Genomic DNA, 115,343 nt, shown 5'->3' with positions numbered 1-115,343 from the left:
TATGTTATGGATGCTATTTCTTTGACAAAGGAAAAGTTAGATAACAGAGTTCCACTTATTGGCTTTGCGGGGTCACCTTGGACAATATTGTGCTATGCTGTGCAAGGACAAGGTTCTAAGAATTTTGATAAAGCAAAAGGTTTTTGTTTTACACAACCACAAGCCGCGCATCAGTTGTTACAAAAGATTACAGACACTACCATAGCCTACTTAAAGAAAAAAGTAGCTACTGGAGTGAATGCTGTTCAAGTGTTTGATAGTTGGGGAGGAATGCTTTCTCCTGTGGATTATCAGGAATTTTCTTGGAAATATATTCAACAGATTGTGGATGCTCTAAAGGATGAAACAGAAGTTATTGTTTTTGGTAAAGGCTGTTGGTTTGCATTAAATGAGATGGCTAATTCAGGAGCAGCTGCTCTTGGCGTTGATTGGACTTGCTCGGCACGAAATGCGAGATACCTTACCGGTGGAAATATTACATTACAAGGAAATTTTGATCCGTCTCGATTATTATCTCCTCCATCAGATATTAAAAAGATGGTTAAGCAGATGATAGACGAATTTGGTAAAGATCGATATATAGCAAATTTAGGGCATGGGATTTTACCTAATATTCCTGTAGAAAATGCTAAGGCTTTTGTAGACGCTGTAAAAGAGTATCAGGTGTAGAATGAAAATTTGGAACTTGATTAAGAAGTTTAATTTCTGGCAATTATTTAAGGTTGCTGGCTTAGTATTAAAAAAACCACAATACATATTTCCAACATTAAGAGCTACTAAAAAAACACTGGTTATCTGCGATTCGTTATATGGACAAAATCATCATAAGAATGGAAAAGCAAATGCCTTTAGACACGCGATATGGAATGTATTAATCTGTCAGAACGTGTTTAAGATTTCTAAAGATGAAATTAAAGCCATTACTTGGTCAGATAAGGTAACTACATTGCACGAGAAATTAGCACCTAATGGAGATGTTCCAAAAGCAATGGATTTACATAACAATCAATTGGGGAGAAGATATTTTAAAACACTTAAAATTGCTACGGAATGTGAGGTAATTGCCTTTATAGAAGAAAAACTACAACAAGCGAAACTAGTTATAGGAATTGAAGATATAACAAGTTTTTCTGAAGATTTAGTATATCTTTCAGAGTAAACCCATTAGAATATCTATAAAGTTTTGAAACAAAACTATTAAAAGTACTACTTATAAGGAGTTAACCAAATTTTCTGATTATGATAAAAAATATAATTAATGGTATCAAAGCATATTTTGGAGGTTTTGCATTAATATCAAAATTGGGTCTATGGAAATACTTCGGTATCCCTATTCTTATTAGTTTTTTAACAGGAATCCTATTTGTTACGTTAGCTTGGTTTTTATCTGATCCTTTGGGTAGTGTGATAGCTAAAGCTTGGGTATGGGATTGGGGTTCTGAGACATTTACGGTGATCAGTAAATATTTTAGTATTCTATTGATATTGGCTTTGGGATTGGTGCTATATAAACATATTGTAATGGCATTATCCGCTCCTTTTATGAGTCCAGTTTCAGAAAAGGTAGAGGCACATCTTTTAGGGGATAAACACGCTAATCATGAACATAGAAATACTTCGTTTAGACAGCAATTGATGAGAGGTATTCGTATCAATGTTAGAAACTTATTTAGAGAATTACTTTTTATTATTCCATTACTTATCCTAAGTGTTATTCCTGTAATAGGAATATTAGCTACTATATTAATCTTTGCAGTACAGGCTTATTATGTTGGTTTTGGTAATATAGATTATACAATGGAACGCCATTTTAAATACAAAGATAGTATTGAATTTGTTAGAAAAAATAGAGGAACAGCTATTGGCAATGGTATTGTATTTATGCTAATGTTATTTATTCCTATAATCGGATTTATAATAACGTTACCAATCTCTGTAGTCGCTGCATCTTCAGAAACAGTTAAAATATTAGATAGAGAAGGTCTTATTAAAGTAGATACTCAACAAAAAGTTTCTAAAATTGAAGCATAATAGAGATGAAAGAAAAATTTTATCAGTACATACAAGATTTACAAGATACTATTACAGCTTGTATAGAGAGCTTGGATGGTGCCGCCAAGTTTAAAGAAGATATTTGGAAACGACCGGAAGGAGGCGGAGGTAGAACGCGTGTAATAGAAAATGGTAGAGTTTTCGAAAAGGGAGGAGTCAATATTTCTGGAGTTCACGGCAAGTTGCCTAAAGCCATGCAAAGTTATTTTAAGGTAGGCGATGTAGATTTTTTTGCGTGTGGATTATCTTTAGTTCTGCATCCTAAAAGTCCTATGATACCAACGGTACATGCTAATTGGCGATATTTCGAAATGTATGATGCCGATGGTATTATTGTAGATAGTTGGTTTGGAGGTGGACAGGATCTTACACCGTACTATTTATTTGATGAAGATGCCAAACATTTTCATACGGTGTCTAAAATGGCTTGTGATAAACATGATTCAGAGTTTTATCCTTTGTATAAGAAAAAATGCGATGAATATTTCTATAATGCCCATCGAAATGAGGGACGTGGAGTGGGAGGTTTGTTTTTTGATTATTGTAAGAAAACTGAAAAAATGAGTATGCAAGATTGGTATGATTTTGTAACCGAAGTTGGCAATAGTTTTTTAGAAGCGTATGTACCTATTGTAGAAAAAAGAAAAGAAATAACCTATTCGGATGCACAAAAGGATTGGCAGGAGATAAGACGTGGTAGATATGTGGAATTTAATCTTGTGCACGACAAAGGAACACTTTTTGGACTAAAAACAAATGGTAGAATTGAAAGTATTTTGATGAGTTTACCACCGCAAGTACAGTGGAGGTATGATTTTCATCCAGAAGCAGGTACAGAAGAAGCACGATTATTAGAAGTATTAAAGAATCCAATTGAGTGGGTGTAATCCTACGAAAAACAATTAAAAAACCGGTAATAGTTAAATATTAATTCGTTAAAATGCATAAAAATTAGGATAAAGTGTTGATAATAAGGTTTTTTTTATTATATTGCACGCACTTATGGGGCTTAGTAATAAATTTTTAACCAATTAACACCCAGAACCCTATGAAAAAAATTCTACTATTATTAACTGTGATCCTTCTGACCGGATGTCAATATTTCGAGGGAGGTAAGCAGAAAACCAAATTTTCAAATTTCTCAAAAAACACAATCGAATTTCGTAAGAATACAATAATGCTTACGAAGGGGTACGAAAAAACAAGTCCAGATCAATTTAAAGTTAGATTAGATTCTCTTACGGATAGCCCTAAATTTAAAAAGATTGCCTTAGAGGAATTGAAAAAAATTGAAGACAAAAATGTTGACTTTCAACTTTTTGTTGATGAGAAAAATGTGGAAAATTATGTGTTTATTTATGCTTGTGATTATTTTCAATTAGATGAGCATAGAGCTGCTACAGTGGTAGAAGCCTTAAGTAGACAATTAAAAGACGAAGCACTTAGCCAAGAAGTTCGTTACAAAAGAATCCACGGAAGATTTTTCTTTACTCCAACATCAAAGATTGTAAAGTTAAAATATCTGAAAGGATATAAATTAGAAAAGAAATATCAAGCTGAGTATATTGTAGCGTCTAGATCCGGTGGTATTGGGCTGCTAATAAGTAATCTTGAGAACGTAGATTTCGAAAATTCTATTAAAAGATTAGCTTCGAAATAACGCAATAATTCCAATAATGTTAATTGGTTTTATTTAAAAACTATAAAGGTATTGATGTTCTGATCAATACCTTTTTTTTTGTCTTAACCGCAAAGTCTTTTGTATTTTAGAAATCAATATGAATTTATGAGAAAAGTTTTACTGATAACAATTTGTTTGGTTAGTGCTAGCTGCGCTCGAAAAGTGGAGCCTACTGTGGAGAATATTAATAAGATATTTGCTTCTCAGGATTTTACTTTCGAGTTTCATAAATTAGGAGAGACAAAGAAATCAATTAGTTTTAGAGATGATTATTTAGTATATAAAAGTGATCAACCAACATTGAGACGAGAGATTACGTATGATGAGGTATTGTTAATCAATGATTTTATTCAAAACATAGTAAACTCACATCAAAATGATTTAGATATAGAATCTTCATCGCATTATGTTCTTAAGAATACTGCTTATAAGACTACCATAATTTCGGAACAAGAAGATTTTTATTTTGAAGCACTGTTAAAGACATTGAAATTAATAGAGTAATATTTTACTCATCTTCTATTGCTTCTTCTATGGCCTTAAATTGCTTGATTGCAGTATTAGGTTCTATGATGTTATATCCTTTCCAGAAATTTGGATCGTATTGAGATAAATAAGTGGACTGTACATTTTTATTTTCCTTACTGGTATTATATTCAGATTCAGAAATACTTTTAGCATCAAACACAATTATCTCATATTTATTTTTGGCATAACTAATTACATCAAGATTAAGAGATAACTGATTTTGCTTATTCCTTCCTTTTACATATTTGTTTTTTTCTATGATACTTAATGGCCTATCTACCCCGAATTTATTTTCAGTAATTTTTTCGATAAACTTTACACCATATTTACCATCAAAACCTTTCTCAAAAATCGTGGTACCACTATAACCATTTTCTTCAAAACTTACACCTAATAAGTTAAAGCTCCGTAAGCGTTTTACATTTTTGTAATCAATTCTTATAACTGCGAAATCTTCTGTATTGACATATAAAGTTCCTTTAAAATCTCCTCTTCTTTTAGGTGTAAATTTGATTACGTAAACTCCAATATCACCTAAAATAGTATAATCTACACGTTCAAAAATATATCTGCCAGAATTTTTAATTACATTTAATTTGGTGTCTGATTGATAAAATGTTTCGTTAAAAAGATTCTTAAGATTCATTTTTCTGGATTTGAAGAAGAAATTCTCTTTGGGGTTTTCAATTCCATCTGCTATATCTTTAGCATCCTGATTAGCTTTTAGAATAGAATCTACCTGTACTTTTTGGCTAAAGAGTCCTGATCTTATCTTTATGTAAGAATTAGGCTTTACATTATCTTTAAAGATCTTCTCCATTTTCTTAAAGACTCCTTCTATGGAACCGTTATTGTTTTTGTCATATAACCGAGCTCCTTTAATGACATTAAGCTTTTGCTTATCCGTATTTCCATAAAAGTCACATAATGCTTCTGCGTAAAAAACAGAATTTTTAGGGATTACTTTAGATATACTATCCACAAGCTTTTCATCGATCTCTTCTATGGTAGATTTTTTAAACTCAATATCCATTTTTTTAATATAGTTGGTATTGGTTTCTCTAAAAAATAATCTGTTTTTGGAAAGATCTGATCTATAATTATCTTCCATATTATCATCCACATTATCTATGATATCATCAATATCTAGATCTTTATTGGATATAAATACACTTTTTAATTCTATTGCTTTTGGTTCTATGTAGATAATACTATCCGTAATATTTTGTACTGCAACTCCCACTGTAGAATACCCCATTGAAGATATGTAGATAGAGTCAATTTTAGATTGAATATCGTCTAAAGTAATATTAAAGCTTCCTTCTTCATTTGTAACTACGCCTTGATTTTCTCCAATCTGGATAGTAGCATAGGGAATAGGTTGATTGGTTTTTTTATCAAATACTTTAGAACTTATGGTTTGGGCTTTCATTGAGATAGCGATCATCCATATCCCAATGGTTAATAATACAATCTTATTCATTTTCATAGGATCAGTAGATTGGTAAAATTATACTATAAAAGTATAGTTTTCGTCGTATGTATTACATAGTTACGACGAAAAACTATACCATTATGGTAATATATTCTTAAAATAAGACGAGATACTTACTGATTTATAACAACAAATGAGATGAATTATTTAGAAGCACTAATAATAGTATTGTTTATGATAGTTCTTTAGATAAACCTGGTAAAACAATATGATCTAATATTTTATGATTCTCCTTCTATCGCTGTAAATTGTTTAATAGCAGTATTTGGTTCTATAATGTTATATCCTTTCCAAAATTCTGGATCGTATTTAGATAAGTATTGTGGCTTGATACTTTTATTTTCTTTACTACTCTCATATTCGCTTTCTGTAATAGGTTGAGAGTCGAAAACTACTACTTCGTATTTACTAATTTCGCCAGCACCGATATCTAGTCCTAGAGATAGTTCATTTTGTTTACGTTTACCTTTTACGAATTTATTTTTTTCGATGATTTTAAGTGGTCTGTCGATACCAAAAACATTTCCTCTTGTTTTTTCTATATATCGAACACTATATTTTCCATCTGCACCTTTAGTAAAAATCGTTTTACCTTTATACATCGTATCATGAAAACTAATACCAAGTAATCCAAAATTCTTTAGATTCTTTACGTTTTCATAGTCAACTCTCATTACTGCAAAATCTTGAGTGTTCACGTAGATGGTTCCTTTAAAATCCGCACCTCTTTTAGGTTCAAAATTAATAATGTATACGCTACTATCATCGATGGTGGTGTAATCTATTAATTCAAATTTATAACGTCCAGATTTATCGATAAAGTTTAATTTAGAGCCTTCTTGGAAGAACATGCTTGATAAAAGGTTCTTTAAAGATGATTTTCTATAGTTTAGAAAATAATTTTCTTGATTCTTATTAGGTTTTTCTACTTCATTTTTTACTTCGGCAGCTTCTTCATTAGCATCAAAGATAGAATCCATTTGTACTTTAGTGCCTAATATCCAGCCTGATTTGATTTTTAGGTAAGAGTTAGGTTTCACATTCTTTTTTAGAATATCTTCTAACTTTTCGGATAAGGCTTCCATAGATCCATCATTACTTTTATCATACAGTTCTGCGCCTTTTATTATGTTAAGCTTTTGCTTATCAAAATTACCATAGAGATCACATAATGCTTCTGTGTAATAAGCCGATTTTCTAGGAATTATGGAAATCACACTATCTATAAACTTCTTGTTGAATTCTTTTATAGTTGATTTCTTGAATTTAATATTCATCTTATTAAGATCACTAAAATCAGATTGTCGGTAAAAAAGCTTTTTGTGAGATAAATCCTTGCTGTAGTTTTGACCTACATTTTCTTTTATATTGTCTATAATCTCATCAATACTTAGATTCTTATTAGAAATAAAAACACCACTTAATTCTATCGCTTTGGGTTCAATATAGATGATGCTATCCGTAATAGTATTTAATGCGATACCTACTTTTTGATATCCCATAGAAGAAATATAAATAGAATCTATTTTTTTTAGTTGCTCGTCTAGAGTTATACTAAATTTTCCTTCTTCATTAGTAATGATTCCTTTATGTTCTGATAGTTGTATCGTAGCATAAGGAATTGGTTCGTTTGTTTTTTTATCAATTATAGTCGAGCTGATAGTTTGTGCTGATAAAGCCAAACTTGATAAAAGAGTTATTGATACTACTGTAAGTTTTTTGATATTCATGATTTGATGATTTCGTTTTTTGATGTACGTATTTATATAGACGCAAATAAATCTATAATGGTTGCTTGATCAATAAATATACCAAGAAGACGGATGGTAAAATAAATTGTTACAAATTATTAAAAAAAGAAAATCACGATCGAAACTATTGTTTCATATCGTGATTTTCGGCATTTAACTAACTAAATTCTTACAAGAGATGTCTTATTATTTTGATTTTTAGATATTAGAATCTTTTATTCTTCTATTCCTCCTAAGTTGTCATTAGAATTCCTGTCTATTAATTTGTTGTAAGGGTCAATTCCTGCTTTTTCAGGTTTTTTATCCGTTATAATGGTGAAGGTATTTTCTCCTGGTTGTAACCATTTTCGCTCTAGATAATATGGGTTTTTAAGAGGTACTTCTTGGTCGTCTACAATGTCTTTACCGAATAAGCCAATTTCTATATAATTTGTTTTATCATCTGTGCGTTCTTCTTTCCCTTCATCATCATAATAGATCTTTTTAGAATCTACAGTAAACGTAGTTTCGTATGTTCCGTTATCTAGTTTCTTAGTTTTGGCTTTTCGGATTCTGTTTTCATATAAAACAATCTCCTTAAAACCATCTTCTACAGCATACTTAAGTGAGTCCGGAGTTACGCGATAAATTGCGTCATATAAATTTTCTGAAGTAGGGTAGACTCCCTTTTCGAAATTTTTATACTCATCTAAGAATTCCTTTAATGCTTTGTTAATTTTTTCTTCGCCAATAATATCTTGTAATTCATACATAATCATAGACCCTTTTCGATACCATATGTGTTGCGCCGTTTCTACATTTATCAAAGAACGTTCCGGTTTAAAACTAAAAGCTCTATTACTTAAATAATTATCTAGAGAATATTTTAGAAAGTTTTTGATGCCATTTTCTCCATATTGCTTTTTCATAGTCATTAATGAAGAGTATTCGGCTAGAGTTTCAGAAATAATATTAGCTCCAGAAGTTTTGCTTGGTGTTACAATATGTCCCCACCACTGATGTGCTACTTCATGTGTTGTTACACGAAAAGCATAGTTAAAATCTTCTGCCTTGTCAAAATCGGCAGAAAATCCAAAATTTTCGGAATATGGAATTGTAGTTGCAAATGATTGTGCAAAAGTTGCATGCGCGGGAAACTCTACAATTCTCAGAACTGAATTGGGGTATTCATGAAAATTCTGAGAAAAATATTCTAAGCCAGCTTTCGCTCCATCAATAAAGTATTTAAGGTTTCTTTTATGTTTGGGAGAATGATAGATTTCTATATCCACTTTTTTCCCACTTGGAGCTATCCAGTTGGATCGTTCTACATCATATCTTGCAGAAACAACGTTAAAGAATAAATCAGTCTGAGACTCTAAGTCATAATGAAAATATGATCTGTCATTTTCCTTCCATTCTTTTGCTAATTTACCAGGTGCAATGGCAATCTGATCAGATGAGGTACTTACAATAGCTTCAAAATTTATATAGTTTGCATCTTCATTGAATAAATTTTTCTTTAATGCGGTAGAATCTGTTCTCGGAGGAAACAAATAATCTAATTTTTTTAATCCGTATTTTTTTCGGATTCCGTTATCACTTAGACTTATATCATAATGAAAACTAGGAAAAATAGAACTGTTTAAAAATGTACCATTGTTTAATACCTGAGTTTCCATTCTATTGGAAAAACCTTTAGTTTCTGCAGACATAGAAATTGATAATTCTGCGGTATCCTTAGGTTGCAGTGTATTTGGTAATTTATAAAAATACATTCTATTTACAGTATCAGAAATTACAGGATTGATAGGATTTCCATTATATAAGATTTCTTCTAGTTGGGTGTGTTCTGCAGGATATTGAACATTTAATAATAATGTGTCAATTGGAGTATTGTAATTATTAATTAATGTAAACTCTCCTTTGGCTTTTAATTCTCTTGTTTCTGGAAATACATCAATATAAGCTTTGAGATCAGTTACCTGTGGATGTGCTTGATTGATCAATCTAGTATATTTCTTTTCGGCATTTGCTGCTATTTCATTAAAGAAATCACCATCCTCAATAGTATTTAGAACTTTTAGGTTGTAATAACTATAGCCAGCTACGGATATGAAGAATATAAAATTGACAGACACAACAACAACTGTTTTTCCCGTAAACCTTCTTTTTGCAAATGTTAATCTTTCTTTACTAGTAGAAAAGAATCCTCGTGTCCAAAACAACATTCCGATTAATAAAAGAACGGCGGTTAGTAAAATCCAATATAATTTTAACCAAAAAATACCTTTAAGATAGTGACCAAATTCGTTGAGATCACTTATAAAAAAAGGTGTAGTTCCTCTGAAACGAATCAATGGGTTGTCGCTTTTAAAGGCTAAAGTTATTAATAGAGGGGATCCAATATAAATCAATATAACGATAAAATATCCTAGAAACTTATTATTGACCAATACATGGATAAAAAACGCTAGTAGGGTAGTCATTAAAAAATTGGTAAAGGTGATCATGAAGTTATAGGTAATATAAGTACCTAGATCATAATCAAAATAACCATTAAATGTCTGATATAAAATACCAATTAAAATATGAATTAGTGTCAATACCAATGAGATTCCTATTAGTGATAATACTTTAGAAAAGTATAAACTTTGGTTGCTTATTGGTAGGGCATCATAAAAAACAAAAGTTTTGTTTTTACGAGTTCTATGAACAGCTTCTCCCGCATAAATAATTAAAATCACTATGGATAGTAATGTAATTCCAACGGTAATGTTATCAATTATATATCTAGTAATTGGAAGATTAGGGGTTCCATAAGTTTCATTATTAAAGTAGATAAGAATAATAGATGTTACTACTCCGATTATAACCAAAACTAAAAAAACAGGGTCTTTAATTATCGATAAGAACTCAATTTTACTTAAAGACAACAAATTCTTTCTAGCTGTTTTTTTGTTAAATACCTGAGTAATTGAACTAATCATAGATGGAACGTATTCATCAGTATTTACTTTTTTAGCTTTGCTACTAGAAACAAGAAATTTTTTATAATCGAATCTAAAAAATGCAATCAGAAAAAATGCAATACCAATTCCTAGCCAAATCATTCGATTTAATAAAAACTTACCATAAATCGGTAATTGATTGGTATTTAGTTCATTTATTGACCAATATTTTTTCACATAGCTCCATGCCTCTCCTCCAAAGGGATCTAAATACACACTTAGCCATTCATTATCGATATCACCTAAAAAGTTACCAGCTAATGTATACAACAGCAAAAGGCATATCCCTCCTAAATATATGATTGACATTTTTCTAAAAAAAGCCATAAGAGAAAAGAATAATGCACCAATTAAAAATGCATTAACTTGTAATAAAAATATAAAAGGCAGTAGGTAGGATGATATATTAAAAACATCATAATCTCCATAATCTGGTCTTTCGGCTAACATACCCATTGTAAATCCAATAATAGCTCCAAGGACAATAAAGAGATTTAGTAACGAAACAATAGTAAAACTCCCAAAGAATCTACCTAATACATAGGACTTTTGTGTAATTGGAAAGGTAAAATAGGTTTGTGCTGTTTTATGATCTTGATCTCTAAATATGGGGACACCCATTATAGCAGCATAAAAGAAAATAGAAATAACAGAAATAGGACCAATAATCTCGGCAATATTATTGGGACTGTTTACAAACTGAGCAGTAGATGATTGCATTAAATATGCTAATAACCCCGCCATTAACATACCTAATCCAGCATAAATCCAGGTAGCAGGCCTACGGAACCGATACTGTAATTCGAATAAGAATATTTCTTTCATAATTATGCCTCCTGTGCTTGATTTTGGTTGATACTGTAGAAATAGAATTCTTCTAAACCATTATTCATTTTTTCGAAACCTTCTTCAGGAGTATTTTCGCTGTATATATTGACAAAAAACTGACCTCCTCTAAGATAATTGGAGAGTACAGTGTATCTATTTTGATACTGTTGTAATTGCGATTTTTCTATTTGCTTTTTAAATATTTTCCCATCCAAAGTAGCAGAAAGTTCTTGCGGATTTCCTTGTGCCAATATAGTCCCTTCATTAAATACCGCCATATGTTCACATAGATTTGTTACATCATCAACGATATGTGTAGAAAGTATAACCACAGCGTTTTCTCCTAATTCACTTAGTAGGTTGTGGAAACGATTACGCTCTAATGGATCTAAACCAGCAGTAGGTTCATCAACAATAATTAATTTTGGATTTCCTAATAATGCTTGTGCGATTCCAAAACGTTGTCGCATTCCTCCAGAATAGTCTCCAAGATTACGATCTCTAAATTTATATAAGTTTACTTTGTTTAATAAATCAGCAACATATCCTTTTCGTTCTGTGCTATTGGTAATTCCTTTTACTTTAGCAATGTGATTAAGCATCATCTCTGCAGAAACCTTGGGGTAAACCCCAAAGTCTTGTGGTAAATATCCTAATACTTTTCGTAATTCCTCGGGTTGTTTAAAAACGTCAATACCATCAAAATCAATAGACCCAGTATCAGCCAACTGTAGTGTAGCAATCGTTCTCATTAATGTTGATTTTCCAGCACCGTTAGGACCTAACAAACCAAACATTCCTTTTTCTAATGTTAGATTAACATTATTTAGAGCCTTGGTTCCATTGGGATATGTTTTGTTTAAATTTTTTATTGTGAGCATACGAAATATCTTTTAGCAATTTTTATCTATTAAATAGTTAGTAGGTGTTGTTAAGAGTTTGTTACACAATTGGTTTAATTTTGTGAAAATGATCACCTAGAAATTACGTTATAAGTTGGTATATTTACAATTCTTACAAATTACTAGCAAAATTAATGTATCAATTACGTAGAAATAGAAGATTACGAACCTCAGAATCAATTAGATCTTTGGTTAGAGAACATATAATAACCCCAAATGATTTTTTAGTCCCGCTTTTTATAGTAGAAGGCACTAGTGTAAAGCAAGAAATAGCTTCCATGCCCGGATATTATAGATATAGTCTTGATTTATTAAAAGACGAAGTCAAAGATTTATGGAATATGGGATTGAAAGCGGTATTACTTTTTGTAAAAGTTCCTGATAACCTGAAGGATAATAAAGGTACCGAAGCGTTGAATCCAGATGGATTAATGCAACGTGCAATTAAAATAGTAAAAGATGTAGCTCCTGAGATGTTAGTAATGACGGATGTAGCACTTGATCCATATTCTTCATACGGACATGATGGTATTGTAGAAGAAGGATACATAGTAAATGACCCAACCTGCGAAGTGTTAGCGAAAATGTCTTTGTCCCATGCACAAGCAGGAGCAGATTTTGTGGCACCAAGTGATATGATGGATGGTAGGATTTTGGCAATAAGAGAATTGCTAGAAACTGAAAACTATAAGAACACTGGTATTATGAGCTATAGTGCAAAATATGCGTCGGCATTTTATGGCCCTTTTAGAGATGCATTAGATTCTGCGCCTGGTTTTGGAGATAAAAAAACATATCAAATGGATTTCTCTAATAGAGATGAAGCTATTAAAGAGACCCTAGCGGATATTGATGAAGGTGCTGATATTGTGATGGTAAAACCTGGATTGGCGTATTTGGATATTTTAAGAGATGTTAGTGATGCTGTAGACGTTCCAGTTGCGGTATATCAGGTAAGTGGAGAATACGCTATGTTAAAAGCGGCAGCAGAAAAGGGTTGGCTAGATCACAATTCAATTATGATGGAACAATTAATTGCGTTTAAAAGAGCAGGAGCAAATATCATTGCAAGTTATTTTGCAAAAGATGTAGTTAAACTTTTGGGTTAAATTTAAATAGAAAATAGCTATGGTAAGTAGAGATCGATTGTATCAGACATTTGGAGAATTATTGTATGTAATTGCAATGAGTGATGGTGTGATTGAAAAAGAAGAAGTACATACGCTAGAAGAAATATTAAAAGCACATCCAAAAGGACAAGAAATTAAATGGTCTTTTGATTATGAAAATGCGAATGATAGTGATATCGAAACACTTTATAAAAGAGTAATTGAGGTGTTTTCGGATAACGGTCCGGATGAAGAATACGATTTTATGATATATGCGTTGACCAAAATCGCGGAAGCAAAGGATGGTATTGGCTCTAAAGAAGAAAAGGTAATTAATAGTTTCTCTAAAGACTTATTAGAAAGATTTAAGAAGGATATTGATAATTTATTTAATTCATAAGATCACACAAATGAAGAACATTTTTATTGCGCTCTTAAGCATTGCATTTGTAGCAACTAGCTGTCAATCAGAAAAAAAACCTGAAAAAGAAAAAATAGTAATTGGAGGAAAGAAAAAAGAAAAATCTCCAGAGTTTGCATTGGGCGAAAAGCTATTTAAAGGAAAAGGTAATTGTTATTCTTGTCATAGATTGGATAAAAAATCTGTTGGTCCGAGTGTTAACGATATCATGAAAATATACAAAGAACAGAATGGTGATATTATAGGTTTTCTTAGACAGAAAAAAGATCCAATTGTAGATCCAGATAACTATGCAGTTATGAAAACAAACTTTGTGCGTTTAGAAAAATTCAGTGACGATGAGTTAAAGGCGATAGAGTTGTATATGAACGAAGTAACCAAGTAATGAAAAAGATATATTTACTTCTTTTTCTCACATCATATACCGCAATGTCTCAGCAAATAACACCGAAATCCGCATTTTTAGAAAAATGGAATAATTCTAAAACATATTTATTAGAGATGGCTGATGCAATGCCAGAAGAAAAATATGCATTTGCGCCGACAGAAAGAGAAATGGATTTTAAAAATCAATTGCTACATATTTGTGGTAATATGTTATGGTTAAGTACTACATACTTCTCGGAAGAAGATTTTGACAGGAAGAAACTTGCAGATAATGCTCCAAATACTAAAAATGAAATCATTGAGTTTCTAAAAAATTCATTTGATGAAGTATCTAAAAGAGTAACAGAGGTATCAGAAGAATCATTAACTGCTAAAGTCGATTTTTTTGCAGGACCAAAGTCTAAACTTCAGATTTTAAATCTACTCCAAGATCATGTAACACATCATAGAGGTCAATTAATTGTATATCTAAATCTCAATGAGATAAAACCGCCAAAGTATGTGGGCTGGTAATAAGTATTCTATATTTTTATTTTCGCAAATGAATACCAAATCCGTACTTTAGCAAAACCAACTAATTATAATTATGGCATTATTACTTGTATACGGAGTCGTATCTATTTTCTTTTCTTTTTTATGTTCAATACTAGAAGCGGTATTACTAAGTATCACTCCTACCTTTATTAATGTTAAGAAAAAAGAAGGAAAAGCATACGCAACAGCATTAGAAAAACTAAAGAAAGATGTTGATCGACCGCTAATTGCTATTTTAACACTTAATACAATTGCTCATACAGTAGGAGCTATTTTAGTAGGTGTGCAAGCAAAAGTCGCATATGCAGAAATGTATGGAACCGAAACTCGTAAGATTTTTGGAATAGAAATGACAGAAGATCTAATGGTAGGAGTAGTTTCTTCTATAATGACCATATTGATATTAGTTGCTTCAGAGATTATACCAAAAACTATTGGTGCTACGTATTGGAAACAACTCTCTAATTTTACTTCTAAAGCATTAAACGTATTGATCTGGCCACTTAAATGGACAGGGATTTTATGGCTATTACAATTAACAACAAAACTGATAGGGGGAAAAGGACATCATGGATCAGTATTGAGTAGAGAAGATTTTACAGCCATGGCTGATATAGCGGAAGAAGAAGGTGTTTTCGAGGAATCGGAGTCTAAGGTGATTAAAAACCTTTTAAATTTTAAAACGATTTTTACTAAGGATGTAATGACTCCTAGAACTGTTATTAAAACTGCCTCAGAAGATACTACGGTACAAGAGTTTTTTAATGAAAATCAAAACCTTCGTTTTTCTAGAATACCCGTTTATAAAGATAAAGCAGATAACATAACCGGACAGGTATTAAAAGATGAAATTTTTAAAGAAATGGCCAATCAGAATGGTCATAAACTTCTTGGGGAAATAAAAAGACCAATCATATTTACTAATAGAAACTTACCTATTCCAGACTTATTTAATGATTTAATTCAGACCAAAAATCACATAGCATTGGTTGTGGATGAATATGGTTCTGTTAGTGGATTAGTAACCATGGAAGATGTAATAGAAACATTACTAGGCTTAGAGATTGTTGATGAAAGTGATACAGAAACAGATATGCAAATTCTTGCCCGAAAAAATTGGGAAACAAGAGCAAGACGTTTAGGTATTCTGAATGATAAAAAAGAAGAGTGATTTCTACCGTTTTCATAGAAACTCCTTTAGGTATTGCTTCTATTACAGGTGATGAAAATGGTGTTTCTAAGATTTCTATAACAGCAGATAAAGAACATATACCTTCCGATAAAATTCCGGACGAACTTAAAGATGTAGTTACTCAACTACAAGATTATTTCGAAGGGAATCGAACCGATTTCAATATTGATTTAAATCCATCAGGGACAGATTTTCAGAAAAGAGTTTGGAGAGAGCTTTCTAATATTCCTTTTGGAAAAACAGTAAGTTATTTAGATATAGCTAAACGACTTGGCGATCCGAAATGCATAAGAGCAGCCGCCACTGCGAATGGAAAAAACCCGCTTTGGGTGGTTGTTCCATGTCATCGTGTTATTGGTAGTGATGGTTCTCTTACCGGATATGCTGGAGGATTGTGGCGCAAAAAATGGTTATTAGATCATGAAAACCCTGTAAAGCAACAATCCCTTTTTTAATGACTTTTTTTAGAACCTTTTTCATTTCGATTAGTATACTTTTTTTTGGGTGTTTTAATGTTGTATCTCAAGAAGCCCTAGATAAAGAGTTAAATCAACCTATAAAGTTGCAAAAAGAGTCTCTTCAGAAAATACTAAAAACAGGAGATAGCTTATTTAAAGCAAATGACATTGTAAATGCTAAAAAAGAGTACGATAATGCTTTTGAACTAATTCAGAACAGCTCGGATATTGATAGTGTAAAAAGGATGGTTTATAAAATTGAACGCTTTTTTACGGATAGTACTAGAGAATATTTGAGAGCCATGAATGTACTTAATTTTTTAAGTGAGTATTGTGCGAATCAGAATGATAAAAAATGCCTGATGTATGTAAAAAACAGATTAGGTTTATTACATAATAGAATAGGAGAATATATAAAAGCCTTAGAGTATTATGGAGATGCATTAGCCTTGGCTTCTTCAGATGACAATTCGGATTATCAGTGGGATATTTTATTAAATAGAGGTGTACTATTCTTAGATATAGGTGATCAAGATCAAGCTAAAATTGATTTCAAAAGAGCCTTAACACACATTGATCCAGAGGATACTAAAAAACGGAAAGGAGCTACGTACTTAAATTTATCGGCGTCTTTTAATGATAAAGAAGCTGATTCTATATTATACTATTCTAGATTAGCTGCTGTAGGTTGTGAGAAAAATTCATTGTCGACCAGACATTGCATTATGGTATATAATAATATTGCTTGGTCATATTATTTAAAAAAAATGCCCAAAGAAGCACTAGAGGTAATACGAACTAATATAGAGTGGGATAATGATAATTTGACGTATAAGGATGGAGATGATTTATATCCAGGATTAATGCACACCATGGGTGCAATACAATATGATTTAGGAAATTATGATAAAGCACTTGAGTACTTTTTAATTTCTAAAAATAATTTCGAAAAGAAAAACGATATTTCTGATTTAATTACGGTAAAAGAAGATTTATCAAGGCTATATGAAACAACAGGAAATTTAAAAGCAAGTGTTCAGTGTTTACGAGATATAAGATTGCTAGAATCTAGGCAATTAAAGGTTAAGGTAAGTAAAGAATTAGCGAAAAGCGAAAGTAAGAATTTATTATTAGCTAAAGAAGAAGTCATTTCTGGACTAGAAGAGAAAAATCTAAAAATAGAAAAAGAAGTTAGTAAGACGAAATGGCAAAGTTATTTCCTTGGACTATTATTAGTAGTTACTGTGCTGGTATTAGTATATAGAGGGTATATTAATCGTATTAAATATTATAAAATAAATGAAAAATTAACGCATACACGATTAACTTCGTTGAGATCTTCAATGAACCCACATTTTTTGTTTAACAGCTTTAATACCTTACAGAATTATATTTTAAAAAATGATAATATCAGAGCAAACGAATATATGACGGAACTTTCGGGATTAATAAGAAATGTTTTAAATAGTTCGGATAGTGTATATATTAACTTTAAAAAAGAGCTAGAGATTATTCGATCCTATGTAAATCTGCAAAGAGGAAGGTTTCAGGAAGAATTTGAAGCGAGTTTCGATGTGGATCCAGTCCTTTTAGAAAGTAACCCAAGAATACCTTCTATGATTTTACAACCGTTTATTGAGAATGCGATAATTCATGGTTTTTCTCATTCTTCCGTTGCAGGACAACTAAATATAACATTGCAAAAAGAACAGGATATGGTCGTTTGTAAAGTTGTAGATAATGGAATCGGTAGAGAAGCATCAGAACAACTAAAGAAAAAAGGAACTGATGTATCTCATTTGTCAATCGCTACAGAAAACACAAATGAAAGATTAGATATTTTAAATACAACAGTAAAAGGGCAGTCCAATATTGTTATAAACGATTTGTATGATAATACGGGTAAATCATTAGGAACAGAAGTAATTATTACATTGCCTATAGTTAAAGAGATTAAGAAATAATGGATCAAATGTTAAAATGTTTTATCATTGATGATGAAAAAAAGGCTAGAGAAAACATTAGTCTTTTATTGAGTACATATTGCCCTCAGGTAGAAATCATAGGAGAAGCTGGTGATAAGAAATCTATACTAGAAGGTCTGTCTAATCTTAACCCAGATGTGGTTTTTCTGGATGTACAATTAGGATCCATTACAATTTTTGATATTCTTGATGAGCTCGAAGAAATTAATTTTAAAATCATCTTTGTTTCAGCCTTTAATCAATATGCCGTAGATGGATATAAATATAATGCGCTAGGGTATTTACTAAAACCTATTGACCCTAAGTTATTAGTAGAAGTTATAGATAAGGCAATTCCGATAAAAGAAAAGAGTGAAGACAAAGAAGACCCAATAGCTAGTTTTAATCAACTTTATGCTAAAATTCACGAAGTTCCTAAAATCTCTATAACAGATTCTAAGGGCACGCATGTTATAAAAATACCTAGTGTTCTTTATTGTATTAGTAATGGTAATTACACTACGTTTATTAGAAAAAATGAGAAAGAAATAGTAATATCAAAGAATCTGAAATATATAGAATCCAAATTACAGCCTTTTGGTTTTTTTAGAATTCATAGATCCTATTTAATTAATTTAGATCACGTTAATACCTTGGTGAAAGAGCAAGGAGGATACGTTGTTATGTCTAATGAGAAATCATTACCAATAGCAAGAGATTCTAAGAAAGAATTATATCAGAAATTGAATGTAATTTAATTTTATTAGAATATTATTTTTCGAACATGATTTTAAATTTGTCTGCTCATACATTAAAATCTGCATTTTATACATTGAATCATACCAAAAAAATATTCCCCAAAAGGATTGAAACAAATAACTCCTAAATTTGAAATAGCGATTAATAGTCTTTAGTTTACTTGGATTAGCTTTTAGTGAGACTTTATTTTGTAATACATATGCCCTAATTATAGATTTCTGTTTTTAGATGTAGCTTATAAATAAAAGATGTGAAATATTAAACTGATATTTCAAAAAAATAACACAAACTCAACAAGCATTCTTATAAGTTATATATCTACACTATTATAACCTAATCGAATTAAATTATCGTCATAATAATTGTTTATCTTTAATTAAAATGCCCGATTCATCGGGCATTTTTTTTGTTCTAAACAGAGATTTTATTTTTCATACCTTAGAGGATTAAAATTTCTAATTCAGATGAGAATTATCAAAAAACTTTTTAAAGGTCTTCTGGCGATTATACTACTTTGTGTGATTTTGTTATATATTTTTGATTATGATTATATTCTAAAAGGAGTTCGTGTAGTATATATGACAGGACATACCACTGCTTATATAGATGATTATACTTATTTTGATAATCACACAATAGAAAAAGGAGATAAACCAATTCCATGGGAATTGCATACCAATTATAATAAAGTAATTCCTACTAAAAGATTAAATACTACCAATGATGCAATGGGGACCGTTGCTTTTATGATTATTAAAAATGATAAGATTTGGTATGAAAACTATGCAGAAGGTTATGGTGCGGAGTCTAAGACGAATTCTTTTTCTATGGCAAAGAGTATTACAACAGCCTTGCTAGGAAAGGCGATCATGGATGGTTATATCAAAAGTTTGGATCAACCGATTGGAGATTTTTTGCCAAAATTCTCCGAAGGATTAGCTGCTAAAACAACTGTAGGGGATCTTTCATCTATGTCATCAGGATTAAACTGGACAGAGCATTATACAAGTCCTTTTTCTATAACTGCAAGAGCATATTATGACCCAGAATTAAGAGATGTTATGAATGGGTTAGAAGTAGTGAACGAACCTGGTAAAGAGTTTGAATATTTAAGTGGGAGTACACAGCTATTAGGAATGGTGATAGAGAAAGCAACTGGCAAGACTTTGTCAGAATATTTAAGCGAAAGCTTTTGGAAACCTATGGGTATGGAACAAGATGCTTTATGGCAGGTAGATAGTGAGGATAGTGGTATGGAGAAAACCTATTGTTGTATCGCTAGTAATGCAAGGGATTTTGCTCGTTTTGGAGTACTATTTAAAAATGACGGAAAGTTTGATGGAAAGCAAATACTACCAAAGGAATTTACAAAAATAGCAACCCAAAAACGTTTCGAAAATGATGATATGTACGGATATGGCTTTTGGTTATCAGATCATTTGAACAAAGATATTTTTGTAATGAGAGGGATTTTGGGACAGTATGTAATAACTATTCCAGAAGATAATATAATTATTGTACGTTTAGGACATCATAGAGGAGGGCCGCAAGGATCTTTTAGTGAGGATTTTTTCATTTATATAGAAGAGGCTTATAAAATGTTAGAGAATGCTTCATAAGATTAATTTAGAACACGTTTTGTTTTTGGATATAGAAACAGTTCCAGAACAAGAGAATTTTGATAAGCTAACAGATGAGAAAAAATATCTTTGGGCTGATAAAACCAAATATCAACGTAAAGAAGAATTCTCTCCAGAAGAATTTTATGATCGAGCAGGAATTTGGGCAGAGTTCGGAAAAATTGTATGTATTTCTGTAGGATATTTTACCTTTAAAGGAGAAATAAGATCCTTTAGAACTACCTCTTTTTACGGAGAAGAGAAACAATTGTTGATAGATTTCAAAAATTTATTAGAAACACATTTTAATCATCCACATCATTTACTTTGTGCACATAATGGTAAAGAATTTGATTTTCCATATATAGCTAGAAGAATGATTATTCATAATATCAGCTTACCATTTAAGCTAAATCTGTTTGGTAAAAAACCTTGGGAAGTTCCACATCTGGATACCTTGGATTTATGGAAATTTGGGGATTATAAACATTATACTTCATTAAAGTTATTGACCAACATTTTAGGGATTCCTTCTCCTAAGGATGATATTGATGGTAGTCAGGTAAGACAGGTTTATTATGAAGAAAACGATATAGACAGAATTGTAATTTATTGTGAAAAGGACACAGTAGCAGTAGCACAGATTCTATTACGTCTACGACAAGAAGAATTATTAGATGATGATGAGGTTGTGTCGGTATAAGGTGTCTTATTTTTATTTACAATAAAGAGAACCTTTTTTTATTAGATTCTCTTATGTAAATGGTTAAAATATGTCTATTGTAATCTAGCTAAAACAGATTTACTAAGTAATTTTCCATTAGATTTAGTAGTTTCTTGTTGTACTAAACCAACACCTTTAGAAATCCATTGTTTTACATAAAATGTTTGTTTCATACCTATACTCATATTAGTTTCGTTGACATAGGTGATTACATAACAATCAAATGATCCTGCAGATGTGCTAATAGTCTCTTTTGATGCTACTTTACGTTTTTTTAGATCTACTGTCATATCAATACTCATTACACCAGCATCCACTGACATGGTTACGTGGCCATCGGGTAATTCTTGTCCAATATTGATTGAATTAGGAATATCAATTCCAGTTCCTTTAATGCTGTATTCCATATCTTTATATTGATTAAATAATCCCGGAGAAATTATAGATTCAGGATCTAATCTAGTAGTTCCTCCATCGCAGATTGCAATAAATTGTGTTTCGGTAATAATTTTTTGTTTCTTAGAATCGTTCATAGACATATTCATTTTAATTTTAGAATCTGATCCTGACGAGTTCACTTCCAAAACCTCATAGTTTGTTTCAGATGTTAATTTGTTTTTTTTATTAAAATGATGCATTGTGATTTTAGTCCCAACTTTGGAAGGATAAAATTGACTACAATCATTTTGAGAGATACTATTAGTTGTAATAAGTATTGCGAAAATTAATAAGAGCGTTTTCATAATTATAAAGGGATTTATTTAATTTTAATCTTCATCAATTGTCCAGATTTCTCCAGAGGTTCCAGATGTTATGTAACCTCCAAACAGCCATAGTTCTTCTCCATAAGCCAGACAAGTATGAGAATGCGAGCTTTCAAAAGGAATAATTCCATCATACACTGTCCAATTACGCATATCAGAAGAATACCAAATATCCTTAACAACTCTTGATGCATCTGATTTTCCATTAACAACCCATACTTTATTGTTATAAACAGTTGCAGTATGTAAATCTCTAGCGCTGAAAATTGAAGATGAAATAGACACTAAAGACCAGTTTATTCCGTCGGTACTTGACCAGATTTCATTAAATCTGTCGGTTTCATTTCTACCTCCAATAACGTATAGGGTATTATTAAAGGCTACTGTTTGGTGATTCCCTCTAACTGGAAAAGCATTTGCGGTTTCTTCTGTCCAATTAATACCATCTGTAGTGGACCACACAATCATATTAGTTCGATCAGATGTAGGACCAATTACGTACATTTTGTTGTTTAATACTGTAGTAGTATGAGCGGACATATTACCAAAAGGGGCTGTCATTGTTACATTAGACCAAGTAATACCATCGTCGGAGTTCCATATATCAGATAAAAGTTCATCAGAGTTATTTTTTCCACCAATTAACCACATTTGATCATTGAAAACGGTAAGTGTATGACGATATCTTGCTTCGAAGATATTGCTAGTAACAGATACCCAATTGATGCCATTATTGCTTGACCAAACATCGCTAGAGTACGTATCTTCTGGGGTATAAGCGTTATCACCACCTACAGACCATATTTTTCCTTCAAATGCTACCATGGAGTTTTCTGCAAATCCTCCCATTTGATCTTCTTGAGTTTTTAAATCAAAAGCCAAAGAAATGTCTGAGAAATCATTTGTAATTACGTCGTCTTCTGTATTACATGCTATACTAATAACATATAGAAATACTAATAAAATTTTTGAGGTTTTCATTGCGTTACGTTTTTTAGTTTCCTATTAGTATAGTATTATATGATTAGGTAAACATCAAGAATAAAAAAATCGCTCATTAGAGCGATTTAAGATTGATTTTATAGGCGTAAATGTTTTTAATTTCTTCCGCTTTCATCAGGGTATAAGGTATATACCGGATTACTTTGCCAAAATTCTTTAGTGTCTATGTCCATTATGGTAAGTGGGCCTTTAAAAGCAGCTCCTGTATCCATATTCCAAATACAAGTTGCGTTTACAGGAGTTGTTTTGTTTATTCTAGTCACTGGAGTATGACCAATATAAATTTCATCGAAAAGTAAAAGTCTTTTTGGATATGCGAGATCTGTTTTCTTTAGTTTAGGATCTATAGAAAGAGCAGTTTCCCATAAAGTTCGATCCCAATAGAACAATTTGCTGAAATATTCTCGATGTGGTCCATGGATATTCGTGAAACCTGCATGTAGGTATAGTCTATTATGATCATCAATATAATAATTAAGAAGATTTTCATAAAAATAAAGATGGGTCTCAATTTCTTCTTTTGATAAGGATTGATAGGAGTCCATAGTGGCCTGACCTCCGTGTTTTATCCATTCTGGATTATATTTTTTCTCTTTTAACCAAGTATAACAGAGTTCATCGTGATTGCCTCTTATGAATACACAGTTATGCGTTTTTTGCAAGTCGATAAGAAACGAAACTAGCGGGGCGCTATCTGTCCACCCATCAACATAATCACCAAGAAAGATTAAGGTGTCATCAGTTGTTACACTTGCTTTATTAATTAATTGTTTAAGAGCTTTTAGAGCTCCGTGTATATCTCCAATAACAAGATTTCTACTCATTTTACACTTCTGATTTTAAGAGGACTTGAAGATACTATTTTACAACATTTTTAAAGGTATTACATAAGAGTAAAATGTTATTTTTTTGAATATTGTCTAAAAGGTTTTAGATGTAGATAATAATGTAAGATTGAGAAAGAATAAAATATTAGAAAGTTTTTTTAGGGTATTTTATGAGTTATGTGTTTTGGGAATAAAATATAAATAAAGAAAGTCGAAGTGACTTTTGTAAAAACTTATCCAAAATGAAAAAAATAATTTATGTATTTACTATTGCTTTGTTATTAGTCAATTGTAACAATGATGACGATTCAGTACAGTTAGAAGAATTAGATATACAAAATGCACTTACCAAAATACCAGATGATATTACAAAATTATTTAGTGCTAAAGGAAATGAAAGCGCTGATACAGTTGTTATCTATGAACAAGGAGGACCAGATAAGGAATTAGATGATGAGTATTTTGAGCTTAATGGTAGTTTTAATACAGATTACAATGATTTATTTAAGAACTATTATAGAGTATATATGCATCAAGCACTTACACTTAATAATGGCTTATGTATGAATGAAGCATTGAAAAAGGAACAAGCTGATTTAGAAAATAAAGTGAGTATAGAGATGCTAGATAGAGTAATTAAGAATTTTAAGTCCAAGGGAAAGAAGGTATATGTAATGGGACATTCGTTTGGAGGTTTTTTGGTAACAAAATATATTGCAGAGAAAGGAAATACTACTGCGGATAAATTTGTAATCATGGCTGCTCGTTTAGAAATGCAACCAGAAGTACCTGATAATTTTTTGCAAGGGAATCCTTATTACTTTTTAAATGGAACAACACCAAAAGAAGAAGATAGGACAGATATCTTGGAAGAATATAATGATATAAAACAATCCTGCCCCTCTGTTTTTTCATTTTTAGGAGCTATCGGTGGAGAGCGTTTTCCTTTAAAGATTACAGCAGGAGATTTGTCTAATGTGATTTATGTTTTTGCAAAAGATGATTTTCAAACAGGAGGATTGTTGACTACGGAAAAGACATTTCTTAGTGATAGAATGGCTAAGGTAATAGAAATTGATACTGGAGGTCATGGAGCAATGTTTAATAGTCCTTATCCACAACAAGTTTTTGATTTATTACAGCAATAACTAAGATTTTTAATAAATAAGGGGAGATAATTGATTTTCCCTTATTTATTTTAAGGTGTATAGTCTTTATCTAATTGTATCTTACTTTTCTCAAGATTCGCATACTTTCTTTATATAATGAATATACTTTACTATCAGTATAATTTTTTAGGTAAGGTTTAGCTTCTTCTAATCTATCTTTTGCTTCATTAAAATCATTAAAATAACATAAAAGATAGGTGACAGGTAGATTAAGAATGTCTTTTTGCTCATTTCTAGTTAATGGCATTTTCTTTTTTAGTTTTTCGATTAAAGCATTGTTACTATTGTATAGATGATACAATGTTTTCCTATCAAATTGTGGAGGTTCAAATAAAATCTTACTTTCTATATCATAACTAACATTGTTCTTAAATTTAATAGTTACTTCTTCTAGAGGGTAGTAATTATATGTTTCTTGCAAACCAAGCTGAACATATTCTATTATTTTAAATTCATCTTCAGTAATAGAGATGCTTATTTCGTCAAACTGGGAATAAAATAATTTTACTTGCTCGTTGATTAAAGCAATATCTACTCTAGAATAGTATACCTCTTCGTTTACATGTTTTTCTTTAGCAGACCAGCATACTACGAAGTATTCTTTAAATACTTTATACGTAGGATTGTAATCTTTTCTGGAGCTCATAAAATCAAATACTCCATCTAATGTTAATTCAATATTGTTTTGAGCATGACTCTCTATGGACTCAACAATGTCAGAATTAACATCTTTGATTTCTATGTCAAATACTTTAGGCATACTGATACTTCCATCCCTAAAAAAGACACTGCCACCATAATATTTCCAAATGTTTTTGCGCAGAGAACATAGCTTGCCGTCTTGAGAACGAATCGATACTAGTCCAACCACCTTGTCACTAGGCAAGTGAGGGAACGGAATGTTTTCGTAAGCTACAATAGGTGGGTTCGATAGATAAGCATTTACTAGGTTTTGAATCTTACTATCATCAAAAAAATCTACCCCTATGATTTGGTTATCTTCATCTTCAACTCCAATGACAATATATGAGTTGTTTTTAGGATTGGAGTTAGAAAGAGCGCATATATGTTTTAGGAATTTAGCCTTACCTTCTTTTTCACCAATATTAAGTTTGCGTTTTTTGTCATAAAAACTGTTCTCATCATTATGCGCTAAAAGATTTTTTATTAAAAGACGTTTGTTAATCATTCCTCATACATATTGCAATATTCTTTTTCCCTACATAAACTTAGGTATTTTTACCGAACATACAATACTCTGAAGATAAAGAAATTATCAACCTTTATTTACAATTGTACTGTTAGCTTGAGCTGTTGGTAAAACTACAAGATCAGAAATGTTTACGTGGTAAGGTCTTGTAACTACAAAACTAATGATGTCAGCAATGTCTTCAGGCCTCAAAGGGTCGAAACCATTATAAACGGTATCAGCTCTTTTATCATCTCCTTTAAACCTAACATTACTGAATTCAGTTTCTACTAATCCTGGGTGTATAGCTCCAACTCTTATACCATGTTTATTTAGATCTATCAGCATTCCCTTATTAATAGCATCAACGGCATGTTTACTGGCACAATAGACATTTCCATTAGGATAAACTTCTTTACCTGCTATAGAACCAATATTGATAATATGTCCGGATTTTTGCGAAATCATTTTAGGAATAATTGCTTTGGATACATAAAGTAGTCCCTTTACATTTATATCTAACATAGCGTCCCAGTCATCGATCTCTCCAGTCTGTATAGGATCTAATCCATGTGCATTTCCAGCATTGTTAATTAATATATCTATGGTATCGAATTCTCGAGGCAAGTTTTCTATACTTTTAAAAACACTTTCTTTATCTCTAACATCAAAGCAGAGCGTATGGACTTTTACCGTTTTACTTAATTCGGATTTCATTTGATCTAACCGTTCTTGTCTTCTTCCGCAAAGTATTAGATTTATATTTTTTTTGGCAAACTCATAAGCTGTTGATTTTCCTATGCCACTTGTAGCTCCAGTTATCAATGCTGTTTTCATAAAATAGATGATTTTTCATTTAGATTTTTGCAACATTATTTAAAGACTTTCGTCTTTTAGAAACATCATCGCGAAAGGCGATGAAAATTGTTACGTCCGCTTTTTCAGTAAAAAGATCTAAATATACTGTAAAATTTGGGCGTAAGCGTATTTTAAGACAACACATTTAACCTATAATTAACAAGAAGAAGAAAAATAATTTAACAATTTGCAATGCTGAAACATGAATGTTAAATTCACGCTTTTAAAAAAAAGAATAGATGGAAGAAAATAGTTCTATTGATATTGCTTCAATCAATGAAAAAATACAGAAAGAATCTGCATTTGTAGATTTACTTGCTTTAGAAATTAATAAAGTAATCGTAGGCCAGAAGCACATGGTCGAGCGATTATTAATAGGATTACTAGGACAAGGACATATTTTGTTAGAAGGTGTTCCTGGTTTAGCAAAAACCTTAGCTATAAATACCCTTTCAAAAGCCGTACACGGAAGTTTTAGTCGTATCCAGTTTACACCAGATTTATTACCTGCAGATGTAACAGGGACACTAATTTTTAATATGAAAGAAAATGACTTTTCGATCAAGAAAGGGCCTATTTTTGCAAATTTTGTGTTAGCTGATGAGATTAACCGTGCTCCCGCCAAGGTGCAGAGTGCCTTGTTAGAAGCAATGCAGGAGAAACAAGTTACAATTGGTGATGAGACCTTCGGGTTAGATAAACCTTTCTTGGTAATGGCGACTATGAATCCAGTTGAGCAAGAAGGAACGTATCCACTACCAGAAGCGCAGGTTGACCGTTTTATGCTAAAGACGGTTATTGATTACCCTAAATTAGAGGATGAACAATTAATCGTTCGTGCAAATCTTAAAGGTTCTTTTGAAAAAGTAAATCCTGTAGTTTCCGTAGAGCAAATTATTAAAGCTCAGGAAGCGGTAAGAGAAGTATATATGGACGAAAAGATTGAAAAATATATTTTGGATATCATTTTTGCTACTCGCTTCCCTGAGAAATATGGCTTGGAAGAGTTAAAACCTCTTATCAGTTTTGGAGCTTCACCAAGGGGAAGTATTAATATGGCTACTGCTGCTAAATGTTTTGCTTTTATAAAAAGAAGAGGATATGTTATTCCAGAAGATGTTCGTGCTGTAGTGCACGATGTATTACGTCATCGTATTGGAATTACTTATGAGGCTGAAGCAGAAAATGTTACTTCAGTAGATATCATCAATAAGATTGTAAACGAGATTGAAGTTCCATAGTATTGTCATTCCTGCGAAGGCAGGAATCTCATTATTATTTGTTAGAAAGTATGATTTGATAGATTCCGCATCGGGTGCGAAATGACAAAACAAAAAATGGATACCAAAGAGTTACTAAAAAAAGTTCGAAAAATTGAGATCAAGACAAGGCGCTTGAGTGACCATATATTTGGAGGAGAATATCATTCTACTTTCAAGGGCCGTGGTATGACTTTTAGCGAAGTTCGACAATATCAATTTGGGGATGATGTTCGTAATATAGATTGGAATGTAACTGCGCGTTATAACGAGCCTTATATTAAAGTTTTTGAAGAGGAACGTGAATTGACAATGATGTTGATGGTAGACGTTTCTGGATCACAATTATTCGGAACTAAACAACAATTCAAAAAAGAAATTATAACAGAGATCGCCGCGACTTTAGCATTTTCTGCTACCCAGAATAATGATAAAATTGGATTGATTTTGTTTACTGATGAAATCGAGCTTTTTATTCCACCAAAAAAAGGACGATCTCATGTGTTAAGAATTATTAGAGAATTATTAGAATATGAGCCTAAGAGTAAACAAACTAATATTACGGAAGCATTGAAATTCTTATCAAACGTAATGAAAAAGAAAGCAATTGTATTTATGCTTTCTGATTTTATTGCGGATGATTATCAACAAACGTTAAAAATTGTTGGAGGAAAACATGATGTTACGGGCATTCGAGTATATGATCAGCGCGAAGAGGAGATTCCTAATTTAGGAATGGTCCAGATGGAAGATGAAGAAACGGGAGAGTTACTTTTGGTAAATACGAGCTCTAAGAAAATAAGAACCAATTATGGAAAGTATTATCAAGATCGAGTAGATTATTTTAAAGATAGTTTTACTAGAAGCGGTGCAGGTTCGATAAGTAGTAGAGTGGATGAGAGTTACGTAAAGAAATTATTAGGATATTTTAAAAGGAGAGGATAGGCTACAAGTAAGAATGAGTAATTATAAAGTACTAATTAGTAATAAAACATATGATATTCAGCTTTTGAAAAAAGTTAGAAAGATAATATTTATGATCCTCTTTCTTGTTTTTTCTGGATTTCATGGTATTGCACAAGTTGCAACTAGTATTGATTCTACATCAATAAAAATCGGTGAAGAAATTAGATACAAAATGCAGGTTGAAGTAGATTCTACCGAAATTGTAATTTTTCCAGAAGGGCAAACATTTTCGCCACTCGAAGTTATAGAATCCTATAAAACAGATACTACAAAAAACGGAAATAGATTTAATCTAATCAAAGAATATGCGTTAACACAATTTGATTCTGGGCATTACACAATTCCGAGACAAAAAGTGATGATAGGGGATCGATCATTTTTTACAGATTCATTAAAAGTAGAGGTTCGAGATGTAGTTGTAGATACTACAAAACAAAAAATGTTTGAGATCAAACCGATAGTGGATGTAGATGCTTCTTTTTTTAACTGGAAAAAGTATTTATGGTGGATTTTAATACCGCTTGTATTGATTGGGTTGATTGTATTTCTTGTTTTAAGAAGAAAAAAGCGAAAAGAGGCAAAAGAAGATGAGCTTCCTCCTTATGAAAGAGCAATTTTAGCATTACAAAGAATCGACGAATCACAATTGTTAGAGCAAGATTCTCACAAAGAATATTATTCTCAATTGAGTGATACAGCACGTAAGTATATTGACGAAGAAGTATATGATCATGCAATGGAAAGTACTACGGATGAATTAATAGCTCGACTTGATGAAGAAATTAAAACAGGGTCATTAAATTTAGATAAGCATACAATCGAAGAACTTAAATCAGTCCTAAAAACGGCTGATATGGCAAAGTTTGCTAAGTCCAAACCTGATATTGGTACTGCTAAAGCCGATAGAAATGTTATTGAAAAAGTAATAAATGAGACAAAGAATGCAATTCCAGAACCAACTGAGGAAGAATTGCTGGCAGATGAAGAATATCGAAAAACTGTCGCAGAAAAAAAACTAAGAAGAAAAATTATTTTCGGAAGTATAGCAGGTGTTGGTGTAATCGCAATTACATTAATGATTTTTATTGTTGTAAAAGGGTATGATGTTGTGAAAGATTCAATCTTAGGGCATCCAACGAAAGAGTTAGCCGAAACAGAGTGGATCAGTAGTGCTTATGGAGCGCCACCAGTTACGATATCTACTCCCAAAGTGTTAATTAGAAATAATTTTCAATTAACTGAAGAACAAAAACAAATTCTAAAAGGAAATGAAACCTTTATATATGGAAGTTTGGTAGGAAACTTTTTTATCTCCGTTTCGACGGTTCAATACAACCAGAAAACAGAAGTGGATTTAAATAAAGTGGTAGAAGGAGTCGTTGGTAATTTCGAATCGCAAGGAGCTAAAAATATTACTGTAAAAGATGAAGAGTACGAAACATTGGCAGGAGCAAAAGGTATAAAGGTCTTTGGGAATTTAGAGGTTGTAAATACAGTAACCAAGAAAGAACAAAAAAGCGATTATTTGATGCTTAATTTTGCCGAGAATGGTGGTTTCCAACAGATAATGGTAGTTTATGATAAAGAAGATCGTTATGCTAAAGAAGTTGCCCAACGTATTATAAACTCTGTAGAACTTAGAAACGCCAAATAACTATGTTTGAAAATTTTACATTTGAAAATCCACAGTTCTTTTGGTTGTTTTTAACACTACCTTTAGCAATTGCTTGGTATATATGGAAACGAAATAAACAACAAGCTGAGCTTAAAATCTCCAGTATTAAAGGATTTAAAGTATCAGGGAGTTGGTTGGCTAAGGTTAAGCCATTATTGCTGTTGTTGAGATTAATTGCTTTAGCATTAATCATTACGGCGATGGCAAGACCAAGAACTGTCGATGTATCAACTAAAACGAAAACAACTCGAGGGATTGATATAGTAATGGCGATTGACGTTTCTGCAAGTATGCTTGCAAGAGATTTAAGACCTAATCGTTTAGAAGCTTTAAAGGATGTTGCGGCAGAGTTTATCCAAGGTAGACCAAATGATAGAATTGGATTGGTTATGTATGCAGCAGAAAGTTTTACTAAAACACCAATTACTAGTGATAAGGCGATTGTGCTTAGTGCAATGAAAGAAATAGAATATAATAATCTTTTAGAAAATGGTACGGCAATTGGTATGGGATTGGCTACTTCTGTAAATAGACTAAAAGACAGCAAAGCAAAAAGCAAAGTAATTATATTACTTACTGATGGTTCTAATAATGCTGGTTTTATTGATCCTAAAATAGCCTCAGAATTGGCAGTTGAGTATGGCATTAAAACCTATACGATTGGTATTGGAACTAATGGAATGGCTTTAGCACCAGTTGCTATTAGACCAAATGGATCATTTCAATATGGAAATGTAAAGGTGGAAATTGATGAAGAACTTTTGAAGGAAATTGCAAAAGTGACCAAAGGAAAATATTTTAGAGCAACCAATAATAAGAAACTAGAACAGATATATGAGGAGATTGATAAGCTAGAAAAAACAGATGTAGAAGAGTTTAAGTTTTATAACTATGAAGAAAAATTTCGACCATTAGTGTTATTAGCTGGATTGTTATTGTTGGTTGAATTTTTGTTGAGATTTACCGTGTTTAGAAGTTTTATTTAAGTAAAAGTACAGTAGTTGAAAAAAGGAATCATAATTCAAGGAAGTTCGAGAAGTAATGGAGATACCGGTATTGTAGTTTCTTATTTAAAAGAAATGACTGGTTTTGAAATGATTGATTTAAATCAAAGAGAAATAAATTACTTTGATTACGATTTTAACAACAATGATGATTTTGAAATAATTTTTAAAAATATAGTACAGAATTATCAGACGATAGTTTTAGCCACGCCAGTATATTGGTATACAATGAGCGGAATTATGAAAGTGTTTTTAGACAGAATTTCTGATTATCTGTATAAGGAAAAAGATTTCGGAAGAATGTTAAGAGGAAAAGAGATGGCGATGATCAGTTGCAGTAATGATGATGATAGAGTAATGGAATTCCCTCTTCCTTTTTCCAGAAGTGCTGAATACCTGGGAATGCAGTATTTAGGAGATATACATACTTGGGTTCGGGATAAAGAACTTTCTCAAGAAATGAAAGAAAAAATAAATGCTTTTGCTTTAAAAATAAAAAATTAAATATACAGCATACTAAACTTTTTAAGTGTAGTTGGTTCGTATATAAATTACAGTGTTTGCTGTAACTAAGAATAATAAAATGTATCTATTAGAAGAAAAAATATATTTCTGGTTATTGTTGGTAATACCAATAGTAATTGTGTTGTTTCTTGGTGTTTTAATTTGGAAGAAAACGGCTCAGAAAAAGTTTGCGGACAAAGAATTATTAAAAAGATTAAGCCCTAATCAATCAATTTTTAAATCAATACTAAAAATTGTGGTTATTAGTTTAGCTTTTGCTTGTTTTATTATTGCTTTGGTCAATCCCAAAGTAGGAACTAAATTAGAAACAGTAAAACGAGAAGGTGTTGATGTCGTATTTGCAATAGATGTTTCTAAAAGTATGCTCGCAGAGGATATTGCGCCAAATCGAATAGAGAAAACAAAGCAATTAGTAACTCAGATTATTAATAATTTAGCAAGTGATCGTGTAGGTATTATTGCATATGCAGCTAGTGCATTTCCGCAATTACCAATAACCACAGATTATGGATCTGCTAAGATGTTTCTACAATCAATGAATACGGATATGCTTTCTTCTCAGGGAACTGCTATTAATGAAGCTATCGAACTAGCAAAAACCTATTATGATGATGAGGAACAGACGAATAGAGTATTGTTCATTATAAGCGATGGAGAAGATCATGAAGGAAATGTAGCATCTATAGCAGAAGAAGCAGCTAAAGAAGGCATTAAGATATATACAATCGGTGTTGGAACAACCAAAGGAGGCCCAATTCCGATAAAACGTAACGGAATAGTCCAATCGTATAAGAAAAATAGTCAGGGAGAAACTGTTATTACAAAATTAAATACGACAATTTTACAGGAAATTGCTAATGAAGCAAATGGCACATACATTGATGGTTCTAGTACAAATGCAGTGGTAGAAAATGTGACAGAATTATTACAAGGCATGGATAAAAAAGAGTTTGAAGCCAAACAATTTGCAGATTTTAAAGATCAGTTCCAATGGTTTCTAGGAGCAGGTTTACTATTGCTATTCTTAGATATTTTCTTATTAGAAAGAAAAACTTCTTGGGTTAAAAGGCTAAACTTGTTTAATGAAGAATAAGTTATGAGCAATAAAATATTGAAGGAATAAGCTTGTTAAAGCTTGATACAGAATAAAATAAAAACGTTATGAAAAACTTACTGATTATAGTACTATGTTTTCAATTCGGGATTACTTTTTCGCAAGAAGAAGATCGAATAGAAGCTATAGCAGAGGCAGATCGATTTGTAGCGACTGGAAATGAAGTGTTGGTTAAAGATGGTAATTTTCCAAAAGCAGAAGGGGAATATCGTAAAGCAATATCCAAAAATCCGGTAGATCCAACAGCTAAGTACAATTTAGCAAATGCATATTACAACACAGAAAAATATGATGAAGCACACCAACGATATACCGAAGCTGTAAAAACAGCAACTTCAAAAGTAGAAAAACATAAGGCATTCCATAACCAAGGGAATACCTATATGGAACAGAAAAAATATAAAGAAGCAGTAGCGGCGTATAAGAATGCTTTACGTAATAATCCTAAAGATGATGAGACACGATATAATTTAGCACTAGCAAAACAATTATTAGAAAAACAACAAAACGAAGATAAAGGAGGAGGGGACAAGGATAATAAAGATCAGAATAAAGACGACAAAAAAGATAAAGAGGACAAGGATAAGAAAGAGGGCGAAAATAAAGAAGATAAGAAAGAAGGAGGAGACGATAAGGATAAAAAAGGAGATAAAGGAGACGATAAAGAGGATAAAAAAGGAGAAGATAAAAAAGATGAAAAAGGTGATCCTAAAGATGATGGTAAAGACAAAAAGGAAGATAAGAAAGAAGGAGATGGAAAGCCTGAAGAACAAAATAAGCAGCCACAACAGGCACAAGGTCAATTGTCTCCTCAGCAAGTAAAAAGTCTTTTAGAAGCAATGAATAATGAAGAAAGAAAAGTACAGGATAAAATAAATGCTAAAAAAGCTAAAGGAACAAAAACAAAAACTGAAAAAGATTGGTAAGCGAATGAAATCTATGCGACTAAAAGTATTACATTTTGATAATGATTATTTTAGTTACTCTAGATATCATTTGTTCCTAAAAAGTATATAAAACTGATGAATATAAAATTAATTTTTCTAACACTATTTTTAGCAGTTACCCAACTTGGGTTCGCTCAAGTAAAGTTTGAGGCTAAATTGAGTAAGAAAAAACTGGGTATCAACGAAAGATTACGCGTCGATTTTGAAATGAATAAAGACGGTGATAATTTTACACAACCTAGTTTTAAAGGATTTACTGTTGTTGGAGGACCTAATCAATCCATTAGTAATTCTTGGATCAATGGTAAAAGATCATATGCCAAGACATTTAGTTATTTCCTTTCTCCTACAAAAAGAGGTAATTTTACAATTGGTCAAGCGACTATAGAAATTGATGGACAAACCTATAAAACATTACCAGTAAAAGTACAAGTAACTGCTGCAGTGCAAAAACCAAAAGATGGAAATAATGCGGATTATGTTGCTAGTGAAAATCTACATTTAGTTGCAGAGGTTTCTAAATCCAATCCTTATCTAAATGAAGCTATCACAGTAGTATACAAATTGTATGTAAGCCCAAGAATACAAATTAGTAATTTAAGAGAAATAGATAATCCAAAATATAGTGATTTCTGGAGTCAGGCGATTAAGATTGGTCAGTTAAAAGTAGAAAGAGGTGAGTATAAAGGAGAACCATATAACTTTGTTGTATGTGGTAAAACAGTGTTATATCCCCAAAAAACAGGAAAATTAGATATAGAGCCTTTAACTTTATCAATTGCGGTCGATGTTCCTACAAATCGTCGTGATATTTTTGGAGGCAAGTTGTATTCTACAGTAAATAAAACGGTTGCTGCTGGTACCAGAACAATTAATGTAAAACCGCTTCCTATAGAAGGAAAACCAGACGATTTTTCTGGTGCAGTTGGGTCTTTTGATTTCAAAATTACTCCTAATAGAACTGAGTTGGATGCGACAGAATCCCTAGAGACTAAGATTTTGGTTTCGGGTAATGGAAATCTTAAACTATTTGATCTACCTAAATTAAGTGTTCCAAACGGTTTAGAACAATATGAACCAGAGCATAATGAAAGAGTGAGAACGAATATGACAGGAATGTCTGGGAATATTTCTGATTCTTATACATTGGTTCCTCAGTTTAAAGGAACCTATCCAATTCCTCCTGTTTCTTTTTCGTATTTCGATTTAAAAACCGAAACCTATAAAAGAATAACATCTCAAGAAATAGTAATTAATGTAAAGAATGGTCCTGATAGTGGAAGTATTGTTACAAATTCAGAAGCTACAGGTAACAATAAAAAATTAGTTACTCAAACGGGAAGTCAGTTTAGGTTTTTAAAATTGAATGCTAATCTCGAACCAATCGAGAAAAAACATTTTTTTAAATCGACAGGATACTGGATAGCTCTTGCAGCTCCGCTTTTTGCGATTCCGTTATTTTTGTTTTTTGGAAAAAAGAGAGAAGAAAGATTAAGTGACGTTAGTGGTAATAGAGTACGTAAGGCGGATAAACTTGCAAGAAAATATCTTTCTGAGGCTAAAAAGAACCTAGGAAATCAGAAAGAGTTTTACATTGCAATGGAACGAGCGTTGCATAACTATTTGAAAGCAAAATTACATATCCAAACTAGTGATATGAGTAAAGATCGAATTAAGCGGTTATTAAAAGAAAAAGAAGTAGATGATACTACATCTATAGAGTTTATAGCATTATTAGAAAGCTGTGAATTTGCTAGATATACTCCTTCATCTACAACAGCTATGCAACAGGATTATGATAAGGCGTCTAGAGTGATCTCGGCAATCGATAAACAATTATAAAATATTGAAAGTAGTGAAGAATTTAGTAGTAATAGTTGTTTTCTTAATGAATATGATTGGCTTTGCCCAGAATGATGAATTATTCGAAAAGGCCAATACGTTTTATAATCAAGAAGAGTATCAGCAAGCTATTGATGCATATACAACTATAATAAATAGTGGTAATGAGTCTGCATCATTGTATTATAATTTAGCGAATGCTAACTATAAATTAAGTAATATAGGTCCAAGTATATATTTCTACGAAAAAGCATTAGAACTAGCACCTAATGATGAGGATATTAAAAACAATCTTGCCTATGCCAATAATGCTACTATCGATGCAATAGATGTTATACCAGAAGGTGTGATTTCAAGAACCATTAATGGTTTCACAAATATGTTTGGTTTTGATATGTGGGCTTGGATTTCGATATTAAGTATCGTTCTTTTTGTAGTATTATTTATATTGTATTATGTGACACGTATTTCTTCTAAGAAGAGGTTGTTTTTTATTGGTTCTTGGATATCTCTAGTGGTTGGTTTATTTGCTATCTTCTTTGCTTTTAAACAATATGGTTTTATAGAAAATAATCAGTACGCTATAGTATTTGCTCAGGAAACTACTATAAAAAGTGAACCTAATCTTCGTAGCGAGGAGGTATTCGAGCTTCATGAAGGCACAAAGGTTAAAGTGACCGAAACGGTAAACGATTGGAAAAAAATAAAACTTGCCGACGGAAAAATTGGATGGATTCCCGCTACTGATTTAAAAGAGTTATAGCGTTTGTTTTCTAAAAGACTGAATCTTACCTTTTGTTGCGCTACGCCATAACCATTCTAATGGACCGTACTTAAATTTTTGTAACCATACTTTGCTGATTAAAGCTTGGAGTATTATCAGTGCTAAAGCAAAAATGATAAGATATATAGTTTGTAATTTTCCAATAAGGCCTATTCCCCATCCAAAGAGTAGAAATGTACCAATAATTGATTGTAGAACGTAATTAGTTAGTGCCATCCTACCATACGATTCAAAGAAAGTAAAGAATCGGTACCCTCTTTTTTTGTGATATAAGAGAATAAAACTACATAAGATAATTGCGGTCAGTGCAATATTAGACCAATCATAAACATTGATACCCAATACGTGTAACCAACTACTAAAATCAACAGGTTGTGGAGAAATAGCAAATATTCCTGCTGCTATAGCCATAGCAATTAAAAAAAATATTGAACTTCTTTTAAGCCATTTTTTAATTAAAGGGATTTTTTCCTTTGAATGATGGAATAACCCAATTTTTCCGAGCCATAAACCAATTAAGAAATAACCAAAGGTTAGGTAAAATCTGGCAAATAAACCTACCTGAAAATCTATTTTTTGTAACATTCCTTGTTTCCCGTTAGTAGCAAATACTTCTGTAATAGTACCTTCTTTTAAAATGTTTATATATGCCGTGTTCATTTCGCTATTACCATCCATTATTGATGGAAATCCAAAAAGACTTTCATTTCCTAAAAAGTAAAACGAAATGAACCGCGGAATACTTACTAAAAATAGCCCGGCAACTAAAAGGGTCCATTTATTACGAATATGGTAAAAAGGTATTAAGAAAGGAGTGAGCATTGCATATATAGTTAATATATCTCCCTTGTAAAACAATTGATGAATGTATCCAATAATAAAAAGTAAAAAAGCTCTCCAGAGAAATCGTAATCCATAATTTTCATTTCTCTTACTAGCCGCATCCATTTGGATAAAAAAACTAAGACCAAAAAGGATAGAAAATAAAGCAAAGAATTTACCAACAATAAAGAACCCAATAATTCCACCTAAAATTTGATCAAAAATGGTATTAGTTACCTCCATAAGACTTTCTGATGGAGGAGATGCAATATATTGTTCATTCATATGAACTAAGCATACTCCAGCTAATGCAAAACCTCGCAAAGCATCGATAATTATAATTCTATTTGAAGTATTAGCTGTCAAAGTGAATTAAAATTACTTCATTAATGTTGTTTAAACAATAGCAATGAAGTTAAATTATACTAATTGTTCCGTTGCGGTTAAGATTAAAGTAGAGAAAGAACAAATCGTTCAAATAATTTTACGATTGATTTAACAAATTTTGAAAGTAATACTATTATTTTTACAACCCATAAAAATTATTTATGCCTGCTATTAAAATAAAAATTGCTAGATTTTTGATTATTTCCGGTTTTCTTTTAAACATCGGAAACTATTCATTAGGCTTGTTGGATTTTTATAGCGGAAATATTACTTCGATTAGTTATGCTATAGATGATTCAGAAGAGAAGTCTGAATCGAATGAGAAAGACGGTTCAGAAAAAGAAGACTTAAAAGAAAAAGATAAAATTTCTCAATATTTTGATGAGAAACAAACTAGGATATCTAATGTTATTATTTTGGGTTATCCTGATTTAAGTTACGGAAATTCTTCCGTATATCTAGAGTATGTAACACCACCTCCGGAATATTCATAAGATCTACATAAAATATTTTAGTTCTCTTTTTCTTAATAAGTAAGAAGAGAATATAGGTTTTGATTTGTTTAAATCAATTTCAATTTCAATCACCTGTTAACAGGTAATAACTTAATTATTAAATCATGAGTGTTTTTAAAAATATAAAAAGCGATATACCAGCAAGTATTGTTGTATTCTTTGTAGCATTACCATTATGTCTTGGAATTGCTTTAGCAAGTGGGGCTCCACTTTTTTCCGGTTTGATTGCCGGAATTGTCGGAGGAATTATGGTAGGAGCATTGAGTGGTTCTCAAATTGGAGTAAGTGGACCAGCAGCAGGATTAGCAGCAATCGTTCTCGCTGCCATTTCATCTTTAGGAAGCTATGAGAATTTCTTGGTAGCTGTTGTTTTAGGAGGATTAATTCAAGTAGTCTTTGGAGTTTTAAGACTTGGAATTATTGGGTATTATTTTCCTTCTTCTGTAATTAAGGGCATGCTTACAGGAATAGGGATTATTATTATATTAAAACAGATACCATATTTTTTTGGTATTGATGAAAACCCAGAAGGTGACTTTGCTTTTCTTCAAATTGATGGAGAAAACACATTTACCGAATTACTAAAAACTCTTAATGCATTATTGAGCGGAAGTTTTAATGTTGGAGCTGCAATAGTGGCACTCTTAGGTTTAGGAATTTTAATTTTATGGAGTAATGTGTTATCTAAAAAGGGGAAATTTTTTCAATTAGTTCAAGGTCCTTTAGTAGCAGTAGTTATAGGAATACTTTTTTATATATTTACAAAGGATTCTTCAATAGGGATCACAACCGAACATTTGGTTTCAGTACCGGTACCTGATAACTTTGATAGCTTTTTGGGACAGTTTGCTTTTCCAAATTTTGGAGTTATAACTAGAGGAGATGTTTGGGTTACAGGTTTCACTATTGCATTGGTAGCTAGTTTAGAAACTTTATTATGTGTAGAGGCAACCGATAAATTAGATCCTGAAAAGCGAGTAACACCTACTAATCGTGAACTGTTGGCTCAAGGAGCTGGTAATGTAGTTTCTGGGTTAATAGGAGGGTTACCAATAACACAGGTTATTGTGCGTAGTTCAGCTAATATACAATCTGGTGGTAAAAGTAAAATGTCGGCAATAATTCACGGATTTTTTCTATTAACCTCGGTTATTTTAATTCCTACATTGTTAAATATGATTCCTCTTTCTGTACTTGCAGCAGTTCTTTTTATTGTAGGATATAAATTAGCTAAACCTTCAACATTTAAGGCAATGTGGGCAGCAGGATGGAAACAATTTGTTCCTTTTATAGTAACAATTTTAGGTATTGTACTTACAGACTTATTGGTTGGAATAGGATTAGGACTAGCAGTAGGTATCGTAATAATATTATTTAAAAGTTATCAGAACTCTCATTTCTTACATATCGAAGATAAGAGTAATGGAAAACATAGAATTAAAATGACTTTGGCAGAAGAGGTTACCTTTTTTAATAAAGGAGCTATTCTGAAAGAGTTGGATCAATTACCAGAAGATACATATCTTACTTTAGATGTTAGAAAAACTAGGTACTTGGATAATGATATTATAGAGATTTTAGAGGATTTTGCTTATAAAGCAAAAGAAAGAAATATTGATATTCAATTAATATCAGAACGTGGAATTGCGGAAAACCCTGAGAGTTACATTAAATTTTTTAAATTAAGACCAAAAACTACGTAAATTAAAGAAAACATATTATGAAAGCACATACAAAAGAAACACAAGCGGCAATAACACCGCAAACTGCATTACAGTTATTAAAAGAAGGAAATCAAAGGTTTCAACAAAAGCATATGGCTGACAGAGATTTGTTAGATCAGGTTAATGACACTAAGTCGGGTCAGTTTCCATTTGCAACAATTCTAAGTTGTATAGATTCTAGAGTTTCTTCAGAATTAATTTTTGATCAAGGGATCGGGGATATTTTTAGTGCAAGAGTAGCAGGTAATTTTGTAAATGAAGATATTTTAGGAAGTATGGAATTTGCTTGTAAACTTGCAGGAACTAAATTAGTACTGGTTTTAGGACGTACTGCGTGTGGTGCTGTTAAGGGAGCTTGTGATGATGCTAAGTTAGGAAACCTTACTGCCTTATTAAGTAAAATAAAGCCAGCAGTAGCTGCTGTTACAGAACCATCTGATCCAGCAGAAAGAAATTCAAAAAATATAGATTTTGTAAATGAAGTTGCTGAACAAAATGTAAATATGACGATTCAAAACATTAAGGATCAGAGTGAAGTTCTTAAAGAAATGGAAGCTAATGGCGAGATTATGATTATAGGAGGGATGTATGATATTAACGATGGAAGTGTAACTTTTTATGAGAACTAGGATATGCTAGGTATCTAATATAAAGCCGACATTATTTAGTGTCGGCTTTTTTGTTTTATTTTTAATAGTTTTACACTAGTGTTTAAGTAAAAAAAGATATTATAAATCTTAATACAATGAAGCAAACCAAGATGAAATTTTGATACTCTTGTAAATTTGTTTGGTGAGTTTCTTGTATGTCTAAAAATAATATAAAACGCATGAAAGGATTTTTTAAGAATTTTAAAGGAGATGCTTTTGGTGGATTAACTTCCGGTATTGTAGCATTGCCGTTGGCTTTAGCTTTTGGTGTATCTTCCGGATTGGGACCAACTGCAGGGTTGTATGGAGCTATTTTTATAAGTTTTTTTGCAGCATTATTCGGAGGAACCAATACTCAGATTTCTGGACCTACAGCTCCAATGACCGCTGTAAGTATGGTTGTAATTGCAGGAATTATTGCCGCCAATGACGGAAGTGTAGAAAAAGCATTACCTGCTATTCTAACGATCTTTTTATTATGTGGACTGATACAGATTTTATTAGGAGCTATAGGAGTAGGAAAGTATATTAAATATATTCCTTATCCAGTTGTTTCTGGTTTTATGACTGCCATTGGTGTCATTATATTACTTACTCAGATATTACCATCTGTTGGATATTATCCTAAAGAAGACGATGCGTTTGTTTCTAAATTTAAGCCAGAAGCGCAAGAAGTAATTCTTAAAAATATTCTTAAAGAAGAGGCGGGTAAGGGTGTTTTGGTGCTAGAAGATTTTAAACAAACAATAACTAAGGCAGAAATAATTTCTGAAGCAGATATTTTAAAAGAATCACAAACGCTTGCGGGAAAAGAAGCATCTGGAGCGTATGGAGCAATTAAAGTACTTCCGCGGGCGTTAAAAAACATTAATTGGTTAGAATTGTTACTTGCATTAGGAACCATTTTTATAATTTATGGTTTTAAACGAATTACTAAAGCCGTTCCAAGTACATTGGTAGCGTTGGTTGTAATGTCTGGGATTGCCTATGGCTTCGGGTTGGATTATCGCCCTATAAAAGAAATCCCAAGTGGTTTACCAATACCAAGATGGGAGATATTTACCGGATTTAGTTTAAGTAGTATAACTCCATATTTATTTACAGCTTTTACACTTGCCCTTTTAGGTGCCATTGACTCTTTGTTGACTAGTGTAATTGCGGATAATATGACCAAAACAAGGCATAAACCAAACAAGGAATTGATGGGACAAGGAATTGGAAATAGTATAGCGGCTTTGTTTGGCGGTATACCTGGTGCTGGAGCAACTATTAGAACTGTAGTTAATATAAATGCTGGAGGTAAGACTAAGTTGTCTGGTATGATTGCAGGATTAATTTTATTTGTGGTTATGCTTGGATTGGCTCCTGTTGCATCAAAAATACCTGCAGCTGTTCTTGCAGGAATTCTAATTACAGTAGGTATTGGAGTAATGGATTATAAGGGATTAAAGGCAGTACCAAGTATGCCTAAGGATATTAAGTTAGGACCTATTAAACTAAGTTCTGAAGTTTTAATAATGTTGATTGTACTAGTGTTATCTACATTTTGGAATTTGGTGTATGCAGTTGGTATTGGATTAGTAATTGCTTGTTTGATGTTCATGAAAAAAATTGGTGATTTAACTGCAGAAAGATCTGATGTTAAGCCGCTTAAAGAAGAAGCATGGAGTGATGAGAAAAATTTCCCAGACCAACTTAAGGAGGAAGTATTCATTAAGCACCTTAAAGGTCCATTGTTTTTTGGTTCTACAAGTGATTTTCAAAATTTAGCGGCTCAAATCCCTGATACTTCCAAAGTAGTTGTAGTTCGATTAGCCAAAATGCAATATATGGATCAATCCGGATTATATACCATGGAAGAAATCATTTTAGGGTTACAAGAAAAAGGGATCAAAGTATTATTCGTGGGGCTTCCTAAACAGCCTAGATATATGATGGAACATATAGATATTATTCCTGATTTAGTACCTGAGAATTATATATTTGAGGATTTTAATTCTTGCTTAGAATATATTGAACATAATGTAAAAAACACAGCTTAACTAAATAAGTTAAGTTTTTTGGTCTTCTTCCTTAGTAGTATCTCTAAGGATATTTGGTAATACTGTAGGTGCTATTTTTTTTACAGGAGCATAAAGAATAGAGGAGTCTAATGTCTCTTGCTTAATTAGATTTAGGGATCGATTGGCCGCGTCTACAAATATAATTATTACACTTGCTATAAAGGCAAATTTTAATACGCCAAATGCTGCACCTAAAAGTTTATTTAGGATACCTAATGAGGCAAAATCTGCAATTTTTGTCAGTAGTTTTCCGGCTAAAGATATTAAGATTACAACACCAATAAATGTAATGGCAAATGCAGTTAACTTAAGAGCCCCATCTCCCCAGTTAAGGTATTTCTCTAGATAACCTCCTATCAAGTGTGAGAAGTGTACAGAGACATAAATCCCTGCTACTAATGCAACTAAAGACGCAAGAGAAACAAATAACCCTTTGCTAAACCCTTTGATTAATCCCCATAGCAGTAAAATACCTAAGATGATATCGATATAATTCATTGACAGCTTTGTTTAGACTAATATAATGTTTTAAATCAAAATCGAGTTATTTATACAGTTAGACTTCAATAATTTGTTAGGGTTAGGATATTATGGATGCTTTAAGTTTTCTCAAAAAATGATGGTTGGTCTTTTAGTTAAGCGTTATTTTTGTACTGCTTAATTTTTTAATTAGTATTTATAAAAAGCGAGGAAAATTAGATTATGACCAGAGATGAGAAATTAAAGGAAAGATGGGAAGAATTGGTAATGAAGTTATCTAATCAGTTTGCCGATGGAGATGAGTTAGATTTAGACGCTATTATTTATTTGATTGGAGTGCAAGAATTAGGTCAAGTACATCGTAGATTTAAAAAGGATGAAAAATTAGATTTGATGCACATTGCAATTTGTAGATTGTTAGAGCCATATGGTTATTATGAGTTTGATTATTTTGATGAAGAAGGATGGCCACATTATATTGTAAAAGAACAACTTCCTAATCTTAAAGCAGGAGAACAATCGATTTTGATGAAAGAAGCAATTGTGAATTATTTTGTTATAAGTCAATATATTCTTTAGTTTGACGATGTAACTTTTTTAATTATCTATTAAAACTTGTAATAATCGCTATTAATGAGATTTAATAAAAAAGGAGCCTTATAAGGCTCCTTTTTTATAGTTAAGTTTTTAATTGTGTAATTATCTTCTCATTGCATACCAAGAGGCCGAAGGAAGATTGCTAATCAATTCTTTTAATCCTTTCATATCTATAATCAGAATTCCAAAAAATAACTTTTTCATATCCGGCAATTTTAAATTAAACATTACATGACTAACTTTTAGTCATTACCATTGATTCAAAATTATTGGTTAAGGAGTTTTTGGGAAGTTTAAGCTAAGCAATAGTTGTTTCTATAAGCACTAAAACTGTACTTAAATATAATCAATGTTATCTGTTTTATCAAGATTTTTAACGAGCTTTAACGTATGTTGTATTTCTGTTTCTTGATTAGAGTGAGATGTGGATGTTATAGTGTTCTTTTTTGGTAGTTTGAGAGAATACCGTTTTCTTTTTGATACAATTTGTGTGCAAAAATCAATTTAAAGATAATGTAGTTTTAGAAGCAATTGAACAAAAAAACAAAAATTAAGCTCTTAAATATAACTTCTATTATATTTTGGGTACTATTTATTGTATTTCTGTTTAAATTTGTCCTCTATATAAGAAAAAGATCATGATCGATAAGATTAAAGAATATATCTCAGAAGTTGAGGAGTTTTCTGCGAAGACCAAAGAAGAAGTTGAAATATTTAGAATAAAGTTTTCTGGTAAAAAAGGACTTGTAAATGACTTTTTTGCAGAATTCAGGAACATTGCCAATGATCAGAAGAAAGAATTTGGTCAAGCAATAAATGCACTAAAAGTAGCAGCAGAAGAGAAAGTAAAATCCTTAAAAGATGAGTTAGAATCAAAGGAAGAAGAAAAAGGAGCCTATGGAGATCTTACCCGTCCATCTGAACCTATTTCGTTGGGATCTAGACATCCAATTTCTTTAGTAAAAAATCAAATTATAGATATTTTTTCTCGTATTGGGTTTAATGTTAGTGAAGGTCCAGAAATAGAGGATGATTGGCATAATTTTACAGCACTGAACTTACCAGAGTATCACCCAGCACGTGATATGCAAGATACTTTCTTTATACAAACGGATCCAGATATCTTATTGCGTACGCATACTTCTTCCGTACAGGTAAGATATATGGAAGAGAATAAACCTCCAATAAGAACAATTTCTCCAGGAAGAGTTTATAGAAATGAAGCGATATCTGCTAGATCACATTGCTTTTTTCATCAGGTAGAAGGATTATATATAGATAAAGATGTTTCCTTTGCCGATCTTAAGCAAACGTTGCAATATTTTACTACTGAAATGTTCGGTAAATCTAAGATTAGGTTGCGTCCTTCATATTTTCCATTCACAGAACCAAGTGCTGAGGTGGATGTATATTGGGGATTAGAAACCGAAACAGATTATAAAATGACCAAAGGAACAGGTTGGTTAGAGATAATGGGCTGTGGGATGGTTGACCCTAATGTATTAAAGAATTGTAATATCGATCCTGAAGAGTATAGTGGATTTGCTTTTGGTATGGGAATCGATCGAATTGCCTTACTATTATATGGAATCTCTGATATCCGTATGTTAAGTGAAAATGATGTACGTTTCTTAGAACAATTTAAGTCCGCATTATAAATTGAGAAAGGATATAGAAATACCATTAGTAAAAAATGTTTACATAGCCATTGTGAAAGAGTGGAATGATGAATTTGGAGGCGACGATTGGAATTCTTACATCATTAATGATAGAGATACCCCTATAGAGATGGTATTCGTGGTGACAAAAGGGTATGATGCCCAGAAAAAAACATCTTTACTTAGACACGGTATTGGAACCGTGAATGCCAAATCATCGGCTAAAATAGAAATGATTCAGGAAGAATTGTTTTCCATGAATAATGAATTTGCTGTTTCCTTCTTTTCAGATGGAAAATTGTATGATAAGAAATACATCTTCAGAAAAAATACAATAAACGAACGTGCCTTTCGGGATCTTCCTGTTATGGAACAACGAGGCGTATTAGTATCATAAACTTAAGGTTTTACCATTATTAGTTATTTAACTTATTAAAAAACAGTTAAATAACCCTCGTATTGTTTCTAAATTGATAGTACTTTAGCGTTATATTCCCCTACAATAATTGGAATGCCAACATCCAATTGTCGTGGGGTTTTTTATTCTAATCTTAAAACCAAATAATATGAAAAAAGTATTTTTTTTAGCGGTAATAGTACTATCAAGCATGTTCTTTTCCTGCGAAAAAGGAAGCGTAGAGGAAGCAAATGAAAATGTAACAGGTGATCTTATTGATAATGAAACAGATGTTCAGGGTAAATGGGGCATTGTTTGGCGATGTTATTACATTTTCGAAAGAGGGCTTAACTTTCGAGGTAATTGCTACTCACAATTTAATGGAGTTTGTGGTGTAAAGAGAATATGTATCCCTATCATCGTGGATCCTTGTTGGATTGTGCCTTGTTGGATAGATATTTTTGATCCATGGATAATTTATGAAAAGATAGATCCTAGAGATTTTCTTTCTTTTAGAGATAAACTAGAATTAGATATTGATCCACGAGAAACTGCTATGCCATTTGCATTAAACGAAGAAATAGCGGGATTACAATTTTATCAAGAGGAAGGTTTATTTAAGGATAATGTTTTTACAGTAAAGGAATCATTAGTCTTGGATGCAGAGACTTCCAAAGAATTGGGATTACAAGGTAATGTAGTAAAAGCTGGCGAATATCCTGTGATTCATAATAAAGAGAACGGAACTTATAATGTTATTTTAGCAGTAGAAAAAGGTTTCAAACGCTAATATTTAGTGAAAATGTTGGTAATAAATAAACCTGGTTAGAGTAACTCTCTAATCAGGTTATTATTGTAATTATGTTATGTGAGTAGATAGGTAAAAGGACTTATTCGCCATATCTTCTTACATCTTTATATTGCCAGAGTAAATTTATAATTTCCTAATGACCATCTAGTTTAATTAATTGTAGGTATTCGACCTAGTTATCATAAATCAACTTTACGGTTGCAATACGATTATAAATGTCTTTTTCATTTTTTTTGAGGAATTGTCCAAGGAATATTTTTTGATTTAGAGAAATCTTCAATTGAATTAAGTCCAATTTCTTTTCTTCTTTTGTTTATCGATTCAGGACTTTTAATTGGTAAAAAAGATATTTTTCCTTTAGAGTTATACTCATATTGTGTTCCATAAAGTTGGGACTTATTAGAGTTAATTAACATTCTATCAATAAGCCTAGCATAATGAGTTGGTTGGGATTCTTTTTGTAGTACTGATTCTTTTAATAATGGTGCATATTTCTCTTTTGACGAAATCGAACCATGTTGTAAAACCCCCCATAAAGTGGTATTGGCTAATCGACCAACTTCTGAAATCCCTAACCAGCCATAAGTGTCAATAATCGAAATGACCTCTTTTTCCAAAAGTTTGTCTTGTTTTTCGACGACTTCCCAAAAATAGTCCATTTCATTAGATTCTTTACCAAACTGTTCTTCTGCCTGTTTATATAATTTTCTAAACAATTGATCTTTCATAAAAACTATTTCTAATTGCTTTTTTAAATAATCTTTAGTTTCTTTTGATAATGGTTTTGACTGTGCATAGCTATTACAGATAAAACCAAGGAAAATTATGTGAAAAATTATTCTTTTCATAAACTTCGATAATTGATGCTTAAACCTAACCACCCTCGAGACTAGGCCTCTAGGATGGTTAGTGTTTTTTTATTAGCTTTTAAAGAAAAATTGCCTATTCTAAGAGTTTATTTTATTCTTTTATCTCAAAAACTATTGGTAAAGAGTATAGAACGCTTACCGCTTTTCCATCTTTCATTCCAGGTGTCATTTTAGGTAATGTATTTATGACGCGAAGAGTTTCTTCTTCTAATTTCTTGTGTGGACCTCTAGCCTGAATGTCTTCAATCTCTCCGTTTTTATTTATTTTAAATCTAGCATATATTCTTAATCTTCCATTAAGCCCAATATCATTACCAATTTTAGTGTCAAACTCTTTACCAATATGTTGTGATATTTTCTGCGAAAAGCACTTTTTAGCATCTTCTCCGGTTAAGTGAGTACAATCAGGATGAATAGGAACAACATCTGCTTTTATAAATGGTACGCCTTCTATTTCTTCTTTTTGAGTAATCTCTGGGGTTAATTTCGTAATAGTCTGGATTAAGTTTTGAAAAACTTCCATCTTTTCAGATTTTAATTGATCATCCGAGATATTTCCAATGTCTTGCATAAGAATAGAAAACAGTTCTTTGCTTTCTTCGGAGTAAGTACCTTCACTGTTTATTTTACTTAACAAGGACTCGGCTCTTTGTGTAAGGGTTGTTAATGGTACTTCTTTACTTTCTATTGTACGTGAATCTTCCGAACAAGAACTATAGATAAGCATTGAACTGATGATCGGAATAAGAAGTAAGTACTTTAATAGATAAACTTTTTTTGATTTTGATTTTTGTAACATAACAAGTCTTTTTTTGATTAAAGAATGATTGAAAAATGTATTTATAAATGAAATTTTTTCTGTTTGAAAAACCTGAGATAATAGGTTTTGGTAATAGTCTTTTTTATTGGTTTCGGCTATTGCTTCAGAATCGGCAATGTATTCCTGAAGTGTAGCTATTCTATTCTGGTAGATATATACCAATGGATTGAACCAGAGTATAATTCGTAATATCTCGAAGAAAATTAAATCAAGAGAATGATATTCTCTTACATGTATTTTTTCATGTATAATGACATTACTTTTTTTAATTTCAGAAAGATCATTACCGATGTATATTGTATTGAAAAATGAAAATGCAGTATCAGTATTTGGTAATGAAACTAGAGTGATATTTTTAGTATGTACTTTGTTTCCGGAACGCCTTAGTCTGGATATTTTATATACTTTAAAAAGAAATAGAAATACGCTAATTGTAATTCCTATATACCATAAATATCCAATAATTGGTATTATTGAAAAGTAGTTAGATAGTTCACTTTCTGATCCGATTACAATTTCTGGTAATAGATGAACCTGCATAGGTGAGTTTGTAATGAGTACTTCTGGTAACTGGATACTATATGCTGTAGGTATAAATTGTCTTATAAAGTCTAACCGAATCAAAGGCAATAAAAAGCTAAGAATAGGAGTAATTAATAGATATGCGCGATTCCAGTTAAAAAATGTTTCTTTCTTAAGAAATAGATCATAGGTTACTAAAAATAGTAGTTGAAACGCTATGATTTGTAGTATATAATGTATCATATTATTCTTCTTCTTTGTTTATTTCTCTCATAGCTTCTTCCATTTCTGCGATACTGATATCATTTTTTTTCATGAAAAATGATACCATACTTTTAAAAGAACCTTGAAAATAACCATCGATTAACTTGTTAATACTTTGGTTACTATATTCTGTCTTTTTAACTAGTGGAATGTAGATATGAATTCGTCCTTCTTTACGATAGTTTACAAAACCCTTATCTTCTAGTATTCTAACGATTGTAGAAACAGTATTGTAAGCTGGTTTTGGTTCTGGTAATTCATCGAGTATGGATAGAACACTCCCTTCATTCAGATTCCATAGAATTTTCATAATATCTTCTTCAGCTTTTGTTAATTGTTTCATTTGTCTATTTTTTACAGATCCAAACTAAGAGTTTAGTTTGAGGTTGCTAATATAAACTAAAATATTAGTTCAAACTAATATTTTAGTTTAATTTTTGTTTTTTAAACAAATAGGATACCTTAGAAATGGTTAATTCTGTAGAAAGGTTCCCTAAAAGAGTAGTCTGTCTATTTTAACTTTACTAATAGATTAAATTAAGAATCTTGCGAAATAATCTTTTAATTTTTTTTATGAGAATTCTAGAAATCATTCTACTTACCATTAGCACAATTTTTCCTTTTTACATTTCAACAAAAGGCTATCGATTAAACAAAAAAATCCCCTTGTTGATTATTGGAGGCATCACTGTTTTACATTTTGTTTTTGAAGGATACCGATGGCAAATGATTCCTACTTACTTATTAGTTCTAATTTTAGGTTGGTGTTTGTATAAAGAATATCCATTTTTTAATGGAGGTTGGATTAGAAAAACTATAAGAGGAATAGTATTAATTTTACTATTGTTATTTAGTTGGGTATTACCCTATATTCTACCTGTTTTTAACTTGCCAAAACCTACTGGAAAATACAATATTGGCTCTCAATATATTCACTTAAAATCAACCCAAGATGAAATAATGACTTCTGATATAGGAGATAAAAGAGAATTGATGATAAAGGCATGGTATCCTGCAATCCTAGATAATGAGAAAGCAGAACCTTATCTTAATGACGGGGACAGAGTGAGCTTTGCAGTAAAACATGGGTTGCCTAAAACCATATTTAATTATTTAGATATTGTCAAAACGCATACATATATTAAGCCATCTGTAGCTACAGGTAAATTCCCTGTATTAATTTTTTCTCATGGGAGCTATTCTCAAGCTTCGGGCTACTATGCTTTGATAGAAGAAATTGTAAGTCACGGGTACATTGTTTTAAATATAAATCATACATATGAAAGTACGGGAACACTTTTTCCTGATGGAGAAATAAAGCTTTTTAATTCTGAATACGACAGAAAACAGAATAATCAAGAAATGGCTGAAATGGCTTGGAATGCCATGCAAAACTATAATAAGGCAACAACACCAGAAGAACAATTTAGTACTGTTCACAATCTTATTTTAAATTATTACGGCGCTGAACTAACTGAGCGATATAGCAACGATATTTCTTTGGTTATAGATGAATTAAAAAAATGGAACACATCTTCTTTTTTAGCACACCATCTTGATACAACGAAAATTGGCGTATTTGGGCATTCTCAAGGAGGTGCAGCTGCAGGTCAAGCATTACTTGATAATGACAGAATAAAAGCAGGAATTAACGTGGATGGTATGCAATGGGGAAAAATGATAGATACAATAATGACCAAACCATTTGCTTTAATTTCGTCTGAATGGGATGATTCACACCCAAATTTAAACATACAGGCATATCATAATGGAAGTTCTTCTGATTTTTACAATGCTAAAATCAAGAATTCTGGACATTCTAGTTTTATGGATATTCCGTTAATGATTAATTTACAATTTATAAATGAAGCAGGAACAATAAATCCAAGGAAAACATATGAGGTAACTACAAAAATAGTATTACAATTTTTTGACTTGTATTTATTAGATGAACACTCTGATTTATTGGAGTTAGGTAATAAATATCCTGAACTTGAACTTACGAAAAAAACGAGGAAAAAGTTGCCTAATATTTTGCGATAGCTAATTGTTTTGGCAAAGGATTATTTACTAAGTTAGTTCTTTAACCTGTAACTAATCATACACAAATTCTTTCTAGTATTAAGAAAAAATGAAAGCTTAATTAAGATATATAGAAGAGATTCTAAAGAATAACTATAAAAAGAAAATGCAATCTACTTATAAAGAGATTGCATTTTTTAAGTTTTGTTTTAGAAATTATTAATTCTAAAATGAATCAAAGATATTTAATATCCAACTTTTTCACGCACTCTAGAAAGTACTTTATTGGCAACTTCTGAAGCTTTTTTAGCACCAATGGCTAAAGCTTTATCTACTTCCGCTAGGTTTTCCATATAGTATGTGTAGCGTTTACGTTCTTCAGAGAATTTGTCAATTAATAGTTCATATAAAGCTTGTTTCGCATGACCATATCCATAATTACCACCTAAATAATTAGCACGCATTTCTGATAGCTGTTCTTTAGTGGCTATTAGTTGATATATTGCAAATACATTACAAGTATCAGGGTCTTTAGGTTCTTCTAAAGGTGTGCTATCGGTCTTAATAGACATGACATCTTTTCGTAATTTTTTATCAGGTAAAAACAAATTGATTGTATTACCTTTTGATTTACTCATTTTTGCACCATCTGTTCCTGGTACATACATAGTTTCTTTTTGAAATTGCGCCTTTGGTAGTACAAAAAGTTCTCCAACCTGATTGTGCATGCGTTCTGCTACATTACGAGTCATTTCTATATGTTGTTCCTGATCTTTTCCAACAGGTACAATATCTGCATCATATAATAATATATCAGCTGCCATTAACATAGGATAAGTAAACAAACCTGCGTTAACATCTTCTAATCGATCTGCTTTGTCTTTAAAAGAATGAGCTAAGGTCAATCTCTGGTATGGGAAGAAACAACTTAGGTACCAAGATAGTTCTGTTACTTGTGGTATATCACTCTGGCGATAAAACACCGTTTTTTCTATATCTAAACCAAATGCTAACCAGGTAGCAGCAGTAGAGTAGGTGTTCTCTCTTAGTGTTTTAGCATCTTTAATCTGAGTAAGAGAATGCATATCTGCAATAAATAAGAAAGAATCATTCTCCGGCTGATTAGCCATTTGAATTGCAGGAATGATAGCTCCTAATAAGTTTCCTAAATGAGGTGTTCCTGTACTCTGGACTCCGGTTAAAATTCTTGCCATAGTAATTTTTAGTTTCCGGCAAAGGTAATTTTTTTGTTCAGATACCTCAAACCAATTGTGTATTTTTGCGCTTATGGTTGTCCTTAGGAATATATTAATTCTTCTTTGGCGTATTTGGTTTTATATAATGATGGGAATTCCTATCATTATTCTGTTTCCTATTCTTTTAATACTAACTTCAAGAGAACAATGGTACGCACAGTTTTTTGTTGTGGCTAGGTTTTGGGCTAAAATAGTTTTGTATGGTAGTGGGTTTATACCGAGAGTAAAAAATGAAACAAAAATAGATCCGCAAAGAAGCTATATGTTTGTTGCTAATCATACTTCTATGGCAGATATCATGTTAATGTTATATTGTGTAAAGAATCCTTTTGTTTTTGTAGGTAAAAAGGAACTAGCGAAAATTCCAATATTCGGTTTTTTCTACAAGAGAACTTGTATTCTTGTAGATAGAAGTAGTCAAAAAAGCAGAAAAGAAGTCTTTGATCGTGCTCAGGCAAGACTAAAAGATGGAACAAGTATCTGTATTTTTCCAGAAGGTGGTGTGCCTGAGGATGAGTCGGTTTTATTAGATGAGTTTAAAGATGGAGCTTTTAGATTAGCGATCGATCACCAAATCCCAATACTTCCTTTAACCTTTCTGGATAATAAAAGAAGATTTTCCTACACCTTCTTTAGCGGAAGTCCTGGTAAGATGAGAGCTTATGTTCATAAAGAGATTTTGACAGAAGGATTTACTCAAGAACGTAAGAAAGAATTGAATATGATAGCACGAAATGTTATTTTGGATAAGTTAAAATCCAATCAATTATAAAAAAACAAAAGCTGCTTCTCCCCAGAAACAGCTTTGTCATCATTGCTTCCCTAGAGCAATAATTCAACCTAACCAACTAAAATAACCTAAAACACATTTTAGTTATTTTCTTTTTCATTGTTTTTAAAACCTAAAACTTACTCCTGTATAAATACCAAAATAATATGGTTTAAAATTGTCTGCACTGTCTTTGAAACCATTAAATTGATATTTGAAGATAGGCTCCATATTAATTTTAAACTTATCAGATAACTTATAATCAAATCCTATACCAATATTACCGCTAAAACTAATATCATTGACAGTTTGCTCTCTGCTCACATTTTCGTTTCTAAAACTACCTGCAATAATAGATACTTCATCATCCTCCAGAAATAGAGTACTAACTCCACCAATCATATGAATTCCAACTTTAGAGTTGGTTAGTGCATATTTAAGTTCTAAAGGAACTTCTATGTATCCAATACTATGATTAAGTAATCCTGGATTCTGAGATTTCACTAAAATTTCGCTGTTAACGTCTCCTGGAGGAGGCGCTAAACTAACAGATCCATTTTGATAATCAGAGACAACTATACTTTGGGTATTGCTTAATCCATTTTCTCTTCCTAATGAGGCAATTCCAAAACCAACATCTTCGGTATTGTAGCCAACATCAACCTTGCTAACACCTGATCGTAAAATTAATTTTTCATTTATGGCATATGCAACTTGTATTCCATAACTAAGATTTACTTCCCCTTGTTTATTATTGTCAGAGAATTGGGAGTCTATGGAAGAACCACCAAAAGAATCGTAGTAAACAGGTGCTATATTAGGAGCTATATTCCATCTTTTGATTGTTTTAGACTCTGCTTTAGCTATAGCTGCTTCTTTTTCTTCTTTTTCTTTTATAGCGTCAAAGATTGATTTTTTGCCATTGTCTAGGTCTTGATCTATTACTTCATCTGAAACTGTTTTCTCTGTTTCTCTATTTTTATTGATCTCCGTATTATTTGCAATACTTTCTTCTGTGTTTTTTATAAAGTCTTCAGAATCTTTAAAGTTTGTGTTGTCTTTATTATCAGTGACTTGTTGTTTTTTATTGCCTGACGATATTGCATTATCTGCAATAGTATTCTCAATATTTGTTTTCTTAAATTCAGAAAGTTTTTCTTCTGTATTTTTCTGCGGAGTATTTGTTTTCTGTATATCTGTTATTGAACCGGTGTTAGTTACTTTTTGTTTTGAAATAGTCTGATCTTTTCTGAGGTAATCATCATTAATATTATCAATCTCCTTTTTTGTTTCGTTGATATTTGTTATTCCTTCAGTATTGTTTTTATTTACTGGAGGGTTTTTAAAAGAATTAGTGGTAAAAGTATTTTTACCTTCTGATTTTTTTGAAGATTCTTCTTCTTTATTGTCATTAGTTAAAGAGTTTTCAGTAATGGCCTGGTTGTTTGTTTTATTACTTTCTGAAGTTTCATCATTGAAGTCAAATTCATTATTATCTGAAGTATTAACAAGTGCATCATCAGAGTTTTTAGAATCTAAATTTTGCTTCTCAGAAGACAAAGGCTTTATGTCATTCAATTCTTCCTCGGTACTTACAATAGTTTCTTTTGTTGAGTCATCTGTAACAAATACAGATCCCACGGATAAAATAACTGCTAGGATAGCTGCAACACCAGCAATACGATACCAAAATGGTATAAAAATTACTCGTTTACGATCTTTGTTTTTTCGAGCTTGAATTTTTTTCCACACCTCATCATTAGGAGAAACTTCAAAATCTTTGAACTTCTCCTGAAATAATCTGTCTATATTTTTTTTATCACTCATCTTCATCCTTCAATTGATTGAACGTGATGTTCTTGATTGGTTTCTATTTTTTCTTTTAAAATATTTCTGGCTCTTGCTAAATTAGATTTAGAAGTACCTGTAGAAATATCTAACATTTCTGCGATCTCTTTATGAGAATATCCATCTAATACATATAGATTAAAAACTAGTCTATACCTATCTGGTAATTGTTGGATGATTTCTAATAAATAATCTAATGAAACCGTATCTTCATCGATTTCTACTTCTACCTCTTCTATCTGTTCTTCTCCAATAATTTCAAAAACCTTTTGTTTACGATATTTTTGTAAAGCAGTATTTACGGTGATTCTTTTTATCCACCCTTCGAATGAACCTTTACCTCGATATTGCTCTATTTTGTCAAAAATTGTAATAAAAGCGTCCTGCAAGGTGTCTTCGGCATTAGGGTAGCTGTTAGAATATTTTAGACAGATGGAAAATAATTTACTGCCGTATAATCTATACAGTTGTTCTTGTGCCTTGGCATCTTGTTTTTTACACTTTTTTATGAGTTGGTCTAAACTCACTAACAGTTTTTGTTTTGATTAACAGAATTTATGAAATCATTATTCCACTACGGGAATTTCCATAACTAAAAATTGATTCTCTCCTTGGTCATTTCTACCTTGCCAGAATCTAAATATATATGAATCTTCAAACCCAACTAAAAAGTTGAAGGATACATCAACTAAATCAGTTTGTTCGAGATTTTCACAAGTACGATCATTAACTATTACATTTACTACGGATACAGTTCGCTCATTAGAAACTCTATCATAATCAAATCCACTAAAAGAGTGACAATCCGAAGGTCTAAAGTAAGATGCTGTAATCTCATAGGTGTCTCCTCTTACAAATTGGTCGGGAATACTTACTTCTTCAATTGGAACTAATTCATAAGAAAAATTGATTCCTGCATCATCATCATTCAAACAGCTGGATAAACAAATTGTAAAAATGAATAGTGCTATTATTTTTATATTTTTCATACCACTAATTTTGGGGTTTACATACCAAATTCTATTAGATAGATGTTTAGATATAGATATGGTTGCGTTTAGATGATAGTTTTTTAACGAGAATACTATTTTTAGAAGGATTGATATTAGATGAAACTTCGATATAAGGTATAAAAAAATCCCGGATGTCCGGGATTTTTTTATAGGATACTATTGTAATTTATTCATTTACAATGCTGATAGCTTCTTTGATTTTCTCTTCCAGTTCTTCCATAAGTTCTGGATTATCGTTTAATAGGTTCTTTACAGCATCTCTACCTTGTCCAAGTTTTGTGTCTTGATAACTAAACCACGAACCACTCTTTTTGACAATTTCATAATCAACACCGATGTCTATAATTTCACCAGTTTTAGAAATTCCCATACCATACATAATATCAAACTCAGCAGTTCTAAATGGTGGAGCAACTTTATTCTTTACGACTTTTACTCGGGTTTTATTTCCTTGTACAGCACTATTACTATCTTTAATCTGAGTAGACCTACGTATGTCTAATCTAACTGAAGCATAGAATTTAAGAGCATTACCACCCGTAGTAGTCTCAGGATTACCAAACATTACTCCGATTTTTTCACGAAGCTGGTTGATAAAGATTACAGTACAGTTGGTCTTGCTTATAGAACTTGTCAGTTTTCTTAATGCTTGAGACATTAATCTTGCATGAAGACCCATTTTAGAATCTCCCATTTCTCCTTCAATCTCACTTTTAGGAGTTAATGCAGCTACTGAGTCAATAACTATGATATCAATTGCTCCCGAACGTATTAAATTATCAGCAATTTCTAATGCCTGCTCACCATGATCTGGTTGGGAGATAATTAAATTGTCTATGTCTACACCTAGTTTTTCTGCATAAAAACGATCAAATGCGTGTTCTGCATCTATAAAAGCAGCAATTCCACCTCCTTTTTGAGCCTGTGCAATTGCGTGTAATGTTAAGGTTGTTTTACCAGAAGATTCAGGTCCAAATATCTCTATTACTCTACCTCTTGGATAACCCCCAACTCCTAGAGCTAAATCTAATCCAAGTGATCCTGTCGATATAACTTCTACCTCCTGAACTGCATCGTCCCCCATCTTCATTACGGTACCTTTCCCGTATGCTTTGTCTAGCTTGTCTAAAGTTAGTTTTAACGCTTTTAATTTTGCATCTTTTTCTTTTTCAGTACTCATGCGCTCACTTTCTTTTGTTATTGATAATGGCTAAAATACTATAAGTTTTTTGCATAAACATTTTAAAAATTGTACTTATCTAACTAATTTATTAACAATGATTATTCATTCAATAAAATGGGATTTTGATATTTTTTTAATTCGCAACGCAACCCTTTTTATTTTTCTGCATCTACATAGAAAGCAAAACTAGAACAAACAGTGAAGAAGGAGGATGTAGATGAAATTTCTTAAAAGAGTCGTAAGACATAACCTTGTTGGGTGTACGATTACTTCTATTAGTAATTGTATAGTAGAAGGTGGCTAGCTTCGTTATTTAATTTTTAGTCGTTTTAGATTAAGTAAATTAATTAAATAACGAATTAGCCCAAAAAATGCCTTGAAGTGGTTTTCAAGGCATTTTTTATTCCTATACGATACAATCCTTGTATATTAAACCATGATTTGTACTTTTGCAGAAATTAAAATAAATTCTTTTTAACTTAAAAAATTAGTATAGCATGCAACTGTACAACAAATTAAGTGCAAAAGAGAGAGCTGCTCTTATTGATGAGGCAGGTACTGATCGTCTTACACTCTCTTTTTATAAATACGCACATATCGGAAATACTGAGATTTTCAGAAATCACCTTTTTATACATTGGGATGAACTAGATGTTTTAGGAAGAATCTATGTCGCTACAGAAGGAATTAATGGTCAGTTATCCGTTCCTGCTCCAAATTTTGAAGCCTTTAAAAAACACTTAGATAGTATCTCTTTCTTAGAAAATGTTCGATTGAATATTGCAAGAGAGCAGGATATCAAATCTTTCTTAAAATTGAAAGTAAAGATTCGTAAAAAAATTGTGGCAGATGGTTTAAATGATGAAACTTTTGATGTTACTAATAAAGGAGTTCATGTAGATGCAGACAAGTTTAATCAGTTGATTGAAGATCCTGATACGGTCTTAGTTGATATGCGTAATCATTATGAAAGTGAAATAGGACATTTTAAAGGAGCAATAACTCCAGATGTAGATACATTTAGAGATTCTTTAGATATAATTGAAGAAGATTTAAAAAATCATAAAGAAGATAAAAAATTGGTAATGTATTGTACTGGCGGGATTAGATGCGAGAAAGCTAGTGCATATTATAAGCATAAAGGTTTTAAAAACGTATTCCAGTTAGAAGGTGGGATTATAGAGTATGCCAGACAAGTAGAAGAAAAAGGATTAGAAAATAAATATCTAGGCAAGAATTTTGTGTTTGATCACCGAAGATCCGAACGAATTTCTGAGGATGTTATTTCTAATTGTCATCAGTGCGGAAAACCTTGTGATACCCACGTTAATTGTGAAAATGAGGCGTGCCATTTATTGTTCATCCAGTGTGAGGAATGTGCATCCAAAATGGATAGTTGTTGTTCTACAGAATGTCAAGAAATAAATAGTTTACCATATGAAGAACAGAAAGCTTTAAGAAAGGGTAAAGGCAATAGCAATAAGATCTTTAAAAAAGGGCGTTCAGAAGTACTGAAATATAAGCAATAATACTAAAATGATTTAGATACTATGGTTTTAACAGAAATCATAGTATCTTTATCGATTAAGATGTCGGATGTATTGAGCATCTGATCTGAGTAAGAATCATATTTGTTATGACTAGTCATAGACAAATTTCAATATAGCAAGAGAATATGGGGTGTAGTAGTTGTTCCTCCGGGAAAGACGGACAACCAAAAGGATGTAAGAATAATGGTACATGTGGTACAGATGGTTGCAATAAGTTAACTGTTTTTGATTGGTTATCTAATATGTCACTGCCAGGTGGTGTAGCACCTTTTCATTGTGTAGAAGTTCGTTTTAAAAACGGAAGAAAAAGTTTTTTCAAGAACACAGAAAATCTTTCTTTGAGTATTGGGGATATTGTTGCTACAGAGGCTTCTCCCGGACATGATGTAGGTATTGTTACACTTACTGGAGAGTTGGTACGTATTCAAATGAAGAAGAAAAAAGTAGATATCGATAGTGAAGATGTTAAAAAAATATATCGAAAAGCATCTCAGAAAGATATCGATATATGGCAAAAGGCTAGAGATCGAGAACAAGCTATACAAGTAAGATCAAGAGAAATTGCAATTCGTCTAAAACTCCAAATGAAGATTTCGGATATTGAGTTTCAGGGAGATGGTTCTAAATGTACTTTTTATTACACTGCAGAGGAACGTGTGGATTTTAGGCAATTAATTAAAGAATTCGCCCAAGAGTTTAGTACTAGGATCGAGATGCGTCAAATAGGTTTTAGACAAGAGGCTGCACGATTGGGTGGTATAGGTTCTTGTGGACGTGAATTATGTTGTTCTACTTGGCTTACTGATTTTAGATCTGTAAATACAAGTGCTGCGCGTTACCAGCAATTATCCCTAAATCCGCAAAAATTAGCTGGTCAATGTGGTAAATTAAAGTGCTGTCTTAATTATGAATTAGACGCTTATATAGATGCTTTAAATGAATTTCCTAAAACAGAGATAAAATTACAAACAGAAAAGGGTACTGCAGTATGTCAGAAAATTGATATATTCAAAGGCTATTTATGGTATGCCTATGAAGGAGAATGGATGAATTGGCATAAAATCTCTGCTGATCACGCAAATGAAATCATTGACGCTAATAAAAAGAAAGAGAAGGTTGCAAGCCTTGAAGAATTTGCTTCAGAATTAATTGAAGATACTAAAGTGGATTTTGAGAACGTTGTAGGACAAGATAGTTTAACACGTTTTGATCAACCAAAAAGAAGTAGAAGGAGAAATAAAAACCGAAACAGAAATAAAAACAAGGTTGTAGTAGAAAAGAATAAATCTACTTCTCAAAAATCAAAATCAAAATCAAAAACTAATACAAATACTCCTGAAAGCAAAAATGCGAATAGGAAAAAAAATAACCAACGTAATAATAGGAAACGTAAACCACAGCAACGCAAGAATAATGATAAATCTTAGATTCTTAACTTTGGTTTTTCTTTTTATAGTGTTGTCTTCTTGTGACGACACCCGTGTTTTTGATGAATATAAAACCGTATCGAGTTCTTGGGAAAAAGATGAAAAAATCACATTTGATTTACCGGTATTAGATTCATTACAATCGTATGATTTGTTTATTAATCTTAGGAATACAAATGACTATAGATATAGTAATATCTTTTTGATTAGTGAGATGGAGTTTCCTAATGGAAAAATAGTTGCAGATACTTTAGAATATGATATGGCAGCATCTAATGGAGAATGGCTTGGAACTGGTTTTTCCGATGTAAAAGAAAGTAAGTTGTGGTATAAAGAGAATGTAAATTTCAATGAAAAAGGAATTTATAAAATTACTTTGCAACACGCAATGAGAAAAAATGGAGAGACGTATGGTATAAGTTCTCTTGAAGGAATTACAGATATAGGTTTTAGAATCGAATTTGCACAAAATCCTAAATAAAATGGCTAAAGCAACACCCAAAGCGACTAGGAAAAAGTCAAAAACCCCAGAAATTAGTGTACTTAAATATATTAAGTGGTTTTGGATCACTTTTGCTTCAGGAATATTTTTAGTAATCCTAATTTTCTTGTTTGCAAGTTGGGGGTATTTTGGAGAGATGCCTGGTTTTGATGATTTAGAAAATCCACAAAATGATTTAGCAACGCAGATTATTTCATCTGATGGAAAACAAATAGGAACTTTTTTTAAGGAAAATAGAACACCAGTAAGTTTCGAGGATTTATCCATTAATCTGGTGGATGCACTAGTGGCGACTGAGGATGTTAGATATTATGATCATTCAGGAATTGATGCTAGAGGAACCATTCGAGCTTTTGCCTTCCTAGGTAAAAAAGGTGGTGCAAGTACAATTACCCAGCAATTGGCAAAATTGCTTTTTACAGGTACTAGATCCAAAGGTTGGCAACGGTATACCCAGAAAATTAAGGAATGGGTAATTGCTGCAAGATTAGAAAGACAGTATACTAAAGATGAGATCATGGCTATGTATCTTAATAAGTATGATTTCTTAAATCAAGCAATTGGAGTTAGTTCTGCTTCACGAATTTATTTTAATAAAACTCCAAAGGAGCTAAAAAAAGAAGAAGCTGCTGTATTAGTCGGTATGCTTAAGAATTCTTCGCTCTTTAACCCTTTAAGAAGGCCAGAGTTAGTGAAAAATAGGAGAGATGTTGTTTTGTCTCAGATGGCAAAATATGAATATATAACTACTAAAGAAAAAGATAGTTTACAGCAATTACCTTTAAATTTAGATTATGCTCCAGAAGGGCATTCTGATGGAATTGCTACTTATTTTAGAGAGTATGTAAGAAGTTGGATGGGTAACTGGGTTAAAAAGAATCCAAAAGGAGAAGATGAAGAAGGAAACCAGCAATTTTATAATATTTACAGAGACGGATTACGAATTAATGTAACCATTGATTCTAGAATGCAAAAATATGCAGAAGAAGCTGTTCATGAGCATATGTCTAACTTACAAAAAGAGTTTGATAAGCAAGAACTTAAGAATAAAACAGCACCATTTAGAGATCTTACTAAACAAGAAGTAAATGGAATTATAAAAAGAGCTATTCGTAGTTCGGCTAGGAGAAAGAAAATGTTATCCCAGAATAAAAGTGAGGAGGAAATTTTAAAATCTTTTGATGTTAAGACAGAGATGAAAATATTTTCCTGGAAAGGGTATATCGATACTATTATGACTCCTAGAGATTCGATTTTGTATTATAAGAGTTTTCTAAGATCTGGTATGATGTCGATGGAACCTCAAACTGGGCAGGTTAAAGCTTGGGTCGGAGGTGTTGATATAAAACACTTCCAGTATGATCATGTGTATCAAGGAGCACGTCAGGTGGGTTCTACTTTTAAACCTTTTGTGTATGCTACGGCAATTGATCAACTTAAATTATCTCCTTGTGATACATTACCTATGTCACAGATTACAATTCCTGCAGGATCGCATGGTGTAATGGAAGATTGGACACCAAAAAATAGTGACGCAAAATATACGGGTTATCTTAGTCTTAAAGAGGCTTTGGCAAAATCGGTAAATACAATTTCTGCACGTTTGATGGATCGAATTGGGCCAGAACCTATCGTAAGACTCGCTAAAAAATCTGGTGTTGAATCTGAGATTATAGAAGTTGCTTCTATTGCATTAGGTTCGGTGGATCTTAAATTGTCTGAGATGGTTGGTGCATATGGTACGTTTGCTAATGAAGGGATTTATAATAAACCCGTTATGATCACTAGTGTTGAGGATAAAAATGGAACCACTTTATATCAATTTGAGCCAGAAACGAGAGATGTTATTAGTAAAGAAGCAGCTTATGTAACACTAAATCTATTAGAAGGGGTAACGCAGTCAGGATCCGGGGCTCGTCTTAGATCAGGACCTTCCAATAGATATGATTTAAAGAATGTGGTAACAGGATATCCTTATCAATTTACAAATCCAATTGCAGGTAAAACTGGTACAACGCAGAATCAAAGTGATGGTTGGTTTATGGGTATAGTTCCTAATTTATGTACCGGTGTTTGGGTTGGTGCAGATGATCGTGCTACACATTTTAATTCTACAAGATATGGTCAAGGAGCTACAATGGCATTGCCAATTTGGGCTTTATATATGAGGAAGTGTTATGAAGACAAAACGCTTAAAGTATCGAAAGCAGCGTTTAAAAAGCCAGAAAATTTAACAATAGAGGTAGATTGTAAGGAGTTTAAGAAAAACATTAAAATAGAAGATCCAATAGAAGATGAGTTTGGTCTTTAGGTAAATAAATCCATTAGTTATAAAATGGAGAAATCTTATTCTAAAATAACTACAAGTAAAAAAATATCGTTTTCGGATAAACGGAGGTATATTAAATATTTCTGGGTTAGCTTTATTGTAGCAGTTATTACTGTCCCTTTTTTGTTTCTTTTGGCTAGTTGGGGTGTTTTAGGAGAGATGCCGACTTTTGAGGATTTAGAGAATCCTAGAAATGATCTTGCTTCTCAGATTATTTCTTCTGATGGTGTTCAATTAGGAACTATTTTTAAGCCCAACGAAAATAGAAATCCAATAAAGTATGATGATTTACCAAAGCATTTAGTTGATGCATTAATTGCTACAGAAGATGTCCGTTTTTATGAACATTCTGGTGTTGATCCAAGAGGGACATTTAGAGCTTTTGCATCTTTAGGAAGTAAGGGAGGAGCAAGTACAATTACGCAGCAATTAGCAAGGTTACTTTTCATTGGTCTTAGATCAAAAAATATAGATAAGTACACTCAAAAGATCAGAGAGTGGGTAATAGCGGCACGTTTAGAGCAACAGTATACCAAGAACGAAATTATTGTAATGTATCTAAATAAATATGATTTTGCTAGACAAGCAATAGGTATTGGATCTGCTTCTAGAATTTATTTTAATAAAGAACTTAAAAACATTAAAATAGAGGAAGCAGCCGTATTAATAGGTATGCTTAAAAGTGCGACCATATATAATCCAAGAACAAGATTAGAGAATGCTATTGATAGAAGAAATATAGTGTTAAGCCAAATGGCCAAATATGGATATTTGACAAATAAACAAAAAGATAGTTTACAGAAGTTGTCAATAAAACTTGATTACAAGCCAGAAGGATATGCAGAAGGTACTGCAACTTATTTTAGGAGAGAAGTGAAAGAATTTGTGGAGGATTGGATAAAAGATAATCCTATTGGCGAGAATGAAGATGGAAAGCTAGAATATCATAATATATATCAGGATGGTCTTAAAATTTATGTAACTGTAAATTCGAGAATGCAAAAATATGCGGAGCAAGCTGTTAAAGAACATATGACCAATCTCCAAAAAGAGTTTAATAAACAAGAAATAACAAATAGTACGACTCCTTTTAGAGGGATTTCTAAAGAACAAAAAGATGACATTGTAAATAGAGCTATTAGAAATTCGACTAGAAGAAAAGTAATGAAGGATAATGGCAAAAGTGAAGACGAAATTCTTGCTTCTTTCGATATAGAAACCAAGATGAAAGTATTTTCTTGGAAAGGTGTTATTGATACTATTATGACGCCAAGAGATTCTATTTTGTATTATAAAAGGTTTTTACACACAGGATTAATGTCGATGAATCCTCAAACTGGAGAGGTAAAAGCTTGGGTTGGAGGAATTAATAATAAATATTTTAAGTATGATCACGTAGATCAGGGCGCAAGACAAGTTGGTTCTACTTTTAAACCATTTGTATATGCTACAGCAGTGGATCAATTAAAGTATTCTCCTTGCTATAAAGTACCAAGAGCTAAAATTACTATACCCGTGGGAAAACATGGAGTATCTGGTCAGGATTGGACGCCAACAAATACAGACGGTAATTATATTGGATCAGTAACACTCAAAAATGGGTTGGCAAAATCAATTAATACAGTTTCTGCAAGATTAATGGATAGAATTGGTCCGGAAACTGTGATTAATTTAACGAGAAAACTAGGAATTCAATCAGAAATAAATGCGGTAGCTTCTATTGCGTTGGGGACAGAAAATATAAAGCTTTCCGAAATGGTTGGTGCGTATAGTGCATTTGCAAATGAAGGAATATATATAAAACCGTTTATAGTTTCTCATATCAAAGATAAAAACGGAACCTTGTTGTATGATAATTTTCCTGAACGTAAGGATGTTATTAGCAAAGAATCAGCGTATATAACACTTAATTTGATGGAAGGTGTTACAGAAACTGGATCAGGTAGGTCGTTAAGAACGGATGCTTCGAATCAATATCTTTATAAAAATGTTATTACAGGACACCCTTATAAGTTTGAAAATCCAATAGCTGGTAAAACTGGAACTACTCAAAATAATAGTGATGGATGGTTTATGGGAATTGTTCCTAATCTTTGTACGGGAGTATGGGTTGGCGGAGATAGTAGATCAATACATTTTGAATCTATAACTTATGGAAGTGGCGCCTCTATGGCACTTCCAATATGGGCACTGTATATGCAAAAATGTTATCAGGATACAAGTTTACAAGTGTCTAAGTCTGAATTTGTAAAGCCTATAAATTTATCTGTACAGTTAGATTGTGAAATCTATGAAACTAGGGATAAGGTACAAGACGAATTCCAATTTTAATTTCCTTTATAAAAAATTAAATTATTTCTAAAACTATAAGTATTCAAACGTTTTAGTACTGTTTTTTTTGGTACTTTTAATCTGCTAAAAATTAAACACTATGATTCGTAAAACAGTGGCTGGAGTTGTTGAAGCTACAGAAGGAGTAAAAGATAATATGACCTTTATGTTAGGAGGTTTTGGTCTTTGTGGAATACCTGAAAATTCTATTGCAGAATTGGTAAAGAAAAATATTAAAGGATTAACCTGTATTTCTAATAACGCCGGTGTTGATGATTTTGGTTTAGGACTTTTGTTACAGCAAAAACAAATAAGAAAAATGGTTTCTTCTTATGTTGGAGAAAATGAAGAATTCGAACGCCAGATGTTAAGTGGAGAGTTAGAAGTAGAACTTATTCCGCAAGGTACATTAGCAGAAAGATGTAGAGCTGCGCAAGGAGGTTTTCCTGCATTCTATACACCTGCTGGTTATGGAACAGAAGTAGCAGAGGGAAAGGAAACCAGAGAGTTTAATGGTAAAATGTATATACTTGAAAAAGCTTTTGAAGCAGATTTCGCTTTTGTAAAAGCTTGGAAAGGCGATGAAGCAGGTAATCTTATTTTTAAGGGAACTGCCAGGAATTTTAATCCTTGTATGTGTGGTGCTGCGAAAATTACTGTTGCCGAGGTGGAGGAATTGGTTCCGGTAGGAAGTCTTGATCCTGATCAGGTTCATATACCAGGAATTTTTGTTCAAAAAATATTCCAAGGAGATAATTATGAGAAGAGAATAGAACAACGTACAGTGCGTAAGAGGTAAGTTTTTCCTTATTAAATTATATACATTTCAAATAAATATTATAATAAAATATATTATGCTAGATAAAAATGGAATAGCAAAACGTATCGCTAAGGAGTTGGAAGATGGGTATTTTGTAAATCTTGGAATTGGAATTCCTACGTTAGTAGCTAATTACATACCAGAAGGTATAGAAGTGGAGTTTCAGAGTGAAAATGGAGTTTTGGGAATGGGGCCATTCCCATTTGAAGGAGAAGAGGATGCAGATATTATAAATGCTGGTAAACAGACTATTACGACAATGCCAGGAGCTTCTTTTTTTGATTCTGCTACAAGTTTCAATATGATACGGGGACAGCATGTTGATTTAACTATTTTAGGAGCTATGGAAGTTGCTGAGAATGGAGACATTGCAAATTGGAAAATCCCTGGCAAAATGGTCAAAGGAATGGGTGGAGCAATGGATTTAGTGGCTAGTGCAGAGAATATTATAGTGGCAATGATGCATACGAATAGGGCAGGAGCTTCTAAGTTACTTAAAAAATGTTCGTTGCCTTTAACAGGAGTAAGTTGTGTAAAAAAAATAGTGACCAATATGGCAGTTTTAGAAGTGACAGATAAGGGGTTTAAATTGTTAGAACGAGCTCCTGGTGTTAGTGTCGAAGACATACAAAATGCAACAGAGGGGAGCCTAATAATTGAAGGAAATGTGCCAGAAATGATTTTGGATTGATTTAATCAGATACTATATAATTCTAAACGCTTATTAAATAATTACGAACGAATAATAAATCAAATAATAATACGTTATGTGTAAAAAAGGTTATAAAACAGTTAATTTGTAAGAATAAACCTACTTTAAGACTGTTGTTTTTACTTACCTAAACCTTTGCTTTAACCTGTAAATTCTATTAAATCCTTAACAAATGTTAAAATTTTGTGTTTTTTATCGATTTTAATGGCATTTAAACGTTATTTTGAAAAATAATTTGCATATTAGCATTCCCTATAAAGAAGTACAGTTTTATTATTGTTCTCTTTTAAAATTTTAATTAAGTTTTAACCCTCACACATTGCCCTATTATGAAAAAGCGTATAAATCGTTTACAGAAATCAGTTAAACCTACAATCGAATTGATTTCTAACTGTATGTATTTAGCAAAGAAAGTATTTTTGTTTTAACAAAAAAGATAATTTTTGTTATGTGATTTTTTGTTGTTAATTAATCGCAACCTCCCCAAGTCGCGATGAATGACCTGTTAGCCTATAATGTTTAACAGGTTTTTTATTTTTAATTACTTGACTTCTGCGATGATTACACCAAAGTTGCCATCTAATTGTTCCCATTTGGAAGATGGTAAATATGCTCGAGAAACAAAACCATCAAGATATAAAGCATTTTTACATCCTTTCTCTTTAAAATAGCTAGCAAAATCGTAAAAATTGACCTTTTCTTTAGAGATTGCAAAAAGTAAATTTCCATTTGGTAGAATTCCAACTCCATTTCTAATATGAACATTAGGAGAGCCTTGATTAAATTTAGAATGAATTTTTCCATTAATCAATAACATTGGGCCAGACTGTGTTGCATAAGCGATATGATCAAGTTTTTTAATATTATTGGTAGGAATAATAATAGGTTTGTTATCCTTGGTTATATAAAATATACCGTTTGGTTGTAGGTAGAAGTTTCCGTAACCTTTTTTGAGAGTGTCTATCTTGGATTTTACCACTCCGTTTTCTATGTATAATCCTTGTGGTGATAAATCTTTGTTGTACATACCTCCATTCATGGCAAATACCAATTCCTTATGATCTTTGTGCAATTCAGTTTTAAGGTTTTGAAAATTCTTGAAGTTTTTTCCATACTTATCTTTCCAATAAAATTTTAAACACTGATGTTTTAGGTCTATTTCATGACTTAAAAATTTATTCTGGATACTTGACTTATGAATTGGAATATATCCCGTGAGCGCGACGCTAAGCGCTATAAATAAAACAAATGTGATGTTTTTCATAATTGTATCAATTTAGAGAATTCTTATACCAAAAATTTTTAGGAATTTATTTGATATTCATATAACATAAGATCCTCATCATCGTTTGGAATTTTGATCATTTTTATAAAAGTAAAGTCTAGTTTTTCTAATAATTTTTGTGAAGATGTGTTTTCTGGTATTGTAATAGCACTAATTTTCTTAATTCCAAATTTACTAATTCCAATTTCTTTTATTTTAAATGAACTTTCATAGGCATACCCTTTTTTTTCGAATTCTGGTAAAAAAGCAAAACCGATATCTACGCCTTCAATACCTTCTCTGTCATATAATCCGCAACAACCAATTTTTATATTATCAGATTTTCTAATTACGGTGTAATTTGAATACCCTAATCTCTCTAATTGAGGGGTCATTTTTTCTGTAATATAAGTTTCTGCGTCTTTAGTGGTTTTTACATTGCGATCTCCGATGTTTTGAATCCATTTAGGACTATTTAGAAGTTTTAGGTAGAAATCAGCATCTTCTATAGTTGCAGCGCGTAATTTAAGTCTGTCAGTTTTGTAATATTTCATGATTGATTAAAATCAGCTAGTTATGAATTACAAGTATACAAAAAGCCCTGAAACAATTTTGTTTCAGGGCTTTATTAAAAATTAAGGTTATCTGTCTTAAATTTTTATTCTTTTATGAAACGAACCGTTCCCATATTTACTTTTAACATGTATACTCCAGCTTCCAATGCTTGAACATCAATTGTGTTAGAGAAAGTCCCTTTAAGAACCGTTTGCCCCAACATGTTATGAATTGAATATTCTTGAGTTCCGTAGTTTCCTGCACGAACATTAAGAATTGCTCCTTTCAATGGATTAGGATATACAGATAGTAATTCTGTTGGAGGTCCTTGTGGGTCATCAGAAGTGGTAACAAAAGATGTTGTAGTTCCACATGCTCCAAGGTTTGTCCATCCTGTAGCCGTTCTTTCGAATAGGTTTCCTTGATACGTAACCTGATCCCCAGTTTGATAGGATTGAGAACTACTCCATTCAGCAACTCCTTCACAGATATCTGTTGATCCACCACCACCAGAAGTATTGGTTAATGATACATTATCAATTGCAATATCAGCTTGCCAGGTAGATCCTGTAATTCTGTTAAATCTTAATTGAACTCCTCCTCCAACATAAGTTGCAAGGTCAATACTAGCTGTTAACCAAGAATTTCCTTTATTTCCAGATTCACTCCAAATATTTGTCCAAGTAGCTCCATCGTCAGTACTTGCGTCTACGGCTATACTTCCCATGTCTGTAGCACCATACATATGATAGCTGAAAGAGAAGCTTGCTTCTGAAAGACCAGAAAGGTCGAAACAAGGAGAATTTAAGATAGCTTGTTTGTTAGGATATCCCGTTCCATTTCCTGAAGCCTCAACAAAAATATAGTAAGAACCTTGAGGAGCACTAGAAGGTCCAGTACTACTAGAAGGTGTTCCACTAGCATCAACAGTCCAGTTAATATCATCAGCAGTTGATTGAGTCCAAGCTCCTAAAGTATTTTCAAATCCTTCATCATATGGGAAAGAGGAAATACCTGAAGTACAACCACCTCCACCAGATCCTCCAGTTGTAGTTACATTTATAGTATTACTAAATGCTGATTCATTTCCAGCAGCATCTTTTGCTTTAACACTAAACTGATATGTAGTGTCTGCAGTTAATCCAGTAACATTTGCTGTTGTTCCTGTAACTTCTCCTAATACAGTACTTCCTTGGTATACATCATAAGCAGTAACTCCTACATTATCTGTAGCAGCATTCCATGATAGTGTTAAGGTTGTTTCCTCGATATTAGAAGCTGATAATCCGCTTGGTGCAGTTGGTGCTTGTGTATCTGGAGCGTCCGCAGTAGTAACATCAATTGTATTACTAAACGCTGATTCATTTCCAGCAGCATCTTTTGCTTTTACACTAAATTGATATGCAGTACTTGCTGTTAATCCAGTAACGTTTGCAGTTGTTCCAGTAACTTCTCCTAAAATAGTACTTCCTTGATATACATCATAAGCAGTAACTCCTACATTATCTGTAGCAGCATTCCAGGATAAAGTTAAAGTAGTTTCAGTGATGTCAGATGCAGCTAAACTTGTTGGTGCAGTTGGTGCTTGTGTATCACCAGTAGAAGCTCCAATTGTAACAGTATAGTCTTCTACTTCTCCATATTGAAAAGATTCACAAGAAGTTGGTACTCCATTATATTTCATAGAAACACGCATTCTTGTATCTCCGTTTAATGCACTTGACGGTACTGTAAAACTTCCACTAACCGGCGTAGTTTGTGTTGCAGCTTGTGTCCATACTTGCTCACCAGAATCTGTAAAAACTCCATTTTGATTATAGTCAATCCATACACTATATCCTTCACTATATGTAGTTCCTGTCCAGGTTGGTGTTACAGTAATTGTATAATCACTTCCTTTGGAAATTGAGGTAGAAATCGAAGTAAAATCTGAGTAACCTCCACTTCCTGCTCCAGAAGCATTATTAATTGTCCCTAATTGAACATTACCAATATATTCGTCAGCAACACTATTACCATTAGATGCGCAATAGTTTAATTGAATTTCAGTAGTCGTAAAAGTAGTAGATGCACTGTAAGAAGATGTAGATCCATCAGAACAGTTACTTCTTACTTGTACTTCATATGAAGTAGTCTCAGCTAAACCAGAAATTACAGATGAAACACCACTTGCTGTTTGTGTAGTCCAAGTTGAAGTTCCTGTTTGACGATATCTTACATCAAAAGATGCTCCAGGAATCGCAGTCCAGTTTATTGTCGCAGAATCAGAACCAATGTTAGAAGCTCCTACTCCTACAGGAACAGTAGCATTACAAACAACAGGTGTTCCTGTTAATCCAGTTACGATAAGAGAGAAGTTTTGACTTCCTCCCACCAAAGATCCTTTGTTGGTTACAGTAATAGTATATGTACCGGTAGCATTAGCTATATCAACTCTTTCATATGGATCTACAGTATTGTCTCCAGTTCCATTTGTTGTAATACCGGTTAATCTATAAGGATTGTATGTAGTAGTGTTTTTTGTAACTCTAATATCTAAATCATTTACTAACACAGCTGCATTCGAATTAGTTGCAGAAACAGCTGTTCCAGCACGATCCGTCCAAGAGATAGAAGCCATCAAAGAATTTACACCATCAGAATCTACAGTAATTGAATATGTTTGTCCACTATTCAGCGTAAGTTCTTCAATTTTGGTTTCATTTCCATTGTTAGTGATAGTTTCAGCAGCTTTTTTAGCGTTTAATAATCCCCATCCATAAACTGCATCAGGACCAGAAGGTCCAGCATCGTCTGCTGTATGAAGAGCTAAACCTTTTAGAGTTGCAGCTCTCATAAGACTACCATTTGTATTATTATAATGTTGCTGTAATAATAGTAATGATCCTGCAACATTAGGTGATGCCATAGAAGTACCAGTAATACTAGCATAAGCTGTATTGCTGCTTTCGTATGTAGAGTAAACCCCAGTACCGTTTCCAGTAATATCTGGTTTGATACGGTAATCGTCCGTTGGGCCTTCACTACTAGAACTGTTAATAGAAACACTATTTAAAGACCCATCTGAATTAATATTAGCATCCTGAGCATTCGCAACTACTAAATTGTTTTTAGAAGTAGAATGTCCTGTTAATTTATCATAAGAAGAATTTCCATCAAGTGGTTGTCCGTTATATCCATTTTGGTTACCATCATTACCAGCAGCTACTACCATTAGGTAGAAAGGTGCATTAAACATTACTTCATCCCAATCTCTAGAAGTGTCTATATATGCACCAAAATATTGATCTGGTACAAGATCTCCTCTAAATCCATAAGAGTGATTAGATATGATCATTCCGTTTGCAGCAGCAGTTGTAGCTTCAGCAACATCATTGTTCCACATATATCCATTTACTTTAGACTGAGGAGCCATTCCTTTTGCAGCAGCTTGAACACCAGAAGCTGTAATAGTTCCAGTTACGTGAGCAGCGTGAAAGTTTAATTGAGTACCTCCTTCTGAAGCGGCATCCATAATAGTAACACGATTGTTTCCTCCAGCACCATCATATTCCTGGTGAGATTCTCTTGCATGTCCACCGTCCCATACATGGGCAGTCATATTTTGACCATCTAGGTTTAATCCAAGTGATCCTCCAATATTAAGATGATTCGTTCTTGTGGATTCCGCAGCGTCTACGTTATAAGTAGTATAATAAAGTGCACTTCCATCTGGAGCAAGTCTTTGCAGCTCAGAAAAAGTTCCATCCTTTAGCGTGGTTTTAATAGGCCATCCATTTTGCTTTGCAGCTTGTATAGCCTCTTTCTTTTGAATTGCAGCTTTTTCTGCATTCTCAGCTTGTAGTTGATTAAGTTTAGAAAGATTACTTTTTGACATGATTTTTGACCTCTGGGCTTTGTCCTGAGCGAATGCTCCAGCCGAAAGAAGTATCATCATAGAAAAAACTAACATGTGTAGTTTTTTAAACCTTCCCCCAGTAAGGTTTTTGTAGCTTTTTTTCATTTTTATTGAGTTTGAGTTAGCGATAATTTGATTTCCCTGATAATTCTATAAGGAAACGACCAAAACTCTTAAAATATTCCTAATTAAAAAAAGATTTTCGATAAAGGGATAAAAAATTACTACACAAAACCTTAACATTGACTTAACGTTTGTTTCATTAATTCAAATGTGTAGGTAAAATATTACAAATTATAGTAAAAACATCTGGTTCGCTTACCATTTATTCAGAAACTGTACGGTTTTATGCTCGTTATAATAAGTTAGACCTCTAAGATAAAAGCCTACATGTCCACCAAAATTAGGTGTCTCTAAAAATAAATTATTGTTTTCCTGCGCTTCTTTAATTGGGTAACATGCATTTCCCAGAAAAGTATCGTTCTTAGCGTTAATAATTAGTGTTGGAACCTGAATATTTTTTAAAAATTGTTTACTACTACATTTTGTATAATAATCAATAGCATCTGTATAGCCATGAGCTTTGCTTGTATATAAGTTATCAATATCAATTAATGATTTACAAGCATTGATATCTGATTTACTGATTTGCTCTGGAAAAACCTGTTGCCTTTCGTGTAGTTTTTCTTTTAAGCTTTTAATAAATCGCTTTTGATAAATAAAGTTTTTTGGTTTATTGATCTCTTTTAAAGAGTCATATAGATCACATGGTACAGATACTACAACGGCAGATTTAACTTGAGTAGGGGTTGCTCTCTCTCCTAAATATTTTAGCGTTATGTTACCTCCAAGACTGAACCCACATATCGAAATAGTATTGTACTCTTTCTCGATGATATGGGTGATAATTGAACTTAAATCTTCGCTTACACCTGCATTATAAGATCTATATAGTCTATTAACGACTCCACTACAATTTCTAAGATTTACTGCAGCTACATCCCAATGATTATTATTTAAGTGCCTGGCCAAACCGACAATATATTGACGTTGTGCATTGCCTTCTAAACCATGAATTAAGACAGCAACTTTTTGATTAGATTCACCATTAGATGGATAACTCCAATCGATATCAATAAAGTCACCATCTTCTAATTCTATACGTTCTCGCGTCTGAAGAATATCGTTTACTTTTCTAAGTAAATTAGGGTATATAGTAGAGAAGTGACCATTTTTAAAAAAATATGGTGGAGTGTATGTGGATTCTATTAAAGGCATTAGTAAAGAATATTGTCTTTCGGTTTTACTTTTTCAGGAAGATCTTTCTCATCTAACATATCTCTTAAATCTATTTCAATTGTTCTACAAAGTGCAGTCATCGGAACGTCATTAATTCTTCCTTCAAAAGGATCTTCACTATTACTTCCTACTTTTTCCATTGTAGTGAATATCCAAGATACTAATACAGATAACGGAATCATTAAGAAAATAAACCAAGGTTTAATATGGTGTGCCATATCGCTGAGTTCATTTTCAAAAACATTAAGTAGTCCAAAAGGCAATAATAGCACAAAAATCCAGGTAAAGACAGTGCTGAAATATGCATATTGACGAGGAAAAGGAGTGTTTTTGATACGCTCACATTTTCCTTGTAAATTATATAATTCTTCTAATATTCCGTGCAAAAGTTGTTTGTCGAATTCCGTAATTTTTCCAGAGTTTAATAATTCTTTTAGATGTAATCCTTGGTTTTTTACTAAATGAGTTGCCGCGTTTTTTCTTTGTAGTAAATCAGAATACTCTTCGTCTGAAATAAAACTTTTAGTGGCATCACAGGCGGGATTTTTCTCTCCGTGTTTTTTAACAAGGCGCTCTACAGAAGGATTTTCTTTTATGGAAAATGAAGTAGGTTGTCTAAGTTGTATACGTAATGCGTTAATCCAAGCTATATGTCTGTAAATAAGTACTTTTTTTGTTTCAGGATTATCATTAACTAGACATAAAACTTGATTTGCCCACGTTCTACTATAATTAACAATACCTCCCCAAATTTTACGACCTTCCCAAAAACGGTCATAACTTTGGCTATTCTTAAAACCAATGTAAAATGCTACGGCAATTCCAATAACGGTAAGTGGCTGAAAAGGAATGTCTATAAATTGTAAATCTAAAAAATGATATAATGAAAAAATAGCTGCGGTATATACAGTGAAAAAAAGTAAATTTCTCCATGCAAAGCGAAGAATAAGTCCCCAGCCAATATTACGTTTGATGTACATTCGTTATTTTTTTTCCTAAAATAAGAAGACCCTAAAGCTTTTCAAAACCTAAAGAGTCTTATTTTGAAGTTATAGATTTCAGAAATATTGATTTACTAAAGGTTTTTATGCTCAAAAATGTTTGAGGTGTTGAATAGAGATACAATTTTTAACAGGTTTTTATTATGCAAGCATAATAAGTCTTTTGTATTTTTACAGCGTAAAAATGAATAGTTATGTATTTAAAGGAATTCGAAATTAGATGGAATGATATTGACGCAAATCGTCATTTAGCTAACAAAGCATATATAGAATATGCAGCACATACCAGAATGACCTTTTTATCCGAGTTGGGTTTTGATCAACGATCTTTGGGAAAATTCAATATTGGGCCAGTAGTTTTCTACGAACATATCTATTATTTTAAAGAGGTTTTTTATGGTAGACCTGTAAAAGTTTCTTTAGAATTATCAGGAATGAGCGAGGATGGAAAATTCTTTGAATTTTTACATAATTTTTATGATTATAAAGGAAGAAACTTTGCGAGATGTGAGATGATGGGTGCATGGATAGATCTAAATACTCGAAAATTAATACCACTTCCGGAAGAAATGAATCAGTTTATGGATAAAGTGGAGCGTCCTGATAATTTTAAAATTCTTACCAAAGAAGACACTAGAAAATTTGCAAAAATACCACAAGACCTAAGCTAGTTTTTTAGGTTTTTTGGTTACCAAATAAACACCTAAGAAGACTAATAGGGCAGAGATTATTTTGACAGCATTAAGAGAATCAGCTCCCATTGCCATGGCGAAACTTATTGCCAATAAAGGTTGTAAATAGATAAATGCACCAATTGTAGATGCTTTTAGTGTTTTAAGTGCAAATACATTTAATAAATAAGTAAAAAAAGTAGTTCCAATGACCACAAAAGCCATTTTCCATATGACGTCATAAGGAAGTGATGTCCATTGTACTTCGCTAAATTCTGAAATGGTAATAGGAAAATTAATAATAACTCCAATAAGGAAAAACCATTTCATTAAAGTAAAAGAATGGTATTTTGATGTTAGGGGTTTTACTAATACAAGATATATAGCATAAGAAGCAGCATTGACAATAAAAAGAATATTACCCAGTGGAATATTAGGAGCATCTTGCCTAGTTTCTGAACCAAAGAGAATCAACCCTAATGCTCCAGAAAAACCAAGTAGAATTCCAACAGTTCGTAACCATGTTATTTTTTCACTTAGAAAAATAGCAGATAAAACGAATACCAAAATAGGTGAAATGGTAATCATAACTGAGCTGTTTATTGGCGTAGATAATTGAAGTCCTTTAAAAAACATCAACATATTAATGACCATACCAAAAATAGCACACCCAAATATTCTTAGCCAATCAGCGCGATCAATTTTTTGTTTAGGAGCCCATATTGATGCCAGCCAAAAAAGTGCTGCAGCACCAATTACTCTAAGAAGAATAAAGCCAAAAGGTTTAATGTAAGTGGGCATTACACCTTTTGCCAAGGTGTGATTGATTGCATAAATTAGACTTGCACCAAAAGCTGCTAGTAATGCTGCCGTTCTTTTATCCATTAATAGCAATATTAGCAGCTTCCACTACTTTTTTACTATTACCGATAAATATTTGATTATCAAATAATAGTACTGGACGCTTTAAGAAGGTATAATGTTCTAGAATTAAATTTTTGTAATCGTCTTCTGCTAGTGCTTGATTTTTTAGATCTCTTTCTTTATAAAGCCGTGCTCTTTTACTAAACAGGGATTCATATGAACCAGCTAACGATTTCATTTCTTCTATTTGAACTAAGCTAATGCCTTCTGATTTAATGTCTTGCAAAACGAAATCAGAAGAAAGGTTTAGTTCGTTCATGATGCGTTTACAAGTATCACAAGTTGATAGGTAATATATTTTTTTCACAGATTTATATTTAAAATGTCAAAATCAACACAAAGGAAATTCATTTCTCTTTGAAAACTCATATTTTTGGGTAAAAATTAAGAACGTTTACTACTTAAATATGAGAGATCAATTAGAAATCACAAGAACCAATAGAAAATTACTAGCCAAAATTATGGATAACTTTTCATTGGAAGATCTAAACAAAGTTCCCCAAGGGTTTAATAATAATTTGATTTGGAATATTGCTCATGTAGTGGTTACGCAACAATTACTTACTTACAAATTAAGTGGATTACCAATGATGATTAGTGATGAGATGATTGTTAAATATCGTAAAGGGACTAAAACAGAAGGTTTGGTAAGTAAAGAAGAGGTAGAAAAAGTAAAAGAACTTCTTTTTACTACCATTGATAAAACTGAAAAAGACATAGATGGTAGTATTTTTGAAGGGTATCAAGAATATCCTACTAGTACTGGTTTTGTGTTAAAATCTGTAGAGGATGCTATCAATTTTAATAATTTTCATGAAGGAATACATCTCGGATACATTTTAGCGCTCAAGAAGTCATTATAGAATAGTAGTCGTAAAATAATCCACTACTTCTTCTTTTTTAAGTTTTAATTCTATAGGTCCTTCAGCGTATGAGCTTATTTCATATTGGTTATAGAAAAGAATAATATGGGTCTCTGTTAACCCAATGTTATTTGGCAAACTAAAAGTGTTATTATCAAAGAAGAAGCCAGTACTATTTATAGATTGTTCATTAGGAATAGCGTACTTCTCTCTAAATATTTTTTCGACATATATTGAAAAGTTGTTTACATTCTTTAGCAGTTTTTCTTGTGGTATAATTGCACCAGTTTTTGCATCAATGTTTATGTATTTTGAATTGCCACTTCCGTGAGCACCTCCAGTAAATATATAAGAATCTATTAGAATAGAAAGAATGAATTTATTCTGATAACTGATGTCACAGTTTATACTTGCTTCATATGGAATAATTTCTTCTGGAAATTCCTTTTTTATTTCTTGATAGGAGTTATTAAAATTTTTAAGTGCTTCTTCTATGTTGTCTATAGAGGTGTCATCTTCTACGTTTAAGCTAGTACTGGCAGCCTTTTCTATTTGAATATTGATTTTTTTTGCAATTTCATTTTCATTTATAGATTCGAGAAGAAAAATTTCTGTAATAGCGCAATCAGAGCTATTGCAGTCAAAATAATCATCAATGGCGATAGTGCGTTTATGAAAACTTAAAGGTTCACTCTTTTGGCAGCTATAAAAACAAATAGAGATTACTGCTAAAAAAAGTGACTTAAGATTGGTGTTAGTTTTTGTGTTAATCATCTACTAAAGATATTCATTGAAATATGATTAGAACGAATTAAGTTATAAATTTGTTTTAGTTTTTTAACAAAATAGATTACAAGTTGGTTTTTTTCAGTTCTGAAATATAAGAATTGATCGAAAGAACATATAAAAAATAAGAACACTGATAAAAATCGAGGAATCGTGAAGTTTAATACCAAAACAATACACGGAGGACAGATACTTGATCCTGCTTACGGATCTGTAATGCCTCCAATATACCAAACTTCTACCTATGCTCAAACTACTCCTGGAGGACACAAAGGGTTTGAGTATAGTAGAACACATAATCCAACTAGAAAATCTTTAGAAAATGCTTTGGCAAGTCTTGAAAACGGAAAACATGGATTGGCTTTTGGATCAGGATTAGCAGCTATTGATGCGGTACTTAAATTATTAAAACCTGGCGATGAAGTGATTTCGACAAATGATCTCTATGGGGGAACCTATAGATTGTTTACCAAAATTTTTGAAGGTTTTGGAATAAAATTTCATTTTATTGGAATGAAAAATTCGGGTAACGTTGAAAAATATATTAATGAAAAAACAAAACTGATTTGGGTAGAGACACCAACAAACCCGATGATGAATATTATTGATATTAAAGCAATTGGTAAGATTTCTAACAAACATAATCTTCTATTAGCCGTAGATAATACATTTGCAACACCTTATTTACAGCAACCTTTAGATCTTGGTGCCGATATCGTAATGCATAGTGTTACTAAATATATTGGAGGGCATAGTGATTTGATAATGGGTGCTTTGATAGTTAAGGATGATGAAATTGCGAATCGCCTATATTTTATTCAAAATGCAAGTGGCGCGGTCTGTGGTCCACAAGATAGTTTTTTAGCTCTTAGAGGAATTAAGACATTACATGTTAGAATGCAACGTCATTGCGAAAATGGAGAAACCATAGCAAATTATCTAAAAAATCATCCTAAAATTGAAAATGTATATTGGCCAGGATTTATAGATAATCCAGGTTATAGTGTAGCTAAAGAACAAATGAATGGTTTCGGTGGCATGATATCTTTTGTTACAAAAAACAGTAATTACAAAGAAGCGATAAGAATTGTTGAAAATTTGAAAATTTTCACATTAGCAGAATCACTTGGTGGAGTAGAAAGTTTAGCAGGACATCCAGCAAGTATGACACATGCGTCAATTCCAAAAGAAGAACGAGAAAAGACTGGTGTTGTCGATTCTCTGATTAGATTAAGTGTAGGAATTGAGGATGTAAACGACCTAATATCAGATTTAGAGCAAGCTATTGGATAGAGTGTTATTAAATTCAAAAAATTAGATGTAATTTTTTGATAATATCATATATTTGACCAAATAAATTAACCATTAAATAAGAATCTTTTAATCCTATTAACATATGCAAGCAAAAATAGATGCATTTATGGAAGAAGTAAGAGCTCGTAATTCACATGAGCCAGAGTTCTTACAAGCGGTACAAGAAGTTGCGGAAACTGTAATACCGTATATCGCTACACAAGAAATATATAATGGAAAAAACATTCTATTAAGAATGGTAGAACCAGAGAGAGCCATAATGTTTCGAGTACCTTGGGTAGATGATAAGGGAGAAATACATGTAAATCGTGGATATAGAATTCAAATGAATTCTGCGATTGGTCCTTATAAAGGCGGATTACGTTTTCACCCATCAGTAAATTTAAGTATTCTTAAGTTTCTTGCTTTTGAGCAAGTGTTCAAAAATAGTTTAACAACGCTGCCAATGGGTGGTGGTAAAGGAGGTTCAGATTTTGATCCTAAAGGAAAATCCGATGATGAGATTATGCGTTTTTGCCATAGTTTTATGAGTGAGCTTTTTAGACATATTGGACCTAACACAGATGTTCCTGCTGGAGATATTGGAGTAGGTGCACGTGAAATTGGTTTCTTGTTTGGGATGTATCGTAAAATGCGTAATGAATTTACCGGAGTTTTAACAGGAAAAGGATTAACCTGGGGAGGATCTGAGATTCGTCCAGAAGCTACGGGTTATGGTACCGTATATTTTGCAGAAAATATGCTAAAAACCAAAGGCAATTCTTTTGAAGGAAAAACAGTTTTAGTATCAGGTTCAGGAAACGTGGCGCAATATGCTACAGAAAAAGCTATTCAGTTAGGTGCTAAAGTAGTAACCTTATCTGATTCTTCTGGTTATATCTATGACGAAGATGGAATTGATAATGATAAGCTTAAGTTTGTAATGGAACTTAAGAATGAGAGAAGAGGACGTATAAGTGAGTATGCTGATAAATACAGTTCTGCAAAATTTCATAAAGGAAAAACACCTTGGGGTGAAAAGTGTGATATTGCATTACCTTGTGCAACACAGAATGAATTGAATGGTGATGATGCTACAAGATTAATTGATAACGGATGTATGTGTGTTAGTGAAGGAGCTAATATGCCTTGTGATTCTGATGCTGTCGCAGCTTTTCATAAAGCTAAGATATTTTTTGCACCAGGTAAAGCATCAAATGCGGGAGGAGTTGCTACTTCTGGATTGGAGATGACCCAAAATTCTCTACGTTTTAAATGGACAAGAACAGAGGTTGACGAAAAGCTAAAACAAATAATGAACGATATTCATGAAAAGTGTGTTCAATATGGAACAGATGATGATGGTTATATTGATTACGTTAAAGGAGCAAATATTGCAGGTTTTGTAAAAGTTGCTGATGCTATGTTAGCTCAAGGAGTTATATAAATAATAATAAGTATTTATTGTGAAAGCCGTTCTTACTATAAAGAACGGCTTTTTTCATTATTTGAAAGCAATAATTAGTATTTTAGCGTGTTATCAAGGCAGCGTTAATATCACTCCGTAATTATGCGATACTTCAGACAGTTAATACTTCTAATTTTTCCGGTATTTCTATTTTCTCAGGATTTTAGTAATCAATGGACAGGGCATTATTCCTATTTTCAAATTAACGATTCCTATGCAATAGAAAATAAAATTTATGTTGCTTCTGAGAATACAATTTTTATCTACGATACGGATACAAGAACTTCGGAAACCTTTACTACTGTAAATGGTTTGTCTGGAGAAACAGTATCTACAATTTATCATAGTTCAATATTTGATATTACTGTTATTGGTTATGATAATGGATTGTTAGAGCTAATAGTTGATGATGAGGTAATAACTTTTATCGATATTTTAGAGAAACCGACGATTCCTCCAACACAGAAAAGGATCAATCACTTTTTTGAAAATGGTAATATATTGTATGTCTCTACAGAGTTTGGGATCGTAGAGTTTAATTTAGAAAGAATAGAATTTGGTGATACGTTTTTTGTGGGTCCAGCTGGATCACAAATAAATATAACCGGAACGGTAGTTTCAAACAATGTGATTTATGCAACTACTTCGAATAATGGAATTTTAAATGCAAATGTTGACAACCCTAATTTAGTTGATTTTAACCAATGGATAACATTAGTTCCAGGACAGTATAGAGGAATTACATTATTTAATGAGGAGATTTTGGTATGGGAGAATAATAACCTTATCAGTCGTCTTGATGGACCAGTTCTAACTACAGTTGTAACAGCTTCTAGTGATGTAATAGATGTTTCTATCGATTCTGACAATTTAATAGTTGTTAATACAGATCGAGCATCGGTATTTGATACAAGCTTTAATGAAACTACATCGGCAATTAGTACAACTGGAGATTCTTTTTTGTTAAATACCGCGTTATCTTTTAATAACACACTATATCTAGGAACAGATAGTAGAGGATTATTACAAGTTGATTTTAATGATCTTACTAATAAAACTTCAATATCTCCAGAAGGACCATTAAGTAATTTTACTTTTGGGATAGAAGCATCAAATAGTAAACTGTGGGTAGTATTTGGTCAATATGATGTGAATTTTAACCCGTTTCCATTACAACAAAGAGGGATAAGTAAACTCACTTCTGAAGGATGGTTAAATATTTCTAAAGATGAGGTTATGGGTGCTACATCTTTATCTCATATTACTATTAATCCCAATAATGAAGATCAGGTTTTTATAAGTAGTTTAAGTAGTGGTTTATTAGAGATCAATGATAATGTAGTAACTAATTTATATAACAACCTTAATAGTGGTTTTGAGTCATTTGTAACAAATGATCCAATTTTTGTGTTTCTTAACGGCTCTGTTTTTGACAATGATGGAAATCTGTGGGTTAATAACGCTAGGGTTGACAATGGTTTGAAAAGATTTTCTCCTGGTGCGACACAAACGCTTAATGTTAATTTAAGCAGATCAATACCTAATGCTTTAAATAATTTAGGTTTTACGGATACGGTGATAGATAGAGACGGAAATTTGTTTGTTGGTGGATTTAATTCGGGTGTGATTGGTTACAATACTGATACAGAAAGTCAAATTCAATTATCTGGTGAGACTGAGGGTTCTAATCTTCCTAGTGATTATGTACTTGCTTTAGAGGTCGATCGGAATAATCAGTTGTGGATTGGTACTTTTAGAGGCATAAGGGTTTTGTTTAATACTTCTGGAGTGTTTCAGCAAAGTAATCCCCAAGCAAGTCAGATTATTATTTTAGATGATGAAGGTGTTCCTCAAGAATTATTATTTGATGAGACAATTACTGATATAGAAGCAGATGGGTCTAATAATAAATGGGTAGCTACTGCATCATCAGGAGTGTTTTATTTCTCTTCTGATGGGCAAGAGACATTAGCTCATTTTACGGCTGATAATTCTCCGTTACCTACAAATAATGTATTAGATATATCAGTAGATGATTCTACGGGTTCTGTTTATTTTGCAACTGAGAAAGGTTTATTAGAGTTTAAAGGAACTGCTACTGGACCAGAAGATAATTTAGATAATGTAGTTGCATTTCCTAATCCGGTGCGCCCAGGATTTAATGGGCAGGTAACAATAAAAGGTTTAACAAGTAGATCAAATGTAAAGATCACTGATATCGAAGGTAACTTGGTATATGAAGAAGTTAGTGAAGGTGGAAGTATTCAGTGGGATACTACCGCTTTTGGAAGGCATAAGGTAGCGTCTGGAGTTTATCTTATTTTAGTTACAGGAGAAGATCAAGCAGAAACAACTGTTTCTAAGCTTTTGATAGTTAGGTAATGATTGTAAATACTCCAGCCATAGTAATTCATTCTTTGCGTTATGGAGAAAGTGATTTAATAGTTTCCCTATTAACAAAAACTAGTGGATTACGTTCCTATTTGCTAAAAGGAATATTAAAATCTAAAAGAGGAAAAATACGATCTTCTTTGTTTCAGCCGTTGACGTTACTAGAAATTGAAGCAAATCACAAAGATAAAGGTACTTTAGAAAGAATTAAAGAAGCTAAAATTCTAATACCTTATCAATCTTTGCATACTGATTTTGTTAAAAGCTCATTAGTATTTTTTCTTTCAGAAATATTAAAAAATACAATTCAAGAACAAGAAATAAATGAGGATCTTTTTCATTATTTAGAAACAACATTTTTGTGGTTAGATTCACATGATAATATTGGTAATTTCCATATTTCATTTTTAATAAAGTTGACACAATATTTAGGGTTTTATCCAGATACATCTAATATTTCTTCATCGGTTTTTAATATGCAAGATGGTTGCTTTCAGGAGGATTCTTCTAACATTTATTGTCTCGAAGGAAATAGTGTTTTGGTACTCAAGAAGTTTTTGGGCACGACATTTGAGGAAAGTATGAGTATTAAAATGTCTAGAATGGTAAGAAATGAGATTCTTAATACGTTATTAGTATATTTTGAGCTACATTTGCACGGTTTTAAAAAACCAAAGTCACTTTCGATTTTGAATGAAATTTTTAGTTAAGTAATGCGCTTATTTTTAATTGTTGTATTCACTTTATTTTTTGTAACGGAAAATACTGCTCAAAGTATTACTGTGCTAAGCAGGTCAAATAACCAGCCTATTCCTAGTGTTACAATTCATAATAAAACGAAATCAAAAACTGTTATAACAGATTTTGATGGTATAGCGGATATTTCCGATTTTTCGGAAACAGAAATACTATATTTTATTCACATATCCCACATAAGCTTTGCTACTACTAAATCTGAAATTCTAGCTTTATCAAATAAAGTGTATTTGGAGGTGGATGAAAATCAATTGTCAGAGGTAGTGATTTCTGTTTCTAAGTGGGAACAGGATAAAAAAGATGTTACTCAAAAGATTGTTAGTATTAAATCTGATGAAATCTCTTTCTCTACACCACAAACTTCGGCAGACCTTTTGCAGAGCAGTGGGCAAGTGTTTATACAGAAAAGTCAATTGGGAGGAGGTAGTCCAATAATTCGAGGATTTTCTACTAATCGATTATTACTTACGGTGGATGGAGTTCGAATGAATAATGCTATTTTTAGGGGTGGTAATGTTCAAAATGTGATATCTGTAGATCCATTTACAATAGATAGAACAGAAGTTATATTAGGACCTGGTTCTGTAGTTTACGGAAGTGATGCTGTAGGAGGTGTGATGAACTTTTACACAGCTCAACCTAAAATAGCTATACGAGGAAAGAATAAATTTAGTGGAAATGCTATAGCTAGGTATGCTAGTGCGAGTAATGAAAGAACAGGTCATGTCGATTTTAATATAGGCTTAGAGAAGTGGGCATTTCTAACTAGTGTAAGTTATACAGATTTTGATGATCTTACAATGGGAAGTCATGGCCCTGATGATTATTTACGAAATGAGTATGTAGAAACAATAGATGGTGTTGATACTCTAATTGAAAATGATGACCCAAAAAGTCAGGTTTTTACTGGTTATAATCAATTTAATTTTTTGCAAAAGGTACATTTTATTCCTAATGAAAGATGGGATATTAATGCAGGATTTATTTATACAAAAACTTCTGATTATCCTAGATATGATCGATTGATCCGTCGTAGTGATGTGGGTTTAAGATCTGCCGAATGGTATTATGGACCTCAAAAATGGTTAATGGGAAATCTTCAATTAACTAATAAATGGAAAAATAAATTATACGATAAAGTAAAATTTACAGCTGCCTATCAGAATTTTCAGGAAAGTAGAAATGATCGGGATTTTGGAGATGATATTTTATCAAGAACAAAAGAGGATGTAGATGCATATTCTGCAAATCTTGATTTTGAAAAGAAATTTGATGATAAAACAACGATATATTATGGTTTGGAATATATCTTGAATCAAGTCTCGTCAGAGGGTTCGGAACTTAATATTTCTACCAATGATGTTGTTGCCGCACCATCTAGATATCCGGATGGGTCTACATGGCAGTCCATTGCTGCATATGCCAGTTTAAAAAGTAAGTTAACTGAAAAATTAAGGTTTCAAGGTGGGTTGCGATACAATAGGATTATTCTGTATTCAGAATTTGATGATACGTTTTTTGACTTTCCTTTTAGAGAAGCAAATATTGATACGGAGGCTTTTACAGGTACGGCAGGAATTAGCTGGTTACCAAATGATATTTTACAGTGGAAGTTTAATTTTTCTACAGCATTTAGAGCACCTAATATTGATGATGTGGGTAAAATTTTTGATTCGGAACCAGGGTCAGTAGTAGTGCCAAATCCAGATTTAGAACCAGAATATGCTTATAATGGAGAAATTGGGTTGACTGCCAATGTTGGTAAGAATTTCAAGATTGATTTGGCAACCTATTATACGCAATTGGATAATGCTTTAGTTCGAAGAGATTTTTCTCTTAATGGAGAAACTGAAATTATTTTTGGAGGAGAGCTAAGCAATGTACAAGCGATTCAGAATGCAGCCAATGCTCAGATTTATGGTTTTGAGGCAGGTTTTAGTTATGATTTTATAAAGAATTTTAACCTTTCTTCTAAATATACATTTACTGGTGGAGAAGAAGAGTTGGATGATGGATCAGTTTCTCCTTCAAGACATGTTGCTCCTCAGTTTGGTAGTACAAATCTTAATTATACAAATGATAAATGGATGATTGATTTTTCTGCAATTTATAATGGGCAATTTGATTTTGAAGAGTTGGCTCCTTCTCAACAAAACAATGACTTTTTATATGCATTAGATGAAAATGGAAATCCATATTCTCCTTCTTGGTATACACTTAATGTGAGATCAAGATATCAGTTTACTAAAAGTTTACAAGCAACGTTAACAGTTGAGAATATTACTGATCAACGTTATCGACCATATTCATCTGGTATTGCCGGAGCAGGAAGAAACTTTATTTTATCCTTAAAGTATTCTTTATAATATAAAAACAACACTTCTGAAAGATACATTATACATATTTGACATTGATGGGACATTGACGGATAGTGTACCTATGTATTTAATCTCTGTAACCAAAGCTATGATGAGTATGGGGATTAATAATATTGATACAGACTATAATAATTATAAGCATCATACTGATAGTTATGCGTTGCGATATAATTATGAGCGAAGTTTTAAACAAGATCTTTCAGAGAATCTTTTAGGGGACTTTGAGAATAATTTGGTAACACAAATGCTAGAATTCGATCCGGTAAAAGAAATTAAAGGAGCTCAATCTTTAATACAATCTTTTAGAGATAAGTCTATTCCGTTTTGTTTTGCTACGGGAGCACTTCCTAAACCTGCAATGCTTAAATTAGAGCAATGTAGTATATGGTACGACGAGTTATTACTGGCTACTTCTATGACACACGAATCACGAGAAGGCTTTGTAATGGATGCTTTGGAAAGAGCAAAAGCCTTTTATAACATATCGGAGTTTACTAAGATTATCTCGGTGGGCGATGGGCTTTGGGATCTAAAAACGGCTCAAAACTTATCTTTAGATTTTGTTGGTATTGGAGATAAGAATAAGGAGAAACTACTACAGAATGGCGCTACTAGATGTTATTCCAATATAGATGAATTCAGTAAAAGTATATTCTAGTTTTCGAGTACTACTTACTTCTTAATTTTTCCATTAAATCACTGTCAAAACTTTTTTTAAGCGTAGTAATTTCTTTTACATTTTCATTAGGTATTGCAATGGATAAGACGTAATGTTTTATTTTCCAGCCTTCAGTTGTTTTCTCTAACACACCGCTACCTCTGCAGATTCCCATTTGAGTATCTAATAATTCATCAAACCAAGCTAATTTACTGTCAGTTTGTGCAAATATATTTCTTTCTAACGTGCTAAAACTCCATGCTTTTCCTTTATCAAAATAAGGTTTAGAGAATGCTTTAAAGGAAGCTAAATTCCAATTCTCTGTAGCATCAGTTCCAATAAATATAGCATCATTGGTCATCAAACCAAAATAGGAATCAAATGATGCATCAGCTGCAGCTTTATGCCATTGTTCTAATACGGTATTGATTTCTTTTTTTGTTTGGGCTTGAAAAGTAATGGTAATTGCAAAACATATAAAAACTACTAAATTCTTCATACTATTTTATTCTTCGATTTCAATATTCTTTTCTTCTGGAGATAAAATGGAATCTCTTAGGATGTCACGTTCTCTAAGAAGTTCTTTTTCAATGTTTTCTGGAATTGCTAATGATAATTCATTTAGCTGAATAATAAGACTATTATAAGCTGTAAGTAATCTAATATTGGCGTCCATAAGTTTCTGAGAATCTTGACTAGTAGTTTCAGTAAGTTGTAATAACAAACCCGATTCCGTTGTTAGTACCGCGATTCTAGAACTGATGTTATTTACCTTTAAATCTTCGGACACATTTTCTTTAAAGGACTGAACAAGTAAATTCATACTATCAGCGTATTTTTTGATATAAAAAGGGTTTGATTTGCTCATAGATACTATTAACTTTTTAAGATTCTGAAAATCCTCAAAGTTTTCAATGTCTTTTGAAGCTTGCGGAGATAGTTTTAATACATCTATTTCGACTTTTTCTTTAGATAAACTATCTAGCTTAACTATTTCAACTTCTTCTTGTATAGTAGTATTTTCTTTTTTACAACTTACGCAAATGATTGTAACGGTAACTACTGTATATAAAAATGATCTCATCATAAGATTTTCAATAACAGACCAAAAATAGGGAATATCGTTGCAACTAAAAATTAAAAGCCTTAGGTATTATAGACCTAAGGCTTAAAACAATTTATTAATATGATATTATAGATTATGCATAATACCAAGCCCCATTAACATAAACTACTTCTCTCCATCCTCTGGAGCTGTAGTAGTACCATTTATCATTATATCGGTATACTCTTAGTCCATAAACTGTATAGTATTGTCCATTTTCATAAGTCGGTTCACCACCGCCGTCTCCACCATCGGGATACATTTTATCTATTCCTTCTAAATCAGCAGTAGACAATGCATTTCTCTGTACAGAGTATGTGCTTCCGTCTTTTTTTGTAATTGTTGGCTGACCGTTCTTAGAGAATGAATACGCTCCATACATCATAATTGATCCAAAATCTAAAGAACTAGTATATTCGTCTCCGTCATATCCTTGTTCTACATAGGTTTTAAAGTTGAAATCTCTACCAGATTGAATATTTTGAAAATTAATAGTTACATATTGATCTCTATCGGCTCTACTTTGTTCGTGCCATAATCCAACAGCATGACCAATTTCGTGAATAGTGTTTCCAGTACTGCAACCACTTGCTAAATTGATGTTTTGTCTTCCACCTACCATTCCTACACTTGATGAACATCCACTGCCAGGTCTAAAGTATATGTAGTTGGATTCGTTAGTTCTTTCAATAAAAGTAAGATTCGTATTGTTTTCCCAGCTAGCAATTGCATTGGTAACTCTAGCTTTATTAGGAAGATCATTTGCTATGGTATAGTAAACTTTATTATCAGGCCATCTTCCAGAGGTACGTCCAACACTTCTGCTTAAAGAAGGATCTTGTCCGTCTTCTAATACAAAATTAGAGTCTTCTGTATAGACTTCGTCTTTAGGAAGAATAATGTCACCTTCAAAAATTCTTTTTCCGTCTACTAGTTCATAGTTGATAGGTAATCCTGCATAAAAACCTTCTTCGGTTGTTCCAATTTTGTCAAAATTTGCTCTTTCGGCGCCATCAAAGATTTGATTGTCAGGTTCTAGGTTTTCTAGTTCAGAAATTGGTTCATTTTCTGAACATGAGAGTACGGCAAAGGCTGCACTCATCAATAAGATTGATTTGTTGATTTTCATTTGAGTTTGTGTTTAAATTATTAACAATATGTTAAACCCAAATGATTATTAAATATTATTTTTTTGTAACAAATTAACTTTTGATTAAAAAAAATAGTTAAAATGTTCAACTTAGTTTAGAAATATTTTGAAATTGAAATTCTAAGAAAACTGTCTTCTCTAAAGTTTGATAATATAAACTCGTTTGGGTCTATATTGCTAAATACTCTAGCTTCGACCGCTGCTGTCCAAGTACTTCCGAAACGTCTAGAAGCTTCTAAACTGAAAATTTTGCTACTAGATTCTAGATCAGCAATTCCACCTATTAGTATGGAAGTATCCTGAGTATCATTAAATGCGATACGACTTCCTATGAAAATATCATTTTGTAACGCATTTAATGCAAGTGTATCACGTTCATCATATAAGTATTCACCTAAGATACCAATGTCTAAACCATCTCCATCAATATTGGAAAATGTGTATTCTAAGCCAGCAACCAGAGCAAAGAAATCCTGGACATCCGCATGTCTATAGATAGATTCTAGTTTCCATAAAAAAGCATCATGCGTAATTTGTAAATCTAACCCTGTTTGGTTAATTACTGGATAAAATGCATTGATATTTCCTAGGTTATCAAATGTAAATAAGGGTTCTCTACCTGTTCCGTAAAAGTGAGATATTCCTATATCTAAAATACTGAAGTAATGTTTCCAGCGAAATGCAATATCTTGTCGCCATTCTTCTGCACTACTTTCATAAGTTAAATCGTTTTTATCAATTACAACAGGAAATCTTAGTCTTCCTTTGGTGCCTGAAAAAGTTCGTTTCCTATGATAAGGAAGATAGAAAAAATCAAAAGAACCAAATTTTTCAGTAGTCCAAGTAAATTGAGCCATGGGTTGCCCTAGCTTTTCTTCTCCGTCGAAAGTTTCTACGGCATCTGTTTGATTAATAATATCGACTAAGTGATTGCTTTCAGTTACGCCCCAGTATACTTTTTTTAACCCAAGACTTAATTCCCAGTTCTTATTAGCTTTCTGGTAATAGAGTTCTCGGATATCCCAATGTGTTCTTTCATCATCAACATCAAGTCTGAAAAACCCTTTAAAATTAATGCTTTCATATCCTTTATTCCATGCTATCGAATATTCTGGTGTTATACCTAACGAGGGAAAATGATCTTTTTGCCCCTCAAAAAGGGGATTGTCATAAAAATAGCGGTATTCTCCTTCTAATTCTAATTCAAAATCTTGGGTAACTTTTTTATCTTCTTCTTGTGCAATTATAAGTATGGTATGTAGTAGAGTAAGAAGAAGTAAATAGGGTTTAAATTTCATTTTTATAATATTATTAAGCACACATAGACCGTCTTTATTACTAGAAGGACATTTGGTAAAGAGTAAGATCAGAACTAAAAACGTGTCTTATGTGTGCTAGGATTTTGAGATTATTTCCCAGCTCTTTTAAGAGCTACTTGTGTAAAATCATCTTCGGATAATTCGGATTCGAAATTGTAATCACTAAATTTTAATTGTGTTTCTTTATTGCTTTGGTGATTTACCATATCTAAGGTTAATGCTCTCCAAAATTTACCTTTATATAATTTATAATCACTGTAGGTAAGTGTTTTTAGTAAAGAGTTTTTGCGATCGTAGAATTCTACTTTTTCTAAACGATATGCTTTATCTTTGTTATAGGTAACTACTCTCCTTGTATATCCGGATTTTGGATCTACAGGATCTTGTTCTACGACAAGTAAATTCCCGTTTTCTTCCAGAAATTTATAACTATATTTTTCTACTTCCTGAGAGGAGAGATCTTCATAGGCAAATTCGCTACCTACAAAAGGACCAGACTTATTGTTTGATGAAATTCTTTTCACTCTTTTTATGGATGGTAAAAAAAGCCATTGATCGTCTGACCCTATTTTGTGTGTAAAAGTAAGTGTTGAAGTTCCTTTTACATCTTTAGGGCTATTAAATACAATCATGGATTTATCACCATCATCAGACTGTTCTAAGGTTCTAGTAATTAATAAACGTTCGCTTGTTTGGCCATTTTTATTTTTTAAAGTCATTTTTAGATTTACTATCGAACTATTAAAACCTTGATCGGCTTTGTCGGCTTCTTTGGCAATTTGTAAACCTCGTTCTTCTGCACTTTGTGCTTGTGTCATGGAAATGCTTAGTAAAGCGATTCCTGTTAAAATTAATTTTTTCATTATTTTATTTTTTAAAATTATTTGTCAAGTTGTATTTGTGGTTTTAAATCTTTTACAGCATCTTTTGATTCATTCTTTTTACTAGTTAGAATAAGAAGTGAAGGAAGCAGTATAAAATCGATGATTAAGGCTGATGAGATTATGATTAATGTAATTCTTGCCATATAGCTGTTTAATGCAAAAGAAGAAGTAGAAAGTACTGCGAATCCTGCTAGTAGGACAATAGTGGTAGTTACTAAAGCTTTACCTACTGTTTCAAAAGCATAAATCACAGCTTCTTTAGCATCATAACCTAATTCTCTTCGAGCTCGTAAAAACTTACTCATAAAATGAACAGTGTCATCTACTATGATCCCTAATGTCATTCCGAATACGATTACCATTCCTGTATTAATTTGGGCTTTATATAGGGCCCAGAAACCAAAACCAACTAAAACAGGAGTTACATTTGGAATAATACTTAGCATACCTAATTTGAAATTTCTTAATGCAAACATTAATACAAGGGATATTAAAATCAATGCAATAATATTACCAGTAAACATACTGTCTGCTTGTCTAAAACCAAGTGTAGAGAACATTAATGTTGGACTCACACCTATTGCGTGCATTGGTTTTGGTGTATTGTTTTGTAACCAAGTTTCTGCACGATCTGCAAAAGCGATCATATCAGCACTTTTAATATTTTCGATGGTGACAGTTACACGTGTTTCCGATTTATCTACGTTAATTTGATTGTTTAAATCCAATCCGAATGGAAGAGATAATTCATATAGCAATAAGTATTGAGCTGCTTCTTCACGACTTTTTGGGATCTTATAATAGTTTTGATCATCACCGTGCATAGAACGATTTACTCTTCTAGCAACTTCACTAAAAGCGTTTACATGTACAACTTCTGGTTGTTCATTGAGCCAATTTTCGAATTCATTTAGTTTGTTTAGATATTGTGGGTTGTTAATCCCTCCACTTTCTCCGCTACCTACAGAGAATTCTACATTATAGATACCTGTTAGGTTTTCACTGATATAATCAGTATCGGTTCTAAACGTAACAGTCTCATCAAAATAGTTAATAAACTCATCGTTAAACCTATTTTTTGTGGCTAAAAATGTCAAAATACCAATAACAATTGTTGAGATAATTGTAAGTCTTACGGGTTGTTTAGCAACCGTATGTCCTAAAGAGGTATACCAACTTATTTTTTCTGAAGTTGCTATTTCCTTAGTTTTTACTTTTATTGGTAATATTGCCATTAAAGCGGGCAGTGCTGTAGTGGAATATAGGAACGCCATAGTCATACCGAAAGCGGTAATATTTCCTAAATCCCAGAATGGCGGAACATCTCCGAAATTCATAGTTAAAAACCCAATGACTGTGGTTAAGCTAGTAATGAAAACTGGCATGAAATTAAGTCGCATAGATTCTACCAATGCATCTTTTTTGGAGAATCCATCTTTTCTCATTTTCTGAAGCATGGTGATCAAAATGTGAATACTATCTGCAACCGCTAATGTTAATATCATAGTAGGAAATACAGAAGATGGAGGAGTTAACTTTATACCTGCTAATCCAACAAATCCAACAGCACTCATAATTGAAAATATAACTACTACAAAAGTTGCAATAGTACTATAGATATTTCGTGTAAGAATGAAGGTTGTAATAATAACAATGATTAACATAATCATGGTCAGCATAAGGTCATTCATAGAGGATTCGAAGAATGCCGTATTTAATGGAACTAATCCAGAAGAATGGATTTCAAAGTTTGGATACTTATTTTTAAAATCTGAAATAGTACTGCGGATGAAAGCGGTAACTTCTGGTATTTCTTTCGCACTATCTTCACCAGGCAGTCGTACTGTTACGTTGATTGCTGTTACTGTGCCGGTTTCATTAAGAATACGATTTACCAAAAGTGGTTCTTTTAATGCTTTTTCTTTAATTACTTCAATTTCTGCTTCAGTTTTGTTAGAAGATTCATAGGAAAGATCGTCTACATAGAGATCATCACCTTGAGCACTAGTGTATTGGAAATTTGTAACAGCATCTACCCGAGAAGAGTAAGGGGTGTTCCATGCTTGGGCAGTAAGTTCTTCTATTGCAGTTAAATTTTCTCTTGTGAAAATATCGCCATTAGACGGTGTTAAGACTATTACAACATTGTCATCCTTGGTATATTTTTCTTGTAGAGCATCGAATGCTTCTAGTTCTGGATTTGATTTACTGAAAAAGACATGATAATCTCCATCAAATTCCATTTTTCCTTGCGAACCTAACCCCATCGCTAAGATTAAAGTTGTGATCAAAACTGGCCATTTGAATTTGATAACAAATTCTGCCCATTTTTTTGAAAAAGCATTGCCTAATTTTCTTATTGTATTCATTTTTTTAAATTTAGTTGACCAGTCGACTATATGTCATGTTATGTTGACTTAGTGTGATTTATGATTGTTTAATATATTGACGTTTTAATTTATTCTACTTGGACAAATTTTGGTTAAATTTTTGAAATAAATTAATAATTGACCAGTCGTCTATTAATAGAATAAAAAAAATTATTTAATTAATAAGTGTGTTACCATATTCAGATGATTATCGACAGGGTATGAATCCTTCATTTCTTTCATTGTTATCATCGCCCCTTTTCCTGCATCTTCAATAAATCCAACTAGATCCTCTGCATTAATAGAAGAATTTATTTCGCCGGATTGTTGGGCTTCTTTAACAACCTTGGTTATTTCAGTTTTCACCAAATTATGTCTATCTAATACAGCATTCCTTATGTTTTCGTTATGCTCAGACATTTCATTACTCAAATTACATCCAAGACATCCCATTTTGCATTCTAATTGTTCTTTTAAAACTTTTATACGGAATTGGTAAAAGTTTAGTAGACGTTCTTTAGGAGACCCATCACTATTTTGAAGAATATCCAAGGCAGGAGAAAATTGCATAGTAAAGTATTTATCCAATGCTTTTATTGCAAAATCTTCTTTACTATCAAAATAAAAGTAAAAGGAACCTTTTGGTACATCTGCTGCTTTTACAATGTCGTTTACACTAGTGCCATTATAACCTTTGGACCATATGATCTCTACCCCTTTTTCTAGGAGATAATCCGCTTTGATTTCGTGTTTTAAGGTCTTTGACATTTTGATTTTTGAAAGATCAAAATTATGACCACTCGTCTAGTAATTCAAAATTTATTGTGTTAAAGTTTTGTTTATTGTGTTTAAAACACTGAAAATAAGAAGATTAAAATAAATGTCAATTAACCATTCCATTTCTTAAAATCGTTTCCTCCGTTGGTTTTTATTGTTTTGATATGATAGTTTTTAGAAGTGTACATAGCTTTTAGCACTTTAACATAACTTTGGATTATTAACTCAAGTAGAAAGAAAAATAAATTTTATATATGGAAGATTTAGTTGATATATTTATGTCAGTCTGAGCTTGTCGAAGATGGTTAAAACAATTTTTTTATATTATACTACGACAGGCTCAGTGTGACAATGGGGATGTTATGTTTCAAACATCATTTAAAGGCATCAGATCAAAACTATTTTACTGCGGCAATTGCCACATTGGCAATCATCTCACTAGCAGATTGGTTTAAAAATCCTAAGAATTGCTTTTCAGTCATTTGTGGGTTTTTCATAAACTGATCATAGTTACTGGTCCATACAATCATGGATTTTTGATATCCTAGGTCTATTACCTTAAAGTTGTTAATCATTCCTTTTGTGGGAACACCTTCTACTAATGCATATGTATAAGTGCGATTTTGATCATCAAACGCGATAATACTTTCTTTAAAGTATCCTTGTCCGTCTGCGGATGTACATACTCTTTGGCCACCGATTCCTTTTTCACCAGTCCATTTTACTTTAGAAATAGCAGACGAATATTTATCAATATCATCTAACTGTCTTAATTTATCCCAAACATTATCGGCAGAAGTATCTACAACCTTTGTTAAGGTGATATTGGCATTAGATTTTTGAGCATTAATATTCCTCGATCCTAATAGTATTATTACTAATAAGCATAAAAATTTTGTAAGTTTCATGATGTATTATTTTAAAAGTTATTACACTTTTTAGATTCTATAAAAAAGAAAGTGTGACAGCTTTAATAGAATTAGCAATATCAGTGTCATATGTAAAAAGGGATACCGCCTGGTATCCCTTTTTATACTAGTTTCTTAAAATTGCTTAGATTTTAAGGTCTTCCGGAGTAAATCCGTTATTAAATTTTATGTTGGTAGAAATCTCAGATAAAGATGGCTCTTTAGGATACTCTCCTTTTTCATTGGGGATATATGCATATCGATGTGTAGATACTTGTATACCATCAATTTCGGTATATGTTACTTTCATTAATAATACAGTCTCATTGATTCCCCAAGCTGGTAGAGAGAAATAGAATTGATCTATCAGTTTGGTTTCCGGATTTACGTAAAGAATATAGGCATCATTGGCTTCTTTACCCGTTTTTTGTGGATCATAGGCTACGGAGACCTTATCATATACTTTTCCGTTAATGGTTTCCTGACCTTTGTATTCATAAATGGTTCCGGGATCGCCAATTTTAAAGTTCATCATAAACCAGTAATAGTTTACCTGACGTAGGAAATCGGAAGTTCCAATCATTTTTTCATCAGTCATCGGTTTACCGTCCATACTTACTGAAGCTGTTCCTTTAGAAAAATTCTGTACGATGGTCTGTTCACCTTCAGGTAGCACATTTACTTGATGTGTGGCGTATTTACCCCAAGAATATTCGCCATCAAAAATATAGCGTTCGATAGAAACGTCTTTTTTTCCATCTGCTTGCTCGTAGGTATAGGTGTATTCTACATCCTTAAGATTCCAAATGTTGTTCCAACCTCCAGAAGCTTCGGCAACTGCATTAATAATAGTTTTAGGTTTAGTGACATCATAAGTAATTTCCTTTTTCTCAGGTTGCTTTTCTTCTACAGTTTTAGCGATTGAAGTTTCCGTAGTTAAATTCTCTTCTTTTTTCTGATTACAACTTAGTAAAGTTACCGATGTGCAAAGTATTCCTAATTTAATGAATTGTATGGTTTTCATGGTTTTGGTTTTAAGTAGTTTGTTCTATAAATTAAAGATACTAATAGCCTATCTAATATACTGTTAATCCAATGGTAAACTCTTTGTAAAAGTGAAGTGTCAAATTAGTATCTTTAATAGTTGTCACACATATTGTTTTGTTGCATCCAAGTAAAAAATAATCATGGAGAATCCTTTTTTAAAAGAGTATAGTGGTGATACTACAGATATTCAATTAGTTAATGAAGCTAAATCAGGTAATAAGAAATCTTTGGAGTTCTTAGTCCTAAAACATCAACCATATATCTACAATATTGCTTGGAAAATGGTTAAAAATCCTACTGATGCAGAAGATTTGACACAAGAAGTAAATATTAAAGTGATTACTAAGCTTTCACAGTTTAAAGGAGAAAGTTCGTTTAGAACTTGGCTTTATAGAATCGTTGCTAATCATTTTTTAATGTCTAAACGAAAACCAGCAGAGACGGTACTTGATAGTTTTGACACTATGGAACGCGCTTTAAGTAATACTCCTGATGTTGCATTGACGGCATTGGAGCAAGAGGAAAATAAGAAGGTAATTCGTGAAATGAATTACATGTGCATGAGTGGGATGTTACTGTGTTTAACTAAAGAACAGCGAATTACATTTATACTTGGAGAGATGTTCAATGCAGATCATACTATAGGCTCAGAAATTTTGGGAATATCTAAGAGTAATTTTAGGAAACGATTATCAAGAGCTAGAGCAGATATTTTTAGTTTTATGAATAATAAATGTGGATTGGTAAATAAAAACAATCCCTGTCGTTGTCATAAAAAAGTTACGTATGCTATAAAAGGCAGGGCTATAGACAGTAAAAATTTGTTATTCAATCGTGAGGAGTATTCTGAATTTAGAAATCTATTAAAACCTCAGGCAGATACGATGTTAGATTATGTAGATGATAAGTACGCTCAGTTATATCAGAAACTTCCATATAAAAACAATTTTGATAAAAGAACATTTTTAGAAGACATTGTGAATGATGAACATGTAAAGAAGCTTATGAATCTCAATTAGAAACTGCTAGGTATATATGTAAAACCCAAACAAAAAGTTTGGGTTTTTTTATGCTTGTTTGTCACACCGTTTTCTGATTTGCATCTAAGTATAAACTAAAACAAGATGAAGATTAAAGAAATAATTAGTATAGATGCTCCCGCAGCAAAAGTTTGGGAAGTGTTGTGGAAAGACTATGGACAAGTATGCGATTGGGCAAGTACTGTAAATCATTCCGAAAAACGTGAAGTACCTAATACATTAGAAGGAGGGCGAAGTTGCCATTCTACTTGGGGTGAAATTAGTGAAATTATAGAAAAAGTGGATGAGCATAATATGACATACACTTATTACGCGGATGGATTACCAGCTATGATGAAGAGCGCTAGAAATACCTGGAAAGTTCATAAAAGAGGTGTAAATACCTCGGAAGTTTCGATAGACCTCGAAATAGAACTTGCAACGATACCAAAAGCATTGATGAGTTGGATGATAGTACCCAAGTTGAAAAAAGATATTATACAGACTATGGTTGATCTTCGGTATTATTTAGAAACAGGTAAACAGACAGCTGCGAAACTGAAATCCGATGTAAAGTATTTTAAAAAGCATCCTTTAAAAACTGTTTAGTATTAGATCAAATTATAAATTATGAAAGCAACAATGAAAACTTGGATTTTGGGAACCTTTATGTTCATATGTAGTACGGTTGCTTTTTCGCAGAGCATGTCGAAGAAGCATCGAATCATTAAGGTAGAAATAGAAATTAAAGCATCACCAGATAGAGTATGGGAAGCTATGGTATTGGATTATGGGGAGATTTCTAATTTTTCTCCATATATATACACCTCTGATTATATTAATGGATCATTAAAGGGTGAACTCGGTGCCAAACGTAAATGTAGTTTTAATGAAAAGGGTACACGTTGGACACATGAAAGAATTGAGGAGATTGATAATGAGAATAAGGTGATGCGCAATATAGTAATTGATGCAGAAAAGTTTCCGTTGGATATAGATAATTCGCAGGCCTATTATAGAGTTAGAGATAATGGGAATGGAACTTCTACGGCCTCTTATGAGTTTCAGTTTAGAACGAAACCGGCATTTATCGGAGCAATTGCGAAAGGGAATTTTAAAAAAACGCTGATAGGAACGCTGATAGGTCTAAAACATTATGTTGAGACTGGAGAAAAAGTAAATGCAAGTAATGGAAGGTATAAGGAAATTAAAAAGAGATATCCAGAAGTAAAGGTGGTTAAGTAATAATTATTTTAGTAGGATAACTAAAGGGTTTGTCATAGTTAATGACAACCCTTTTAGTTAAATTATATATTAAAATAAACCAATTGGTCTAATTTATAAAAACATTTTATATATTTGCTTTGCAATGGGATATAAGCATAATAAAGAAGAGATTTTAGAGGTCGGATATCAGGTAATCCGAAAGAACGGATACCATCATGTGGGAATCAACCAAATTCTTAAGGAAGCGGGAATACCAAAAGGATCTTTTTATAACTTTTTTAAATCTAAAGAAGATTTTGCAAGACAGGTAATTCAATACTATGGAGAAGGAAATAGGAAATGGCTTCAGGATATATTTCAAAAATCAGAGGAAACACCTATTAATACCTTAAAGTCATTTTATAAGTTATTAATTGGATATAACGAAGAAGATAATTTCTGTAGTGGATGTTTGATTAACAATTTAGGGATTGAAACAGGAAGATTATATGATTCATTAGCTGAAGAAACAAAGGAACAATTTGATCAATGGCTGGATGTAATAGCTGAGGTTGCCAGAAAAGGTCAGGAAGTAAAGGAAATAACAAATAGTTTTACTCCTAAAGAAATAGCTAATTATTTGCATTCAGGATTTTATGGAACATTTTTCAAGATGAAAGTAGAAAGATCTAGAAAAGATATGGATACTTGGTTAGAAATGACTTTTAAGTTTATAAGAGCTTAATATTTTTTTAAAATTAAAAAAGTAGAACGGTCTAATTAAAAATATATGTTATGAAAACATTAGATGTAAATCAATTTACCAATGCTCCCAAGCAACTTGAGATAGGGAGGTTTATCAATGCACCAATCGATAAGGTTTGGGATGTAGTTTCTGATCACAAAGGAATGACATCTTGGATGCCAATGATCAAAGAAGTAGATCTTACTATAGCCAATCAAAGCGGTGAATGGAAAGAAGGATGTGAGCGGCATTGTCAATTCGGTCCTGACTTATTAGAAGAAAAAATAGTGCATTGGGATCCGCCATATGGGTACGCATATATGATCGCAGATATGCATATTGTTAAGAATCATTTGGGCTATTTTAAGCTTATTGAAAAAATGGAAGGAACAGAGATCATATGGACTCAATACTATGATCCTAACGGAAATATTATAAAAAAATGGATGGCCAAAAATGTCATGTTACCATCAGTAATGAAGAAAGCTTTAAAAAATTTACAAAAGAAAACCAGTGTTTAATTTAAATCCAAGAATCATGAAATTATTTATCAAATTGATATCTCTTGTAACAGCTATTTTGATCATTCAATCCTGCTCATCTGTTGATTTACGAAGTGACTACTTAATAAGTAATCCTAATCAAACAGAAGCAAAAGGAAGAGAACTTTTACAGGCTTCTATGGAAAAAATGGGATACGATAATTTTTCCAAAACAGATGTATATGAAGTAACGGCGCAATTTAACTGGAAAAAAGGATGGTTAGTTATGCCTATGAACGCTTTTCCAGGGAATAATAAAAATGATCTTCAATTTCGTTTCGCTACTAACACTTTTGATGGGCAGTTGCAATACCTCGAAGGAAGAAAAAAAGGAACTATACAGGGATTACAATCTTGGCAAGGATATAAAATCAAAGATAAAACTAACGAAATAAAAAAGCATGAACACGATCGATATATTTGGGGATTGGCAACCTATCATTACATATTAGAATCACCATTTAGAATGTTAGATGCAACGATTATTAGGTATGCAGGAGAAAAAGAGTTCGAAAATAAACAGTATGATTTGGTATATGCTACTTGGGGGTCCGAGGAACCTAATGATCAATATGATCGTTGGCTAATTTATATTAATAAAGAAACTGGTTTTATAGATCTTACAGAAGTCACGATAAATGATTTTTTTATTACCATGCCAAAAGGTTTACAACATGGTACCGTTAGATTTGATCGTGAAAAAACAGATTCTGGAGCATATTTACCTAGCAAAATAAGTATACAACTACTGTCACCTAAGAAAGAAGATAGTTTTGTGTATTATTTCACATTATCTAATTACAAGTTTGATGGTTTTAATAAAGAGATTTTGTACCCCATAGAAGGGTTACCAATGTATGGAAACTCTAAACCTGATGAATCTGATTAATAAAGTTGTATAAATCACTTAACAAGCCTGTAGTTTTGCACTATGGGCTTTTTTATCTACTACCGGTAAAAATCTAACTAATTTATTTCTCTTTTGGAAACTTAGAACACTTAATATTTTTGATCGATCCATTCATTAAAATTGACATATCCTATTATAAATTTTGGAATAGGATCTTCTTTTAATCGGAAGGATAATTCCTGGAAAGCAATTTCCTTATCTTTTTCCGAGTACTCGACCGTTTTGGATAATAATTTTAATATCAGCATCTCATAGGAAGCTATGTTTTTTCGTTTTTTAATATGCTTCTTAATAGCTGTAATTAAATACCTTAAAGTCAATCCATTTCCTAGTTCATAATGAACTAAAAGGTTAAGCCAATAAGTGTATGTAATCAAATCTTTTCGATCCTTTTTTGTTTGATTGTTTAAGATGTTGTTAATCCAGTGAAGTGATTCTTTATAGTCTTTTTTCTGAAAATAAATGGTAGAAAATTGAAAGCGAAATGATAGCCAGTAATTATAAGGAATAACTTTTTTGTTTTGTCTAATAAAGGTTTGGATATTTTCGATTACCTCTTGTGTGTTGTGCAGATCTTTTAGATATCGATGAATTTCAAGCTCGATGTTATAAAGACGAAGTTTTTCTTTAATTAATGAAGCAGAATTTGAGTTGATTTCTTGTGCTTTCTGTTTTAAAACCAAGATCCTAACAAAAGCTTCTTTATGTAATTTTTTAAAGACAAGATATCCTAGATAGTTATTGTATACAGAGAAATAGGTAGTAAAATATTCTTTGAGTAACTCAGGCTGCTGTTCCCATTCTTTTAGTAGTTTTTCTATGGTATTTTTTGCTTTTTCATATTTTTTAGCGGCAAGTTGTTTTCTGTATAGGTGTAAGGTTTTTAGTGTTTTATTGTGTAAGTGATTTGTTTTTTTGTGAGAAAAAGATGAGTTTATGGGGTCGACATTAGCTAATAGAAGATTGCTGTATTCAACAGCAGAATTCAGTGAGTTTTTCTGTTCAACAATAATAATTTTTAAAGAATCAAAATCCTGAGGGTATAATGCCTGATGTACTTTTCTTTTCCAGTCTTTAATTTGAAACAATACAATATTTTGCTGAAAATTAATTGCTTTTTTTTCTGCACGTTTTAGTTCACTGTTGCAAATAGTATATAGACCTTTATGAAACAGAATTTCTACATTGCGGATGATGTCTATTAATTCAGCCTGTATAGAAATCCTAGCGTGATAATTTCGCAAAGACTGTAAAATACGTTGTTTTAAATAGTTTTTTATAGTAGTTAATTGGTTTACAAAAGATTTGTTTGCAAATGTTTCTTTTATTATAGCCTCGTTATATGTTTTTTGTTCTTCTATCGCATTAAACAACAATAGGTATTCCGAGTCTTCTCCGCCTTTTGAGCTAAGTCTGAAATAACGTTTTTCACTTTTACTTAATGATTTAATTAGGTAGAATAATTCTTCGTTCTTTTTCATTTTAGAAACCTATGTTTTGTCAAAAATAATGTTTTTCTAAACGATCCTTATCATATACCTTTGAGATATTCTTAATCAATACAAAATATATTATTATGTCGAATGCAATTAGTTGGTTTGAAATACCAAGTACCAATTTTGAAAGAGCCGTGAAATTTTATAATGAGCTGTTAGGTGCAGAATTACAACCGATGGAAATGGAGTTTAAAATGGCTTTCTTTCCATATCAAGAAGGCGGTGTCGGGGGATGTATCACTCATGGAAATGGCAATACACCTTCTCAAGAAGGGACCTTTGCATATCTTAGCGGAGGTGATGATTTGGCTATTCCATTAGCTCGTGTGGAAAGGGCTGGGGGAAAAATTTTAATGCCCAAAACTTCTATTGGAGAAAATGGCTTTATGGCTGTTTTCCTGGATACAGAAGGTAATCGAGTGGCATTTCATTCTATGTCTTAACATATAAAGAGCTATCCGTTAGAATGAAATCAAAGCGCCTGTAATTTTTGTGTTTACAAACAGATAGAAGTTATACGTACGCTTTGATTTCGTTCTAATTTATGGTTTGACTATATTTAAATATTAATAACTTCACTTATGCAATATTTTACTGAAGATTTTGTAAACTTTTTTAAAGAACTTGAACAAAATAATCATAAAGAATGGTTTCATGCTAACAAGAAAAGATACGAGTTAAGTATTAAGAAACCCTTCGAGGTTTTTGTAGATAGGATGATTCAGGAAATACAAAAATATGATCCTACCTTAGAAATAGAGGCAAAGGATTGTATACTTCGTATTAACAAGGATATTCGTTTTTCTAAGGATAAAACTCCATATAATATCCATTATACAGCATTTGTATCTAGAGGAGGTCGCAAGGATAAGAGCGTTCCGGGAATGTTTTTACGATTTTCCCCAGAAATGGTAGGTGTGATGGGAGGGTGTTTTGGTGTTTCGAAAGAACAATTACACGGTATACGAACTAAAATTAGCCAAGATTCTTCAGGATTTAGAAAATTATTAAATGACAATGATTTTGTTCAAAAATTTGGTAGTATAAAAGGACGAGCACTAAAGCGTGTCCCTAAAGAGTGGAAAGAGGCTTATGAAAGAGAGCCTTTAATCGCTAATAAGCAATTTTATTTTGTCGGCGAAGAATCTCCTGCGCTTATTACCAGTGAATCTCTGATAGATAAGCTTATGGATTATTGGCAGGTAATGCGTCCAATAAATGAATATTTAATCAAAGCAATATATTAATGGCGTATAATGAATATTTAGCGGATAGAATCAACCAGATTTTTAGAGATAAAAGAGCTAACTTTTACACTAAAAAAATGATGGGGGGCCTTTGCTTTATGGTGGATGATAAGATGTGTTGTGGGATTCATTATGACAAAAAAAAGGAAACAGATTTACTGATGGCCCGCATTGGAGAGGAAGCATATAAAAATGCTATAAAAAGAGAAGGGTGTTACCCTATGGATTTTACTGGTAGACCTATGAAAGGGTATGCATTTGTTACTCCAGATGGGTTCGATTTAGATAAAGACCTAGAATATTGGATACAATTATGTCTGGATTTTAACCCTATTGCAAAAAGTAGTAAAAGAAATAAATAGTTAGTTTTTGGTTTTGAATATTGGTAAGGTTCGAAATTACAGAAATATACTATTATTAATTAGTGTAATCATATTCTTGCTATAGCGACCTAAGAAATATGTCAAATCAAGTTTTTAATAAAACCAATGTATTTATTGCATTACAATATCTTTCTGCAAGAAAAAAGCAAAGCTTTTTAGCTACTATTGGTGTGTTATTGGGTGTGACTACTTTTATTGTAATGATTAATTTCATGACTGGTGTCAATGACTTTTTGGATGATGCAGTTTTTAATGGTAGTCCAGATATTATTGTTAGTAAAAAAACAAACACCGAATTAGAAAACAATTCATTAGTACCGTCTAACTATATAGAAAACGGTGAAAGAATCAATATGTTTTTAGCAAATCATGAAAATGTACAATCTTTTGCGCAACAGATAATTTCACCAGCAATTTTAATTAGTGATACAAAGCAATTTCCAGGAAGTATCAATGGTGTTTTTCCTGACCAAGAGCAAACCGTGGTTGATCTAGAAAGACGTTTGATAGTAGGAGAAGGTTTTTCTAGTTTGTTAAATGAAAATACAATTCTTTTAGGGATAAGCTTGGCAAAGAGATTAGAAATATCCGTTGGTGATACGATTAAAATGATACTTCCCAATGGAAAGAATCAAGCGTTAAAAGTTTCTGGTATTTTTAGTTTCGGGATAACCACTATTGATAATGTTAGAACATATGTTTCTGCAAGTACTTTGCGAAATTTATTAGGAAATGAAAATGGTATAACCAATATTCATATTAAGCTAAAAGACAGAAATAATGTGAATCTTAAGGAAGATCTCATAAAGAACATAGATACAATTACCACAGAAGATTGGAAAGATAGTAATAAGACTATTGTAATAGGGAATAAGGTTCGTGATATCCTTACTTGGTCTGTTTCTTTTGCCTTACTCTTAGTTGCTGGATTTGGGATCTATAATATTCTAAATATTACAGTAATTCAGAAGAGAAAGGATATTGCAGTATTAAAAACTATTGGATATTCTAGCAATGATATTGTTTTTATTTTTTTAATACAATCATTGATCATTGGAGTTTTAGGAGCATTTTTTGGCGGAATTTTAGGGTATGTAATTAGTTATATGATTTCGACAACACCATTGGATACTTCTGATTTCATCATTGTAGATACATATCCTATTAATTTTAGAATGTCTTACTATATTTTAGGGTTTTTGTTTGGTGTTTTGACCACTATTGTTTCTGGATATTTCCCTTCTAGAAAAGCAAGTAAAGTGGATCCGGTAACAATTATTAGAGGAATATGATATTAGAGGCACAACATATTAACAAATACTTTCTTGATCCAGAAAAGCATCAGGTGTTAAAGAACATTTCTGTGTCAATTTCTGAAGGAGAGTTGGTTTCGGTTTTTGGAGAATCCGGAAGCGGAAAATCAACCTTGTTATATATCTTATCCACCTTAGATATGGATTTTGAAGGGAGTTTGAATATCCATAATCAGGATGTTAAAGACTTAACGCCTTCATCACTTACCGATTTTAGAAACCAACATATTGGTTTTGTATATCAGTTTCATTATTTACTTCCTGAGTTTGACGTATTGCAGAATGTAATGCTTCCAGCGATGAAATTATCAGAAAAGAGTAAAGAAGAAATTAAAAAAGATGCTTTTATCTTGTTGGAAGAAGTAGGTATGAAAGATTTTGCAAAGCGTCCATCATATCAACTTTCTGGAGGACAACAACAGCGAGTAGCGATTGCTAGGGCACTAATCAATGATCCTTCTTTGGTTGTAGCTGATGAGCCGACAGGAAATTTGGATCAGAAAAATTCTGAAATGATATTTGAATTATTAAAGGAAATTACCGGATCTAGAAATAAAGCGGTAGTAATTGCAACGCACAATCCTAAGATTTATCTTAATTCTCATCGTAGTATTGAAATGATTGATGGTTTTATACGACTATAGGGTTGTAAAAACTTAAAAATCAATAAAATGGAAACTTCTTTAAACAAAAGTATTATTATATTCGATGGAGAATGTAATCTGTGTAATGGTGTAGTTGGTTGGTTAATGCAATTTGCTCCAGAAGATCTTTTCCATTTTACTCCGTTTCAATCACCTCAAGGTCAAGAATACCTAAAAAAATATGGATACCCTACAGAGCAATTAGATACCGTAATTCTTATTGATGAAAATGGATCTCATACACATTCAGACGGCTTTTTAAGAATTGTTTCTAAAATCCCAAAATGGAAAAGGGTAGCCGCTCTTTTAGCGTTTGTGCCAAGAATGTTACGTGATGGAATTTATAAATTAGCTTCTCGTAATAGAGTAAAGTGGTTTGGACAATCACAAAGTTGTACGATCAATTTTAGATAAGGGAGCTCCTTTTTCAGAATAGGACATTCTAAACAGCTTAAAAAGAATCATTACATTTGGATGATCACACAATATCAATCTGAATGTTTTTTTTTGTTAATAGATATATCCCAAAGTTTCTACTTTATTGTTTGTTTGTATCCGGTGTTTTGACGTTAAAAATTCAAGCTCAGGAAAAAGGTTCAATAGTAGTTGATAGTTTAGAAAACAAAACTTTTACAGAATTAATTGATTTGATCAAGACTTCTAAGATCAATGAAAGTGTAGCTTATGAAATCGCTCTAAATAAATCTAGGAAACCAAATACAAATCTTGCCATTGTATATTCCGACATTGGATATTATTTCTATAAGAAAGAAGAGTCGGAGAGGAGTATATCTTATTTAGATAAAGCTATAAAAATTGCTTCAGCCAATAATGACGATAAAACCCTATGTGAGGCATATAAACGTCAGGGGAATTCTTATTTACAAGATTGGCAAAATCAAGAAGCAATAGATGCGTATCATCAGGTCTTAGAAATGGCGCAAGAAAAAGGGGATCTTAAAAATGAGATTGTTGCTAAATCCAATATTGCTATAGTTTTAAGGCGCATGAATCAGTTGGATAACGCATTGGTTGATTGTAATAAATTACTAAGTTTTATTGATAAAACATCATTTAAGAATGGTAAAAATCATGTTAATGTACTCACTATTATTAGTGAAGTGTATTTGGATTTGGAAAAATTTGACTCTGTTCTTAAGTATACTGATATAGGTATAAAAATGAGTGAACTTTTGGATTATCAAATAGCTATTGCTGATTTATATATTAAAAAAGGTATTGTTTTTTATCAAAGTAAAGATTTCAATCAAGCGTTGAATTTTTTATATAAAGCAGAAGGTATTTTAAAGAACCTGAAGGTTAGTAAAAGATCAAATCAATGGATCAACGTTAATTATTTTTTGGCAAGTTATTTTTACGATATTAAATCTTATGATAAAGCTATTAATTATCTACTAGAAACTATAAATGCTTTAAAAGAAAGTGATTTAAGAAAAAATAGAATCATTGATGCACATGTACTTTTGGCTAAAAGTTATAAGGAGATAGGAGATGGGGATGCATCTATTCATTGGTTTACTAGACACCAAGAATTACAAGATCAATTCCAAAAAGATAAGGACAAAACTGTTAACAAAATATATGATCAAAACACTCAACAATTGGGCGATCAAATAAAAAAATTAGAAAGTAAACGGGTAAAAGAACAAAAGTATAAGGAATATATTTCTGGAATTTTGGCATTGGTTTTTTTGATAATGATTACGGTATTAATAGTGTATTTTAGAAAACAAAAATCGAATAAAATTGTATTTAACGAGCTTGTAAAAAAAATATCAGATCTAGAAACTAAAGAGAAAATAGAATCTACTGATAGAAAAGACGTAGCAAAAGAGATTTTAATAGATGATGAAAAAATCAACGAAGTTCTCAAAGGATTGCTTAAGATGGAAGAACAAGAATATTTTTTGAGTTTAGACTGTAATTTAAGGTCGATTGCAAAAAAGGTAAAAACAAATGCTACGTATCTTTCTAAAATTATTAATACCTATAAAGCGAAGAGTTTTAATGATTATATCAATGATCTAAGAATTGATTACGCTCTTAAAAGATTAAAGAATGATAAAAAATTTAGATCATTTTCTATTAGTTCCATTGCATCAGAAATAGGATACAAGAGTGATAATTCCTTCACAAAACATTTTAAGGCTAAAACAGGACTTAATCCGTCGTATTATATAAAAAATATAGAGAAACTTCACCCTAAAGTACAAAGTGTTTAATATAAGGAAATAAACACCGCATTTTGAACAAAATGCGGTTTATAAACTATGATTTTGTAATGATAAAAATTATATTTCATCTATCTAATTTTACGATTTTGTAATGATATCAGTTGGTATTTTGATCGTTTAAATATTATACAATGAAAAAACAGTTAAAGAAAAAGGTAACCTTGAAAAGGCTTACTATTGCTAGAATTAATAATGCTGGGTTGCGCCAAATTAAAGGAGGTGATTGTTTACCGACGGAACACGCTGATTCTGATGTACGTTGTGACCATAGTCATATACCTTAGTCAAATAGAAATAAAATATAGGGCCCCGTAAAATTACGGGGCTTTTTTTGCTCCGTATTTTATCCAAAATGAGGAAACTATGTTTTTTTGCTTTCCTACTCTGTGTTAATTTGGTTGTAGAATCAAAATGGAATATTTAGAATAATCAATTTTGGTATGGGGAAGCCGAAAACCATAAACAGAGTAGGTAATTTTAAAAATTATACAATATCATGAAAAAATCATTGAAAAAATTGGAGCTTAAAAAACAAACGATTAGTGACTTAAACCTTAATAAAATAAAGGGTGGTATTGATCCAACACATTGTTGTCCTACCCTAGATGCTTTTAATAGCTGTCCTCCTCCAGGAAGATATTGTTTCTAAAACCAATGGGTCATACTTTGACATATTTTTAAAAATGATGTCATACTATAGATCTAAATACAAGTTTTTTTAATACTTTAAACGCGAAAACTGCCTTAATTGGGCAGTTTTTTTATAGTACTATTTAAGAAAAGCAAATGAATACACTTAAACCTCTATTGTTAGATAAACTGGAAAGAATAAGTACCATTCTTTCCGAAAATTATAAGACGAATGAACATGTTGGTGTTTTATCAGGTATTTCTGGAATCGCATTGTTTAATTTTTATTATTCTAAGTTTACTAATCAAGAATCTCATGCTGATATAGGAGTAGAAATGATATCTTCTGTAATTGAAAAAATTAATGAAGGATATAGTTTTCCTACTTTCTGTACTGGAATTGCCGGAGCAGGTTGGGTGATAGAATTGTTAGAGGAAGAAGAGTTTATTGATATAGATAGTGATGAACTTCTATCGGATTTGGATGCTTATTTAAGCAGTGCTATCGTACAAATGGGAGAGAAAGATAAATTTTATGATTTTCTTCATGGAGTAATAGGGATTGGATTTTATTTTTTTAAAAGATATCAGAGGACAAAATCTGTAGATTTAAAAGAATACTATAAAGTAAAACTTTTAGAGATTGTGGCTTCTCTTAAAAGAGCTGCTATTAAAGAGGATGGTATGATGAAATGGGAGAGTTATCTAGACGAAAATAAAGAAATTAGAGGATGTAACTTAAGTCTCTCCCATGGAATGTCTAGTATTATAAACTTTTTATCACGTTTGGCAATTTATGATGACTTTTATGATGAAGTAATGCCTGTAATAGAGAAAGCTACACAGTTTATTCTATGTAATGAAAACAAAGATGTATCTTGTTCTTCTTTTTTTCCAAGTTGGGTATATCAAGGCAAGGAAAAGAATAGTGTTGAGCGATTGGCATGGTGTTATGGGGATTTAGGAATTGGCTTAACCTTATGGCGGGTAGGAAACGTTTTAAAAGATGATACAATTATTCAAAAAGGAATTGACACAGTGGAAAACTCCTGTAAAAGAAGAGATCTTATAGAGGCTAAAGTAAAAGATAACGGCCTATGCCATGGTACCTTTGGTATGGTACAGATTTATAATTATATGTATAAAGAAACAAAAAAGACAATATTTAAAGAAACAGCCGATTTTTGGATGGAAGAAGGGCTTAAAATGGCAATACATGAAGATGGATATGTAGGTTATAAACAATGGTTTGGTGGAACGGATGAAGGTTGGAGAAAAGAAATCAATTTATTAGAAGGTGTAGCAGGAATTGGACTGAGTATAATTTCTTATTTGGCACCATTCGAGACGAAATGGGATGAGTGTTTATTAATCAGTTAATTCCAAATAGCAAAACTATGAGCTATAAAAACTTTTCTAAGTACGTTTTAAGAACACCACTCTTTTCTTTTTCATTTTATAAAGAGTTAACTAAAAACGAAGAATTAAGTGAAGAAGAACTAAAAATAGTTTGTACGGATAAAATTGTTAAAGAAGCGATTTTTTTAGCATCTCCTTCATTATATCAGGAGTTTGAAAAGTGGCTAAAAGGAGAAATAAAGGAGAAAGCAGCATCAGAACATATGATGTATTCTGTTTTGAAATATCTTAGTAGGATGTCTTCTAGATGTACGCCATTTGGTCTTTTTGCCGGTACTGCGGTTGGAGAATTTTCTAACATCACATCCATAGAACTTTCTGATAAATCAAAGAACAATCGGCATACACGATTAGATATGAATTATCTGGTAGCGTTATCACAGGATATTGTAAAGGATAAGAAAATCCGGAATCAACTCTTGTTTTACCCTAATACCAGTATATATAAAGCAGGAAAACAACTTAGATATGTAGAATATTCTTATGTAAATAGTAAAAGAGTGCATCATATTGTTGCTGTGGAGGACTCAGAATATTTACAAAAAGTACTAACTAAAGTAAAAAAAGGAGCATTACTTAGTGATTTAGCAGAAGTATTAATAGACGATGAAATTACCTATGACGAAGCTTCTGGATATATCGATCAATTGGTAGAAAGTCAATTATTAATTAGTGAATTAGAACCTTCTGTTTCTGGACCAGAATTTTTAGATCAAATAATGCCTGTTCTACAGAAATTATCAGGAACTGATCATATTGTTTCCGAATTAGAAAATGTTCGAGAAACATTAGAACATATTGATAAAAATATCGGGAATTCGGCTCAGGAATATATCGATCTTAGCGAATCTCTTAAGAAGTTAGAAACTGGTTTTGAGTTAAAATATATGTTTCAAACGGATATGAGTTTATCGGTGGAGAAGAACACACTGAGTTATGATACGATAAGAAAAATAAGAAGAGGGTTATCATTACTTAACAAATTGACCTTGCCTCCAAAAGAAACATTTATTTCTAGATTTAAATCAGCTTTTTATGAACGTTATGAGAGTAGAGAGGTGTCTTTATCAAAAGCGCTTGATGTAGAACTAGGAATTGGTTTTTTACAAGATAAAGACTCTGGAGATGTGAGTCAGATTATTGATGATCTTTTACTGCCATATAAACAAGAAAAAGTAGCTGTAAAAGAGGTTAAATGGTCTTCGATACAATCAATTCTTCATAAAAAATTAGTGTCGTCTATAAAAGAAGGAAAACATTTATTAGAACTTACAGATAAGGATTTTGAAGGATTAGAAGAAAACTGGCAGGATTTGCCAGATACGATTTCTTCTATGGTAGAATTAGTAGAAATAGATAGTGCACAAAAAATAGTAATGTCTAGTTGTGGAGGCTCGAGCGCAGCCAATTTATTGGGTCGTTTTTGTCACGGTGATGAGTCTTTAAATACCTACACTCAGGAAATAATTGATTTAGAAACCAAGTTAAATCCGGACAAAATTTTAGCAGAAATAGTGCATTTACCCGAATCAAGAGTTGGTAATATTTTGATGCGGCCTAATTTTAGAAAATATGAAATTCCTTATTTAGCAAAATCTATTATTACTGACCAAGATCAACTTTTGTTAGATGATTTAATGATTTCTGCAAGCCCAAGAGGTAAAGTAAAATTACGTTCCAAAAAATTTAATAAAGAAGTAGTTCCCCATTTAACAAATGCCCATAATTTTTCGAGTAATGCTTTACCGATTTATCAGTTTTTAGCAAATATGCAAACGCAAAATGTAAGAAGTGGAATTGGTTTTGATTGGGGACCGTTTTCGGAGGAGTATGATTTTTTACCAAGAGTTGAGTATAAAGATGTTATATTCTCTAATGCAACTTGGAATATTTCATCATTAGATATCGCTGATTTATTGAAATCTCAAAAGGATGATGATGAATTTAAGATCGAATTACATAAAATTATTGATGCTAAAAAACTACCTCAATTTGTACTACTCGTAGATGGAGATAATGAATTGTTAATTAATACGAGGAATATAACATCAATGAAAATGTTGCTGAATACAGTAAAGAAGAGAGAAAGATTTAAATTAAAGGAATTTTTGCATTCCGAAGATAGTTCTATAAAAGAAGGAGAAAATGCGTTTACAAATCAAATTGTGGTGTCTTTTTATAACGAAACTAAGCTAAAAAATATACAGAATTAATGGTTGATGTACAAAGATCCTTTATTATAGGTAGCGAGTGGTTGTATTATAAAATATACACTGGACCTAAAACCTCTGACCTGATTCTAACCGATATTATTAAACCAATTGCTACGCATCTTTTAGACAAAGGAATTATCGATAAGTGGTTTTTTATAAGATATAACGATCCAAAACATCATATTAGAGTAAGGTTTCACTATAATAAACCTGAAAATATTGCTGAGGTTATAAACACATTATATGGCTCGTTAAAAGAGTTTTCTGATGAAGATCTTATATGGAAAATACAATTGGATACATATCAAAGAGAGGTAGAGCGATACGGAGGAGAAACTATGAGTATCTCAGAAGAATTATTTTTTTTGGATAGCAGAATGATAGTGGATTTTTTAGATATGATTGACGGGGACGAAGGAGAAGAATTGAGATGGTTATTTGGCGTTAGAGCTATAGATCAATTGCTTCAGGATTTTGGTTATAGTGAAGATGATAAGTTGGCTTTATTGGAACGTTTAAAGACTGGATTTGGTGTTGAGTTTGGAATGAATAAGGGGCTTAAGAAGCAAATGGATAAGAAATTCCGAAATGAACATGATAAAATTAAAAATTTCCTAAGTTTTAAAAGAGATTCAGATCCAGATTACGCTCCGATTATTGATGCTTTAGATGAGAAAAGTATAAGTAGTAAAGATTTGGTTAAAGAAATATTGACGATTGTAGATAAAAATCAATTAGATGACATGATGAGTAGTTATATTCATATGCTTATGAATCGATTGTTTAGGTCTAAAAATCGTCTGCATGAAATGGTATTGTATGATCTATTATACAGAACCTATAAAGTAGCTTGGGGGATAAGAAAATTTAAGAATAAAACATAATAGATAGAAAAATAGAGTGTTATTTGAAAAGTTTGAGTTTTAATGCACTATATTTCAATTCAAGTAACGTAATTCTAATACAACTAAATACTCAAAGAATAATTTTATTCTTTGAGTATTTTTTTTGTTATCGAGTCTGTTTCAGAAATTATTCTCATTAAATATAAACCAGAATGAATTGAAGATATGTCAATGCTGTTAGTAATACTATTGGTATCTAATGTTTCGGAAAATATTAGTTTACCTTGAATATCAAAAAATTCAGCACGTTTTAAATTTAAACTGATTTCACCTGATATATTGATTGTATTTCTGGATGGTATTGGATAAATAGTAATACGATTTGATAGACTTTCGTCATTAATACCTAAAGTATTATCAAAATTAATTCTAAATTGAGTTGTAGTAATATTTCCATTGCCATATAGGTCTGTAAAACTGTTTGTATTGATATCAATAGTAACCGTTCCTGTTTCGGTTGCAGTGACCGTAGCTTGGTAGGATAATCCGTCACCAGAAAGATTACTTACAATTCCATTTTGAACAATAATATCATTTAAATCAAAATCATTGATTTCTTCACTAAAAGTAATAGTGATTTCAAATGAAGAATTACCTGTTGGATTACTTTCAGTAGAAGTAATACTTGCAGTTGGAGGTGAATTGTCTATGATAAATATATTCGCACTAGATGAGTTAACACATGTTCTGGCTATTGTATATGTAATGGTATAGGTGTTAGGTATTGAATTGGTTAGATCTATTTCTCCAGTGTTATTATCGATAACCAATCCCGCTGGTAAAGATGTAAAAACACCACCTGCTAACCCTGTTATTACAGGAGCTGTATTTGATTCAGTGGTTGAAAAAGAAGACGCTGGATATAAAAATGATGCATTATCTAAATCATTAATTGTAATGTCAAAATTAGATGAATTCGAACAAGTCCCATTAGTTGTATAGGTAACTACATAATCACCAGCATCACTATCCGCAATATTTATTACTCCCGA

At 32.0% G+C, this 115,343-nt stretch carries 107 protein-coding genes (1 of these 107 running past the window's edge); 69 read left to right on the top strand and 38 right to left on the bottom strand.

Annotation, left to right across the window (positions count from 1 at the left end):
* The 6 genes from hemE to H526_RS0118435 form a co-directional block, all read left to right on the top strand.
* Window positions 1-669 carry the 3' portion of a uroporphyrinogen decarboxylase gene (gene hemE, locus H526_RS0118460; RefSeq protein ID WP_027394360.1) on the top strand. 357 nt of this gene lie to the left of the window's left edge, so 669 of the gene's 1,026 nt are visible here — the last part of the coding sequence; its start codon lies beyond the left edge, outside the window; the stop codon is at window positions 667-669.
* Between the two features lies 1 nt (window position 670).
* Window positions 671-1,159: a DUF6973 domain-containing protein gene (locus tag H526_RS29555; protein ID WP_027394359.1), complete on the top strand. Its 489-nt coding sequence runs from the start codon at window positions 671-673 to the stop codon at window positions 1,157-1,159.
* Window positions 1,160-1,239: 80 nt separating this feature from the next.
* On the top strand, window positions 1,240-2,031 hold the full coding sequence (locus tag H526_RS0118450) for an EI24 domain-containing protein (RefSeq protein ID WP_027394358.1): 792 nt from the start codon (window positions 1,240-1,242) through the stop codon (window positions 2,029-2,031).
* Window positions 2,032-2,036: 5 nt separating this feature from the next.
* Window positions 2,037-2,939, top strand: a complete 903-nt coding sequence (hemF, locus tag H526_RS0118445; RefSeq protein ID WP_027394357.1) for an oxygen-dependent coproporphyrinogen oxidase — start codon at window positions 2,037-2,039, stop codon at window positions 2,937-2,939.
* Between the two features lie 161 nt (window positions 2,940-3,100).
* Entirely contained in the window at window positions 3,101-3,712 is a 612-nt protein-coding gene (locus tag H526_RS0118440; RefSeq protein WP_027394356.1) for a hypothetical protein, read from the top strand.
* A gap of 126 nt (window positions 3,713-3,838) precedes the next feature.
* Window positions 3,839-4,237 (top strand): hypothetical protein, encoded by a 399-nt coding sequence (locus H526_RS0118435; protein ID WP_027394355.1) that lies wholly within the window; start codon window positions 3,839-3,841, stop codon window positions 4,235-4,237.
* Between the two features lie 4 nt (window positions 4,238-4,241).
* On the opposite strand, the gene H526_RS0118430 is transcribed toward H526_RS0118435, so the two are convergent.
* The 4 genes from H526_RS0118430 to H526_RS0118415 all read right to left on the bottom strand — a co-directional run bounded on the left by H526_RS0118430 (window position 4,242) and on the right by H526_RS0118415 (window position 12,206).
* Window positions 4,242-5,750 (bottom strand): carboxypeptidase-like regulatory domain-containing protein, encoded by a 1,509-nt coding sequence (locus H526_RS0118430; RefSeq protein WP_027394354.1) that lies wholly within the window; start codon window positions 5,748-5,750, stop codon window positions 4,242-4,244.
* 227 nt (window positions 5,751-5,977) lie between these two features.
* Complete coding sequence (locus H526_RS0118425; RefSeq protein ID WP_027394353.1) at window positions 5,978-7,486, bottom strand: carboxypeptidase-like regulatory domain-containing protein; 1,509 nt, start codon at window positions 7,484-7,486, stop codon at window positions 5,978-5,980.
* A 236-nt stretch (window positions 7,487-7,722) separates the two neighbouring features.
* Window positions 7,723-11,322 carry an ABC transporter permease/M1 family aminopeptidase gene (locus H526_RS0118420; RefSeq protein WP_027394352.1) on the bottom strand — a complete coding sequence of 1,200 codons (3,600 nt, stop codon included), beginning with the start codon at window positions 11,320-11,322 and terminating at the stop codon, window positions 7,723-7,725.
* Between the two features lie 2 nt (window positions 11,323-11,324).
* Entirely contained in the window at window positions 11,325-12,206 is an 882-nt protein-coding gene (locus H526_RS0118415) for an ABC transporter ATP-binding protein (RefSeq protein WP_027394351.1), read from the bottom strand.
* Window positions 12,207-12,361: 155 nt separating this feature from the next.
* Here H526_RS0118415 and hemB point away from each other — a divergent pair, with 155 nt between their 5' ends.
* The 10 genes from hemB to H526_RS0118365 all read left to right on the top strand — a co-directional run bounded on the left by hemB (window position 12,362) and on the right by H526_RS0118365 (window position 21,373).
* Window positions 12,362-13,336, top strand: a complete 975-nt coding sequence (gene hemB, locus H526_RS0118410) for a porphobilinogen synthase (RefSeq protein ID WP_027394350.1) — start codon at window positions 12,362-12,364, stop codon at window positions 13,334-13,336.
* Between the two features lie 19 nt (window positions 13,337-13,355).
* Window positions 13,356-13,736, top strand: coding sequence for a tellurite resistance TerB family protein (locus tag H526_RS0118405; RefSeq protein ID WP_027394349.1), 381 nt, complete (start codon window positions 13,356-13,358; stop codon window positions 13,734-13,736).
* 10 nt (window positions 13,737-13,746) lie between these two features.
* Entirely contained in the window at window positions 13,747-14,142 is a 396-nt protein-coding gene (locus tag H526_RS0118400) for a c-type cytochrome (RefSeq protein ID WP_027394348.1), read from the top strand.
* Window positions 14,142-14,657: a DinB family protein gene (locus H526_RS0118395; protein ID WP_027394347.1), complete on the top strand. Its 516-nt coding sequence runs from the start codon at window positions 14,142-14,144 to the stop codon at window positions 14,655-14,657. Before H526_RS0118400 ends, H526_RS0118395 begins: the two co-directional genes overlap by 1 nt.
* Before the next feature lie 73 nt (window positions 14,658-14,730).
* On the top strand, window positions 14,731-15,849 hold the full coding sequence (locus H526_RS0118390; protein ID WP_027394346.1) for a CNNM domain-containing protein: 1,119 nt from the start codon (window positions 14,731-14,733) through the stop codon (window positions 15,847-15,849).
* A complete protein-coding gene (locus H526_RS0118385; RefSeq protein WP_027394345.1) occupies window positions 15,849-16,325 on the top strand; it encodes a methylated-DNA--[protein]-cysteine S-methyltransferase in 477 nt (158 codons plus the stop codon). The genes H526_RS0118390 and H526_RS0118385 overlap by 1 nt, the downstream gene beginning before the upstream one ends.
* On the top strand, window positions 16,325-18,292 hold the full coding sequence (locus H526_RS0118380; RefSeq protein ID WP_027394344.1) for a tetratricopeptide repeat-containing sensor histidine kinase: 1,968 nt from the start codon (window positions 16,325-16,327) through the stop codon (window positions 18,290-18,292). Before H526_RS0118385 ends, H526_RS0118380 begins: the two co-directional genes overlap by 1 nt.
* An 8-nt stretch (window positions 18,293-18,300) precedes the next feature.
* A complete protein-coding gene (locus tag H526_RS0118375) occupies window positions 18,301-19,050 on the top strand; it encodes a LytR/AlgR family response regulator transcription factor (protein ID WP_158594474.1) in 750 nt (249 codons plus the stop codon).
* A gap of 465 nt (window positions 19,051-19,515) precedes the next feature.
* Complete coding sequence (locus H526_RS0118370) at window positions 19,516-20,670, top strand: serine hydrolase domain-containing protein (protein WP_027394342.1); 1,155 nt, start codon at window positions 19,516-19,518, stop codon at window positions 20,668-20,670.
* Window positions 20,660-21,373 (top strand): 3'-5' exonuclease, encoded by a 714-nt coding sequence (locus H526_RS0118365; RefSeq protein WP_027394341.1) that lies wholly within the window; start codon window positions 20,660-20,662, stop codon window positions 21,371-21,373. Before H526_RS0118370 ends, H526_RS0118365 begins: the two co-directional genes overlap by 11 nt.
* 74 nt (window positions 21,374-21,447) lie before the next feature.
* Here the strand turns inward: H526_RS0118365 and H526_RS0118360 are convergent, their stop codons facing one another.
* The 3 genes from H526_RS0118360 to H526_RS0118350 form a co-directional block, all read right to left on the bottom strand.
* Complete coding sequence (locus H526_RS0118360; RefSeq protein ID WP_027394340.1) at window positions 21,448-22,137, bottom strand: TapB family protein; 690 nt, start codon at window positions 22,135-22,137, stop codon at window positions 21,448-21,450.
* Between the two features lie 24 nt (window positions 22,138-22,161).
* Window positions 22,162-23,139 carry a Kelch repeat-containing protein gene (locus H526_RS0118355; protein WP_027394339.1) on the bottom strand — a complete coding sequence of 326 codons (978 nt, stop codon included), beginning with the start codon at window positions 23,137-23,139 and terminating at the stop codon, window positions 22,162-22,164.
* Between the two features lie 116 nt (window positions 23,140-23,255).
* Entirely contained in the window at window positions 23,256-23,984 is a 729-nt protein-coding gene (locus tag H526_RS0118350; RefSeq protein WP_027394338.1) for a metallophosphoesterase, read from the bottom strand.
* A 245-nt stretch (window positions 23,985-24,229) separates the two neighbouring features.
* On the opposite strand from H526_RS0118350, the gene H526_RS0118345 reads away from it, so the two are divergent.
* Entirely contained in the window at window positions 24,230-25,135 is a 906-nt protein-coding gene (locus tag H526_RS0118345) for an alpha/beta fold hydrolase (protein WP_027394337.1), read from the top strand.
* 70 nt (window positions 25,136-25,205) lie between these two features.
* Here the strand turns inward: H526_RS0118345 and H526_RS0118340 are convergent, their stop codons facing one another.
* Both H526_RS0118340 and H526_RS0118335 read right to left on the bottom strand, forming a co-directional pair.
* Complete coding sequence (locus tag H526_RS0118340; RefSeq protein ID WP_027394336.1) at window positions 25,206-26,345, bottom strand: ATP-binding protein; 1,140 nt, start codon at window positions 26,343-26,345, stop codon at window positions 25,206-25,208.
* Window positions 26,346-26,432: 87 nt separating this feature from the next.
* Window positions 26,433-27,182 carry an SDR family NAD(P)-dependent oxidoreductase gene (locus H526_RS0118335; protein ID WP_027394335.1) on the bottom strand — a complete coding sequence of 250 codons (750 nt, stop codon included), beginning with the start codon at window positions 27,180-27,182 and terminating at the stop codon, window positions 26,433-26,435.
* A gap of 260 nt (window positions 27,183-27,442) precedes the next feature.
* On the opposite strand from H526_RS0118335, the gene H526_RS0118330 reads away from it, so the two are divergent.
* The 9 genes from H526_RS0118330 (at window position 27,443) to H526_RS0118290 (ending at window position 37,298) form a co-directional block, all read left to right on the top strand.
* On the top strand, window positions 27,443-28,444 hold the full coding sequence (locus tag H526_RS0118330) for an AAA family ATPase (protein ID WP_027394334.1): 1,002 nt from the start codon (window positions 27,443-27,445) through the stop codon (window positions 28,442-28,444).
* 96 nt (window positions 28,445-28,540) lie between these two features.
* A complete protein-coding gene (locus H526_RS0118325) occupies window positions 28,541-29,407 on the top strand; it encodes a DUF58 domain-containing protein (protein ID WP_027394333.1) in 867 nt (288 codons plus the stop codon).
* A 91-nt stretch (window positions 29,408-29,498) separates the two neighbouring features.
* Complete coding sequence (locus tag H526_RS0118320; RefSeq protein ID WP_155839731.1) at window positions 29,499-31,082, top strand: BatD family protein; 1,584 nt, start codon at window positions 29,499-29,501, stop codon at window positions 31,080-31,082.
* A gap of 2 nt (window positions 31,083-31,084) precedes the next feature.
* Window positions 31,085-32,089: a vWA domain-containing protein gene (locus H526_RS0118315; RefSeq protein ID WP_027394331.1), complete on the top strand. Its 1,005-nt coding sequence runs from the start codon at window positions 31,085-31,087 to the stop codon at window positions 32,087-32,089.
* A gap of 15 nt (window positions 32,090-32,104) precedes the next feature.
* Window positions 32,105-32,611 carry a flavodoxin family protein gene (locus H526_RS0118310; protein WP_027394330.1) on the top strand — a complete coding sequence of 169 codons (507 nt, stop codon included), beginning with the start codon at window positions 32,105-32,107 and terminating at the stop codon, window positions 32,609-32,611.
* Between the two features lie 79 nt (window positions 32,612-32,690).
* Window positions 32,691-33,725, top strand: coding sequence for a vWA domain-containing protein (locus tag H526_RS0118305; RefSeq protein WP_027394329.1), 1,035 nt, complete (start codon window positions 32,691-32,693; stop codon window positions 33,723-33,725).
* Window positions 33,726-33,793: 68 nt separating this feature from the next.
* The gene (locus H526_RS0118300; RefSeq protein WP_027394328.1) at window positions 33,794-34,672 is read left to right on the top strand and encodes a tetratricopeptide repeat protein; all 879 of its coding nucleotides are present in this window, start codon (window positions 33,794-33,796) and stop codon (window positions 34,670-34,672) included.
* A gap of 96 nt (window positions 34,673-34,768) precedes the next feature.
* The gene (locus H526_RS0118295; protein ID WP_027394327.1) at window positions 34,769-36,535 is read left to right on the top strand and encodes a BatD family protein; all 1,767 of its coding nucleotides are present in this window, start codon (window positions 34,769-34,771) and stop codon (window positions 36,533-36,535) included.
* 13 nt (window positions 36,536-36,548) lie between these two features.
* A complete protein-coding gene (locus H526_RS0118290; RefSeq protein ID WP_027394326.1) occupies window positions 36,549-37,298 on the top strand; it encodes a tetratricopeptide repeat protein in 750 nt (249 codons plus the stop codon).
* Here H526_RS0118290 and H526_RS29550 read toward each other — a convergent pair.
* A complete protein-coding gene (locus H526_RS29550) occupies window positions 37,293-38,507 on the bottom strand; it encodes a DUF418 domain-containing protein (protein ID WP_051336230.1) in 1,215 nt (404 codons plus the stop codon). The genes H526_RS0118290 and H526_RS29550 overlap by 6 nt on opposite strands.
* Window positions 38,508-38,689: 182 nt before the next feature.
* On the opposite strand from H526_RS29550, the gene H526_RS0118280 reads away from it, so the two are divergent.
* The 4 genes from H526_RS0118280 to H526_RS0118265 all read left to right on the top strand — a co-directional run bounded on the left by H526_RS0118280 (window position 38,690) and on the right by H526_RS0118265 (window position 43,459).
* Window positions 38,690-39,022: a hypothetical protein gene (locus tag H526_RS0118280; RefSeq protein ID WP_027394325.1), complete on the top strand. Its 333-nt coding sequence runs from the start codon at window positions 38,690-38,692 to the stop codon at window positions 39,020-39,022.
* 125 nt (window positions 39,023-39,147) lie between these two features.
* Window positions 39,148-40,746 carry a SulP family inorganic anion transporter gene (locus tag H526_RS0118275; protein ID WP_035086035.1) on the top strand — a complete coding sequence of 533 codons (1,599 nt, stop codon included), beginning with the start codon at window positions 39,148-39,150 and terminating at the stop codon, window positions 40,744-40,746.
* A gap of 17 nt (window positions 40,747-40,763) precedes the next feature.
* Window positions 40,764-41,396, top strand: coding sequence for a carbonic anhydrase family protein (locus tag H526_RS0118270; protein WP_027394323.1), 633 nt, complete (start codon window positions 40,764-40,766; stop codon window positions 41,394-41,396).
* A 200-nt stretch (window positions 41,397-41,596) separates the two neighbouring features.
* Window positions 41,597-43,459, top strand: a complete 1,863-nt coding sequence (locus H526_RS0118265) for a SulP family inorganic anion transporter (protein WP_027394322.1) — start codon at window positions 41,597-41,599, stop codon at window positions 43,457-43,459.
* 9 nt (window positions 43,460-43,468) lie between these two features.
* On the opposite strand, the gene H526_RS0118260 is transcribed toward H526_RS0118265, so the two are convergent.
* Window positions 43,469-43,978: a CvpA family protein gene (locus tag H526_RS0118260; protein WP_027394321.1), complete on the bottom strand. Its 510-nt coding sequence runs from the start codon at window positions 43,976-43,978 to the stop codon at window positions 43,469-43,471.
* 204 nt (window positions 43,979-44,182) lie between these two features.
* On the opposite strand from H526_RS0118260, the gene H526_RS0118255 reads away from it, so the two are divergent.
* From H526_RS0118255 to H526_RS0118235, 4 genes are all read left to right on the top strand, one after another.
* Window positions 44,183-44,539 carry a hypothetical protein gene (locus tag H526_RS0118255; RefSeq protein WP_027394320.1) on the top strand — a complete coding sequence of 119 codons (357 nt, stop codon included), beginning with the start codon at window positions 44,183-44,185 and terminating at the stop codon, window positions 44,537-44,539.
* A gap of 656 nt (window positions 44,540-45,195) precedes the next feature.
* Window positions 45,196-46,215 (top strand): phenylalanine--tRNA ligase subunit alpha, encoded by a 1,020-nt coding sequence (pheS, locus tag H526_RS0118245; protein WP_027394319.1) that lies wholly within the window; start codon window positions 45,196-45,198, stop codon window positions 46,213-46,215.
* 1 nt (window position 46,216) lies between these two features.
* A complete protein-coding gene (locus H526_RS0118240; RefSeq protein ID WP_027394318.1) occupies window positions 46,217-46,612 on the top strand; it encodes a hypothetical protein in 396 nt (131 codons plus the stop codon).
* 169 nt (window positions 46,613-46,781) lie between these two features.
* The gene (locus H526_RS0118235; protein ID WP_027394317.1) at window positions 46,782-47,402 is read left to right on the top strand and encodes a hypothetical protein; all 621 of its coding nucleotides are present in this window, start codon (window positions 46,782-46,784) and stop codon (window positions 47,400-47,402) included.
* Between the two features lie 245 nt (window positions 47,403-47,647).
* Here H526_RS0118235 and H526_RS0118230 read toward each other — a convergent pair whose 3' ends face one another.
* The 3 genes from H526_RS0118230 to H526_RS0118220 form a co-directional block, all read right to left on the bottom strand.
* Window positions 47,648-48,271 carry a DUF6624 domain-containing protein gene (locus H526_RS0118230; protein WP_027394316.1) on the bottom strand — a complete coding sequence of 208 codons (624 nt, stop codon included), beginning with the start codon at window positions 48,269-48,271 and terminating at the stop codon, window positions 47,648-47,650.
* 112 nt (window positions 48,272-48,383) lie between these two features.
* The gene (locus H526_RS0118225; RefSeq protein WP_027394315.1) at window positions 48,384-49,877 is read right to left on the bottom strand and encodes a M56 family metallopeptidase; all 1,494 of its coding nucleotides are present in this window, start codon (window positions 49,875-49,877) and stop codon (window positions 48,384-48,386) included.
* Window position 49,878: 1 nt separating this feature from the next.
* Window positions 49,879-50,241, bottom strand: coding sequence for a BlaI/MecI/CopY family transcriptional regulator (locus H526_RS0118220; protein WP_027394314.1), 363 nt, complete (start codon window positions 50,239-50,241; stop codon window positions 49,879-49,881).
* Between the two features lie 230 nt (window positions 50,242-50,471).
* Here H526_RS0118220 and H526_RS0118215 point away from each other — a divergent pair, with 230 nt between their 5' ends.
* On the top strand, window positions 50,472-51,941 hold the full coding sequence (locus H526_RS0118215; RefSeq protein WP_027394313.1) for an alpha/beta hydrolase family protein: 1,470 nt from the start codon (window positions 50,472-50,474) through the stop codon (window positions 51,939-51,941).
* Window positions 51,942-52,165: 224 nt separating this feature from the next.
* Here the strand turns inward: H526_RS0118215 and trpS are convergent, their stop codons facing one another.
* Window positions 52,166-53,134: a tryptophan--tRNA ligase gene (gene trpS / locus H526_RS0118210; protein WP_027394312.1), complete on the bottom strand. Its 969-nt coding sequence runs from the start codon at window positions 53,132-53,134 to the stop codon at window positions 52,166-52,168.
* Between the two features lie 73 nt (window positions 53,135-53,207).
* On the opposite strand from trpS, the gene H526_RS0118205 reads away from it, so the two are divergent.
* Window positions 53,208-53,948 (top strand): lysophospholipid acyltransferase family protein, encoded by a 741-nt coding sequence (locus tag H526_RS0118205; protein WP_035086029.1) that lies wholly within the window; start codon window positions 53,208-53,210, stop codon window positions 53,946-53,948.
* A 123-nt stretch (window positions 53,949-54,071) separates the two neighbouring features.
* Here H526_RS0118205 and H526_RS31070 read toward each other — a convergent pair whose 3' ends face one another.
* The 4 genes from H526_RS31070 to recA form a co-directional block, all read right to left on the bottom strand.
* Window positions 54,072-55,772 carry a hypothetical protein gene (locus H526_RS31070; protein ID WP_155839730.1) on the bottom strand — a complete coding sequence of 567 codons (1,701 nt, stop codon included), beginning with the start codon at window positions 55,770-55,772 and terminating at the stop codon, window positions 54,072-54,074.
* A gap of 2 nt (window positions 55,773-55,774) precedes the next feature.
* The gene (locus tag H526_RS0118195) at window positions 55,775-56,320 is read right to left on the bottom strand and encodes an RNA polymerase sigma factor (RefSeq protein WP_027394309.1); all 546 of its coding nucleotides are present in this window, start codon (window positions 56,318-56,320) and stop codon (window positions 55,775-55,777) included.
* A 39-nt stretch (window positions 56,321-56,359) separates the two neighbouring features.
* The gene (locus tag H526_RS0118190; RefSeq protein ID WP_027394308.1) at window positions 56,360-56,782 is read right to left on the bottom strand and encodes a hypothetical protein; all 423 of its coding nucleotides are present in this window, start codon (window positions 56,780-56,782) and stop codon (window positions 56,360-56,362) included.
* 190 nt (window positions 56,783-56,972) lie between these two features.
* Complete coding sequence (recA, locus tag H526_RS0118185) at window positions 56,973-57,986, bottom strand: recombinase RecA (RefSeq protein ID WP_027394307.1); 1,014 nt, start codon at window positions 57,984-57,986, stop codon at window positions 56,973-56,975.
* A gap of 500 nt (window positions 57,987-58,486) precedes the next feature.
* On the opposite strand from recA, the gene trhO reads away from it, so the two are divergent.
* The 7 genes from trhO to H526_RS0118150 all read left to right on the top strand — a co-directional run bounded on the left by trhO (window position 58,487) and on the right by H526_RS0118150 (window position 67,639).
* The gene (gene trhO / locus H526_RS0118180) at window positions 58,487-59,518 is read left to right on the top strand and encodes an oxygen-dependent tRNA uridine(34) hydroxylase TrhO (RefSeq protein ID WP_027394306.1); all 1,032 of its coding nucleotides are present in this window, start codon (window positions 58,487-58,489) and stop codon (window positions 59,516-59,518) included.
* Window positions 59,519-59,664: 146 nt separating this feature from the next.
* Window positions 59,665-60,966, top strand: coding sequence for a PSP1 domain-containing protein (locus H526_RS0118175; protein WP_027394305.1), 1,302 nt, complete (start codon window positions 59,665-59,667; stop codon window positions 60,964-60,966).
* On the top strand, window positions 60,953-61,447 hold the full coding sequence (locus H526_RS0118170; protein WP_027394304.1) for a gliding motility lipoprotein GldH: 495 nt from the start codon (window positions 60,953-60,955) through the stop codon (window positions 61,445-61,447). The genes H526_RS0118175 and H526_RS0118170 overlap by 14 nt, the downstream gene beginning before the upstream one ends.
* Window position 61,448: 1 nt before the next feature.
* The gene (locus tag H526_RS0118165; RefSeq protein WP_027394303.1) at window positions 61,449-63,779 is read left to right on the top strand and encodes a penicillin-binding protein 1A; all 2,331 of its coding nucleotides are present in this window, start codon (window positions 61,449-61,451) and stop codon (window positions 63,777-63,779) included.
* Between the two features lie 24 nt (window positions 63,780-63,803).
* A complete protein-coding gene (locus tag H526_RS0118160; RefSeq protein WP_027394302.1) occupies window positions 63,804-66,128 on the top strand; it encodes a transglycosylase domain-containing protein in 2,325 nt (774 codons plus the stop codon).
* Window positions 66,129-66,228: 100 nt separating this feature from the next.
* Window positions 66,229-66,927: a CoA transferase subunit A gene (locus tag H526_RS0118155; protein WP_027394301.1), complete on the top strand. Its 699-nt coding sequence runs from the start codon at window positions 66,229-66,231 to the stop codon at window positions 66,925-66,927.
* 55 nt (window positions 66,928-66,982) lie between these two features.
* Window positions 66,983-67,639 carry a CoA transferase subunit B gene (locus H526_RS0118150; RefSeq protein ID WP_027394300.1) on the top strand — a complete coding sequence of 219 codons (657 nt, stop codon included), beginning with the start codon at window positions 66,983-66,985 and terminating at the stop codon, window positions 67,637-67,639.
* A 562-nt stretch (window positions 67,640-68,201) separates the two neighbouring features.
* On the opposite strand, the gene H526_RS0118145 is transcribed toward H526_RS0118150, so the two are convergent.
* The 5 genes from H526_RS0118145 to H526_RS0118125 all read right to left on the bottom strand — a co-directional run bounded on the left by H526_RS0118145 (window position 68,202) and on the right by H526_RS0118125 (window position 75,656).
* Window positions 68,202-68,924: a phosphodiester glycosidase family protein gene (locus H526_RS0118145; RefSeq protein WP_035086026.1), complete on the bottom strand. Its 723-nt coding sequence runs from the start codon at window positions 68,922-68,924 to the stop codon at window positions 68,202-68,204.
* A 38-nt stretch (window positions 68,925-68,962) separates the two neighbouring features.
* Window positions 68,963-69,478 carry a GNAT family N-acetyltransferase gene (locus tag H526_RS0118140; protein WP_027394298.1) on the bottom strand — a complete coding sequence of 172 codons (516 nt, stop codon included), beginning with the start codon at window positions 69,476-69,478 and terminating at the stop codon, window positions 68,963-68,965.
* Window positions 69,479-69,582: 104 nt separating this feature from the next.
* A complete protein-coding gene (locus H526_RS0118135; RefSeq protein WP_027394297.1) occupies window positions 69,583-73,482 on the bottom strand; it encodes a fibronectin type III domain-containing protein in 3,900 nt (1,299 codons plus the stop codon).
* 213 nt (window positions 73,483-73,695) lie between these two features.
* A complete protein-coding gene (locus H526_RS0118130) occupies window positions 73,696-74,655 on the bottom strand; it encodes a YheT family hydrolase (RefSeq protein WP_027394296.1) in 960 nt (319 codons plus the stop codon).
* The gene (locus tag H526_RS0118125) at window positions 74,655-75,656 is read right to left on the bottom strand and encodes a bestrophin family protein (RefSeq protein WP_027394295.1); all 1,002 of its coding nucleotides are present in this window, start codon (window positions 75,654-75,656) and stop codon (window positions 74,655-74,657) included. The genes H526_RS0118130 and H526_RS0118125 overlap by 1 nt, the downstream gene beginning before the upstream one ends.
* Window positions 75,657-75,871: 215 nt before the next feature.
* Between H526_RS0118125 and H526_RS0118120 the strand changes: the two genes are divergently transcribed.
* Window positions 75,872-76,348, top strand: a complete 477-nt coding sequence (locus tag H526_RS0118120) for an acyl-CoA thioesterase (RefSeq protein ID WP_027394294.1) — start codon at window positions 75,872-75,874, stop codon at window positions 76,346-76,348.
* Here H526_RS0118120 and H526_RS0118115 read toward each other — a convergent pair.
* Together H526_RS0118115 and H526_RS0118110 are read right to left on the bottom strand one after the other, a co-directional pair.
* Window positions 76,340-77,233 carry a DMT family transporter gene (locus tag H526_RS0118115; protein ID WP_027394293.1) on the bottom strand — a complete coding sequence of 298 codons (894 nt, stop codon included), beginning with the start codon at window positions 77,231-77,233 and terminating at the stop codon, window positions 76,340-76,342. The two genes, H526_RS0118120 and H526_RS0118115, sit on opposite strands and share 9 nt — an antisense overlap.
* Window positions 77,226-77,579: an arsenate reductase family protein gene (locus H526_RS0118110; RefSeq protein ID WP_027394292.1), complete on the bottom strand. Its 354-nt coding sequence runs from the start codon at window positions 77,577-77,579 to the stop codon at window positions 77,226-77,228. Before H526_RS0118110 ends, H526_RS0118115 begins: the two co-directional genes overlap by 8 nt.
* A 100-nt stretch (window positions 77,580-77,679) precedes the next feature.
* On the opposite strand from H526_RS0118110, the gene H526_RS0118105 reads away from it, so the two are divergent.
* Window positions 77,680-78,135, top strand: a complete 456-nt coding sequence (locus H526_RS0118105; protein WP_027394291.1) for a DinB family protein — start codon at window positions 77,680-77,682, stop codon at window positions 78,133-78,135.
* On the opposite strand, the gene H526_RS0118100 is transcribed toward H526_RS0118105, so the two are convergent.
* Window positions 78,130-78,909, bottom strand: coding sequence for a DUF3298 and DUF4163 domain-containing protein (locus H526_RS0118100; protein WP_051336229.1), 780 nt, complete (start codon window positions 78,907-78,909; stop codon window positions 78,130-78,132). The two genes, H526_RS0118105 and H526_RS0118100, sit on opposite strands and share 6 nt — an antisense overlap.
* 129 nt (window positions 78,910-79,038) lie before the next feature.
* Here H526_RS0118100 and H526_RS0118095 point away from each other — a divergent pair, with 129 nt between their 5' ends.
* From H526_RS0118095 to H526_RS0118070, 6 genes are all read left to right on the top strand, one after another.
* Window positions 79,039-80,214: a cystathionine gamma-synthase gene (locus H526_RS0118095; protein ID WP_255420164.1), complete on the top strand. Its 1,176-nt coding sequence runs from the start codon at window positions 79,039-79,041 to the stop codon at window positions 80,212-80,214.
* 103 nt (window positions 80,215-80,317) lie between these two features.
* Window positions 80,318-81,661, top strand: coding sequence for an NADP-specific glutamate dehydrogenase (gdhA, locus tag H526_RS0118090; protein ID WP_027394288.1), 1,344 nt, complete (start codon window positions 80,318-80,320; stop codon window positions 81,659-81,661).
* A gap of 123 nt (window positions 81,662-81,784) precedes the next feature.
* Entirely contained in the window at window positions 81,785-84,064 is a 2,280-nt protein-coding gene (gene porZ, locus H526_RS0118085) for a type IX secretion system anionic LPS delivery protein PorZ (protein ID WP_027394287.1), read from the top strand.
* A complete protein-coding gene (recO, locus tag H526_RS0118080) occupies window positions 84,064-84,783 on the top strand; it encodes a DNA repair protein RecO (RefSeq protein WP_027394286.1) in 720 nt (239 codons plus the stop codon). Before porZ ends, recO begins: the two co-directional genes overlap by 1 nt.
* A 3-nt stretch (window positions 84,784-84,786) precedes the next feature.
* Entirely contained in the window at window positions 84,787-87,195 is a 2,409-nt protein-coding gene (locus H526_RS0118075; RefSeq protein WP_027394285.1) for a TonB-dependent receptor, read from the top strand.
* On the top strand, window positions 87,185-87,865 hold the full coding sequence (locus tag H526_RS0118070; protein WP_342667698.1) for an HAD family hydrolase: 681 nt from the start codon (window positions 87,185-87,187) through the stop codon (window positions 87,863-87,865). Before H526_RS0118075 ends, H526_RS0118070 begins: the two co-directional genes overlap by 11 nt.
* A 10-nt stretch (window positions 87,866-87,875) precedes the next feature.
* Here the strand turns inward: H526_RS0118070 and H526_RS0118065 are convergent, their stop codons facing one another.
* The 9 genes from H526_RS0118065 to H526_RS29535 form a co-directional block, all read right to left on the bottom strand.
* Complete coding sequence (locus tag H526_RS0118065) at window positions 87,876-88,364, bottom strand: nuclear transport factor 2 family protein (protein WP_027394283.1); 489 nt, start codon at window positions 88,362-88,364, stop codon at window positions 87,876-87,878.
* Window positions 88,365-88,370: 6 nt separating this feature from the next.
* Entirely contained in the window at window positions 88,371-88,949 is a 579-nt protein-coding gene (locus tag H526_RS0118060) for a hypothetical protein (protein ID WP_027394282.1), read from the bottom strand.
* Between the two features lie 115 nt (window positions 88,950-89,064).
* Window positions 89,065-90,099, bottom strand: a complete 1,035-nt coding sequence (locus H526_RS0118055; RefSeq protein WP_027394281.1) for a M12 family metallopeptidase — start codon at window positions 90,097-90,099, stop codon at window positions 89,065-89,067.
* Window positions 90,100-90,215: 116 nt separating this feature from the next.
* A complete protein-coding gene (locus tag H526_RS0118050) occupies window positions 90,216-91,418 on the bottom strand; it encodes a hypothetical protein (RefSeq protein ID WP_027394280.1) in 1,203 nt (400 codons plus the stop codon).
* A 110-nt stretch (window positions 91,419-91,528) separates the two neighbouring features.
* Entirely contained in the window at window positions 91,529-92,302 is a 774-nt protein-coding gene (locus H526_RS0118045; RefSeq protein ID WP_027394279.1) for an outer membrane lipoprotein-sorting protein, read from the bottom strand.
* A gap of 17 nt (window positions 92,303-92,319) precedes the next feature.
* Window positions 92,320-94,692, bottom strand: coding sequence for an efflux RND transporter permease subunit (locus H526_RS29540; protein WP_051336228.1), 2,373 nt, complete (start codon window positions 94,690-94,692; stop codon window positions 92,320-92,322).
* A gap of 171 nt (window positions 94,693-94,863) precedes the next feature.
* Window positions 94,864-95,460 (bottom strand): TetR/AcrR family transcriptional regulator, encoded by a 597-nt coding sequence (locus H526_RS0118035; protein WP_027394278.1) that lies wholly within the window; start codon window positions 95,458-95,460, stop codon window positions 94,864-94,866.
* Between the two features lie 407 nt (window positions 95,461-95,867).
* Entirely contained in the window at window positions 95,868-96,377 is a 510-nt protein-coding gene (locus H526_RS0118030) for an SRPBCC family protein (protein WP_027394277.1), read from the bottom strand.
* A 145-nt stretch (window positions 96,378-96,522) separates the two neighbouring features.
* Complete coding sequence (locus H526_RS29535; protein WP_027394276.1) at window positions 96,523-97,401, bottom strand: DUF6503 family protein; 879 nt, start codon at window positions 97,399-97,401, stop codon at window positions 96,523-96,525.
* Window positions 97,402-97,564: 163 nt separating this feature from the next.
* Between H526_RS29535 and H526_RS0118020 the strand changes: the two genes are divergently transcribed.
* The 6 genes from H526_RS0118020 to H526_RS0117995 all read left to right on the top strand — a co-directional run bounded on the left by H526_RS0118020 (window position 97,565) and on the right by H526_RS0117995 (window position 101,825).
* Window positions 97,565-98,443, top strand: coding sequence for an RNA polymerase sigma factor (locus H526_RS0118020; RefSeq protein ID WP_027394275.1), 879 nt, complete (start codon window positions 97,565-97,567; stop codon window positions 98,441-98,443).
* A gap of 105 nt (window positions 98,444-98,548) precedes the next feature.
* The gene (locus H526_RS0118015) at window positions 98,549-99,052 is read left to right on the top strand and encodes an SRPBCC family protein (RefSeq protein WP_027394274.1); all 504 of its coding nucleotides are present in this window, start codon (window positions 98,549-98,551) and stop codon (window positions 99,050-99,052) included.
* 21 nt (window positions 99,053-99,073) lie between these two features.
* Window positions 99,074-99,688: an SRPBCC family protein gene (locus H526_RS0118010; RefSeq protein ID WP_027394273.1), complete on the top strand. Its 615-nt coding sequence runs from the start codon at window positions 99,074-99,076 to the stop codon at window positions 99,686-99,688.
* Between the two features lie 124 nt (window positions 99,689-99,812).
* A complete protein-coding gene (locus H526_RS0118005) occupies window positions 99,813-100,394 on the top strand; it encodes a TetR/AcrR family transcriptional regulator (RefSeq protein WP_027394272.1) in 582 nt (193 codons plus the stop codon).
* A 50-nt stretch (window positions 100,395-100,444) separates the two neighbouring features.
* Entirely contained in the window at window positions 100,445-100,915 is a 471-nt protein-coding gene (locus tag H526_RS0118000; RefSeq protein WP_027394271.1) for an SRPBCC family protein, read from the top strand.
* A 16-nt stretch (window positions 100,916-100,931) separates the two neighbouring features.
* Window positions 100,932-101,825 carry a hypothetical protein gene (locus H526_RS0117995; RefSeq protein ID WP_155839729.1) on the top strand — a complete coding sequence of 298 codons (894 nt, stop codon included), beginning with the start codon at window positions 100,932-100,934 and terminating at the stop codon, window positions 101,823-101,825.
* A gap of 110 nt (window positions 101,826-101,935) precedes the next feature.
* Here the strand turns inward: H526_RS0117995 and H526_RS0117990 are convergent, their stop codons facing one another.
* Window positions 101,936-103,327 (bottom strand): hypothetical protein, encoded by a 1,392-nt coding sequence (locus H526_RS0117990; RefSeq protein ID WP_027394269.1) that lies wholly within the window; start codon window positions 103,325-103,327, stop codon window positions 101,936-101,938.
* A 95-nt stretch (window positions 103,328-103,422) separates the two neighbouring features.
* On the opposite strand from H526_RS0117990, the gene H526_RS0117985 reads away from it, so the two are divergent.
* The 12 genes from H526_RS0117985 to H526_RS0117935 all read left to right on the top strand — a co-directional run bounded on the left by H526_RS0117985 (window position 103,423) and on the right by H526_RS0117935 (window position 114,330).
* Window positions 103,423-103,785, top strand: coding sequence for a VOC family protein (locus H526_RS0117985; protein ID WP_027394268.1), 363 nt, complete (start codon window positions 103,423-103,425; stop codon window positions 103,783-103,785).
* 138 nt (window positions 103,786-103,923) lie between these two features.
* Entirely contained in the window at window positions 103,924-104,589 is a 666-nt protein-coding gene (locus tag H526_RS0117980) for a DUF2461 domain-containing protein (RefSeq protein WP_027394267.1), read from the top strand.
* Window positions 104,589-104,951, top strand: a complete 363-nt coding sequence (locus H526_RS0117975; protein ID WP_027394266.1) for a TfoX/Sxy family protein — start codon at window positions 104,589-104,591, stop codon at window positions 104,949-104,951. Before H526_RS0117980 ends, H526_RS0117975 begins: the two co-directional genes overlap by 1 nt.
* 98 nt (window positions 104,952-105,049) lie before the next feature.
* Window positions 105,050-106,264, top strand: a complete 1,215-nt coding sequence (locus H526_RS0117970) for an ABC transporter permease (RefSeq protein ID WP_051336227.1) — start codon at window positions 105,050-105,052, stop codon at window positions 106,262-106,264.
* Window positions 106,261-106,929, top strand: coding sequence for an ABC transporter ATP-binding protein (locus tag H526_RS0117965; protein WP_027394264.1), 669 nt, complete (start codon window positions 106,261-106,263; stop codon window positions 106,927-106,929). The genes H526_RS0117970 and H526_RS0117965 overlap by 4 nt, the downstream gene beginning before the upstream one ends.
* A 27-nt stretch (window positions 106,930-106,956) precedes the next feature.
* Window positions 106,957-107,343 carry a thiol-disulfide oxidoreductase DCC family protein gene (locus tag H526_RS0117960; protein WP_035086021.1) on the top strand — a complete coding sequence of 129 codons (387 nt, stop codon included), beginning with the start codon at window positions 106,957-106,959 and terminating at the stop codon, window positions 107,341-107,343.
* Between the two features lie 149 nt (window positions 107,344-107,492).
* The gene (locus tag H526_RS0117955; protein ID WP_162144505.1) at window positions 107,493-109,172 is read left to right on the top strand and encodes a helix-turn-helix domain-containing protein; all 1,680 of its coding nucleotides are present in this window, start codon (window positions 107,493-107,495) and stop codon (window positions 109,170-109,172) included.
* Between the two features lie 143 nt (window positions 109,173-109,315).
* Window positions 109,316-109,468, top strand: a complete 153-nt coding sequence (locus H526_RS31890) for a class I lanthipeptide (RefSeq protein WP_155839728.1) — start codon at window positions 109,316-109,318, stop codon at window positions 109,466-109,468.
* 212 nt (window positions 109,469-109,680) lie between these two features.
* Window positions 109,681-109,833, top strand: a complete 153-nt coding sequence (locus tag H526_RS31885) for a hypothetical protein (protein WP_155839727.1) — start codon at window positions 109,681-109,683, stop codon at window positions 109,831-109,833.
* 137 nt (window positions 109,834-109,970) lie between these two features.
* Complete coding sequence (locus H526_RS0117945; protein ID WP_027394261.1) at window positions 109,971-111,194, top strand: lanthionine synthetase C family protein; 1,224 nt, start codon at window positions 109,971-109,973, stop codon at window positions 111,192-111,194.
* Window positions 111,195-111,211: 17 nt separating this feature from the next.
* Window positions 111,212-113,446, top strand: a complete 2,235-nt coding sequence (locus H526_RS0117940) for a lantibiotic dehydratase family protein (RefSeq protein ID WP_035086019.1) — start codon at window positions 111,212-111,214, stop codon at window positions 113,444-113,446.
* Window positions 113,446-114,330, top strand: coding sequence for a thiopeptide-type bacteriocin biosynthesis protein (locus tag H526_RS0117935; RefSeq protein WP_027394259.1), 885 nt, complete (start codon window positions 113,446-113,448; stop codon window positions 114,328-114,330). Before H526_RS0117940 ends, H526_RS0117935 begins: the two co-directional genes overlap by 1 nt.
* A 104-nt stretch (window positions 114,331-114,434) precedes the next feature.
* On the opposite strand, the gene H526_RS29530 is transcribed toward H526_RS0117935, so the two are convergent.
* Window positions 114,435-115,343 (bottom strand): Ig-like domain-containing protein (locus H526_RS29530; RefSeq protein WP_035086017.1); only part of this gene is annotated, 909 nt, incomplete at its 5' end.

The sequence above is a fragment of the Aquimarina latercula DSM 2041 genome, assembly GCF_000430645.1.
GTDB classification, from domain to species: domain Bacteria; phylum Bacteroidota; class Bacteroidia; order Flavobacteriales; family Flavobacteriaceae; genus Aquimarina; species Aquimarina latercula.
This window is presented reverse-complemented; position numbering and strand designations above follow the sequence as displayed.

What these genes read in the sequence shown, in the direction of transcription:
- H526_RS0118450 (WP_027394358.1), top strand. Translation starts at nt 1,240, where the DNA reads ATGATAAAAAATATAATTAATGGTATCAAAGCATATTTTGGAGGTTTT.
- H526_RS31890 (WP_155839728.1), top strand. Translation starts at nt 109,316, where the DNA reads ATGAAAAAACAGTTAAAGAAAAAGGTAACCTTGAAAAGGCTTACTATT.
- H526_RS0118130 (WP_027394296.1), bottom strand. Translation starts at nt 74,655, where the DNA reads ATGCCTTTAATAGAATCCACATACACTCCACCATATTTTTTTAAAAAT.
- H526_RS29555 (WP_027394359.1), top strand. Translation starts at nt 671, where the DNA reads ATGAAAATTTGGAACTTGATTAAGAAGTTTAATTTCTGGCAATTATTT.
- H526_RS0118010 (WP_027394273.1), top strand. Translation starts at nt 99,074, where the DNA reads ATGAAAGCAACAATGAAAACTTGGATTTTGGGAACCTTTATGTTCATA.
- H526_RS0118260 (WP_027394321.1), bottom strand. Translation starts at nt 43,978, where the DNA reads ATGAATTATATCGATATCATCTTAGGTATTTTACTGCTATGGGGATTA.
- H526_RS0118115 (WP_027394293.1), bottom strand. Translation starts at nt 77,233, where the DNA reads ATGGATAAAAGAACGGCAGCATTACTAGCAGCTTTTGGTGCAAGTCTA.
- H526_RS0118365 (WP_027394341.1), top strand. Translation starts at nt 20,660, where the DNA reads ATGCTTCATAAGATTAATTTAGAACACGTTTTGTTTTTGGATATAGAA.
- H526_RS0118060 (WP_027394282.1), bottom strand. Translation starts at nt 88,949, where the DNA reads ATGAGATCATTTTTATATACAGTAGTTACCGTTACAATCATTTGCGTA.
- H526_RS0118175 (WP_027394305.1), top strand. Translation starts at nt 59,665, where the DNA reads ATGGGGTGTAGTAGTTGTTCCTCCGGGAAAGACGGACAACCAAAAGGA.
- H526_RS0118400 (WP_027394348.1), top strand. Translation starts at nt 13,747, where the DNA reads ATGAAGAACATTTTTATTGCGCTCTTAAGCATTGCATTTGTAGCAACT.
- H526_RS0118305 (WP_027394329.1), top strand. Translation starts at nt 32,691, where the DNA reads ATGTATCTATTAGAAGAAAAAATATATTTCTGGTTATTGTTGGTAATA.
- H526_RS0117985 (WP_027394268.1), top strand. Translation starts at nt 103,423, where the DNA reads ATGTCGAATGCAATTAGTTGGTTTGAAATACCAAGTACCAATTTTGAA.
- H526_RS0118380 (WP_027394344.1), top strand. Translation starts at nt 16,325, where the DNA reads ATGACTTTTTTTAGAACCTTTTTCATTTCGATTAGTATACTTTTTTTT.
- H526_RS0118035 (WP_027394278.1), bottom strand. Translation starts at nt 95,460, where the DNA reads ATGTCAAAGACCTTAAAACACGAAATCAAAGCGGATTATCTCCTAGAA.
- gdhA (WP_027394288.1), top strand. Translation starts at nt 80,318, where the DNA reads ATGCAAGCAAAAATAGATGCATTTATGGAAGAAGTAAGAGCTCGTAAT.
- H526_RS0118355 (WP_027394339.1), bottom strand. Translation starts at nt 23,139, where the DNA reads ATGAAAACCTCAAAAATTTTATTAGTATTTCTATATGTTATTAGTATA.
- H526_RS31885 (WP_155839727.1), top strand. Translation starts at nt 109,681, where the DNA reads ATGAAAAAATCATTGAAAAAATTGGAGCTTAAAAAACAAACGATTAGT.
- H526_RS0118005 (WP_027394272.1), top strand. Translation starts at nt 99,813, where the DNA reads ATGGGATATAAGCATAATAAAGAAGAGATTTTAGAGGTCGGATATCAG.
- H526_RS0118255 (WP_027394320.1), top strand. Translation starts at nt 44,183, where the DNA reads ATGACCAGAGATGAGAAATTAAAGGAAAGATGGGAAGAATTGGTAATG.
- pheS (WP_027394319.1), top strand. Translation starts at nt 45,196, where the DNA reads ATGATCGATAAGATTAAAGAATATATCTCAGAAGTTGAGGAGTTTTCT.
- recO (WP_027394286.1), top strand. Translation starts at nt 84,064, where the DNA reads ATGATTGTAAATACTCCAGCCATAGTAATTCATTCTTTGCGTTATGGA.
- H526_RS0118155 (WP_027394301.1), top strand. Translation starts at nt 66,229, where the DNA reads ATGATTCGTAAAACAGTGGCTGGAGTTGTTGAAGCTACAGAAGGAGTA.
- H526_RS0118220 (WP_027394314.1), bottom strand. Translation starts at nt 50,241, where the DNA reads ATGAAACAATTAACAAAAGCTGAAGAAGATATTATGAAAATTCTATGG.
- H526_RS0118050 (WP_027394280.1), bottom strand. Translation starts at nt 91,418, where the DNA reads ATGAAATTTAAACCCTATTTACTTCTTCTTACTCTACTACATACCATA.
- H526_RS0117995 (WP_155839729.1), top strand. Translation starts at nt 100,932, where the DNA reads ATGAAATTATTTATCAAATTGATATCTCTTGTAACAGCTATTTTGATC.
- H526_RS0117980 (WP_027394267.1), top strand. Translation starts at nt 103,924, where the DNA reads ATGCAATATTTTACTGAAGATTTTGTAAACTTTTTTAAAGAACTTGAA.
- H526_RS0118165 (WP_027394303.1), top strand. Translation starts at nt 61,449, where the DNA reads ATGGCTAAAGCAACACCCAAAGCGACTAGGAAAAAGTCAAAAACCCCA.
- H526_RS0117975 (WP_027394266.1), top strand. Translation starts at nt 104,589, where the DNA reads ATGGCGTATAATGAATATTTAGCGGATAGAATCAACCAGATTTTTAGA.
- H526_RS0118440 (WP_027394356.1), top strand. Translation starts at nt 3,101, where the DNA reads ATGAAAAAAATTCTACTATTATTAACTGTGATCCTTCTGACCGGATGT.
- H526_RS0118315 (WP_027394331.1), top strand. Translation starts at nt 31,085, where the DNA reads ATGTTTGAAAATTTTACATTTGAAAATCCACAGTTCTTTTGGTTGTTT.
- H526_RS0118030 (WP_027394277.1), bottom strand. Translation starts at nt 96,377, where the DNA reads ATGAAACTTACAAAATTTTTATGCTTATTAGTAATAATACTATTAGGA.
- H526_RS29535 (WP_027394276.1), bottom strand. Translation starts at nt 97,401, where the DNA reads ATGAAAACCATACAATTCATTAAATTAGGAATACTTTGCACATCGGTA.
- H526_RS0118015 (WP_027394274.1), top strand. Translation starts at nt 98,549, where the DNA reads ATGAAGATTAAAGAAATAATTAGTATAGATGCTCCCGCAGCAAAAGTT.
- H526_RS0118295 (WP_027394327.1), top strand. Translation starts at nt 34,769, where the DNA reads ATGAATATAAAATTAATTTTTCTAACACTATTTTTAGCAGTTACCCAA.
- H526_RS0118140 (WP_027394298.1), bottom strand. Translation starts at nt 69,478, where the DNA reads ATGAAATATTACAAAACTGACAGACTTAAATTACGCGCTGCAACTATA.
- H526_RS0117945 (WP_027394261.1), top strand. Translation starts at nt 109,971, where the DNA reads ATGAATACACTTAAACCTCTATTGTTAGATAAACTGGAAAGAATAAGT.
- H526_RS0117965 (WP_027394264.1), top strand. Translation starts at nt 106,261, where the DNA reads ATGATATTAGAGGCACAACATATTAACAAATACTTTCTTGATCCAGAA.
- H526_RS0118045 (WP_027394279.1), bottom strand. Translation starts at nt 92,302, where the DNA reads ATGAAAAAATTAATTTTAACAGGAATCGCTTTACTAAGCATTTCCATG.
- H526_RS0118150 (WP_027394300.1), top strand. Translation starts at nt 66,983, where the DNA reads ATGCTAGATAAAAATGGAATAGCAAAACGTATCGCTAAGGAGTTGGAA.
- porZ (WP_027394287.1), top strand. Translation starts at nt 81,785, where the DNA reads ATGCGATACTTCAGACAGTTAATACTTCTAATTTTTCCGGTATTTCTA.
- H526_RS0118345 (WP_027394337.1), top strand. Translation starts at nt 24,230, where the DNA reads ATGAAAAAAATAATTTATGTATTTACTATTGCTTTGTTATTAGTCAAT.
- H526_RS0118275 (WP_035086035.1), top strand. Translation starts at nt 39,148, where the DNA reads ATGAGTGTTTTTAAAAATATAAAAAGCGATATACCAGCAAGTATTGTT.
- H526_RS0118065 (WP_027394283.1), bottom strand. Translation starts at nt 88,364, where the DNA reads ATGAAGAATTTAGTAGTTTTTATATGTTTTGCAATTACCATTACTTTT.
- H526_RS0118280 (WP_027394325.1), top strand. Translation starts at nt 38,690, where the DNA reads ATGCCTGCTATTAAAATAAAAATTGCTAGATTTTTGATTATTTCCGGT.
- H526_RS0118230 (WP_027394316.1), bottom strand. Translation starts at nt 48,271, where the DNA reads ATGAAAAGAATAATTTTTCACATAATTTTCCTTGGTTTTATCTGTAAT.
- H526_RS0118390 (WP_027394346.1), top strand. Translation starts at nt 14,731, where the DNA reads ATGGCATTATTACTTGTATACGGAGTCGTATCTATTTTCTTTTCTTTT.
- H526_RS0118320 (WP_155839731.1), top strand. Translation starts at nt 29,499, where the DNA reads ATGATCCTCTTTCTTGTTTTTTCTGGATTTCATGGTATTGCACAAGTT.
- hemB (WP_027394350.1), top strand. Translation starts at nt 12,362, where the DNA reads ATGTATCAATTACGTAGAAATAGAAGATTACGAACCTCAGAATCAATT.
- H526_RS0118370 (WP_027394342.1), top strand. Translation starts at nt 19,516, where the DNA reads ATGAGAATTATCAAAAAACTTTTTAAAGGTCTTCTGGCGATTATACTA.
- trhO (WP_027394306.1), top strand. Translation starts at nt 58,487, where the DNA reads ATGCAACTGTACAACAAATTAAGTGCAAAAGAGAGAGCTGCTCTTATT.
- hemF (WP_027394357.1), top strand. Translation starts at nt 2,037, where the DNA reads ATGAAAGAAAAATTTTATCAGTACATACAAGATTTACAAGATACTATT.
- H526_RS0118205 (WP_035086029.1), top strand. Translation starts at nt 53,208, where the DNA reads ATGGTTGTCCTTAGGAATATATTAATTCTTCTTTGGCGTATTTGGTTT.
- H526_RS0118430 (WP_027394354.1), bottom strand. Translation starts at nt 5,750, where the DNA reads ATGAAAATGAATAAGATTGTATTATTAACCATTGGGATATGGATGATC.
- H526_RS0118335 (WP_027394335.1), bottom strand. Translation starts at nt 27,182, where the DNA reads ATGAAAACAGCATTGATAACTGGAGCTACAAGTGGCATAGGAAAATCA.
- H526_RS0118100 (WP_051336229.1), bottom strand. Translation starts at nt 78,909, where the DNA reads ATGATTAACACAAAAACTAACACCAATCTTAAGTCACTTTTTTTAGCA.
- H526_RS0118420 (WP_027394352.1), bottom strand. Translation starts at nt 11,322, where the DNA reads ATGAAAGAAATATTCTTATTCGAATTACAGTATCGGTTCCGTAGGCCT.
- H526_RS0118105 (WP_027394291.1), top strand. Translation starts at nt 77,680, where the DNA reads ATGAGAGATCAATTAGAAATCACAAGAACCAATAGAAAATTACTAGCC.
- H526_RS0117960 (WP_035086021.1), top strand. Translation starts at nt 106,957, where the DNA reads ATGGAAACTTCTTTAAACAAAAGTATTATTATATTCGATGGAGAATGT.
- H526_RS0117940 (WP_035086019.1), top strand. Translation starts at nt 111,212, where the DNA reads ATGAGCTATAAAAACTTTTCTAAGTACGTTTTAAGAACACCACTCTTT.
- H526_RS0118325 (WP_027394333.1), top strand. Translation starts at nt 28,541, where the DNA reads ATGGATACCAAAGAGTTACTAAAAAAAGTTCGAAAAATTGAGATCAAG.
- H526_RS0117935 (WP_027394259.1), top strand. Translation starts at nt 113,446, where the DNA reads ATGGTTGATGTACAAAGATCCTTTATTATAGGTAGCGAGTGGTTGTAT.
- recA (WP_027394307.1), bottom strand. Translation starts at nt 57,986, where the DNA reads ATGAGTACTGAAAAAGAAAAAGATGCAAAATTAAAAGCGTTAAAACTA.
- H526_RS0117990 (WP_027394269.1), bottom strand. Translation starts at nt 103,327, where the DNA reads ATGAAAAAGAACGAAGAATTATTCTACCTAATTAAATCATTAAGTAAA.
- H526_RS0118265 (WP_027394322.1), top strand. Translation starts at nt 41,597, where the DNA reads ATGAAAGGATTTTTTAAGAATTTTAAAGGAGATGCTTTTGGTGGATTA.
- H526_RS0118235 (WP_027394317.1), top strand. Translation starts at nt 46,782, where the DNA reads ATGAAAAAAGTATTTTTTTTAGCGGTAATAGTACTATCAAGCATGTTC.
- H526_RS0118395 (WP_027394347.1), top strand. Translation starts at nt 14,142, where the DNA reads ATGAAAAAGATATATTTACTTCTTTTTCTCACATCATATACCGCAATG.
- trpS (WP_027394312.1), bottom strand. Translation starts at nt 53,134, where the DNA reads ATGGCAAGAATTTTAACCGGAGTCCAGAGTACAGGAACACCTCATTTA.
- H526_RS0118415 (WP_027394351.1), bottom strand. Translation starts at nt 12,206, where the DNA reads ATGCTCACAATAAAAAATTTAAACAAAACATATCCCAATGGAACCAAG.
- H526_RS0118055 (WP_027394281.1), bottom strand. Translation starts at nt 90,099, where the DNA reads ATGAAAATCAACAAATCAATCTTATTGATGAGTGCAGCCTTTGCCGTA.
- H526_RS0118075 (WP_027394285.1), top strand. Translation starts at nt 84,787, where the DNA reads ATGCGCTTATTTTTAATTGTTGTATTCACTTTATTTTTTGTAACGGAA.
- H526_RS0118375 (WP_158594474.1), top strand. Translation starts at nt 18,301, where the DNA reads ATGTTAAAATGTTTTATCATTGATGATGAAAAAAAGGCTAGAGAAAAC.
- H526_RS0118170 (WP_027394304.1), top strand. Translation starts at nt 60,953, where the DNA reads ATGATAAATCTTAGATTCTTAACTTTGGTTTTTCTTTTTATAGTGTTG.
- H526_RS0118190 (WP_027394308.1), bottom strand. Translation starts at nt 56,782, where the DNA reads ATGAAAAATATAAAAATAATAGCACTATTCATTTTTACAATTTGTTTA.
- H526_RS0118270 (WP_027394323.1), top strand. Translation starts at nt 40,764, where the DNA reads ATGAAAGCACATACAAAAGAAACACAAGCGGCAATAACACCGCAAACT.
- H526_RS0118135 (WP_027394297.1), bottom strand. Translation starts at nt 73,482, where the DNA reads ATGAAAAAAAGCTACAAAAACCTTACTGGGGGAAGGTTTAAAAAACTA.
- H526_RS0118330 (WP_027394334.1), top strand. Translation starts at nt 27,443, where the DNA reads ATGGAAGAAAATAGTTCTATTGATATTGCTTCAATCAATGAAAAAATA.
- H526_RS0117970 (WP_051336227.1), top strand. Translation starts at nt 105,050, where the DNA reads ATGTCAAATCAAGTTTTTAATAAAACCAATGTATTTATTGCATTACAA.
- H526_RS0118215 (WP_027394313.1), top strand. Translation starts at nt 50,472, where the DNA reads ATGAGAATTCTAGAAATCATTCTACTTACCATTAGCACAATTTTTCCT.
- H526_RS29540 (WP_051336228.1), bottom strand. Translation starts at nt 94,692, where the DNA reads ATGAATACAATAAGAAAATTAGGCAATGCTTTTTCAAAAAAATGGGCA.
- H526_RS0118145 (WP_035086026.1), bottom strand. Translation starts at nt 68,924, where the DNA reads ATGAAAAACATCACATTTGTTTTATTTATAGCGCTTAGCGTCGCGCTC.
- H526_RS0118340 (WP_027394336.1), bottom strand. Translation starts at nt 26,345, where the DNA reads ATGATTAACAAACGTCTTTTAATAAAAAATCTTTTAGCGCATAATGAT.
- H526_RS0118120 (WP_027394294.1), top strand. Translation starts at nt 75,872, where the DNA reads ATGTATTTAAAGGAATTCGAAATTAGATGGAATGATATTGACGCAAAT.
- H526_RS0118360 (WP_027394340.1), bottom strand. Translation starts at nt 22,137, where the DNA reads ATGAAAACGCTCTTATTAATTTTCGCAATACTTATTACAACTAATAGT.
- H526_RS0118020 (WP_027394275.1), top strand. Translation starts at nt 97,565, where the DNA reads ATGGAGAATCCTTTTTTAAAAGAGTATAGTGGTGATACTACAGATATT.
- H526_RS0118225 (WP_027394315.1), bottom strand. Translation starts at nt 49,877, where the DNA reads ATGATACATTATATACTACAAATCATAGCGTTTCAACTACTATTTTTA.
- H526_RS0118125 (WP_027394295.1), bottom strand. Translation starts at nt 75,656, where the DNA reads ATGTACATCAAACGTAATATTGGCTGGGGACTTATTCTTCGCTTTGCA.
- H526_RS0118350 (WP_027394338.1), bottom strand. Translation starts at nt 23,984, where the DNA reads ATGAGTAGAAATCTTGTTATTGGAGATATACACGGAGCTCTAAAAGCT.
- H526_RS0118160 (WP_027394302.1), top strand. Translation starts at nt 63,804, where the DNA reads ATGGAGAAATCTTATTCTAAAATAACTACAAGTAAAAAAATATCGTTT.
- H526_RS0118000 (WP_027394271.1), top strand. Translation starts at nt 100,445, where the DNA reads ATGAAAACATTAGATGTAAATCAATTTACCAATGCTCCCAAGCAACTT.
- H526_RS0118425 (WP_027394353.1), bottom strand. Translation starts at nt 7,486, where the DNA reads ATGAATATCAAAAAACTTACAGTAGTATCAATAACTCTTTTATCAAGT.
- H526_RS0118405 (WP_027394349.1), top strand. Translation starts at nt 13,356, where the DNA reads ATGGTAAGTAGAGATCGATTGTATCAGACATTTGGAGAATTATTGTAT.
- H526_RS0118435 (WP_027394355.1), top strand. Translation starts at nt 3,839, where the DNA reads ATGAGAAAAGTTTTACTGATAACAATTTGTTTGGTTAGTGCTAGCTGC.
- H526_RS31070 (WP_155839730.1), bottom strand. Translation starts at nt 55,772, where the DNA reads ATGAGTGATAAAAAAAATATAGACAGATTATTTCAGGAGAAGTTCAAA.
- H526_RS0118300 (WP_027394328.1), top strand. Translation starts at nt 33,794, where the DNA reads ATGAAAAACTTACTGATTATAGTACTATGTTTTCAATTCGGGATTACT.